The sequence below is a fragment of the Salinibacter ruber DSM 13855 genome, assembly GCF_000013045.1.
Classification (GTDB): Bacteria; Bacteroidota; Rhodothermia; order Rhodothermales; family Salinibacteraceae; genus Salinibacter; species Salinibacter ruber.
In genome coordinates this window covers 170,653-285,995 of record NC_007677.1, presented here as the reverse complement: position 1 = coordinate 285,995, position 115,343 = coordinate 170,653, and the positions used below count along the sequence as shown (strand labels likewise).

Annotated in this window: 92 protein-coding genes, 2 pseudogenes and 1 riboswitch (1 of these 95 running past the window's edge); of the genes and pseudogenes, 42 read left to right on the top strand and 52 right to left on the bottom strand. The window is 64.1% G+C overall.

The window, feature by feature from the left end; all coding sequences use genetic code 11:
- Window positions 1–735: 735 nt before the first annotated feature.
- From SRU_RS01155 to SRU_RS01130, 8 genes and pseudogenes are all read right to left on the bottom strand, one after another.
- The gene (locus SRU_RS01155) at window positions 736–1,365 is read right to left on the bottom strand and encodes a Uma2 family endonuclease (protein ID WP_112902823.1); all 630 of its coding nucleotides are present in this window, start codon (window positions 1,363–1,365) and stop codon (window positions 736–738) included.
- A 121-nt stretch (window positions 1,366–1,486) separates the two neighbouring features.
- Complete coding sequence (locus SRU_RS15180; protein ID WP_011402999.1) at window positions 1,487–1,639, bottom strand: hypothetical protein; 153 nt, start codon at window positions 1,637–1,639, stop codon at window positions 1,487–1,489.
- 250 nt (window positions 1,640–1,889) lie between these two features.
- Complete coding sequence (locus SRU_RS15660; RefSeq protein WP_011402998.1) at window positions 1,890–2,003, bottom strand: DUF433 domain-containing protein; 114 nt, start codon at window positions 2,001–2,003, stop codon at window positions 1,890–1,892.
- Window positions 2,000–2,083 (bottom strand): DUF433 domain-containing protein, encoded by an 84-nt coding sequence (locus SRU_RS15785; protein WP_251942112.1) that lies wholly within the window; start codon window positions 2,081–2,083, stop codon window positions 2,000–2,002. The genes SRU_RS15660 and SRU_RS15785 overlap by 4 nt, the downstream gene beginning before the upstream one ends.
- Before the next feature lie 448 nt (window positions 2,084–2,531).
- A complete protein-coding gene (locus SRU_RS01145; RefSeq protein ID WP_112902821.1) occupies window positions 2,532–2,804 on the bottom strand; it encodes a hypothetical protein in 273 nt (90 codons plus the stop codon).
- Window positions 2,801–3,100 (bottom strand): hypothetical protein, encoded by a 300-nt coding sequence (locus SRU_RS01140; protein WP_112905118.1) that lies wholly within the window; start codon window positions 3,098–3,100, stop codon window positions 2,801–2,803. The genes SRU_RS01145 and SRU_RS01140 overlap by 4 nt, the downstream gene beginning before the upstream one ends.
- Before the next feature lie 327 nt (window positions 3,101–3,427).
- On the bottom strand, window positions 3,428–3,994 hold the full coding sequence (locus SRU_RS01135; protein WP_011402997.1) for a carbamoyltransferase C-terminal domain-containing protein: 567 nt from the start codon (window positions 3,992–3,994) through the stop codon (window positions 3,428–3,430).
- A 49-nt stretch (window positions 3,995–4,043) separates the two neighbouring features.
- Window positions 4,044–4,163 (bottom strand): annotated as a pseudogene (locus tag SRU_RS01130) (maltose acetyltransferase); the annotation flags it as partial.
- Window positions 4,164–4,592: 429 nt separating this feature from the next.
- Here SRU_RS01130 and SRU_RS01125 point away from each other — a divergent pair.
- Window positions 4,593–5,273: a Uma2 family endonuclease gene (locus SRU_RS01125; RefSeq protein ID WP_112902819.1), complete on the top strand. Its 681-nt coding sequence runs from the start codon at window positions 4,593–4,595 to the stop codon at window positions 5,271–5,273.
- A 287-nt stretch (window positions 5,274–5,560) separates the two neighbouring features.
- Here SRU_RS01125 and SRU_RS01120 read toward each other — a convergent pair whose 3' ends face one another.
- From SRU_RS01120 to SRU_RS01055, 14 genes and pseudogenes are all read right to left on the bottom strand, one after another.
- Window positions 5,561–5,953 (bottom strand): type II toxin-antitoxin system VapC family toxin, encoded by a 393-nt coding sequence (locus tag SRU_RS01120; RefSeq protein WP_011402994.1) that lies wholly within the window; start codon window positions 5,951–5,953, stop codon window positions 5,561–5,563.
- The gene (locus tag SRU_RS01115) at window positions 5,950–6,186 is read right to left on the bottom strand and encodes a type II toxin-antitoxin system CcdA family antitoxin (RefSeq protein WP_112902817.1); all 237 of its coding nucleotides are present in this window, start codon (window positions 6,184–6,186) and stop codon (window positions 5,950–5,952) included. The genes SRU_RS01120 and SRU_RS01115 overlap by 4 nt, the downstream gene beginning before the upstream one ends.
- A 241-nt stretch (window positions 6,187–6,427) precedes the next feature.
- Window positions 6,428–6,691 carry a hypothetical protein gene (locus tag SRU_RS15265; protein WP_202795387.1) on the bottom strand — a complete coding sequence of 88 codons (264 nt, stop codon included), beginning with the start codon at window positions 6,689–6,691 and terminating at the stop codon, window positions 6,428–6,430.
- A 349-nt stretch (window positions 6,692–7,040) separates the two neighbouring features.
- Window positions 7,041–7,451, bottom strand: coding sequence for a type II toxin-antitoxin system VapC family toxin (locus SRU_RS01105; RefSeq protein ID WP_112902815.1), 411 nt, complete (start codon window positions 7,449–7,451; stop codon window positions 7,041–7,043).
- Between the two features lie 47 nt (window positions 7,452–7,498).
- Window positions 7,499–7,831 carry a DUF6364 family protein gene (locus SRU_RS01100; RefSeq protein ID WP_011402990.1) on the bottom strand — a complete coding sequence of 111 codons (333 nt, stop codon included), beginning with the start codon at window positions 7,829–7,831 and terminating at the stop codon, window positions 7,499–7,501.
- Window positions 7,832–7,910: 79 nt separating this feature from the next.
- A pseudogene (locus tag SRU_RS15780) lies at window positions 7,911–8,249 on the bottom strand (DUF5615 family PIN-like protein); the annotation flags it as partial.
- Window positions 8,250–8,397: 148 nt separating this feature from the next.
- Entirely contained in the window at window positions 8,398–8,661 is a 264-nt protein-coding gene (locus SRU_RS01090) for a DUF433 domain-containing protein (RefSeq protein WP_202795386.1), read from the bottom strand.
- Between the two features lie 92 nt (window positions 8,662–8,753).
- Complete coding sequence (locus tag SRU_RS01085; protein ID WP_011402987.1) at window positions 8,754–9,059, bottom strand: hypothetical protein; 306 nt, start codon at window positions 9,057–9,059, stop codon at window positions 8,754–8,756.
- Window positions 9,060–9,069: 10 nt separating this feature from the next.
- Entirely contained in the window at window positions 9,070–9,558 is a 489-nt protein-coding gene (locus SRU_RS15890) for a type II toxin-antitoxin system Phd/YefM family antitoxin (RefSeq protein ID WP_164923431.1), read from the bottom strand.
- Complete coding sequence (locus tag SRU_RS15330) at window positions 9,474–10,121, bottom strand: glycosyltransferase (RefSeq protein WP_011402985.1); 648 nt, start codon at window positions 10,119–10,121, stop codon at window positions 9,474–9,476. The genes SRU_RS15890 and SRU_RS15330 overlap by 85 nt, the downstream gene beginning before the upstream one ends.
- Window positions 10,103–11,362 (bottom strand): RNA-guided endonuclease InsQ/TnpB family protein, encoded by a 1,260-nt coding sequence (locus SRU_RS01070; protein WP_011402984.1) that lies wholly within the window; start codon window positions 11,360–11,362, stop codon window positions 10,103–10,105. The genes SRU_RS15330 and SRU_RS01070 overlap by 19 nt, the downstream gene beginning before the upstream one ends.
- Window positions 11,363–11,429: 67 nt before the next feature.
- On the bottom strand, window positions 11,430–11,756 hold the full coding sequence (locus tag SRU_RS01065) for a glycosyltransferase (RefSeq protein WP_237701822.1): 327 nt from the start codon (window positions 11,754–11,756) through the stop codon (window positions 11,430–11,432).
- 321 nt (window positions 11,757–12,077) lie between these two features.
- Window positions 12,078–12,485, bottom strand: coding sequence for a type II toxin-antitoxin system VapC family toxin (locus SRU_RS01060; protein ID WP_011402982.1), 408 nt, complete (start codon window positions 12,483–12,485; stop codon window positions 12,078–12,080).
- A 61-nt stretch (window positions 12,486–12,546) separates the two neighbouring features.
- A complete protein-coding gene (locus SRU_RS01055; protein ID WP_112902809.1) occupies window positions 12,547–12,786 on the bottom strand; it encodes a type II toxin-antitoxin system CcdA family antitoxin in 240 nt (79 codons plus the stop codon).
- Window positions 12,787–13,158: 372 nt separating this feature from the next.
- Between SRU_RS01055 and SRU_RS15775 the strand changes: the two genes are divergently transcribed.
- From SRU_RS15775 to SRU_RS01035, 4 genes are all read left to right on the top strand, one after another.
- Window positions 13,159–14,373: an RNA-guided endonuclease InsQ/TnpB family protein gene (locus tag SRU_RS15775; protein WP_011402980.1), complete on the top strand. Its 1,215-nt coding sequence runs from the start codon at window positions 13,159–13,161 to the stop codon at window positions 14,371–14,373.
- 97 nt (window positions 14,374–14,470) lie between these two features.
- Entirely contained in the window at window positions 14,471–14,863 is a 393-nt protein-coding gene (locus SRU_RS01045) for a hypothetical protein (protein WP_112902807.1), read from the top strand.
- A 785-nt stretch (window positions 14,864–15,648) separates the two neighbouring features.
- Window positions 15,649–16,230: a DUF6036 family nucleotidyltransferase gene (locus SRU_RS01040; RefSeq protein WP_164923430.1), complete on the top strand. Its 582-nt coding sequence runs from the start codon at window positions 15,649–15,651 to the stop codon at window positions 16,228–16,230.
- On the top strand, window positions 16,208–17,161 hold the full coding sequence (locus tag SRU_RS01035) for a MarR family transcriptional regulator (RefSeq protein ID WP_011402979.1): 954 nt from the start codon (window positions 16,208–16,210) through the stop codon (window positions 17,159–17,161). Before SRU_RS01040 ends, SRU_RS01035 begins: the two co-directional genes overlap by 23 nt.
- Window positions 17,162–17,353: 192 nt before the next feature.
- Here the strand turns inward: SRU_RS01035 and SRU_RS01030 are convergent, their stop codons facing one another.
- The 4 genes from SRU_RS01030 to tnpA are packed head-to-tail and all read right to left on the bottom strand — an operon-like array spanning window position 17,354 to window position 19,523.
- Complete coding sequence (locus SRU_RS01030; protein WP_011402978.1) at window positions 17,354–17,611, bottom strand: hypothetical protein; 258 nt, start codon at window positions 17,609–17,611, stop codon at window positions 17,354–17,356.
- Window positions 17,608–17,874, bottom strand: a complete 267-nt coding sequence (locus SRU_RS01025) for a hypothetical protein (RefSeq protein WP_011402977.1) — start codon at window positions 17,872–17,874, stop codon at window positions 17,608–17,610. Before SRU_RS01025 ends, SRU_RS01030 begins: the two co-directional genes overlap by 4 nt.
- Before the next feature lie 56 nt (window positions 17,875–17,930).
- The gene (locus SRU_RS01020; RefSeq protein WP_011402976.1) at window positions 17,931–19,121 is read right to left on the bottom strand and encodes an RNA-guided endonuclease InsQ/TnpB family protein; all 1,191 of its coding nucleotides are present in this window, start codon (window positions 19,119–19,121) and stop codon (window positions 17,931–17,933) included.
- Window positions 19,122–19,124: 3 nt separating this feature from the next.
- Window positions 19,125–19,523, bottom strand: coding sequence for an IS200/IS605 family transposase (gene tnpA / locus SRU_RS01015; protein WP_011402975.1), 399 nt, complete (start codon window positions 19,521–19,523; stop codon window positions 19,125–19,127).
- A gap of 2,217 nt (window positions 19,524–21,740) precedes the next feature.
- On the opposite strand from tnpA, the gene SRU_RS01010 reads away from it, so the two are divergent.
- From SRU_RS01010 to SRU_RS01000, 4 genes are all read left to right on the top strand, one after another.
- Window positions 21,741–25,352 carry a PAS domain S-box protein gene (locus SRU_RS01010; RefSeq protein WP_011402974.1) on the top strand — a complete coding sequence of 1,204 codons (3,612 nt, stop codon included), beginning with the start codon at window positions 21,741–21,743 and terminating at the stop codon, window positions 25,350–25,352.
- Between the two features lie 271 nt (window positions 25,353–25,623).
- Window positions 25,624–26,193: an RNA-guided endonuclease InsQ/TnpB family protein gene (locus SRU_RS15325; RefSeq protein ID WP_237701821.1), complete on the top strand. Its 570-nt coding sequence runs from the start codon at window positions 25,624–25,626 to the stop codon at window positions 26,191–26,193.
- Window positions 26,190–26,759 (top strand): RNA-guided endonuclease InsQ/TnpB family protein, encoded by a 570-nt coding sequence (locus SRU_RS15320; protein WP_237701820.1) that lies wholly within the window; start codon window positions 26,190–26,192, stop codon window positions 26,757–26,759. The genes SRU_RS15325 and SRU_RS15320 overlap by 4 nt, the downstream gene beginning before the upstream one ends.
- 429 nt (window positions 26,760–27,188) lie before the next feature.
- Window positions 27,189–27,803, top strand: coding sequence for a hypothetical protein (locus SRU_RS01000; RefSeq protein WP_237701819.1), 615 nt, complete (start codon window positions 27,189–27,191; stop codon window positions 27,801–27,803).
- A gap of 167 nt (window positions 27,804–27,970) precedes the next feature.
- Here the strand turns inward: SRU_RS01000 and SRU_RS00995 are convergent, their stop codons facing one another.
- From SRU_RS00995 to SRU_RS00985, 3 genes are all read right to left on the bottom strand, one after another.
- Entirely contained in the window at window positions 27,971–28,981 is a 1,011-nt protein-coding gene (locus SRU_RS00995) for an IS110 family transposase (RefSeq protein WP_011402973.1), read from the bottom strand.
- Window positions 28,982–30,783: 1,802 nt separating this feature from the next.
- Window positions 30,784–30,924, bottom strand: a complete 141-nt coding sequence (locus SRU_RS15885; RefSeq protein WP_011402972.1) for an AbrB/MazE/SpoVT family DNA-binding domain-containing protein — start codon at window positions 30,922–30,924, stop codon at window positions 30,784–30,786.
- A gap of 495 nt (window positions 30,925–31,419) precedes the next feature.
- Window positions 31,420–32,138, bottom strand: a protein-coding gene (locus SRU_RS00985; RefSeq protein WP_118841017.1) for an IS1-like element ISSru2 family transposase whose coding sequence is annotated in 2 segments (ribosomal slippage) — window positions 31,420–31,889 and window positions 31,889–32,138 — 720 coding nt in all. Because the reading frame shifts where the segments join, the coding sequence is not laid out codon by codon here.
- 866 nt (window positions 32,139–33,004) lie between these two features.
- On the opposite strand from SRU_RS00985, the gene parS reads away from it, so the two are divergent.
- The 10 genes from parS (at window position 33,005) to SRU_RS00930 (ending at window position 44,150) form a co-directional block, all read left to right on the top strand.
- Window positions 33,005–33,433 carry a type II RES/Xre toxin-antitoxin system antitoxin gene (gene parS / locus SRU_RS00980; protein ID WP_237701818.1) on the top strand — a complete coding sequence of 143 codons (429 nt, stop codon included), beginning with the start codon at window positions 33,005–33,007 and terminating at the stop codon, window positions 33,431–33,433.
- A gap of 52 nt (window positions 33,434–33,485) precedes the next feature.
- Window positions 33,486–33,959, top strand: a complete 474-nt coding sequence (locus SRU_RS00975) for an RES family NAD+ phosphorylase (protein WP_011402968.1) — start codon at window positions 33,486–33,488, stop codon at window positions 33,957–33,959.
- 273 nt (window positions 33,960–34,232) lie between these two features.
- Window positions 34,233–34,478, top strand: coding sequence for a HEPN domain-containing protein (locus tag SRU_RS15880; protein WP_164923718.1), 246 nt, complete (start codon window positions 34,233–34,235; stop codon window positions 34,476–34,478).
- Window positions 34,479–35,236: 758 nt separating this feature from the next.
- Window positions 35,237–35,590, top strand: coding sequence for a nucleotidyltransferase domain-containing protein (locus SRU_RS00965; protein ID WP_237701817.1), 354 nt, complete (start codon window positions 35,237–35,239; stop codon window positions 35,588–35,590).
- The gene (locus SRU_RS15875) at window positions 35,587–35,994 is read left to right on the top strand and encodes a HEPN domain-containing protein (protein WP_011402965.1); all 408 of its coding nucleotides are present in this window, start codon (window positions 35,587–35,589) and stop codon (window positions 35,992–35,994) included. Before SRU_RS00965 ends, SRU_RS15875 begins: the two co-directional genes overlap by 4 nt.
- A 686-nt stretch (window positions 35,995–36,680) precedes the next feature.
- Window positions 36,681–36,959: a UPF0175 family protein gene (locus SRU_RS00950; protein WP_237701816.1), complete on the top strand. Its 279-nt coding sequence runs from the start codon at window positions 36,681–36,683 to the stop codon at window positions 36,957–36,959.
- Window positions 36,960–37,329: 370 nt separating this feature from the next.
- A complete protein-coding gene (locus SRU_RS00945; RefSeq protein WP_164923428.1) occupies window positions 37,330–39,369 on the top strand; it encodes a hydantoinase/oxoprolinase family protein in 2,040 nt (679 codons plus the stop codon).
- Between the two features lie 158 nt (window positions 39,370–39,527).
- A complete protein-coding gene (locus SRU_RS00940) occupies window positions 39,528–40,112 on the top strand; it encodes an RNA polymerase sigma factor (RefSeq protein WP_011402962.1) in 585 nt (194 codons plus the stop codon).
- Window positions 40,102–41,223, top strand: a complete 1,122-nt coding sequence (locus SRU_RS00935) for a FecR family protein (protein WP_011402961.1) — start codon at window positions 40,102–40,104, stop codon at window positions 41,221–41,223. The genes SRU_RS00940 and SRU_RS00935 overlap by 11 nt, the downstream gene beginning before the upstream one ends.
- 77 nt (window positions 41,224–41,300) lie before the next feature.
- Window positions 41,301–44,150 carry a carboxypeptidase regulatory-like domain-containing protein gene (locus tag SRU_RS00930; protein ID WP_262504701.1) on the top strand — a complete coding sequence of 950 codons (2,850 nt, stop codon included), beginning with the start codon at window positions 41,301–41,303 and terminating at the stop codon, window positions 44,148–44,150.
- A 1,112-nt stretch (window positions 44,151–45,262) separates the two neighbouring features.
- Here the strand turns inward: SRU_RS00930 and SRU_RS00925 are convergent.
- From SRU_RS00925 to SRU_RS00915, 3 genes are all read right to left on the bottom strand, one after another.
- Window positions 45,263–48,934, bottom strand: a complete 3,672-nt coding sequence (locus SRU_RS00925; RefSeq protein WP_237701814.1) for a M1 family aminopeptidase — start codon at window positions 48,932–48,934, stop codon at window positions 45,263–45,265.
- Window positions 48,935–49,164: 230 nt separating this feature from the next.
- Window positions 49,165–50,061, bottom strand: a complete 897-nt coding sequence (locus tag SRU_RS00920; protein WP_011402958.1) for an ABC transporter ATP-binding protein — start codon at window positions 50,059–50,061, stop codon at window positions 49,165–49,167.
- Window positions 50,062–50,296: 235 nt separating this feature from the next.
- The gene (locus tag SRU_RS00915) at window positions 50,297–50,434 is read right to left on the bottom strand and encodes a hypothetical protein (RefSeq protein WP_162713327.1); all 138 of its coding nucleotides are present in this window, start codon (window positions 50,432–50,434) and stop codon (window positions 50,297–50,299) included.
- A gap of 950 nt (window positions 50,435–51,384) precedes the next feature.
- Between SRU_RS00915 and SRU_RS00910 the strand changes: the two genes are divergently transcribed.
- Entirely contained in the window at window positions 51,385–52,035 is a 651-nt protein-coding gene (locus tag SRU_RS00910; RefSeq protein ID WP_011402957.1) for a hypothetical protein, read from the top strand.
- A 12-nt stretch (window positions 52,036–52,047) separates the two neighbouring features.
- On the opposite strand, the gene SRU_RS00905 is transcribed toward SRU_RS00910, so the two are convergent.
- Window positions 52,048–54,000, bottom strand: coding sequence for a PAS domain-containing sensor histidine kinase (locus tag SRU_RS00905; RefSeq protein ID WP_011402956.1), 1,953 nt, complete (start codon window positions 53,998–54,000; stop codon window positions 52,048–52,050).
- A gap of 652 nt (window positions 54,001–54,652) precedes the next feature.
- Between SRU_RS00905 and SRU_RS00900 the strand changes: the two genes are divergently transcribed.
- From SRU_RS00900 to SRU_RS00860, 9 genes are all read left to right on the top strand, one after another.
- The gene (locus SRU_RS00900; RefSeq protein WP_011402955.1) at window positions 54,653–55,684 is read left to right on the top strand and encodes a hypothetical protein; all 1,032 of its coding nucleotides are present in this window, start codon (window positions 54,653–54,655) and stop codon (window positions 55,682–55,684) included.
- Window positions 55,685–56,143: 459 nt separating this feature from the next.
- Window positions 56,144–58,453, top strand: a complete 2,310-nt coding sequence (locus SRU_RS00895) for a TonB-dependent receptor (protein ID WP_112902759.1) — start codon at window positions 56,144–56,146, stop codon at window positions 58,451–58,453.
- 70 nt (window positions 58,454–58,523) lie between these two features.
- The gene (locus SRU_RS00890) at window positions 58,524–59,495 is read left to right on the top strand and encodes a DUF4249 domain-containing protein (RefSeq protein ID WP_112902757.1); all 972 of its coding nucleotides are present in this window, start codon (window positions 58,524–58,526) and stop codon (window positions 59,493–59,495) included.
- Window positions 59,496–59,668: 173 nt separating this feature from the next.
- Window positions 59,669–60,580, top strand: a complete 912-nt coding sequence (locus tag SRU_RS00885) for an HAD family hydrolase (protein WP_112902755.1) — start codon at window positions 59,669–59,671, stop codon at window positions 60,578–60,580.
- Window positions 60,581–60,664: 84 nt separating this feature from the next.
- Complete coding sequence (locus tag SRU_RS00880; protein ID WP_112905114.1) at window positions 60,665–61,228, top strand: PKD domain-containing protein; 564 nt, start codon at window positions 60,665–60,667, stop codon at window positions 61,226–61,228.
- A gap of 409 nt (window positions 61,229–61,637) precedes the next feature.
- On the top strand, window positions 61,638–62,219 hold the full coding sequence (locus SRU_RS00875) for a hypothetical protein (protein ID WP_112905112.1): 582 nt from the start codon (window positions 61,638–61,640) through the stop codon (window positions 62,217–62,219).
- A 1,314-nt stretch (window positions 62,220–63,533) separates the two neighbouring features.
- Window positions 63,534–63,920, top strand: coding sequence for a hypothetical protein (locus SRU_RS00870; RefSeq protein ID WP_011402949.1), 387 nt, complete (start codon window positions 63,534–63,536; stop codon window positions 63,918–63,920).
- A 161-nt stretch (window positions 63,921–64,081) separates the two neighbouring features.
- Window positions 64,082–64,291, top strand: a complete 210-nt coding sequence (locus SRU_RS00865) for a hypothetical protein (RefSeq protein WP_011402948.1) — start codon at window positions 64,082–64,084, stop codon at window positions 64,289–64,291.
- A gap of 119 nt (window positions 64,292–64,410) precedes the next feature.
- Window positions 64,411–65,025, top strand: coding sequence for a hypothetical protein (locus SRU_RS00860; protein ID WP_011402947.1), 615 nt, complete (start codon window positions 64,411–64,413; stop codon window positions 65,023–65,025).
- Between the two features lie 65 nt (window positions 65,026–65,090).
- Here SRU_RS00860 and SRU_RS00855 read toward each other — a convergent pair whose 3' ends face one another.
- From SRU_RS00855 to SRU_RS00845, 3 genes are all read right to left on the bottom strand, one after another.
- A complete protein-coding gene (locus SRU_RS00855; protein ID WP_011402946.1) occupies window positions 65,091–65,408 on the bottom strand; it encodes a hypothetical protein in 318 nt (105 codons plus the stop codon).
- Window positions 65,409–65,897: 489 nt separating this feature from the next.
- The gene (locus tag SRU_RS00850) at window positions 65,898–67,733 is read right to left on the bottom strand and encodes a methyl-accepting chemotaxis protein (protein WP_112902751.1); all 1,836 of its coding nucleotides are present in this window, start codon (window positions 67,731–67,733) and stop codon (window positions 65,898–65,900) included.
- 67 nt (window positions 67,734–67,800) lie between these two features.
- Complete coding sequence (locus tag SRU_RS00845) at window positions 67,801–69,399, bottom strand: methyl-accepting chemotaxis protein (protein ID WP_112902749.1); 1,599 nt, start codon at window positions 69,397–69,399, stop codon at window positions 67,801–67,803.
- A gap of 457 nt (window positions 69,400–69,856) precedes the next feature.
- On the opposite strand from SRU_RS00845, the gene SRU_RS00840 reads away from it, so the two are divergent.
- A complete protein-coding gene (locus SRU_RS00840) occupies window positions 69,857–70,495 on the top strand; it encodes a hypothetical protein (RefSeq protein ID WP_011402943.1) in 639 nt (212 codons plus the stop codon).
- A 122-nt stretch (window positions 70,496–70,617) separates the two neighbouring features.
- Here SRU_RS00840 and SRU_RS00835 read toward each other — a convergent pair whose 3' ends face one another.
- A complete protein-coding gene (locus tag SRU_RS00835) occupies window positions 70,618–71,196 on the bottom strand; it encodes a TlpA family protein disulfide reductase (protein ID WP_112902747.1) in 579 nt (192 codons plus the stop codon).
- Between the two features lie 486 nt (window positions 71,197–71,682).
- Here SRU_RS00835 and SRU_RS00830 point away from each other — a divergent pair, with 486 nt between their 5' ends.
- Entirely contained in the window at window positions 71,683–72,717 is a 1,035-nt protein-coding gene (locus SRU_RS00830; protein WP_237701812.1) for a hypothetical protein, read from the top strand.
- A gap of 740 nt (window positions 72,718–73,457) precedes the next feature.
- On the top strand, window positions 73,458–73,709 hold the full coding sequence (locus tag SRU_RS00825; RefSeq protein WP_148278337.1) for a hypothetical protein: 252 nt from the start codon (window positions 73,458–73,460) through the stop codon (window positions 73,707–73,709).
- 188 nt (window positions 73,710–73,897) lie between these two features.
- Here SRU_RS00825 and SRU_RS00820 read toward each other — a convergent pair whose 3' ends face one another.
- Window positions 73,898–74,536 (bottom strand): hypothetical protein, encoded by a 639-nt coding sequence (locus tag SRU_RS00820; protein ID WP_043551716.1) that lies wholly within the window; start codon window positions 74,534–74,536, stop codon window positions 73,898–73,900.
- A gap of 791 nt (window positions 74,537–75,327) precedes the next feature.
- Window positions 75,328–76,011 (bottom strand): hypothetical protein, encoded by a 684-nt coding sequence (locus SRU_RS00815; RefSeq protein ID WP_011402939.1) that lies wholly within the window; start codon window positions 76,009–76,011, stop codon window positions 75,328–75,330.
- A gap of 522 nt (window positions 76,012–76,533) precedes the next feature.
- Here SRU_RS00815 and SRU_RS00810 point away from each other — a divergent pair.
- Both SRU_RS00810 and SRU_RS00805 read left to right on the top strand, forming a co-directional pair.
- Window positions 76,534–77,670: a hypothetical protein gene (locus SRU_RS00810; RefSeq protein ID WP_237701811.1), complete on the top strand. Its 1,137-nt coding sequence runs from the start codon at window positions 76,534–76,536 to the stop codon at window positions 77,668–77,670.
- A 931-nt stretch (window positions 77,671–78,601) separates the two neighbouring features.
- Window positions 78,602–79,564: a homocysteine S-methyltransferase family protein gene (locus SRU_RS00805; protein ID WP_011402936.1), complete on the top strand. Its 963-nt coding sequence runs from the start codon at window positions 78,602–78,604 to the stop codon at window positions 79,562–79,564.
- Window positions 79,565–79,593: 29 nt separating this feature from the next.
- Here the strand turns inward: SRU_RS00805 and SRU_RS00800 are convergent, their stop codons facing one another.
- Window positions 79,594–79,998: a hypothetical protein gene (locus tag SRU_RS00800; RefSeq protein WP_011402935.1), complete on the bottom strand. Its 405-nt coding sequence runs from the start codon at window positions 79,996–79,998 to the stop codon at window positions 79,594–79,596.
- A gap of 1,193 nt (window positions 79,999–81,191) precedes the next feature.
- Between SRU_RS00800 and SRU_RS00795 the strand changes: the two genes are divergently transcribed.
- The 3 genes from SRU_RS00795 to SRU_RS00785 all read left to right on the top strand — a co-directional run bounded on the left by SRU_RS00795 (window position 81,192) and on the right by SRU_RS00785 (window position 84,609).
- Window positions 81,192–82,046: a CPBP family intramembrane glutamic endopeptidase gene (locus SRU_RS00795; protein ID WP_237701810.1), complete on the top strand. Its 855-nt coding sequence runs from the start codon at window positions 81,192–81,194 to the stop codon at window positions 82,044–82,046.
- Window positions 82,047–82,114: 68 nt separating this feature from the next.
- Complete coding sequence (locus SRU_RS00790; protein WP_112902741.1) at window positions 82,115–82,993, top strand: ABC transporter ATP-binding protein; 879 nt, start codon at window positions 82,115–82,117, stop codon at window positions 82,991–82,993.
- The gene (locus tag SRU_RS00785; protein WP_011402932.1) at window positions 82,990–84,609 is read left to right on the top strand and encodes an ABC transporter permease; all 1,620 of its coding nucleotides are present in this window, start codon (window positions 82,990–82,992) and stop codon (window positions 84,607–84,609) included. The genes SRU_RS00790 and SRU_RS00785 overlap by 4 nt, the downstream gene beginning before the upstream one ends.
- Before the next feature lie 180 nt (window positions 84,610–84,789).
- Here SRU_RS00785 and SRU_RS00780 read toward each other — a convergent pair whose 3' ends face one another.
- The 3 genes from SRU_RS00780 to SRU_RS00770 all read right to left on the bottom strand — a co-directional run bounded on the left by SRU_RS00780 (window position 84,790) and on the right by SRU_RS00770 (window position 92,761).
- A complete protein-coding gene (locus SRU_RS00780) occupies window positions 84,790–84,999 on the bottom strand; it encodes a hypothetical protein (protein ID WP_112902739.1) in 210 nt (69 codons plus the stop codon).
- Window positions 85,000–85,315: 316 nt separating this feature from the next.
- Window positions 85,316–90,322: a PAS domain S-box protein gene (locus tag SRU_RS00775; protein WP_011402930.1), complete on the bottom strand. Its 5,007-nt coding sequence runs from the start codon at window positions 90,320–90,322 to the stop codon at window positions 85,316–85,318.
- Between the two features lie 264 nt (window positions 90,323–90,586).
- Window positions 90,587–92,761, bottom strand: a complete 2,175-nt coding sequence (locus SRU_RS00770; RefSeq protein ID WP_011402929.1) for a sensor histidine kinase — start codon at window positions 92,759–92,761, stop codon at window positions 90,587–90,589.
- Between the two features lie 807 nt (window positions 92,762–93,568).
- Here SRU_RS00770 and SRU_RS00765 point away from each other — a divergent pair.
- Window positions 93,569–94,573, top strand: a complete 1,005-nt coding sequence (locus SRU_RS00765; protein WP_237701809.1) for a universal stress protein — start codon at window positions 93,569–93,571, stop codon at window positions 94,571–94,573.
- A 446-nt stretch (window positions 94,574–95,019) separates the two neighbouring features.
- Complete coding sequence (locus SRU_RS00760) at window positions 95,020–96,555, top strand: methyl-accepting chemotaxis protein (protein WP_237701808.1); 1,536 nt, start codon at window positions 95,020–95,022, stop codon at window positions 96,553–96,555.
- A gap of 98 nt (window positions 96,556–96,653) precedes the next feature.
- Here the strand turns inward: SRU_RS00760 and SRU_RS00755 are convergent, their stop codons facing one another.
- The 6 genes from SRU_RS00755 to SRU_RS00730 form a co-directional block, all read right to left on the bottom strand.
- Window positions 96,654–97,697, bottom strand: a complete 1,044-nt coding sequence (locus SRU_RS00755; protein WP_011402926.1) for an HDOD domain-containing protein — start codon at window positions 97,695–97,697, stop codon at window positions 96,654–96,656.
- Window positions 97,698–99,401: 1,704 nt separating this feature from the next.
- A complete protein-coding gene (locus SRU_RS00750) occupies window positions 99,402–99,872 on the bottom strand; it encodes a hypothetical protein (protein ID WP_011402925.1) in 471 nt (156 codons plus the stop codon).
- 687 nt (window positions 99,873–100,559) lie between these two features.
- Entirely contained in the window at window positions 100,560–101,198 is a 639-nt protein-coding gene (locus SRU_RS00745; protein WP_237701807.1) for a helix-turn-helix transcriptional regulator, read from the bottom strand.
- Window positions 101,199–101,664: 466 nt separating this feature from the next.
- A complete protein-coding gene (locus tag SRU_RS00740) occupies window positions 101,665–102,372 on the bottom strand; it encodes a ferredoxin--NADP reductase (protein ID WP_164923425.1) in 708 nt (235 codons plus the stop codon).
- Between the two features lie 56 nt (window positions 102,373–102,428).
- The gene (locus SRU_RS00735; RefSeq protein ID WP_011402922.1) at window positions 102,429–102,950 is read right to left on the bottom strand and encodes a hypothetical protein; all 522 of its coding nucleotides are present in this window, start codon (window positions 102,948–102,950) and stop codon (window positions 102,429–102,431) included.
- A 226-nt stretch (window positions 102,951–103,176) separates the two neighbouring features.
- Window positions 103,177–104,868 (bottom strand): CHRD domain-containing protein, encoded by a 1,692-nt coding sequence (locus tag SRU_RS00730; protein ID WP_158442651.1) that lies wholly within the window; start codon window positions 104,866–104,868, stop codon window positions 103,177–103,179.
- 1,833 nt (window positions 104,869–106,701) lie between these two features.
- Here SRU_RS00730 and SRU_RS00725 point away from each other — a divergent pair.
- Window positions 106,702–107,865 carry an MFS transporter gene (locus tag SRU_RS00725; protein WP_011402920.1) on the top strand — a complete coding sequence of 388 codons (1,164 nt, stop codon included), beginning with the start codon at window positions 106,702–106,704 and terminating at the stop codon, window positions 107,863–107,865.
- A 78-nt stretch (window positions 107,866–107,943) separates the two neighbouring features.
- Here the strand turns inward: SRU_RS00725 and SRU_RS00720 are convergent, their stop codons facing one another.
- From SRU_RS00720 to SRU_RS00710, 3 genes are all read right to left on the bottom strand, one after another.
- Window positions 107,944–108,390 (bottom strand): acyl-CoA thioesterase, encoded by a 447-nt coding sequence (locus tag SRU_RS00720; RefSeq protein WP_011402919.1) that lies wholly within the window; start codon window positions 108,388–108,390, stop codon window positions 107,944–107,946.
- Window positions 108,391–108,440: 50 nt separating this feature from the next.
- The gene (locus SRU_RS00715) at window positions 108,441–111,239 is read right to left on the bottom strand and encodes a ribonucleoside-diphosphate reductase subunit alpha (RefSeq protein ID WP_011402918.1); all 2,799 of its coding nucleotides are present in this window, start codon (window positions 111,237–111,239) and stop codon (window positions 108,441–108,443) included.
- Between the two features lie 103 nt (window positions 111,240–111,342).
- Window positions 111,343–112,317, bottom strand: coding sequence for a ribonucleotide-diphosphate reductase subunit beta (locus tag SRU_RS00710; RefSeq protein ID WP_011402917.1), 975 nt, complete (start codon window positions 112,315–112,317; stop codon window positions 111,343–111,345).
- A 521-nt stretch (window positions 112,318–112,838) separates the two neighbouring features.
- Window positions 112,839–112,897: riboswitch (adenosylcobalamin-variant (AdoCbl-variant) riboswitch) on the bottom strand.
- Window positions 112,898–113,347: 450 nt separating this feature from the next.
- On the opposite strand from SRU_RS00710, the gene SRU_RS00705 reads away from it, so the two are divergent.
- Window positions 113,348–114,274: a TraB/GumN family protein gene (locus SRU_RS00705; protein ID WP_013060640.1), complete on the top strand. Its 927-nt coding sequence runs from the start codon at window positions 113,348–113,350 to the stop codon at window positions 114,272–114,274.
- A 238-nt stretch (window positions 114,275–114,512) separates the two neighbouring features.
- Window positions 114,513–115,343, top strand: partial view of a sensor histidine kinase gene (locus tag SRU_RS00700; RefSeq protein ID WP_011402915.1) — the 5' portion only. The gene runs 453 nt beyond the window's last position; only the first 831 of its 1,284 coding nucleotides appear in the window; it begins with the start codon at window positions 114,513–114,515; its stop codon lies off the right edge, out of view.

Here is a 115,343-nt window from a genome sequence, read left to right as displayed (position 1 = left end):
TCATACCGATAACCAAGGGTGACACAATTTGCTTTTGAGAATCTGTACCGTCGGGCTGACGGGAGCACACCGCGCAGAAATTTCTGCGTATGGTGCTAATGTCTGCGGAGGACACCTAAGACTTCGGTCTACCTCTGCTTTTGAGCATGTAAATGATCGAAGCTGGTCCATCGAAACAGAAAGTCTTTTCCGTGAGGAAGAATCCCCTCGATTCATCGAGGGGAGAAGTCAAACTACAGAACATGAACGCGCACGAACGCGGAACGAAGGAACTCGTTCTCACAGGACTCTGGGGCTGAGAACCGCGCCCAGAGAACGTGTCCAACAGGTCGATCCCGTTCGCTTTGACGGGACGGGACCAGGGGACATCGCCCATTGGCAGAACCCTACTCGCTCACGCAGACGAAAGAAAGGGCACCGTCCCGATAGGCCGGAGGCCTGCCGGAATGGAAACGGGAGCATCTGGCATCGACCGCGTCCTTCTGATACCAAATGCGAGGTTTCGATGTATATGTCCGCTCCGTTACGCTCACGCAAGGACGACCGGCACTGAGGAAGCATGACCTCGTTCCGCTCGGCCCCCGGTCGTCCCTAGAACGAGGTATGAGGCGTATTCCAGCGAATTTGCTGATCCCAATGATCACCGAAGACCTATACAATCGTTCGGGGCAGACGGTATGAGTTGGACCGCCTGGAGAGTCATCTGTGAGGAGGATCTCCAGAAACTCCGCGTGATCACTGCGCTCCCAGCACGTCGGCGACTGGAAGGGGCTCGAGGTCGTGAGGCGTCATCACGGTCAATTCGTCGCCCCGCGAATAACGAATCCGTTCTGCATATCCCTCTCCCTCAGGCCGGCGAAAACCCACGACGGTCTCGCGTACCAGGTCCACCACCCAGTACTCCGGAATTCCAGCCCGGCCGTACAGCTCGGATTTGACATCTCGATCGTACTCAACGCTGCTCTCGGCCACTTCCACCACGAGAAACGTATCGCCCGGCTGAATGTGACGATCCCGCGGCACGTCGGGATCGTACAGGACGAGATCGGGCTGTGGCTCGCCGTACTCACCCAGGTGAATCGGATTCTGGACGCTGACCCGGGCCGGAGGGCGGTCAAAGGAATACAGGCGCTGATTGAACAGATCCGCGAGGTCGTTGACGCTGTGGCTGTGCGCGGGACCGATGGGAGGCATCGCAACGAGATGGCCGTCGATCAATTCGATTCGGTCGTCCTCTGAGAAGATGCCGGCCTCTCCCATCGCGTGGTACTCCTCCACCGTAATTCGCCGTTCACGAGCGTGGAGCAGGGCCACAGGGAGGGACACGACGGCCCGGGAAGATGTAAAACGTTGAATCGTGTCCATGGCGCGGTTGCATTTGGAAGACGGTTTTCAACAATGGCCTCTGGTTCAATGCCAGTTGCCCTCTATCGGTTCGAAGAGCAATCTCTAAACGCCAGCGCTCGACGTAGAGGCATGAGAATCATCATGATCGCCGATTCCCCTGCACCTGCCGGTAATGGTCCTTCAGGCGTTCCGCGTCCTCCCATTCCCAAAAGTCCTGCTCAACGTCGTACGAGTACGCATCGTCCGGCAGATCGTCGTCCGCCAGGCGCTGCTTGATGGTGGAGAACTCCATTCCCCATTTTTCCTCCAGGCGGTCTGTGGTCTCTTGCAGAGCGGCAATCTTCAGCTCGAGATATTCCTACAGGACTTTTCGAACGCCTCGTCGAGATCCTGCGAGCGCGTCGCTTTCAGAAGATGCGCCCCGACATCGGGAGAAAGACTCGGCATGGCGGTCGGTCCCTCTCGTTGGTCCCTGCACTTGATTCTGTGCCCCCCCAGTCACCCCACCGTTTGGGGAGAGATGCTCATGTCGGCCAAAAACGTCATGCGTCGGCGTCTACCTTCTCTTCCATGAGCCACGCGGCGTACTGAAGGGCCTGCTGCACGTCCTCCCGCTCAAGGTAGAGATAGGCCTCTACGATTTCGGCGGGTGTCATCCTGTCATCCCATTCGCCACTAGGTTGACGAGGAGCGATACGGGTACGCGGGTGTCTCGGATGCAGGCCCGCCCAGCCATCACCTCAGGATCGAATTTGACACTCCCCCGGCTAAAGCCGGGAGATTCTTGGGCGGTTCTGCTCGCCCTCTCACGGGTCAACGAAGCAACTTAATGGAGCTTTCGCTCCGGCAGAGGTTGACTTCTCACCGGATTACACAAAGCGGCTTTCACTTTGCGGGCAGTGCCATGATGCCAGCTACTCGGGTTGCCCCGAGATACTTCTTGTTCGCTGTCTGGAGGCTTTGGCAGGGCACCTCCTTCGAGGTGCCCTGCCGAAGCAACTGCTCCGGGCGCGGTCGGGAGGGGTTGCCTCCGCATTGCCGCTTGTCTCGCAAGACATTACAGACAATTATCAGTGTCGGGAGTGTTTCGCTACGCTCAACGAGAAGAGTCCCCGAACCGACAGGTTCAGAACCGACAGGTTCATATGTCCCCAGGAGCGGCAGCTCCATAAAGCGCGAGACCTTTACTGCGCTGCAAAGCGAGTGCTTTTAGAGTGCTCTTCTCGTGCTCTACTCAATACTGTAAAATGCAGTGCACCGCTCGCCGTCATATACTGCTCCCGGCTAAGTTGCTCTGAACCCAGCACATCGATCAATTCGGGAGGAAGCGCGAGAAACCCACTGAACACCGTATCCAGAAGGGCTGTGACCTCGCGCCGTTTCCCCTCTGAGCCAAGCCTTTCCACGGTGAGTGGCACGAGGGCTTTGCCGTTTGCGTCGATCGTCCCGATCTTCATGGTGTATCTTCTTCTGCGGGCAGAAAGCGGCCACCAAGACGGTGGGCTACCGGGGAGCCGACACGTCGCGTCCAGATCCGCCCCTTCGCCTCGGGACAGCGCTCCAACAGACGTTGTGTGGCGTCCCGTGCCCGGATCGGACCCTCGCTCACTTCGTACTTTCCGGTTTCAATGTCAATAACGACAAAGTGGCGTGCTTTTGCCTCCGGATCGTCGATGTGTGGTAACACATCCTTCTCGAAGATCTCATTTCCTCGCCGGGCAAACTCTTCGTCGCTCAATTCCTGTGCGTGCATGCATTCATCGGAGAACTGTGGGGAGAACATGGATGCACATGAACGCGGATACACATGAACGTGGAACGAGGAGCGCACGTTCTCTTCTGACAAGAGCGGCGCCGTTCTGCGAGAACTCCGACTACGGCGTCCCGCCGCCCCCCGTCGCGTGCGTCCCGCAGGTGCGCCTCCAGGGACGGGAGGGCGATCCCTGGCGCTGCGCGTTGGGACGAGGGGCCACGACCGAGGCCCCGCCGCGGAGCGGGCGCAACTCGGGGATCCAGGAACGGCGCGACCGAACCGGACCCGGAGCTGGTTGTCCCCATCGTCCCCTCCATACCCGCCGCCTCAGTCCGAGGGGGCGCCCGCCGCGACGGCCTCCGCCGGCTGCCGCATGACCAGCGTGTTTTCGACGACCACCGCGCTTGTCGCCGTGCGGAAGAAGCCGTCGAGGGCCTGCTCGGGGGATTCGACGATCGGCTCGTTTTCGTTGAAGCTGGTGCTGAGCACCACCGGCGTCCCCATCCTTTCGGCGAAGGTGGAAATGAGCGCGTGGTATACCGGATTGCGGTCTTTTCCGACGGCCTGGAGCTGCCCAGTGCCGTCCACGTGCGTCATGGCGGGAATCTCGTCACGTTTCTCCTCCCGCACCGGATACACCTGCTGCATGAACGGATCGGGCGCAGCCCGGAGACTACTTCCTCCCTCCGGTCGGGGCGCGGCCCCCACGTTGTTCGGTCCGGACGTGTCGTAGCCGTCGACGCATGCGTCCACCGCCTCCTCTAAAATCGACGGTGCAAACAGGCGAAACTCCTCGCGGTACTTGACCCGGCTGTTGATGCGGTCGCGGGCGTCGGCGCGGCCTGGGTCGGCGAGGATCCTGCGGTTGCCGAGCCCGTGCCCGACTCCAAGCATCGTCGCCCTCCGCTCGGTCGCTCACCTGCCAAATCGGCCCAGTGGCGACTCACAGCTCGCGGACGACGGTCGCGGGGTTGCCCGCCACCACGGCGCGACGCGGCACGTCCTGCGTCACCACGCTGCCGGCCCCCACCACCGCCCCTTCCCCAATGGTGACGCCCTTCAGGCCCAATGGTGACGCCCTTCAGGATGAGGGCCTCCATCTCCACGAACACGTCGTTCTCGATGACGATAGGGGCAGCGGCCCCGGCGTTAATATCCTCCGCTGGTGAGCAGGAACACGTTTCGGTGCCACGGGCCCCGCCGCCCTGCGACGTGAGGAATCGGATCAGTCCAGGAAGACGACCTCCATCGGCCCCTCGTACTTTTCGAAATCACTCGTACTTTTCGAAATCAAAAGCACTGCGCGCACGAAACGCCTCCGGGCCTCGCGTCTCGCAGGCTGCCGCGATGAGTGCATCCGCCACGTGCAAGCCCGGGGACTACTTCCACTCCAGCAGATGGGAGCAAGTCATTCCCACCGCGTTTCCTTCCGGATCATCCCTTTTCTACTGTCATTCTTTCAATGGTTCTACACAAATCAATAGAGTCTCGTATGTCCTCCACCTCCTCTCCGCCTGTTCCGGCTCTGGCGAACGGCGATCGCCTCACGCGCGACAAGTTCGAGCGCCGGTACGAGGCGATGCCGCACGTCAAGAAGGCTGAGCTCATCGAAGGCACCGTCTACATGCCCTCTCCTGTCCACGCCAACAACCATGGTCGTCCTCATAGCGTAATTATGGGCTGGCTCCTCACCTACGATGCCGCGACTCCAGGGGTCAGTTCATACGACAATACAACCGTCCGCCTTGACCTCGACACCGAACCACAGCCGGACGCGTTGCTCCGAATCGAGGAGGCGTGCGGCGGCCAGTCGCGCATCAGCGAAGACGACTACGTGGAGGGCCCACCAGAGCTGATCGTGGAGGTTGCCCACAGCAGTGCGGCCTACGACCTGCACGATAAGAAGCGGGCCTACCGCCGTAACGGGGTGCAGGAGTACGTCGTGTGGCAGATCGAGGAGGAACGGGTCGACTGGTTCGTGCTGGAGGAGGGGGCCTATATTTCGCTATCGCCCGACGAGAACGGGCACGTCGCAAGCCGCGTGTTTCCTGGTCTCGTCCTGGACGTAGGCGCCCTCCTCGACGCGGACCTGTCATCCGTGCTCTCGTGTGTGCAGGCCCAAATCGGCGGCGAGGCCCATCAGGCGTTTGCAAATCGACTGGACGCTCGTTGACACTCCCCTGGCTAGTTCAGCTGTCGCTTGGCGGGAGATCGTGTTGTTCAACGAGCGGTGCCCGCGGGTACACTGGCGATGACACATCGCCCATTCAGGTCTTACCCGGCTCTCTCGGAGCGACAGCTCCACAAGTCCGGGAGTCTATGAACCGATAGGTTCAGGCCCTTCTCGGGCTCTACCCAATACTATAGGCGCGGCGGCCCTGGCGTTAATATCCTCCGCCGGTGAGCAGGAACACGTTTCGGTGCCACGGGCACCGCCGCCCTGCGACGTGAGGAATCGGCTCAGTCCAGGGAGACGACTTCCATCGGCCCCTCGTACTTTTCGAAATCAGAGACGTTACGCGTGTAAAACGTCTCCGTGCCCCGCGTCTCGCAGGCCGCCGCAATGAGCGCATCCGCCATGTGTAGCCCCATGCCGTGGGAAATACCAGCGGCTCGGCGGAGCACCTCGTATGTCTCCGTTCCTACCCAGCGGAAGGCCGCTCGGTTGCCGAGCACAAGGTCGACGACGGCGGCATCCAGACTGCCCCGCATACGGTGGCGGAGAAGCTCGTAGATGGCAATTGTACAGACGACCACGTCCCGCTCCTCCTCCGTTGCCGTGTGGAGGAGCTCGATCGACTGTCCGGTCTTCTCAGCGAGCCGGAAAAAGTAGCCCGTGTCGAGTCCAATCATGAACGGGCCCGATCGCTTTCTCTCCGCTCTTCGTGCAACTGCTCCTCAGCTCCCCCCTCGGCCCCTGGCCCCTCGTAGTCGCGGATTCCATCGAGGATGTTCTGGCGGGCTTCCCGGCGGCGGTCCCGGGCAATCTTTTCGCGGAGGGCTTCGGTCACGTACGCTGAGACATTCTCGGTCGTAGACTTGACGGTGTCGCCGAGATCGTCGGGCACCCGAACCGTGATGCGCATGCTTGATTTTGCACTTGTATGACGATTCGTAAGACAAAAGTATGCACGCGCCGACGACGTAGTCGTTCTCTCCTGAACGAACCTCCTCACTCGACAAAGGCGCTACGGCGTCGCACTCGCAGAACACAGGGACCGGAACGGGGAATGCTGATCTCACGCAGGAGAAGACAGCGCGCATCTTTTCGCGGTGCGCGGGGGCACATCCTGCGTCACCACGCTCCCCGCCCCCACCACGGCTCCCTCACCAATGCCCCCCTTCATGACGAGCGTATCCATCAAACACGTCGTCCGCGATCACGATGGGCGCGGCGGCCCCAGCGTTGATGGCCTCGGCCCGGCCCTCGGGCGTCTGCGGGTGAAAGTCGAAGTCGACGATGGAGGCATTCCCGCCCACGAGCACGCGGTCGCCGATCGTAATGCGGTCGGCCGCCACGAGCGTGGTCCTCGTGAAGCCACAGTCTTCTCCAAGCTCAGGAACGACACCCGAGCGGCGGGTGGAGGGCACTGCCGGCGCGGTGGGCGCAGGGGGGTCGAGCGGGGCCAGGAGCGAAGCGTGAGGCCGTCGCCCAAGGCGATGCGGCGGCCGCAGTGCCGCTGGATGATCGGCCGTCCGAAGATCTTCCAACGCCTGCCCCAGTCAACCCCATGCCACGCAAACTGGGCGCGGACGAGGGGCCACGCCAGGCGGCGACGCAGCTCCAGGCTTGCCCTCCAGGGCATGTGTCGGCTTTGGCCCGCGCATTGCGAGCAGGCTGCTGCACACAGGCTGCTGCACACAGGCTGCTGCACACAGGCTGCTTGCTCAGCCCACCGCGCTCTGCCCAATGCTGCAGCTACTCACGTGGAGATGCTTCTCATCCGAGAGCCTCGATCACTTCCTCTGGACGGTAGGCCGTGAGCGGACCGTCCCGAAAATCAGCTGCATTCCGGGTTACGACGACCTCGGCCCCGGCCTGCGCCCCGGCAGCAGCGATGTACTCATCCTCAAAGTCGGCCTCCACCGGCGCTTCCAGGGCCTCCGACAACGCAGGCCAGTTCATCCGGGCAAGGTCAAGTACGGTCGACAGATACTCGAAGAGGGGGCGCGGGTCGACGCCGTGGGTGGACGTCGAGACGTACCAGCAGGTCGTGATGGACGCAGGCGCCACGAGGCCCTCCACCCCTCCCCGCTCGGCGGAAGCCAGAAGCCGGTTGGCCGTGTCGTGATGCTCGCGGGGTTTTACCGCAGCGTCGATCAGAATATTGGTGTCGAAGAGAATTCGCATGACACCGTAGGGGAGGCGAATCGTCGAGAACAAGAACGAAGCGGCGTCTACGCGTGCTTTTCCGAGGCCGCCTTCACCAACTGCCGTTCGTCCTCGGTGAGATCGCCTCTCGGTTCATCGAAGGGGGCCTCCGGGGGCGGAGACCCGATGTGCTCGTGGACCTCCTTCAGCCGGGGGGTGAGAGCGGGAGCTGACTCGCCATCCTCGGGCGACTCGCCATCTTCGGGCGACCCGTCACCTTCGTCGGAAGACCCCTCGCCACTCAGCAGCCGGAAGTAGTCCTCCACGAGCGCCGACAGGGACGTGCCCCGCTCCCGGGCGACCTCTTTGGCCCGTTCCTTGACGTCTTCGTTCATGCGCAGGGTCAGCTTGGACTTCATGGGTTAACTGGAATGTTACGCCATATTGTACGTCATGATTTCTCAATATTGACGTACCACTGGGGCAATGCCTGGTTTCTCACTGCGCCGCCAGCGCTGCGTCAAGCCTGAATGTGCTAGCTGAACACGCGATCTCAACACCCTTGGCAAGTCGTTCTGAGCACCGTCGAAGCGCCCTGAACGAAGTGAAGAAGTGCTCTTGGAGCGGACTTCTCCGAAGTAGGCCCCGCTTCCTCTCCTCCGCGAACACCTCCGCAAGGCGTCGGAGACTGCGGCCATTTCTCCGATGGCCCCGCTCACGGGGCACATACACAAGGCCCGAATGCGAGTGCCTCTCGGCCACAAAATGAAGAAAATCGTCGTCGTGGGCAACGACAACGTAGCCCTCCTTGCGTGCAAATTCGAGATGCTCTGTGTCGCGTGCACCCTGACCGGAGGGAAGAAGTAGTCACCGGGCTGCGCCCAGAATTTCTGCCTCGTCGAGCATCATGACCTCCACCCCGCGATGACGCAATCCTTCGGCCACTGCTGAAGGAATATGCTCGTCAAGGGAAAAGCAGATCGGGTCACTCAGGTTGTTTGTCAAGTGGTTCGGCCCCTGTCGACGACATCTGCTCTTTCATCTTCTCGACGAGTGCCCCACCCTCCTCAATCGACCGGTCGATGCGCTCCCCATACGCAAAGTAGTAGGCACTGGCCGCGTGCACAGCGGCGAGGGACAGGTCGTACTCACTTGCGATCTCACCAACGCTCCACCCCATCCGCTCGTGCCAGACGGCAATGTCCTGGACGGTGATGCGATGGCCGGCAACGCGAGGTTCCCCTCCCACAGATGCTGTCAGTCCAATCAATTCGTTGATGCAGCGACATTTTTGCTTCCGCGTCGGTGAGAAAGGGGCTGTGCTACGGCGGGAAACGGATGCTACATCCATTCGGCCTGCACCGTTTGGTAGTGGGCCTTCAGGGTTTCGGCCTCCTCCCACTCCCAAAAGTCCTGCTCGACATCATGGGAGTGCGCATCGTCCGACAGGTCGTCCTCGGCCAGGCGCCGCTTGAAGGTGGAGAACTCCATTTCCCATTTCTCCTCCAGGCGGTCTGTGGTCTCCTGGAGGGCGGCAATCTTCATCTCCAAGTATTCCGAGAGGACGTTTTCGAACGCCTCGTCGAGGTCCCGCGAGCGCGTCGCCTTCAGCAGGTGCGCACCGACGTCGGGAGAAAGGGTGGGCATGGCGACAGGGCTATTTTTCGGGACAGTGGAGATGGCATATTAACAACACTGATCGGGGACAGGTTGCGCAGGGGCAGTGCGGCGCCGTCCCGTGAGTACTCCGGCTGCAGGGTTTCGCTGCGTTCCCAGCGCACTCTGAAAGCACTCGGTCGCGATGCTCCCAGCGCACTCTGAAAGCACTCGGTCGCGATGCTCCCAGCGCACTCTGAAAGCACTCGGTCGCGATGCTCCCAGCGCACTCTGAAAGCACTCGGTCGCGATGCTCCCAGCGCTGTTGTCGAACTGTTTCACTGAGATCCTCCCCGCTCACTGTAACGGAGGCGCGCGACTCTTCTAAAGACGGGAGTGAGTCCTCCCTCGCGACCTCCTTGACTGCCTTGATCTGAGCCACGTCCCGTCCCTTTCGCGTAATCACTATGGGCTCTCCCTCCTCGACGCGGCGGAGCCAGTCCCCAAGCCGGGACTGGAGTTCCTCAACGGGGACGCGAGTCTCAGGCATAACCAGTATTTCTCGATGTTCGGTGACGTAAATTTCATGGACGAAGCTGTATCACCAGCGTTTCTCCCCTTCTTCAACACCCCAAGCCCGGCATTGCCTGAGTACATGACGACAAACTTGTCGTGGATTCCCACCTCCTCCACGAGCGGGTTTTCGTCGTCCGAGATTGGGAAGACCTCCTCCTTCTTGTTCCAGACGGGGATCGTGTGGAGCCGCTCGTCGAGGACGCCCTTCGCCCGAATGCGCTCTTTCATATGCGGCCCCAGGTCGACAGTGAAGGCCGCCCGGCGATAGCTCCAGTCGGTAAGGGCGTAGAGGAGGCGTCCAAGCGGCCCCTCACCGTCGATCATCCCCACAGCGGTCTCGGCCTCCGGGTGCAGGTCCATCGACCAGATGCCGTACGATTGGCCGCGGAGCAGGCGCGCCACGGCCATGGCCACCGGCAGGAGGGGTGGGGTCGTAAGCGACACGACCGCGTCGTAACGGCGCCCCTTGACTTCTCCCCCGGCTAAAGCCGGAGGATTCTTCACGGGCTTCTCTGCCCTTATCCCACGGGTCTGCATTCCTGCCTCTCGGAAGAGGTCTTACGCGAACTCGCCGGGTTACACCGTTGCGGATCAGAGCCTGTCGGCTCGGTTCGCATGTGCGGACGATACCGCACTCCGGTGGGCGAAGCCATCTCGCCAGCTACTCGGAGAGGAGAACCTTTCGGCTTGTCCTGCCCGAGATACTTCTGTCGGATATTGGATGCACCTACGATGTCTCGATGACCCTCAAATCCGCACCCGCAGATATAATCTCTGCCGTGTGGTTTATGCCTATTTCCGCAGGAGGGGCATTCTTGACTTGTGTAGGCTTCACCGACACGCTCCACGGTCATTCCGTGCAGTCGCGCCTTGTACTCAAGCATCTGGACGAACTCGCTATAGGCCCACTGATGAAGCCGCTGGTTCGCCTTCGCTCCGTAGTCTAGACCTTCGCGGATTCCTGTCAAGTTACCCACTACAACCGTTCCGACGCGTCTCTCGTGGAGCGTCTTTATCAGTCGCGTAGACTGCTTGTGCAGGAGATCCTTGATCTGATTCCGAATCTTTTCAAGCTGTTGGTCCTTAGCGCGGACCAGTCGTTTCCATCTTCTGCTTCCGTACTCTTTCCGGTCAATCTCCGAGTCGAGGCGTGCTTGGGCGTGGTTCTGCTGTCGTCGCAAGCTCCGAAGCTCTCTACCGTTGACAGTCCAAGATTCATCTCCGGTATAAACGGCAGCTAGATGAATCTCACCGATGTCGATCCCAGCGGTCTTGGTGCCCTTCGGCTCCTCGTCTTCTTCGACCTTATACTGGCAACGAAGCTCATACTGGTCGCCGTCCCAGCCAATCTCGACTCTTTTCGGCTTCATGTCGGAAGGCCAGTCAATAAGCACCGGATCGTTCCCTCGCCCATTGGAAAGGCGGAGCACACCGTCGTCCCGGAGCTTAATCGCGGAGGACTTCCACTGCACCTTGAAATGCCGCTTCTGCTTGTAGGGCGGGCGTAGCCCCTCATAGGTGCCGCTCTTTTGCTTCTTGCGCCAACTCTGGAGGCTGTCGTAGAAGCTATCTGCCACTGCTTGAGCAGATTGGCTATGCAGCCCGTCGAAGCCTTTGCAGTACATCTTCTGGGCCTGTCCCTTCGAGAGCCAGTAGCCTTGACGGTCAACGAAGCGCCAGTGCCACTTCGTTACGGTAGACCACAGATTACCCGCTCGACGCGCTAAGGCATCAAGCTGATCTGTCCTGCCTAATTTGAGTTTGCGAGTCAGATACATACGCTGGATTGATCTCTTCGAGATCACGAGAAGAGTCCGTGTATGTCCCGGCTAAAGCGCGGGACCTTTACTGCTCTTCTCGCGCTCTACTCAATACTGTAAGCAGGCGCCCCAGCACCTGCAGGAAGTAGCTCGCGTAGTCGGCGATCCGCCCGAGCGTCGCCTCCCGCCCGAAGGCGGTGGTGCGCACGCGGTGGACGTGGACCCCGTTGCGCGTCTCCTCGGCCGGCACGTCCATCTCGCCGGACAAGTAGTGGTCCCGGCTGCAGAGCACGTGCACCTCGAAGCCGTCCGCCGCCAGATGCTCGGCGAGGTCCGTCAGGTGCTGGGCCGTCGACGCCAGGTCTGGCGCGTAGTGCTGGTTGACGAAAAGAAGGGAGGGTCGAGCTGACATGCACTCCGGGAGGCGATTTGACGTATCGGTCAGGGTAGGATTGTGCGGATCTGGAGACGTGTAACGGGCAACGTCAGGTCGCACTTCAACAGTGTGAGTTGACTGCAGAAGCGCTGCCGCGGCGGGCGACGACCGCGTTCATCGGACGGCAGACCGCCGATGAACCCCGAGAAACCGCCGTCTGCGATCCGCCGTCGGCCGTCTTCGCGAGGTGGGCGCAGTTCACAGGGCCCAGCCCATAGACTCGAAATGCTGCCCAACTGCCCAGCGGTCAACGCGGAACGTGTTCAGCTGGAGAACTCCCGTATCTGCTCCTGCCCGCTATTGCTCCCGGGATGTCGGATAGAGCACAACCTCCATCGGCCCCTCGTAGTCGTCGAAGTCGCTGTCGCTCGTATGCACGCGAGCACATCCCACTCGTTCGAGGGAGGCGGCGATGAGCGCATCCGCCATGGGAAGCCCCATCCCCTGCGTGATGCGCGCCGCTCGGTCGAGCACCGCCGTCGGATCGACCGCGGCCTGCTCGAAGGCAACGCCGGCCCGCTCGACCACCGCCTCCGCAAAGGACCGGTCAATGCGTCCGACGAGTCCGTGCCGGGACAGTTCGTAGAGGGTAACGGAGCTGACCGCCGCGGGATCATCCCGTTCGGTGATGGACCGCCACAAGTCCTGTGCGGCCGTCGTTCCTGCCCGCAGTTCGAAGAAAAAGCCAGTATCGAGGCCGTCCATCAATACGAAGCAGCACGTTCAGAAACGGTTTGCCTTCTCCCGCCCTCTGGAGGTCCGGAAACTACTCAAGGGACGGGTCTCCCGATCGGTCTTCGGCGCGGCGCAGTTGCTGATTTTGCTCGTGGATGTCCGGATCGACCGAGCCCTCACCCGCCATGTCCAAGAGCTCCCGGCGGGCTCGGCGCCGTTCTTCCCGCTCGATTTTTTCTGTGAGGGCGTCCGTGACGTACGCACTCACGTTGTCCGTCCGTCGCTTCACGTTTTCCCCCAGATCGTCCGGAAGGCGAACTGTGATCCGCATATGTGTCTTATTTTCTATATGACAGAGCGGATGACATGACGTAAGCATACATCCTCAGCACTCTGTCCGTTCCATGCACACGAGTCCATCGTTGCAAACGGTAGACCTCCGAGTCCGTTTACAGTATTGAGTAGAGCACGAGAAGAGCAGTAAAGGTCCCGCGCTTTAGCCGGGACATACACGGACTCTTCTCGTCCGGCGAACGGGGTGAGCCGGAAACACTTCCGGTTTGAGCCTATGTCTTTGACTGCGGATGTGGAACTCCGAAATCATAGTGCAATTGTGTTGATTGCCCTCGTGAGCAATCGGCAGCCGGGCCTACTATGAGCCCAGTTCCACCTGCCGAGTGCTGCGAGGGTTTTTGTATTTCACATGTATCTGACCCGCAAGCTCAAATTGGGCAAAACAGATCAACTTGACCGTCTTGCTCGGCGGGCGGGCAATCTGTGGTCCACCGTGGCGAAGTGGCACTGGCGGTTCGTAGATCGCCAAGGATACTGGCTCTCGAAAGGGCAAGCCCAAAAGATGCACTGCAAGGGCGTCGATGGGCTGCATAGCCAGTCGGCTCAAGCAGTGGCAGACAGCTTCTACGACAGCCTCCAAAGCTGGCGCAAGAAGCGAGACAGCGGTGACTACGAGGGCCTTCGCCCGCCCTATAAGCAGAAGCGGTACTTCAAAGTTCAGTGGAAGTCTGCCGCAATCCGGCTCCGAGACGATGGCGTACTTCGCCTCTCTAATGGGCGAGGGAACGACCCGGTGCTAATCGACTGGCCTTCCGACACGAAGCCGAAACGAGTCGAGATCGGCTGGGACGGCAGCCAGTACGAGCTTCGGTGTCAGTACGAGGTCGAAGAAGATCAAGAGCCGAAAGGCACCAAGACGGCTGGTATCGACATCGGAGAAATACATCTCGCTGCTGTTTATACCGGGGATGATTCTTGGACTTTCAATGGAAGAGAGCTACGAAGTCTACGGCGACAACAGAACCGCACCGCAGCACGACTCGACTCGAAGATCGACCGAAAAGAATACGGCAGTAGACGTTGGAAGCGATTGGTCCAAGCCAAGGACCGACAATTAGGCAAAATTCGTAGTCAGATCAAGGATCTCCTGCATAAACATTCCACGCGACTGGTAAAGACTCTCCACGAAAGACGAGTCGGAACAGTTGTAGTGGGTGACTTAACAGGGATCCGAAACGGTTTGGACTACGGATCGAAGGCGAACCAAAGGCTCCACCAGTGGGCCTACGGTGAGTTTGTTCGCATGATCGAGTACAAGGCGCGACTCCACGGAATGACCGTGAAGCGCGTTGGAGAAGCCTACACAAGTCAAGAGTGTCCCTCCTGTGGAAATAGGCATAAACCACATGGCAGAGAGTACATCTGCTCGTGTGGGTTTGAAGGACACCGGGACCTCGTAGGTGCATCTAATATCCGAAAGAAGTATCTCGGGCAGGATTCCGTCCGAGTAGCTGGCGAGATGGCTTCGCCCACCGGAGTGCGGTACCGACCGCACATGCGGTGTAACCCGGCGAGTTCGCGTAAGGCCGCCTGTCAGTGGCAGGGATGCAGACCCGTGGGATAAGGGCAGAGAAGCCCGTGAAGAATCTCCCGGCTTTAGCCGGGTGAGAAGTCAAAAGATACTTCCACCCTCCCGTACTGCCCATTCAGTCCTCTACAAGATGAGCATCTACGCCACGCTCTGGGGCCTCAAGTTTCCGCGTGAAGGTCTCGCCCTCCCGGATTGCGATTGGATCCGCGTGACGGCGCAAGGGGTGCCCGCGCACATCGGCGCCCCGACGCCGGGCCTGGGCTACGAAGACGGCGACCCCTACGGCGCATTTCTCCCGCCCCCACTCAAAACCGACGCGCAGGGAGAGCATGAATACATGCGCGCCGTCGTGTTTGTGACCGAGGAGACGACCAAGGGCACCGAGCGCAGCCCGCAGGAGTACGCCGATCCGCTACTAATGCTGACGGGCGAGCAATACGCGACGCTCTCCTTCGGCGAACTCCACCGGCGGCTCTGCGATGCCCTGAAAGACGAGGGGTCCCAACAGCCCTTGCGAGATTAATCACCCGGAGCGGGGATCGGCTGCGGACTGCATCATCCCTCAGCGGGCCGAACTGCTGCGGGCGAAGCTGTCGGGCCTCTGCGGGGCGTCGGCGCAGGCAGTTCCGTCAACTATGTTCTCAGTCGCCGTGCCCGATCATCAACCGGTTCTGCGATGAGCCTACCGGGCGACAAACCGGCAAAAGATGTCCGACGGATTTGCCATCCATCGCTCTACGCACCCCCCTACCACCTCGTCACTAGTGCCGCGTCAACTACTATCTGATGGGTCGGACCCCCGATCTCAAAATTCCCCAAGACCGGCACGTCATCCCGACAGTAGTCGGGACACGCTTCGAGCGCAGTCGAGAAATCTTCTTGAACAGGACCGCCGTCTTCTGGGAGGCTTCTCGACGCTGCTCGAAGCGACTTGCCCTGGGAATTTTGAGATCGCTGGTGACTCGACAAACTGAGCCTGACAGACCACTAGAACATAATTAATTTCTCTAACACAAAACATTACGTGTCGGTGCTTCCCCCGCGATGGGGTCCCAGCGGCGGCTTTCTCAGGGATATACCTCTCGAAGTTGTACCGCCAGACTTCCTGATCTCTCATCTTTGAGATGCCCGATTCCACTTGGAGGACGCTCTCGTTAGCCCGGTCGAGCAAACCCGATTCGCATCCACGACCGACTCTGGGATTCCTTCCTGCGGGGGCATCTCCCCTAAGAAGGAGAGAAGTTGCTATCACCCTCTCTGAGTGTTAGATTATCTACCAGAAATGCCTAGATAATCTGACATTCAGACATGATCGGATCTGACCAGCTCAGGGAGGTTCTCGCTGCGGTGGGGCAGCTCCTCGAAGCAAAGGGCAAAACGGTACGCATTGTCATCGTAGGAGGCGTAAGTCTCAATCTCGCCGGCCTCGTAGACCGGGCAACCGACGATGTGGACGTGATCGCCCGGGCGGAAGAAGACGAGGGTGGTCCCATACTGATTCCTCCGGACCCGATGCCCGACGCGCTCATGGCGGCCGTGCAGCGGGTGGCACGGGACTTTGGACTTCCATCAGGGTGGTTGAATACGGCGGTCGCCAACCAGTGGGAAACGAGCCTTCCACCCTCCCTTGAAGAGAACCTCACGTGGCACCGCTTCGGAGGGCTTCGGGTCGGCGTTGCGGGGCGCCGGCCCCTCATTGCGCTGAAGCTTCTCGCAGCTGTTGATCAGGGAGGCCCTCAAAGTGTCCACTACCAGGATCTGGTCCGATTGAACCCAACCGAGGAGGAACTTGAGGAGGCTCGGGGGTGGGCCACGTCCGAAGACCCATCTCCCATTGTCGCAGATCACATCGACCAGGTGATCCGCCATGTCCGAGATGACATTGAGTAGCCTCAAGGAGCGTTTAGGGGAGATCGGCGCTCGGGCCGCCTGGGCACAGTGGTCCGCGCTCGGAGCAGGCACGCTTCACGAAGGCCGGAGCGCCTCCGCGATCATCGACCCAGAAGCCCTGCTTCTCCTGTCCCTCCACCTGATTCCGGAAGAGCGTCGACTTCGGGACCTTGCGAGATGGTGGGCCGAGGTCGGGTCGGGCCTTTTGAGCGTGCAGCGGACAAAGACGCTCGCAAAGGACTTCCCCCCAGACGTACAGGAGCGCCTCCACGAGTATAGCCGCTGGGCCACCCGGGCCGGGGACAAGCGGTGGAAGAAATACGCCAGTGAGGGAACCAAAAATGACTCCGAGCGAGACCGCAAGGGTCCCGAGGATCCTCAGCTTCGCTCCCCCGCCTCCCTCCTTCTCCAGTTGCGAGCGGGGTTCGGGGTAAGCGCAAAGGCCGACGTTCTTGCCTTCCTTCTGGGAATCGAGGGCCAGACGGCAACGACCAGACAGGCGACTGAGGCCACCGGGTACTCCCGGGCCACCATCAGTGGTGCTCTCGAAGACCTTGTGCGGGCCGATTTCATTGAGAAAAGCGGGGGGCGACCGGCAGAGTACCGGGCGCCTGTTCGTTCGTGGATGGCCCTCCTCCACAGATCCGAAACTGCCGAACAGACTCGAGAGACTGGTGTCCCGAAGTGGAGGTATTGGGCACAGGTCTTTGCCTTTCTGACGCGGGTCCGAGAGTGGGCCCACGAGGCGGAATCTTTGAGCAAGTACATGGCCAGTACCCGCGCCCGCGACTTGTTCGAAGAATTCGGGGGAGCGTTCGACGCGAACCGGATTCAGGTCCCCTCACCCGCGGGACATCAGGGGGCAGAATACCTGGAGGGATTCCAGAACGCCATCGAACGGATTGTCCAGTGGGTGCCGGCGCATCTGTAGAGCCGAGGGGACTTCTCCTCTGGAATGTGCGCTCTCGTCTTTTGTGTATTTTATTCGGGCCCCGAACGGACGGGGCGGTCCCATGATCGCCTGCCGCGGCGGCGCACACGCCTGATACATACATACCGGACCCACAGGGCCAGTCGTGAGCCTTCCTTCTGGATCTGATGGGGAGTCCCAACAAGGAGTGTCTTACGTCGTCTTCTCGTCGTGGGACCGCATCTCAGCCACGATTTCGTCGCACCGGTCCGGCGGCAAGTCGTCGCCGTAGTAGCGCAGAAAGAACTGGACGCAGCGCTCGGTTGGACTGAGGTCCTCGGGGAGGGATGACCAGACGATCGTACGGGCCGTCTGGCACATGGAGATGCCCATCTGGAAGCGCTCCTCATTCGATCGGGCCATGAGTAGGTCCCAATGGAGGTCCTGCATCTGGGGAGTGGTGTCGTTCATGCCAGCCAGCGTTCCGCGAAGTCATGAAGATCCAGTTCTCTCAGCCAGTGCTCCACGTCGTCTTCGTCGTGGTCAGTCGCCAGTAGGTTTCGAACGGCGCGCTCCTGGACCTTGAATCGAGAGTCCTTCGCCCACGCAATTTTCAAAATAATCAGGTCCTCCCTGGGCACAACGTAGACCTTCAGGCTGCACTTTAAAGCTATTGAGTTGATCGCGGAAGTGGTTGCCTTTATGTGCGGCGACCGCGGTCGACGGACGACCACACGGGATGACCTTCGTTGACTTCTCCCCCGGCTGAAGCCGGGAGATTCTTCGCGTTCTACACAGGCTGCCGTGAGGTCCTACGCCTGCTCCGCGAGCTACACGAGAGGTGAGGGCGAAACCTCACTCCCGAGGGGGAAGCCATGACCCCAGGTAGACGGGTCTGATCGTCAGACCCGACATACTTCCTTCGAATGTTCGCAGCACCTACAACGTCCCGATGCCCATGAAAACCACACCCACTGCACGTATAGCTCCGTCCACTCGACTTTTTTCGGTGGCCGCAGTGTGGGCATTCTTGGGACGTGTATGCCTCATCAACACGTTCAACCGTGATTCCAGCGAGCTTGGCTTTGTACTCGATCATCCGAGCAAACTCGCCATAGGCCCACTGGTGGAGGCGTTGGTTCATTTTCGTTCCGTAGCCCATCCGATCACGGATGCCGCGAACATCGCCGATTGCGACCGCAGAGACACCTCGTTCAAGGAGCATCTCCACGGTCTTCCTCGACAATTTGTGAAGGAGATCCGTGATCTTGTTATCGATGTGGTCCAGTTGTTCTTGCTTCGTCTCGACCAGCTTATTCCAGCGATTCGAACCGCGCTCTTTGCGGTCTATCTTCGCGTTGAGCTTGGCCTTGAGGCTGTTCTGATAGTGACGAAGGGCTCGAAGCTCACCACCGTTGACCGTGAAGGCATCCCCGCCCGTGAAGACAGCGGCGAGGTGCTTCTCTCCGAGATCGATCCCGGCAACCTTATTTCCGGTCGTCCGATCAACGGGCTCTGTGTCATACTGAGCACGAACGACAAAACCACCCGAGGTCTTGCCGATCTCGACGGTGCGAGGTTCTTCACGGGCGGGCCAGTCAATCAGAATCGAGTCGTCTCCACGCTTCGTAGACAGTCGAAGCACACCGTCATCTCGGAGCGTGACGCCCTGGTACGTCCATCGGAGTACGTTGTAGGTTTTGTCCGAGCGCTTCGGAGGATCACCCTTCCGGTCGTTGTCATGCCAGGAGTCAATCGCTTCGTAGAACTGCTCTGCAACTTCCTGGGCCGTCTGAGACGGCAGCACGTCGTGACCCTTGCAGTGCCACCGACGCATCGCCGTCTTCGAGAGCCAGTGGTCTTGACGGTCGACAGTACGCCAGTACCACTTGCAGATCGAGTTCCACAGATCCGCAGACGAGCGAGACAGCCGTTCAAGCTGCTCGGTGCCCTCGATATGGAATTTGCGGGTCAGGTACATGCGTCAGGATTGATCTTCGATATACTGCTGGACGACTTGCTCACCCGCTTTGCCGGTCGTGCTGACAAAGTAGGAGCGGGTCCAGAGAGATGGAAGTCTATGCAGATGGTCGAACTCGTCTCGAAGAACGTGAGCACTGGTTCCCTTGAATCGATGGATTACTTGGTAGGGAGCGTGTCGAGTGTCTGCCTGGACGAAGAGATGAACATGATCGGGCCGAATCGCAAGGGAATTGATCTCCCAGTCATGTTCTTCAGCCACTTCATGAAGCACCTTTCCCAAGCGGTTTGCCACTTCGTCTTTGAGAACACTCGCCCGACGTTTAGGGCAGAACACGAAGTGGTACTTCACCGCATGGACGGCGTGACGGCCTCTGCGGTATGGTTCTTTGTTGATTGGCATCACTCAATCAACAGACCCTCATGGCCGGTGTTCCGGGAGAGAAGCCTCACATTGCGTTCGACTTCTCACTGTGAAGGAGTCCGTGTATTTCCCGGATGAATCCGGAGGGTTTACTGCTCCTTCACGCATCCTCAATACTCTAACATGTGGGCTGTGTTACCGTGAGAATCAGCACCTGTCATCACGCTATTCTCTCACGCCGACCCTTCTGCCCATGCCCTCCGCGCTGACCCGACCTGACCGACCCTGAACGACGCACGCTCTGCGATGCTCGCAAGCGCCACGACAAGCCGCATGTGCGGGAACATATGCGGGAACGCGCCGCTGCTCTCTTGAAGATCGACGACGGTTGGTCCAGCCGCAAAGTTGCCCGCGAGGGTCTTTTGCAGTCCCGTACTCCTGCAGTCCCGCGTCCCCGATACTGTCTACACCTCCTGTCACGACTGGCAGGATCACGGAATTGCTGCCTTATACGTCGAGGAAGGCCGCAGGCTTTAGGCCCGCTTTTCCCCTGAGCACAGCCTGGAGGAGGAGGCCCGGGAAGAGGTACTTTACCTGGTGCGCCGCACCCCGCGCAGCGCGGGTCTCGATCGGACGCGCTGGACCTTGGGGCTCCTGCCCAGAACATGGATTCGATCGGAGACATCCCTAAAGACATCATCCGCCCGAGGAGGATTCTCGAAGCTGCTCGGCCGACTGGGCATCTCCTATTGGGCATCTCCTATTGGGCATCTCCTACAAGCGGGGCCTCTCGGCGAATGTGAAGTCCAGATCCAGACTACGAAGAAAAGCGTCAGTACGCCGCTGAGCGGCTTGAGGAGGCCCGTACCGACCCTGATGTGACACTGCTTTATCTCGATGAGTGTGGATACGAGAAGGTCCCCACCCTCAACCCAAGGCTACGAGGCGAAGGGAGAGAAGCAGCCGACCGCTGCCCCATCGCAGAGCTCCAACCAGCAGATGCGCGTTGCGGCCTGCCTGAATGCCACTACCGGGACGGTACACGCTCGCCGGGCCAAGGAGACCGGCTGACAGGTCTTGCTCGATCTCTATCGGGAGGTCGCTGACTGCTACTCGGAAGCTCGGGTGATCTACGTAGTGCTTTGGCAGCTGGCCGGTTCACTACCACGCCGACATCATCGGGAGATTGGAGACTCAACAGTGGCCTTGGCCCTTCAAGGTGCCGGGCAACTGGCCGGAGGTCCCCTCAGGAGCGACAGCCGAAGACCCGCTGCCGATTCAAGTGGTGGGTCTGCCTACGCAGGCACCCTGGCTCAACCCGATTGAGAAGCTATGGCGCTATCTGAAACAGGAAGTGGTTCATCTACATCAAGAAGAGAACTTCGCCCTGCTTCACGACCACGTCGATGCCTTCCAGGGGCGAGTCTCCCTCTTGCGTTCCTGGCACCAAGCGCACACCGTCATCCAAGGTCTTGTCTCACCCGAGAACCGGCACGGGGGCCTGCTGACTAACGGCTATCCAGGTGGCGGCATTCGAACGCGACCAAGGCCGTCCTGTGAAAAGCGTTATCCATAGGCGAACGGGGGGCTGCGCGCTTGAAAATGGATCTTATACGAGTCAGGTCCAGGGCGGCTCCATCGAAGTCGATACCGAGAAGGGAGAAGGCAGCCAGCTTGTCGCCCGGCTCCCTGGAGCCGCCCCCAAAGCTGGTCAGAACAAAGCTGGTCAGAATGGAGACGGACAGCATAGAGATAGGCAGCACGGAGACGGGCAGAACAGAGAAGATAGGTGAACACCGCTAGCGCATCGGCGCCGCACTGGTTGAGGCGAGTGCCGAGTTTTAATTTCCATTGAACGTCGCTTTTGTTGTGTTCTGCTGGGAAAAGAATGGCTTTTGCTTCGAGGGTTGTGCCTTTTCAGCTTCCGCCCTGTCAGGGTTCTACACTGCTGAAGCCCCCTGTTGGGGTTCCGTTCTGTTGGGGCTCTGCCCTATCGTGCGTCTGCCTTGTTGAAAATGCCTTTTGAGGTCGAGAATGCCCTTTAGAGCCGCCTTGGTGCCCGCCCTCAGGAGCTGCCTTCCGGGGTCGCCTTTTGGGTCCGCCTCGGGACGATCTGCTTTGGTAGCCATTGCTTTGGTAGCCAAATTTCTTCTTGGCCTTGACGGACTTGCTTCCTTTTGACAGACTTGCTCCCTCTTAGCAGGCTTGCTTCCGCTTAGCAGACTTGCTTTCTCCTGACGGACTTGCTCTCCCCCAATGGACGCGCTCCCCACTGGCGACCTGAGTTATTTAGCGTATTTGCTTGTCTTCGCGGTCGCGGCGGCCGGGTGCTTGGCCGGGGCGTGGCGGGCCCACCGCCAGGTGTCCCTGCCCGGCGTGCGCCTTGGGCTGACCGGGTTGCTTCTGGCCAGCGGCCTGTGGTCTCTCTGCCACGTCGGGGTGCTTCTCTCCCCGGGGCTCGGCTTGAAGGTGGCCTTCTACGAGGCGGGCCTCACCGTTGGCTTCGGGACCGTCTTCGCCTGGCTTTGGCTCTGCTCTTCGTACAGCGGCCGGGCGCTCCACCGGCGGGCGGGCGTCCGGTGGGCCGCGCTTGGCATATTTGCGGCAGTGACTCTTGCGAAGCTGACCAACCGGTGGCACGGCCTCTACTTCACTGCAGAAATGTCCACAGGGCCGTTTCCGCACCTGGCGGTGGAACACCACGTGATCTACTGGCTCACTTCGGGGCTCTCCTACGCGCTGGCGGGGGTGGGCTTCTGTATGCTGTCCGAGCCCCTGCGGCGAGCGCAGGTGGGAGGGGAGAGGTTGGCGGGCCTGTTCGCGCTGACGGCCCTGCCGCTCGGGGCCAACGCGGTCGGGCAGGCCACGCACTACCTCTTGAACCTGAACCACGAGCCGGTCGGGGTGGCGGCGTTTGCCCTCGGGGCGCTGTTTGTCTACCGGGAACGGTTTGAGAGGACTAGCCAGGCGGGCATCCAGGCGAAGCCGGCCCTGATTCTTTCTGGAGATGGCCGCCTGCGGAACTACAACCGGGCGGCCGCCAAGCTCTTCCCGGCGCTCCGGGGAGGAGCCTCTCAGGAAGAGACCCTTCAGGAAGAGACCCCTCAAAAAGGGGCAACAAGACGCCGCCTGGAGGAGGCGCTGCCCCGACTTGCAAGAGCGCTGGATGGAGGGGGGCTGGGTGAGAAGGTGACAGTCAAGGAGCCGGAAAAGAGAAGAGGCTTGAAAGAGAACGGAAGACGTTCCGGAAAGAAGCCCCCCGAAGAGGACGGAATGCTCCAAGTAACGGCTGGTGGGGGAGAGACCCGGTACTACCGGCCGGTCGAGAGCCAGGCAGGGCCGGGGGCCGGTCGGCTGGTGGTCCTGCAGGACTTGAGCGAGCGGGTGCTCCGGCGCCGGGAGCGGGCCTCTCGCCTGGAGGCGATCTCCGACAGCATGCCGGGCCTGGCGTTTGAGTTCTGGGCGGGCCCCGGCGGGAAGCGCTCCGTCGAATTTATCGGCAAGGAGGCGGAGGCTTTCCTCGGCCTCTCCTCAAGTCCGGAGGAGTTCTACAGGCGGTTTGCAGAGCGCGTCCCGGAGGGCCACCGGGAGGAGTTTCTTCAGTCGGTGGAGGAGGCAGTGGAGGGCCGGTCCGCGTGGCGGCATGAGTTTCCGTTCGAGCGGCCGGATGGAGAGCGGGTCTGGCTTCTCGGGTCCGCGGAGCCGAACTCGGAGAGCAGCCCTGAAGGAGAAGAGGTTGTGTTTTGGGGCACCCTCGCCGACATCACCGGGCGGAAACGGCGGGAGCAGGAGCTAAGGGAGAGCCGGCAGGAGCTGCGCAGGGAGAAGCGGCGCGCGGAGTCAATCACCGAGAACGTCTCGGAGGGCATCTACCGCTCGACGGAGGAGGAGGGAATCGTTTACGCCAATTCCGCCTTCATCGAGATGTTTGGCTACCGGGACCTGCAGGAACTGAGGGAGGCTGGGCCGGAGGCCCTCTACGTAGACCCGGGTCGGCGGGAGGAGCTGATCGAGAAAGAACACCGGGACGGCCGGCTCCACCAGGAGGAGGTGCGCTACCGCCGGAAGGACGGGACGGTGTTTGTCGGCCTGCTCAGCAGCCAGCAAGTTGAGGAAGAGGAGGAGGGGAAGACGTACTTCGACGGGGCCATCACCGACATCACCGAGCGGAAGGAAGAGAGGCGCCGCCGGAAGCAAACGGTCCAGCGGGTCACCGACGCAATTGTCGAGGTCGATTCGGAGTGGCGGTTCACGCTCGTCAACGACCGGGCCGAAGAGTTCTACGAGAAGGCTGAAGACAATTTGCTCGGGAAGAACTTCTGGGACGTGTTTTCTCAGTTCGAAGGGACTCGCTTCGAGGAGGTCTACCGCGAGGTGATGCAGTCTAGGGAGCCGACGGCGATCGAGGAGCAGTATTCAGGCACGGGCGAGTGGTTCGAGGTGCAGGTATACCCAAACGAAGATGGAGGCCTTGCCTTCTACTTTGAGGTTGTTACCGAGCGCAAAAAGCGGGAGGAGGCCCTCCGCGAACGTCAGGAAAAGCTCGAAAGCCTCTACGAGGCGACCAATCACCTGCTTCAGGCCGAGGGCCCGGAGGACCTGAGCGCACGGCTTTCGAGCCTCATCCGGCAGTCGCTCGGCTACCCGGCGACGACCATTCGCCTGGCTAGAGGCGGCAAGCTCGTGCCCGCCCACGTGCCGGATGTCGTGCAGGAGCGGATGCCAGGGCGCCCTTCCTACGACATCGGCGGAGACACGCCTGCGGCCGAGGCGCATAGGTCCGGCGAGACGCGCGCCTTCGAGGACCTTTCTGCCGAATTTGAGGCGATGGACCGCGGTGACGTTCGGGCGACGGCGTACGTGCCGATGGGCCGCTACGGGCTTATCTCCGTGGGCAGCTTCGAGGCCGGTGGGATCGGGCCCTTCGACTTGCGTCTGGTGGAGGTGCTCGGGAGCTACGCCGCCCTCGTGCTGGAACGTCTCAAGCGAGAGGAAGAGCTTCTCACGGCGAAAAAAGAAGCGGAGCAGGCAAGGAAGGAATCTGAAGAGGCGAGGCAGGAAGCCGAGGAGGCAAAAGAGGAGGCCGAGGAGGCCAGCCGCCTCAAAAGCGCTTTGCTCGCGAACATGAGCCACGAGATCCGCACGCCGCTGACCTCGATCATCGGCTTCGCCGAGATGCTGGGGCGGGAGGCCTCCGGGCTGGAGCTCTCGGAGGAGAGCCCGCTACCAGGCTACGCCTCTACGATCGAACAGAGCGGAAAGCGTCTTCTGGAGACGCTGAATGGGGTATTGAACCTCTCGAAGCTCCAGGCCGGGCAGATGGAGATGGAGGCCGGCCCGATAGACCTGCCGGAGCAGGCCCGCCTTGCCGCGGGGGAGCTCCGGCCGGATGCGGAGGAGAAGGGAATCGAGCTGGAGCTGGAGACCGGCGGTGGCCCGGCGGTCCTCGCCGAGGCCGACGAGGGGGGCGTGCAGATCGTGATCCGAAACCTCCTGGCCAACGCGATCAAGTACACCGATGAGGGCGGGGTGACGGTGCGCACCTACCGGGAAGACGGGGATTCCCAAGAGGATGGGCAGGCCGAAAAGAGCGATCAGGTACGAAAGGATAGCTGGGCTGTCTTGGAGGTGGAGGACACCGGCATCGGGATGGATCCGGAGGTGGCCGAGGGGCTCTTTGAGCCGTTTCGGCAGGCCTCCGAGGGCCTCAGCCGGGAGTACGAGGGCACCGGCATCGGGCTGGCGGTGACGAGGGAGGCGGTGGCCCAGATGGGCGGCTCCATCGAGGTGGACACCCAGAAAGGGGAGGGCACTTGCATGACCGTCCGGCTGCCGGGGGCGGAAGGCGGAATACCGACAGGCGATTAGAGTATTGAGGATGCGTGAAGGAGCAGTAAACCCTCCGGCTTCAGCCGGGGGATACACGGACTCCTTCACAGTGAGAATGCGAGTTCAAAACGAGTATTCTCTCCGAAACTCTCCCGGATTGTCTTTCTACACATAACAGTGCTGAAGTCGGAGGTGGAACTCCACAAGCAGAGCATTGTGAGTTTTGATGCCTCCGTGTACTCGACAGCCGGGTTGCTCTGCACCCAGTTCCACCTGTCGAGGACTGCGGGGGCTTTTCTGTTTCCAGCCGATGCGTAAGACGTATAAGTACCGGCTTTATAGACACGAGCGTAACAAACACCTCGTGCGTGGCATTGAGCTTGCGTCGGAGGTGTGGAATCACTTCGTCGCTCTGACTCGCCGGTACTACGAAATCTACGATGAGTATCCAGGCTATTACACGCTCAAGAAGCATCTCACGAAGCTGAAGCAGCGGGACAAGGGCCACTGGTACGACCTCAACTCGCAGGCGCTTCAGAACGTGATTGAGCGCCTAGACCGGGCGTACCAGCGGTTCTTCGAGATCGATTCTGCCGGGCGTCCTGGGTTCAAGAAGCGCGAGAAATACACCTCGTTTACGCTCACGCAGACCGGTTGGAAGCTCCTCGGTGGAAACCGAGTTCGCATCCAAAACCACAACTACAAATTCGTCAAGTCGCGCCCGATCAAGGGCGAGATCAAAACCGTCACGATCAAGCGAGATGCCTGCGGGTATCTCTGGATCTGTTTCTCCGTCGAGAAGAAACCGTCTACCCCTGAACTGCCACGAACAGGTAGGTGCCGAGAGGGCTGGATTTTGGACTCAAGGACTTTCTTGTGACTTCCGATGGAGAGAAGATTCAGGCTCCAGAGCTGCTCAGGAAAAGCCTGGAAGAGGTCCAGGACCTTCACAAGAAGCTTTCTCGCAAAGAACGTGGCTCCAACAATCGAAAGGAGGCGAAACGCCGGCTGGCGAAGAAGTACCGCCAGATTGACAACCAGCGGAAAGACTTCCACTTCAAGCTCGCCCGCAGGCTCTTCTCCCGATACGACGTTGTTTATATTGAGGAGCTCAACGTCGGAGCGATGAAAGAGCTTTGGGGAAGGAAAGTAAGTGATCTCGGCTTCGCTTCCTTCGTCAAGATTCTGGAGCACGTTGCCCAAAAAGAGGGCAAAGAAGTCCGCAAGATTGACCGCTGGTTTCCCTCCTCGCAGACGTGCTCCGACTGTAGCCACAGATACGAAGACCTGTCGCTTGAGGAACGAACTTGGACTTGTGAAGAATGCGGTTCCTTGCATGATCGTGATTTGAATGCAGCACGAAATGTACTGGAGAGGGCCCTCTCCAGCGCGGAAGCGGGCGTAAGACCGTCAGGGGCGGCGGCCCGCGATGCTACGAGCAAGTAGCGAGACCGCAGAATCTCCCGCCAAGCGACAGCTGGATTAGCCGGGGGAGTGGGTCAAAAGACCGACAGGTGGCTCACTGTACGTGACAAAAATGAGGCGGGTCTCAACATGTGAACGGGACCGGTGCCCGGCAATACAGATCGTGACCACCAAGTCGCGATCTCTGCCACGCGCCAGCCCCGCTGATTATGCGACAGGTCGCCTCAATCACGAACGTTCTCTCTGATCACCTCGCCCCGCCGCGCCCACCTGAAGTTCATGGCTCGATTTACCTCGGCGCTGCTTCGGCTGACGACGACAGACCTGTGGAAGATTGCTCTGGCGCTGAAGGCCGCGCCGAAGCAGAAGTCGAATTACATTATTGAGTAGAGCACGAGAAGAGCACTCCAAAAGCACTCGCTCCGCAGCGCAGTAAAGGTCCCGTGCTTTATGGAGCTGTCGCTTTTATGGAGCTGTCGCTCCTGGGGACACATGAACCTGTCGGTTCCGGGACTCTTCTCGCCCAGCGCAGTGAGACAGAATGCTGTGCACCTAACTCGCAAGCTCAAATTAGGCAGGACCGACAGGCTCGACCGTCTTGCGCGGCGGGCAGGAAAACTGTGGTCGACCGTGGCGAAGTGGCACTGGCGTTTTGTAGATCGCCAAGGCTACTGGCTCTCGAAAGGGCAAGCCCAGAAGATGTACTGCAAGGGCTTCGACGGGCTGCACAGCCAGTCAGCACAAGCGGTAGCAGACAGCTTCTACGACAGCCTCCAGAGTTGGCGCAAGAAACGCGAAAACGGTGACTACGAGGGTCTCCGACCGCCCTACAAACAGAAGCGGTATTTCAAAGTCCAGTGGAAGTCAGGGGCAATTAAGCTCCGAGACGATGGCGTGCTTCGCCTCTCCAATGGGCGAGGGAATAACCCGGTGTTGATTGACTGGCCTTCGGAGAAGGAACCAAAGCGCGTTGAGATTGGATGGGACGGAGATCAATACGAACTCCGATGCCAGTACAATGTCGAAGAAGACGGGGAGCCGAAGGGCACTAAGAGTCTGTTTTAGTTTATCTCTCGGGCTGCGAGCGGCCTTGACGGACTGCAAATCGCCCCTTCACTCAACCGGTAGCCCCACTACAGGCATCGTTCAGGATGCGATTTTCGTTCCGTCAATTCTCGCTCTCGCTATCCGACCCAAAATCAAAACAGATGCTGTGGTGCGTGTCAAGCGTGTCAGGTCCCAGGATGCAGCGAGGGATCGAAGGGACGACCGGATTTGAGAACCCCATAGCATATGTGCAAGAGCTTCCGCATCGCCGCTCCAATCACGACCATCTTCTCTTTCCCTCGCTCTTTGAGACGATTGCCGAACGCCTTCACCGCTGAGTTGAACCGTAGCGCCGTCATCGCTGGAAAGTACATCGCTCGCCGCAGGCGCCCATTACCGACCTTCGACATTCGAGGGTTGCCACGGACGGAGGTGCCCGACTGATGATGGCTCGGCACGAGGCCTGCATACGCTGCTGCCTGGCGGGCACTCTCGAATCGCTCGGGAGAGCCGAGCTCGCTTACGACGATCGCAGCAGTTTGAAGGCCTATGCCCGGTATCGTGTCCAGGAGTGAGCATCGATCCTTCAGCTTTGGATCCTCCTCGACGTGGTCTTCGATCTCTTCCTCCAGATCCTCAATCTGTTGTTCGATCTCGTCGAGGAGATTCTGGTGGGCCCGGCGCACTGCCTCGTCCTCTGCCTCATCCAATCGATTTTGCGTCCGCGTCTTCTCTTTTTGGAGGGCCTGGCGAGCCCGAGTAAGCTCTTGAAGCCGGCTCTCCGCCGCTGAAGGCGGCTCCCAAGGCCTTGGATCCTCCCGTCTGCCGAAACGAGCGATCAAGGCCGCATCGGCAGAATCGGTCTTCGTTCGCTGCAGTTGGCTTGACGCATACCCCTTGATCCGCCTCGGATTGACGACGCTGACTCGGTAGTCTTCCTCGTAGAGACGACGAGCAATGGCCTTTTCGAAGTCGCCACTAGCCTCCATACACACGCAGGTCTTCTCCGGCCCGCCTCCTCGATCTTCGACCCAACTCACCAGGGTATCGTGGCCGTCCGCATCGTTGGAAACGGTCGTTCTCGCGACGATTTTCTCGCCGTTGCACAAGGCCAGTTCCAGAGCTGTCTTACCAACGTCAATTCCCAGAGCAAAAGTAAATTCATCGGTGCTCGAACGTCTCGGTGGTTCTTCCATGCTGGTAAATGCAGGATCTATGTCCTAAGGTAAGCGTGATGCCTATGATGCTGTCCGGAATCAAACGCACCGAAATGGGAGGCAGGAACTACTCTGTTTAACGGGCTCACCGGTACTCGATGCAGTTGCTTCAAGCACCGGGGCCAAAGGCTCTAACCAGGGTTCCCACCTCCCGTCCGAGCGTCCTCGGATCTCCCGATCTTTCCGGGAAGGTGCCCCTCTTGCGAGGGAAAGTCAACATACCAGGTTCTGAGACGCTTCTGGTTCTCATCTGCAGACCAATTCGGTGCGATTGCGCCTGACAAGCAACCGATGAGGCAGATGCTCTCGAGAAATGAAACAATTTAGTATCTCGAAAAATAAGCATCTCGCTTACGGTGGTAGCTGTAAGCTCCCCTGCTGGCTGTCCCTTCCAAGAGACCAAGCCAGCAGGGTTTTTTGTTGGTTAAGTAACCCAGTTGATTGTCAAGCTTGCTCAGAAGCAGACTCGCCGTTATAGTATTGAGTGAGTACGGGAGAGCAGTAAAACTCCCGGCTTCATGGAGCTGTCGCTGTTTATGGAGCTGTCGCTCCTTAGGGGATATGAACCTGTCGGTTCGGGGACTCTCTCGTCAGCCACAACGAAACAAATTAGTTGCCTAACGATGTAACTCGATTTCATACCGATAAACAAAGTATGACACAGTTTGCTTTTGAGAATCTCATGCCGCCCGGGCTGACGGGAGAGGTTTCGGCCTCTAATGCCTGCGGAGGGCATGTAAGACCTGAAGTGAAAGGACCTCAGGCAAGCCCTGTGAAACAGGAATTCGTGAGCTGGACTAACGCAGGTTCAGAGACTGCTCTTTTCACATCGAGCGCGTGTTGACGTGTGCAACGCGACCGCCCTACGGGCCTAAGCGGCATTTAATAGGACGTGCCGTGGAGAATCCGACCCAGGACGGGGGAGACGGGGCTAGTAGCAAGCCCTAAGCAGCTCCCCTTGGCGATGGCTAGGTAAGGTCATACCCAGGTAACCGCCTTAGTTCCATCGGGAAAGTTTCCCCCAGACTGAAGCTGCTTCAGAGATTGAATCTTTTGGCGAAGACATGTCCCGTGAGGATGGAATGCGCTACTGCTATCAGACAGCAACGTTTTATCTGTTCATGCCGGGACGCCAAAAGAGGTCTGCGCGAGTACTGGAGGATTAAGAATTTGTCCAACAGATGGCCTCCTAAGACTTTGGAGGCACGGAGCCTGCACCACGCTTTTGCGGTTCCGCTCGCGATAGCCCGGTTGTCCTGCCGGGTACAAGGGACAGAAGGAAGGCGGGGCCTACGCTTAGCGAATGTGAATGGACCTGAGGATCCAGGATACACCCGGCAAGATGTGAAGGTACCTAGATCTACCGATGTTTGCCGGGTGTTGGCGGAGCCTACGTAGTAGTCTTGGAGCAACCCGAAAATGGTTGCCATTGGCGAAGGTGGACAACGGAGTCTCAAATACAAAGTACAAAGGATGATCGACGAGTCCCCGACAAAGTGGTTGGAATCCACGGCAGGAGGGACCGGATAAGTATCCGAGAACTGGTAGGGGATTGAAACACCCCGAAATTGGAAGCCTGCCCTAGATGAGAAGGGACGGAAGTGTGCGTTCCTGAATGGGAATGTAGTAGATGCATCACGGAAACGTGAGGCCGATGTGCCTCTAGAGAGACTCCGTAGAGAGCCGACTTACGGAGAAATCCGTACGAGCGGATCGGGAAGGAGAGGTTGGAAACGGCCTTTTAGGTATCTGAAGAGATTAAACGCGCCAACCTCTTACTTTCACTTTTCCGTAAGGAAGAATCCCCTCGATTCATCGAGGGGAGAAGTCAATTTGAGAGCAGTCCCCGAATCAATACCGAGGTGATCTCGGACTTCTTTCGGAATGACAATTCGACCGTAATCGTCGATCTCTACTTCCATGTCGATGAGCTTCTTGGATTAAGCTATATGAATTGCCATTTTTGAACGGCATTTGGCAAAGCACCGTTTCAAAGCGCCGTGTCTTCCGCCCCTCCGTGAGAACTGCTGGAAGTGAGCTGTGCCGTTGTGCACGGTATGCGCCGTCGTAGGGTATGCTCATCGGTGTCGGTTCATCTGTGTCGTCTCCTTGTAGTCGCCTCCCTGGAGTCGTCTTTTTGGCGTCTTTTCGGGGCCGTCCCGGGACAACTGGGCGCTTAGCGGGGGAAACCGCAAGGCCTACCTGATGGCCGCGGCCCGTCTGGAGAGCTTCTGCGGGTCCGGGTTGGGCGGTCGGGCCGAGCGCCAATCTAAAGCTGGCCATGCGCTGTTGGGAGCAGGTTCGCAAACGGTTGACGAGCCTGGGCGAAGGGCTCGGCGAAAAGATCATCCATCACGACCCAGGCAGCGTATACGCCAGCTACCGGTGGCATGAGGAAATTCGGTAGCGGGTCGATGTTAAGTGATGGCTTCGTTGTACCACTCCACGAACAGTTTTGTCGTCAGATGGAGCATTCGTTCTGACTGGGAGGCCGCTCGCGTCCGACGGACGTACCGTGCCAGCTTTTGCCGCAGTCGCCCAAAAAACCGTTCCACATGTGCCAACTCGCCACTGGACTTTCCGACCTGCCGATGGCTGGAATCGTCTTCAAAAACTGGGCGATAGGACTTCCAGAAGTCGCTGAAACTTCGGCCTTTCCGGTAGCCCTCCGGAATCCGGCTCCAGAGCCGTGCGCAGGTTTTTGCCGAGCGGTCTCCGATCACAAATGCTACGACCTGTCGAGTTCGACGGCATAGAGCGACCCAGAGCCACCGTTTGTTCGACCGTTTTCGGACGTATGTCCAGCATTCGTCGAGTTCAAGGGTGTCGTTGTCCCTGGCTGGCCGGAGGCCCTCAGCTACTGAGTCGGCTTCGTGTCCCTTTTTTCAAGCCACCGGTTCAGAGTATTGCGACTGATCCCAAAAATGCGACTGATTGCTCGTTTTGACCCGCGTTCACGGTAAGCCCGGAGAATCTTCTCTTTCTCCTCCTCGGAATAGCCCCGCGGCTCCGGATCGAGCACCTTATGGGCCCCACAATCCTTGCAGTGGTATTGCTGAGAGCCGCTCGCGCTGTGGCCGTTTTTGATAATGTTCGAGGAGCCGCACTCCCTACACTCATGGGTCTCTTTGATCATCGGACTGGATGGACTGGTGAGCCAAGAGCGACATCATTAAAACAGAGAGCTCCACTACGTGTTGAGCCGCTACCGGAAATTCTTCTCGAGGACAACATGCGCGTCAGCTACTCCGAAAGCGGGGCGAAAGGCAACCCCTGGATCGAATCTCTCTGGGGTCGGATGCAGGCTTCTGGTCGGTCTCTCGGATCACGGAAGCCTCCTCCCTGCCAGCACTGCGAACCGTCTTTGACGAGCGGTTCATCTGCTACAACCAGGACCGACGACACTCCTCGATCGGGCAGATTCCACCCCGAGAACATCTCGGGCAGACTCTCTTTGCCTGCGAATCAGAACCTCAAATCGCTGCTGCGTCTTAGCCGCAATTAGCCGGTCAACTGGTCCAAAAATTCGGGCACACATCCGAGCGGGATCCCTCGTCCCAATCAGCTTGCTTCAGCCAGCCCGAGGTCATCGTCTGGGTCGGCTCGAACTCTTCAACCAGTTTTTTGGGCGTTCGCCCCTTCCGGGCAAGTTCGGCGATCTTTTCTCTCCGGTTTCCGGTGGGTACCGCGGACGTGTTCGGGGCACAGATGACACCTATCGATTTGGAAAGTGAAAAACGCCTATCGTGCCGGGTTTGCTCCATATTTTCGCTCCTGCCGTTTCTGCTTGGGCTTGCACGCAAGAATACGCAACTCGTACACCTATAGGATACACCTGTAGGACAAGCCGTTCTGAGAATGACCAGCCCAGAGGCCTCCAGTTTCCGGGCTGCAGGCAGGGGCGACTGCAACACTGCCTCCCTCCCTCTTGTAGGGAGTAGGCCGGCATGAAGACAACGTGTCGCCTGATCGATGACAAACTGCAAGCCTGTCCTCCTCTCAATGCCCACTCCTTCGACCCCGCCCCGCCCCGTTGAGTCGTTTGAGGACCTCCAGGCCGCAGGCCTCTCCGGCCTGCTCGAGTCGATCGATGAGGGCCTTCCTGCGAGGCTCACAGGCGAGATCCAAGAGCGACTCGCGGTTGACCCCGAGGAGATGGCCACCCTTCTCGGCATCTCGCCCCGCACCTTGAAGCGCCGCGGCGAAAGCGGCACCCTCACCCCAGTTGAATCTGAGCGCCTCTACCGCATCGCGCGCCTTTTCCGGAAGTCCACCAGTGTTTTCGAGAGTGAAGAGGAGTCCCGCTCCTGGCTGAAACGCCCGCAGATGCGCCTGGGCGGAGAGGTTCCCCTTGAGATTGCCCGGCTGGAGCCGGGCGCCCGGGAGGTCGAACGCCTTCTTGGCCGCATCGAACACGGGGTTCCGGCCTAGGTCCTTGTCTTCTTTAGTTCGCCTTGCCTCCGCCAGCGGCTGGTATTGACGGATGACTGACCTGACGGTTTGGCGACCCGTGGAGGAACAGTATTCGGGGTCGGCCTTCAGCGGAGAGGGAGCGCGCCAATACGGGGGGCGGTTCAACAGTCCCGGGATATCTGTCGTGTACACCGCCGGGAGCCTGCCGCTGGCGCTCGTCGAGACGATGACCGGATTGGAACGCTACGATCAGCTCCGGCGCTACATGCTCTTTCGGGTGGGGATCCCACAGGGACAACTCTCCAAGCTGGAAGCGGAGGACCTGCCGGACGGGTGGGACCGGCATCCCCCTTCCTCCCGGTCGCAACGTATCGGTGATCGGTGGGTCTCCCGCGAGGACTCGGCGGTTCTCAGGGTTCCCTCTGTCGCGGCGCCCTACAGCTACAACTATCTCCTCAATCCTCTGCATGAGGCCTTCGACGATATTGAGCTCGGCCAGGCCGAGCCGTTTCCGGTCGACGAGCGGCTGATCCCCGACCGGTAGGACAAAGGGCCTTCCTGTCGGCTGTGCCTCTAGGGCTGCGCCGATGGGGCGGCCTCCCTCCCGCTACCTGGTCCTCAGATGCGCCGACACGACAGGTATCAAACAGGCGTTTGGGAAAAGAAGGACAAGCGAGAAGCCGTCCAGGCTCGCCCTTTCCCGCCTCGGGTTGAGCTGCCCAGTTGATCGTCAAGCTTGCTCAGAAACAGACTTGCCGTTATGATCCTCGTCGAGGAAGGCCCCTTGACCACGCGCAGAAGCGCTAACTGAACCCTTCTGATTGAAGGAGACGAACCCACCTCCCACGCAGGGATTCTGTCTCGCTTCAGTCATCACTTTATTCGAACCGTTCGTACCTCAGAAGAGGTCGGAAAAGTTCTCGCCCGCGCTGAGACAGACCGCAATCGAGCCGACTACGACGCGGTTTCCGTCTTCGAAATCCAGGCCGCGGAAGATCTCGTCAGCAACGTGTCTCAGTTCACCAAAGTGGTACACAGAGTAGTCGAAAACCACAGGGAATGAGATTCCTGGTTGGGTGAGATCCCTGATCGGCAGGTCTTGCACGACGTAAGAACTCCTTCAAGAAAAGCTTCTCATCGAAGAAGAGCGGCGGTTTTCAGAGAATACCCCTGCCCCATTGTCACCACTTTTGTCACTACGTGGTGACAACGATTGTCAATGCCTCGCGTGGTTTCTCTGAGGCGGACATCGAGCGCCACAGAAACAGCAGACAATAACCTTGTCCTCTTGCACGGGCTCCAGCCGCCCATCAATTCAGCCGGGCCAACTTGATTTCTCCCTCGGCTAATCTAGCCTTCGCTCACAGAGCTATTGCTCTTTGGGGGATTCTACCACTCGACGAGCGGTGCCCGCGGGCACAACCTCACAGGTCTTGTCCGGCTCTCTAGGCGGATTCTCCGGCGCCAGAGGGGCTACCTACTTCCCGGGACGGTTCGGGGCTGCCCGACCCCACCGGCAGAAACACACAGCCGCTTGGTTATCGCTGGCCGCGGCTACCCATTGAATTCGACTATTTGACTTCGACTGTGTCCCGCGAGAGGGTCTCCGAACCGACAGGTTCAGGACCGACAGGTTCAGGACCGACAGGTTCGAAACCGATAGGTTGGTACCACCGAAGGAGCGACACCTCCGTGAGCGACAGCTTCATAGAGCCGGGCTTCCTCGAAGCAATCGGCTTCCAAGCCCTCTCGCGCTCTCCCGATACTGTAGGTTGAGAACGCCAATCGATTCAATTCGTGAACGTATACGCGTTGAAAATTATGATCGTCTGCTCCTCGATGCCTGCTTCCTCACCCTTTTCTACTCCGGTCCGAAGGGCACTTTCAGATGCAGAGTCTGCTCTTGGAGAAATCTATGGCGATCGGCTAAAAAAACTCATTGTCTATGGCTCTCAGGCCCGCGGGGAAGCCCATCCCGATAGCGACGTGGACCTCATGATTGTACTTGGTGGAAGGGTTTACCCAGATGAGGAGGCCCAGCGCACCAGCCAATTGGTGATCCGTCTTGCCAGCGAGTACGGCGTGGCCCTTTCTCCTCTTCACCTCAGCGAGGAGAATTTTGAACGCGACCGCCCTTTGCCTCGGGCAGCTCGGCGGGAGGGCGTGGTGCTTTGAGCGAAACTAGCAAATCGGGCGAGGACCCTACGGAGGCCCTTCTGCAGAAGGCGAACCAAGCTCTGGACGATGCCTCATACCTATTGGAGGATGACCGTGTGGAAGCGGCCATGAATCGAGCATACTATGCTGCTTTTCACGCAGCCCGCGCAGCCCTCTTGACTGAAGGAGAAGAACCCACCTCCCACGCAGGGATCCTATCCCGCTTCAGTTATCACTTTGTTCGAACTGGTCGTATCTCAGAAGAAGTCGGAAAAGTTCTCGCTCGCGCTGAGACAGATCGCAATCGAGCTGACTACGACGCGTTTTCCGTCTTCGAAATCCAGGCCGCGGAAGATCTCGTTGGTGACGTATCTCAGTTTATCGAGGCTGTGGGCCAGGTAATCAAAAACCACAGGGAATGAGTTCCCTGGTCAGATAGGGTCCCTGTTCAGCAGACCTCGTACGACGTAGGAGGCTCTTCGAACAAATCTTCGTATCGAAGAAGAGCAGTGGTTTTCAGAGAATACCCCTGCCCCATTGTCACCACTTTTGTCACTACGTGGTGACAACAGTTGTCACTACCCCGTGTGGTTTCTTTGAGGCGAAGGTCGAGCGCCCCGGCACACAGGAAATTCCGCAGGCGCAGCCACAAGCTCGGCGGCGCACGGCGGTTGATTGTGTCGGGGCGCCTCCGTTTTTTTGGCATCCTCATACCGCCGCATCATTCCTGCGCGACTGATGTCTGCTCCTGATGTCTCTGGCACAGACGCCCCTCCTGAGGTCGGGGTCGACGTCGGCGGCACGTTCACCGATTTCGTCGTCGCGACCGATCCCACCCGTATGCGGAAGCGTTCTCTACAGCGCAGGAGCACCTTCTACCGTGAGTCTTGGGCATAATCCCGTGAGCATTCTTCCGCGTACAGAACGATGCCATCCGAAACGCGCCCGGTGGCGGCTCACCGAGATGGCGGGTCGAGACCACTGGAAAGCAAAAACGATAAATTGCCCGGTTTTCGGGTACAGGAGCACAAGAACCAGCCCCCATCAGCCCTGTTCAGAAAACCAGGATTCTTCTTACAACCCTTGAGTAGTGACTCCCTCAAAAGACGTGCAGCTCTCGATTCCTCGTTCGGTCGCCGACGCACTGGCCCTACCCGAGGGCCGGAAAAAAGAAGAGCTCCTGCGCGAGTTGGCCATCTCTCTGTACCGTGAAGACATGTTCTCTTTTGGAAAGGCCCGTGAGCTCGCCGAAATGAGCAAGCAGGCGTTTGGCCGACTGCTGGGCGAGCGAGGTGTCGAGCGGCACTACGGCCCCGACGAACTGGCGGAGGACCTTCGCTATGCTAGGGGGGAGGTCAGCTCTCACGACGAGGGAGCAGGAGAATAGTAATCGGGCGCTTTCCTCTCTCAAACTTCGCCGGCTGCAAGCCGCTCCATTCCATTCAGTCATGCTGACGGTTCAGTCGTGCTGACGGTAAGCAATACGTCTCCCCTCCTCAATCTCGCGATCGTCGGTAGGCCGGGTTCTGGATCGGTCCTGCGCTTCGAGAGCAGATCCTTAGCGGGTCTGAATAGATGCGGAAGCCCTGGCTCGACGCCTTGATCACGTGCGGGCTGTTCCCCCTCGCTGGCTTTCCAGCGCGCAAGGAATTCCGCAGGAGGCATCCACGAGATTGGCGGTACACGGCGGTTGATTGTGTCGGGGCGCCTCCGTCTTTTGGGCATCCCCACACCACCGCATCATTCCTGCATCCCCGATGCCTGCTTCCGGCGCCTCCGATACAGACGGCCCTTCTGAGGTAGGGATCGACGTCGGCGGCACGTTCACCGACTTCGTCGTGGCGACCAAGGCGGGCCTGGAGGTGCGAAAGGTCCCGACCACCGATCCCCAACACGAGGCCGTCGGCACGGGGCTCGGTCGGCTCGACGTGTCCCCCGCGGCGCCCATCGCCCACGGCACCACGACGGCGACGAACGCGCTTTTGGAGCGGCAAGGCGCGAAGGCGGCGCTGGTGACCACGGAGGGCTTCGCCGACGTGCTCGCCATCGGGCGGCAGGACCGGCCCGACCTCTACGACCTGACGCCGATGCGGCCTGATCCCCTCGTGCCGGCCGCCCGGCGCCACGAGGTGCCGGAGCGCATCAGTGCCGAGGGGGACATCCTCACCCCGCTGGACGAGGCGGCCGTGCGCCGCGTGGCCCGCGTTCTCGAGGAACAGGACGTCCAGAGCGTCGCCCTCGCGTTTCTTTTCTCCTACCGAAACCCCGAGCACGAGAAGCGGGCCGCCGAGCTCCTTCGAGACGAGCTGCCAGACGCGGTGCCGGTGACCCGAAGCAGCGCCCTCTTGCCTGAGCACCGGGAGTACGAGCGCGTGGCCACGACGGTCGCCAACGCGTACGTCCGCCCCAGGGTGGAGCGCTACCTGACGCGTCTCGGTGGCGAACTGGGCGAGCGGCCGGTTCGCGTCATGCAGTCGAGCGGCGGCACGATTGGGCCGGGGCCCGCCGGCGAGCAGGCCGCCCGTCTCGCCCTGAGCGGCCCGGCCGGCGGGGTGGTCGGCGCTCTCGGGGTGGCCCGGCGCGCCCTGGGCGAGGCCCCTCGCATGATGACCCTCGACATGGGCGGAACGAGCGCCGACGTGGCCCTCTGCGACGGGGCGGTGCCCCGCGCCACCGAGCATACGATCGCCGGCCTCCCGCTTCGCCTCCCCGCCACCGACATTCACACCGTCGGGGCCGGGGGCGGCAGCATCGCCCACGTCGACGCCGGCGGCAGCCTGCGGGTGGGCCCGGAGAGCGCGGGGGCCGAGCCGGGGGCCGTCTGCTACGGGCGCGGCGGCACCCGGCCGACGGTCACCGACGCGCACCTCACGCTAGGCCGCCTCGACCCCGACCGCGTGCTCGGCGGCACCGATGCTCTCGACATGGCCCCGGAGGCCGCCCGCAGCGCAGTGGGGCGCCTCGGCGAGACGCTGGGCCGATCGCCGGAGGAGACCGCCCTCGGCGTCCTGCGGGTCGCCAACGCAACGATGGAGCGGGCCCTTCGGCGCGTGTCGGTGGAGCGGGGGCACGACCCGCGGGACTACACGCTCGTTCCGTTCGGCGGGGCCGGTCCCCTCCACGCGGCGGCCCTGGCGGAGGCGCTCGGCATGCCCCGCGTGCTGGTGCCGCCTGCACCTGGGGCCCTTAGCGCGCTTGGCCTGCTCATGGCCGACGTGACCCATGACGCCTCCCGGGCACTCTTGACCTCCGTTGGCACGCTTCAAGGCGACCCCGCCCCAATCCAGCACGCCGCTAGCGCCCTGACCGAGAAGGTCGAGTCTGCCCTGGAAGGGCACGGCACGCCCAAGGTCGCCTTCGAGCTCGACCTGCGCTACGTGGGCCAGAGCTACGAGGTGACCGTGCCCCTGGCTTCCCCCGTCACGGCAACGGCTTTGGGCGGCGCCGCCGAGGCCTTCCACGACCGCCACCGCCGGCGCTACGGCCACGCCGCCCCGGAGGCTCCGGTCGAGGCCGTCGCCCTGCGGGCCCGCGGGACGGTGCCCGTCTCGCCCCCGCCCCTTCCCCGCGAGCCCGAGACCGACCTGCCCCTTCGGGACGCCGAAATCGGCACCCGCCCGGTCTGGTTTTCGCCCGGCGGCCCGGCGGAGACGACCGTCTACGCCCGCACGGCCCTGCACCACGGGCACACGCTTGAGGGCCCCGCCGTGCTGCACCAGTACGACACGACCATCGTCGTGCCGCCCGGCTGGCGGGCCCGCGTCGACGCCTACCGAAACGTCTGGATCGAGCGGTAGCTCTTGCGGCCTGTTTGGCCGCCCCTCCGGCCGCTCGCGAGAGCCTTCCCCCCGGAAGCATCCGTTCGAAAGCATTCAGGTGCGGTGGTCACTGCCGGGCCGACGCGTGTTGAACCTCACGCGGGGCCGGAGCAACGCGAATCCGTATTCTCGTTCCCATGCCCGACACGCCTCCGTTCGAGGAGTGGTGCTGCCGCCTCAAGGCGTCGGACCGGGAGGCCTACGCCGCGCTCTTCGACGCGATGTACGAGCCGGTTTTTCGGTACGTCCGGTCGATCACGTCGTCGGCGGAGGCGGCCCAGGACGTGGCCCAGGACACGTTCATTCGCTTGTGGGAGGCGCGGGAGTCTCTAAGCCCGAGCCAGTCACTGGAAGCGTACCTCTACCGCATTGCCCGCAACCGGGCATACAACCACGAGCGCAACCGGCGCACCCGGGACGAGAAGGAGCCGGCCGTACGCGACAAGACGGCCGCCCAGCCGGCCTCGCCGGCCCGCCCCGACGACCAGGCCGATGCCGACCAGCTCGAGGACCGGCTCTGGCAGTGGATCGGCGAACTGACGGGGCGGCAGCGCGAGGCCCTCGTGCTGACCCGCTTCGAGGGCCTGAGCCACGAGGAGGCGGCCGACGTGATGGGCATCTCCCCCCGCACGGTGAACAACCACATCGTCCGGGCCCTGAAGCACCTGCGAGGCCGCGTCAACTACTACGAATCCGACCTGCTAGGCCGCGATGAGCAATGACACCCCCTCCCTTCCCGACTTCCTAGAAGAGCGCCTCCAGGAGGAGTCGCCCGAGGGGCGGTCGAGCCTCGGCGCAGTCTGGGAGCTGCTGGGCGGCGCGGATGCCCCCGCCACCGAGGAGGCAGACCCCGATGCGGCGTGGGATGCCCTCACGGAGGCGCATCCCGAGCTGGACGCGACCCCGGCAAACGGCACTGCTTCCGGCACCGCCCCCCGGGCAAAACAGACAGAAGCGGCCCCAAAGTCGCGGCGCCGGCAGCGCCCGGCCCGCCGGTCGCGCCGCGCCCACTCGTGGCGGGTGGCCATGGGGCTGGCCGTCGCGACCCTCGTGCTGGCCGGGGGCCTTTGGCTATGGCGACAGCCGGTCACGATCACGGCACCGCCCGGGCAGCAGCGCACGGCGGCCCTGCCGGACGGGTCGACCGCCCACCTCAACAGCGGCACTACGCTCACCTACCGGCGGGGCTTTCAGTCCTGGCCGTTCGTGGACGCCGCCCGCCGCGCCGTGGAGCTGGGCGGGGAGGCGTTCTTCGAGGTCGAGGATGGGGACCGCCCCTTCCTCATCGAAACCGCCAGTGCGGAGGTGGCCGTCACGGGCACCCGGTTCAACGTCCGCGCCCGCCCCGGGAACGCTCGGCCCGAAAACGCCGATCGGGACGGCGCCCGCTCGGCCGCCCCCCGCTCGGCCGACCCCGCGGCGGCGACCGAGGTAACGCTCGTCGCGGGCCGCGTCGAGGTAGCCGCCCGGACACGGCCGGAGAGGCGCGTGGTGCTGTCCGAGCCCGGGGCGAGAAGCCAGGTGGCCGGCCCCGATGCCTCTCCCACGCCCCCGGAGCGGGCCGCCCCCAAGTACGCCCTCGCCTGGCGAAACGGGGGGTTTGCGGCCCAGGCCCGGCCACTCACGTCGGTGCTTCAGGACCTGGAGCGCCGCTTCGACGCCACCCTGCGCCTCCACGACTCCGTGGAGGAGACCCGGGCGCCGGTCTCCCTCTACTACCCGGAGGCGCCGGATCTGGAAACCATTCTTCACGACCTCTGTACGGCCCGCAATCTAAACTACCGCCCCACGAGCCGCGGGTTTGAGCTCTTCGCGGCCCCGGCAGGTCGGTAATTCTGGGTCGGGCTCCGGATCGGTCGGTTCGGTCCGGCCACGTTCTCGCCTCTGGTTTGCATTCCGCTCCGGCCGCCATGACAGCTCCGGACGCCACGCCAAACGCGCCGCACTCGCTTCCGGCGACCGCGCTCCTGGTCGTGCTATTGCTCGGGGGCCCCCTTCTGTCTGGGGGACGCGCAGTGGCGCAGCCCAGCACGGGGGACCCTGCCGCCCTCGGCATTCAGGACGCCCCGCTGGAGCAGGCGCTAGAGCAGATGGCCACGGCGACCGGCATTAGCCTCGTGTACGACGCGTCCCTCGTGTCAGGGCGGCGGGCCTCCTGCGTCACGGACACGTCGCCCCCGGAGGCCCTCCTCCGCTGCCTGCTGGCCGGGCACCCCGTCGACTACGTCCGGACCTCCCGGGGCACCTACGTCCTTCGCTCGCCCGTCCGGCGGCCGCCACGGGTGGGGCGGCTGGCCGGGATCGTCCGGGACGGGGAGGCCGGGCGCCCCCTCCCCGACGCGCACGTCCGCCTGCCGGACGCCCGAGAGTTTCGCGGAACGGTTACCGACTCGACCGGCCGGTTCCACGTGTCCGGTCTCCTGCCCGGCCCCCACACGGTCGTGATCAGCCACCTTGGCTACCGCCGCCACGAGGCGACCGTCTACGTGCCCCCCAACGATACCGCCCGCCACGAGGCCGTCCTTGCCTCCTCGCCCATCGCGGCCGACTCGCTTTTCATCGACGCCGACCGCTACGGCCTGCCGTCGGCCCGGCGCGAGGCGGACCGCGTGCCGGCGGCGCCGCTCCGGGCCGGCGGGGCGGCCGAGGTGCCCGACGTGCTCGGCGCCGCCGGGTCCGTTCTCGGCGTGACTGCGTCCGCGCCCTACGCCGACCTGCACATCCAGGGCGGCCCGCCCGGCGGGCATACGCTCCGCCTCGACGGCATGCCCGTACGCAATCCGGCGAGTGCGGGCCGCCTCCTCGGCGCCTTCAGCCCGCTGGCGCTAGAGGGCCTCACGGCCCGGAAGGCCGGCTTCGGGGCCCTCCGCGGGAACGCCCTGTCCGGCACCCTCGAACTCACCCACGACCTTCCGGCCCCTTCGGATCCGGGCGGGCAGTACGGCACCGTTCGCGCCGACTCGCGCAGCCTGGGCGCCCGGCTGCAGGGCAGTGCGACGCTGGGCGACACGCCCGTCTCGGCCATGGTGGCCGGCCGCACGAGCGTGTGGGACGTGTACCAGGACGCGGGGCTCCACGACCTCATCGACCGGTGGTCGACGCTCGACCCCATGCTCGCGGCGGCGCAGGTGTCCGCCGACACCTCCCTCGCCGGCGGGTCGTTGGGCGCCCGCACCCAGCCGAGCGCCGGCTTCTACGACCTGCACGGCGCGCTCCGCTTCGACCTCGGCCCCGCCACACGGCTCGACCTGTCCGCCTACCACGGCCGCAGCACCCTCGGGGCCGACCTCGTGCTGGGCCAGCCCATCGGTACGGACCTCGGGCAAACCGGCGAGGAGGGGGACGGCTTCTCTCTCGACTCGTCCCCCTTCAAGCTGCCGACCCGCGACGAGCAGGACTGGTCGAATACGGTCGCGCAGGCCCGCTACCAGGCGCCGGTCTCCGGCCGCACGACCGCAACCCTGCAGGCCGGCGTGAGCCACTACCGGGGCACGGCCGCCTCGGAGGTGGGCGAGGTCCAGTTCACCTCGCCCTCCTCGCTTCGCTCGGGGGCAGGGGTGGCCGCGGCGCGCCAGGCCGCCCACGGGCAGGAGGGCACAAGCGCGGTCACGGACGTTCTCCTGGAGGGAGAGGTTGACGTGGCCCTCGGTCCCCGATGGGGCCTCGTGTGGTCCGGCGGCCTTACGCATCAGCGGAGCCGCGTCCGCATCGGGAACGCGTTTGCCCCGCAGCTCCAGCACCGGGCCCACACGAGCCGGCTCACGACCGCGGCCGAGATGACGATCGGCCTCGGGGCCCACGTGCAGCTCGACGGGGGGCTCCGGCTGACGAGCCGCCCCGGCCAGGGGACCGTGTTCGTGGAGCCGCGGGGCGCGCTCCGCTACGACCGGTCCATTGGGGGGCTAGGCACGGTGGGCCTGAGCGTGCGGGGCGGCCTCTACCGACAGTTCACCACACAGTTTGACCTGATCCGCGACGGCGCCACGGCGGTCGTGCCTACGACGCGGATGTGGCTCCCCCTCACCGACCCGCTCACGCCGCCCCGCACCTACCACCTCGCGGCCGACCTGACGTGGGCGCCCGCGCCCCGCTGGCAGATCGACGTGGAGGGCTACCGGAAGTGGCAGCCCCACCTGCTCGCTATCGACTATCCGGCCCTGCGCGGCGCCCCTACGGCGCCGGCCGCCCCGACGGACCCATCGCGGTTCATCGCCCCCAGCTACGGATTTGCGCATGGCGGCGGGCTGGAGGTCGCCTACGAGGGGACGTCCCTCACCGGGTCGCTGCGCTACGCCTACAGCCGGGCCGAGCGCACCTTCCCGGGGCGCTTCGGCGGGCGGCAGGTCTTAGTGCCGTGGACCGACCCGCACCGCCTTGCCTTCACCGCCGAGGTGCCCCTGGGCGCCGGCCTGGCGCTGGAGGCGACCGGCGAGGGCGTGTGGGGCCGCCGCTGGGGCTACCGGCGGGCCTACTACGCGTACCTGACGCCCGACGACCTCGGGGCGGCCTGGGACGAGCGCCAGCTGGATCGGCCCGAGACCCATCGGCTGCCGCCCCGGTACACCCTTGACGCCGGCGTACGCTTCTCTCGCTCCTGGGCCGGGGTCGGCATCGAGGGCCGTATCGGCGTCGCCAACGTGCTGGGCCGCCGGAACGTGGCCGACTGGGGACTGGAGCCACACCCGGACGGGTCGGTTTCGCGGTGGACCCGCTCCCTGCCGGGCCGGCGGGCCACGGTCTCCGTTCGAATTCGCTACTGATTGCGGCGGCGCTGCGCCCGGGAGGCCGGGACGGCTCTCCGTTCTTTTCAGGTGCATCAACACCGAGGGACCTGAACGACGATCTCAAGACCTGTAGGAGCCCTCTCAAGGTGACCTACTTGGGAAGCGCTTCCTCTTCTTTTCCACCGGGGTCTACGTGGCTCTATCAGGCGACTGAAGAAGCGCCATCGGCTCTTGGGTCGGCTTGAGGATGAAGTATCTAGCCTGCTCTCCACTGGGAAGTCAACTCCGTGGCGTCGTATCGAGAAGCTATGGCGCTACCTAAAGCAGGAGGTAGTTCACCTACATCAAGAAGAGAACTTCGCCCCGCTTCACGACCACGTCGATGCCTTCCTTGACCAGTTCGCGGACGGATCCCAGCATCTACTTCGGTACGTGGGCTTGTTACCAAATTAAATAGTCAATGACCATAAGCCGGGAGTTTGTAAACCGACAGGTTCAGGCCCTTCTCGCGCTATACTATAACCCAGAGCGAGGACCAGCCTAGTGCCAAAACCGTGACATCCTTTTCATTTTTGAGCAGGCAGTATCGCTGGATCTGCCGCCGCAGCTTTAACCATTTTATTGTCGCAACTTCTTACAAACTGCAAGAAGTAGATAATCAGGCGCGGTAGGTACGGTATGTCAGAGCCGACGCTTTCTTCCCCGGTTACACTTCTTGATCGAACGCCATGGTTCGGAGAAATCAGGCTACAAGACAATGAGATCACAGTCTCCGGCTGGACGTGGACCGGCCCCTTTCAGAGACGGATCCCGATCAGAAAAATCATGGTTTTCGAGACGTGGGCAGGAGGAAAGGGAGACAATTACTTCCGCATGATAGTAGACGGGGGAAACCCAGTACGGGGTCAAATCGGGAGCGGAATCGGGCTCTGGGAGATGAGGATTGAGGCCGACGGACGTGTCGACCTGAAACGGCAGCACCGACGTCACGGGTGCACCGTATCGCTTAGACATGGGAGTGGCTGGTAGATGCTCCGCTCTCCTTGCGCTACGACGTACTTGTTTCCGTAGCTGGTGCGCTTGTATTGTGTCGGGACGAGCGTATTATGTTGGGACGAACGCAAGAAGGGCCTGTACGCCTTGCCCTCCTAATCGGCCCGCGTAACGGTCGTCATGTTGTCCTCGGTTTCCCGATCGATGAGTAGCGTGAAGGGGTCGACGCCGGCCCGCGCCGGCTTCTCGTCGACCGTCACGGTGATTTCTTGCGTCCCGCTCGTAAGCCGGTGCGTCTGCCGGTAGAGCGTCCGCTGGTCCTCGGCGCCCACCTCGCTCTCCTCGGCGAAGACGCCAATTTCCACCGGCAGGTCCATCGGCGCCTCCGTGGGGGACGCCCCGATGCTGTCGGCCTGCTGCTTGCGGGCCTCGACCGTGAGGGTCACGCGGTACCGTCCATCCGCCGTTTCCCTGTAGGTAGCGCCGGTGGCGCGGTTGTCATAAAGCGTGATCTTGCGGAAGAGGTCGCCCACGAAGCCCTTCAGCGAGTCGGGGGCGGCCGCCTCGAACCGCTCGACCAGCGCCTCGGAGGTCACGAAGGGGGGCGACTGGTACTGGTTGGCCCGCAGGAACTCCCGAAGCACGCGGTTGACCGTCTCCTCCCCGAGGTACTCCTTCAGGGCGTACATGACGAGCGAGCCCTTCTCGTAGTGGATGTATCCTTGGCTGGCGGCGGCCGTCATGAGCGGGCGCTCCTCCCGCGACTCGAGGCTCCGGCCGCTCAGGTACTCGTCGAGCTCGTACTCCAAGAACCGTTTCATCTTGTCCCGCCCGTAGGTCTCCTCCATCACCATAAGCGCGCTGTACTGGGCGAGCGACTCGACGAGCATGGTCGCGCCCCAGACCGGCCCGCTGACTACCTGGTGCCCCCACCACTGGTGGCCCATTTCGTGGGCCGTGATGTAGTAGGGGTAGTCGATGTCGGTCTCCGGGTCGACGCGGGCGATGAAGCCGACGCTCTCCGAATACGGAATGGTGCCGAGGAAGGACTGCGCGAAGCCGGCGTACCGTGGAAACTCGGCGATGCGCACCTCCCGGCTCTGGTACGGCCCGAAGTGGCGGGTGTAGTAAGTGAGCGACTGCTTGACCGCGTCGATCATGCGGCCCGTGTTGTAGTCGTGCGTCGGGTGGTGGAAGACCTCAATGTCGACGGGCCGCCCCCGGTTGAGGGACGAGTCCGGCGGGGTCCAGGTGCCGCTCGCCTCCTCGTAGCGGGCCGACAGGAACGAGAAGAAGCCCGCGGTGGGCGCGGACGTGCGAAAGCGCACGTGGCGGCGCCCACCCGTCGTCCAGGAGGAGTCGCGGGTGCCGGTGGCCAGGGGCACCTGGTCGGCGCTCGTGCTCACGGTGGCCTCGTAGTCGAGCCACGTCGCGTCGCGGGCCACGTAGGGGCGCATCCGCGCCGACGAGTCGCTCTGGGGGCGCATCCGGGGCTCCGGGTCCAGGCCGTGGTCGTCCCGCTGGGAGCGGTCGCTCAGCTCGGCGCCCGCGTCGTATCCAATGCGCGGCAGCTCGCCGCTGCCGATGAACGTGCCGTTGTGGACGATCGATGTCTGACTGCCGCCGGTCGTAAAGCCGTCGTTGCGGACCCACGTATCGAACGTGAGGGAGGTGGAGTCGCCCGGCGCCAGCGGCTCGGCCAGGTCCACGAGGCGGACGCCGTACGTCTCGTCGCGGCGCACCGTCTCGGCCGCCCGCCCGAACGACAGCCAGTCGACGTTCGCGTCGGCAGGCGTGTCAATGAAGACCGTATCGACAGCGGTGCTTTGGTCGTTGACCAGCACGTAGGTCCCCGCTAGGCGCGCGTCCCGCCGATCGGGGTACAGATCGATGTTCAGATCCGCCGCGTCGATGCGGGGCTGTGGCTTCGTGGCGTACCGCTCGTAGGTCTTTTCGTACTCGGCCCGGAGGTCCGTCTGCTCGCTACTGGTGCGAAAGGTGTTCCAGACCGTCGTGTTGACGTAGATGAACGTCCCGGTGCCGAAGGCCACTACGCCGGCCACGCCGAGGGTCCCCCACACCGCTGGCGAGAGGCGCCGGCGCGCCTGCCGGAGCCGCACGCTCAGCGTCGACTCCTCGCCGCGCACCCAGGCGAGGCGGGCGACCGTGGCCATGGCAAGGGCCACGGCCGCCCACAGCAGCTTGTGCCACGCGAAGGCACCGGCGAAGTGGCCGTACTCGTTCATCGCGGAGTAGGGAAGACCCGGGTCCGACCCGTAGCGCCACAGCGTGTGCTCGATCCCGAGCTGGCTGCTGAAGGCCAGCCCCAGAAAGAACGCCACCACGATGAAGTGGCCCAGGTACTTGTGATTCACGACCGCGTGCACCGTGAGGGCCAGCGCGGCGTACAACAGGTAGTCGACCAGCTGAACGCCGTAGAGCTCCGTCAGGTAGAGGCCCAGGTTCAGGTCCGTGAAGCCGTAGCTGAGCTGCGTCGCGACGCCGGTGGTCAGCACCACGAGCATCAGGGTCGCGCAGACGAGCCCCAGGGCCGTCCCCTTCGCCGAGAGCGTCACGCTGGTGGGCAGTGGGAGCGTGTCGTGGACCTGCTGCACCTCGACGTCCCGCTCTCGCCACACGAGCTGCCCGGCGTAGAACGTGATGAGGATCACCATGAAGAGGGAGAACTGGTTCCCCAGCTGGCCCACGATGTGGTAGGTGACCGGCTGCACGGGCGTGCCGTTGATCTGGCCGGACTGAGAAGCGGCCACGACCAGAAAGATGATGCTCGCCCCCACGATGGCGTAGAAGTACACGTCACGGACGACGTACAGGAAGGAGCGCCGGACGATGGACGTGAACTGGCGCAGGCGGGCGCCCCAGTGTTCCGAGAGTGCGGCCCCGGGCAGGTCAACGGCGTGAATGAGGGAGGTCGGGGTCACCTCCGCCAGGGAGGGGCCCTCGGCGCCGGTCTCGTCGTCGTCCCCCGACTGCTGTCCCGGAAGGTGCGCAAACCGAAAGCCCGCGTAGAGGCCGGCCACCACGGCGAGGCCGACCCCCAGCCAGAGGACCCGGTTGAGCAGGACCATCCCCTCCAGCGGGACGAGCTGCGCGTTTTGCTCCGCCGCGGTCCAGTAGCGGGTCAGCTGCTGGGTGGGAATGAGCCCGAACGGATCGACGACGGACGCCACCGTGCTGTTGCGGAGGGCGTCTCCGCCCAGCAGAACGGCCGCAATGTTGTACCCCATGAACAGCAGCACGCCACCGATGTAGTTTGGCAGCATGCGGCGCGTGAAGGCGGGGAGCGCGACAAACAGCCCGCCCACCCACAAGAGGTTGGGGAGGAGGTACAGCAGGTAGGGCTGCAGGTACGCCATCGGCCGAAACGCCCCAAGCTGGCTCGGGTCGACCCACGGCGCGGCGGCTCCGAGCACGAGCCCGGCCGTGAGCCCGGCGTACAGGTAGAGGTGAACGAGAACGGCCCCGAGGAAGCGGCTGCCCAGGTACTTTGCCTTCGACACCGGCGTCGAAAACACGAGCGGGTGGATGCCGCTGTCGTAGTCCCGGTACACGGACTGTCCCATGAAGGGCGCCGTGATCATCAGCCCCAGCAGGCTTACAAAGAGCGTCGTGGCGTTGATCGCGAAGGGGCTGTTGGCATTTGTATTCGGCCCCATTCCGAAGATCGTGATGTTCGCGTCCGCAAACGCGCCGCCCAGCGCGTTCATCAGCAAAAAACTGACCCCGAAGAAAATCCCGAAGTAGATGTGGGTCGAGAGCTGGCGCAGGCGGTGCCGGACCTCTTGAGCGAGAAGGCTTGCAAACATACTGTCAGACAGGTTGAGAAGCAGCTCTTGCGTGGGTGCAGGCGCTACGAGCACGTCGTGCTCCGGGCACGGGGCGGTCCGGACATGTGGGAGCAAACCCCGGGGGGGGGGGGGGCAGGGTGAGGGCCCCGCCCCAGTTGAGGCCCCGCCCTAGTCGAGGCATCGCCCCAGTAGAGGCTCCGCCGCAGTGAAGGCCGCGAGGGGCGCGGGCGATGCCGAGGCGAGAGAGGCTACGCAACGACAGGTGCGTCCTCGCGGGCACCGGTCCTCATCTGCGTGAAGTAGACGTCTTCCAGGTCGGGATCGGCGGCTTCAAAATCCGGGCCGGGCCGGGCGGAGGCGTGGACCCGAATCACCGGACGGCCCGCGACGAGCTTCGTGGAGACGACGTTGCGGGTCTCCTCGTGCTCCGGGAGGGTCTCCTTGGTGACCGTCTTGCGCCAGATCTGTCCCTCCAGGTCGGCGATGGCCGCTTCCGGCGCGCCCTCAAAGATAATCTCCCCCTCGCGGATGATGGCCATCTGCGTGCAGAGCTCCCGCACATCGGCCACGATGTGGGTGGAGAGGAGCACGACGCTGTCCTCGCCGATCTCGCTGAGCAAGTTCAAAAACCGAACGCGCTCGGCAGGATCGAGGCCCGCGGTCGGCTCGTCGACGATGATGAGGTCCGGGTCCCCGATCAGCGCCACCGCGATGCCGAACCGCCGTTTCATCCCGCCGGAGTAGCCCCCGAGGTTCTGGTCGCGGGCTCCGTCTAGGTTGACGCGGTTCAGCAGGGCGTCGACCACGCGCCGCCGCTCGGAGCGATCGGTGATGCCCTTCAGCGTAGCGAAGTGGTCGAGCAGGGTTTCGGCGGAGACGTTGTCGTAGACCCCCACCTCTTGGGGCAGGTAGCCGAGGCGCTTGCGGAGGGTCTGCTTCTCCTCCAGGGCGTTGATGTCCCCGAGGTGTACCGAGCCGGTGTCCGGCTCCTGCAGGGCCGCCACCGTGCGCATGAGCGTCGACTTCCCGGCGCCGTTGGGCCCGAGGAGGCCGAACATGCCGGGCGGAATGGTGAGGGACACGTCGTCCAGGGCGCGCGTGCCGTTCGGATAGGTTTTCGAGACGTTCTCGATCGTAAGGGTCATGTGTCGCTACCTGTATTCGGAGATGCGGGTGCATTCGGCGGTGCGCGTGGCCACGTTTCGTCAGGCGCGGCTGTGCCGGGGGGCGGGAGGCACTGGAACGCCGCCTCGGCAGCGCTCTCCGAGGCTCTGGCCGGAGCGCGCCTGCTGGCCTGGCGTGCAGCCTGGCAGGCCGGGCGCCGCAGCGCAACGCGGTCGCAGCGCGCCCCGAGCGCAATGGTGCTAAAGCACGACGGGACTAGAGCGCGATGAGAACGCCCACCAGCGCCACCGAGACCACGGCGAGCATGTAGTCGTCGAAATTGGACGCGTCCCGCTTGCGGTCGTGGCGTTTCCGAGGTCGGTCGGTCGTCTGAGAGCGGCGTGCTGTCTGCATGGGTCCGGGCTGAAGATGCTTGTCAAAGAAAACGAAGGGGCGCTTCCCGAGGGAAAGCGTTCCCTCGACGCTCACGCTTCTACGTGTGCCTTTCACATGTGCGTACCTTCTGCATGTGCATGCCTTCTGCATGTGCGGCTCCGCGTCTGCGCACATGCTTGGACTGAAAACACCCCTGGGCGGTCCGGTGCGTGCGACAAGTGGGCCCGCTGGCGCGACGGATGGGCCCTCTTCGCCCGATGACCTGCTTGTCTCGGGGCCTTTCTTTTCTTTTTCGGGGGCCTGCCCTCGGGGGAATCTGAAGGCCCGCTTTTCAGTTCTGAAAGGCCACTCTTCAACAGGAGTCGTTCGGGGAACGGCATCCGTCCCGAGAGCTACCTCCCCCGCGTGGGTTCTCGTTCCTGTTGGGCCTGATGGCATCCTATCGGGCCTGATGGCGTCCTGTCGGGCCCGGCGGCCGTTCTCCCGTCGGTCCGAGGCCAGGCGGGTCCGGAGAGGGTCTCCTGCCCGGTTCGGCTGGGCTCCGTGCCGGCCCCCGTCGTGGTACAGGAACTGTTTCCGGCCGTGAGGGGGACCTCCAGGCCTCGACGGGAAGGGTCCACGAGGAAATGCCCCCGTGCAGGTCTCGGTTAAGACGGAGGCGCCCCCCTAAAACTCGTCCGCCCCCCAGGCCCCGTCCACGCTCGCTACCGGCCACGCTCGCTACCGACCGCAACGGCGCTGCGCCCAAAAGACCTTTCGTCTTCGTGTTCACCGGTTCGTGTTCACCGGTTCGTGCCCCCGGCGTCTACGTGGCCCCTTCCGAGGGAACGCGCCTCTCCCCTAGCGGCTCACGTACCTAGCAGCTCACGTATGCGGCGTTCGACTTCGGATGCCCAACGTCTCCCCAAACCTGTCTCGCACAGACCTGTCTCGCACAGACCGATCTCGGCCAGACCGTCCCTCCGACCATGAGTCAGCCCGAATACATTGCCGCTCTGCTTTCGATTATCGTCGGCCTCGGCCTGACCGACCTGGCCCAAAGCCTCCGCGAACTGGTTCGCCCCCGGCGGACGGTCAACTGGCACTGGCTGCCCCTTCTCTGGGCCGCCACCGCGTTTCTCCTTGCCGTTCAGTTTTGGTGGAACTCGTTTTCGTTTCTGAAGGGAGCCACCTCGGAGTTTTTCCTCCCGTACCTTGTCGCGTTTCTGCTTCTGTATCTGACCTGTGCCTTCGCGCTGCCCGACCCGGGGTGGGAACCGCCTGGGTCGGAGACAGGCGGCGGATTCTCTGTCGAGTCGCTAGGGGCCCGGGCCCCACTGGATCTGAGGGCATTTCACTTTTCTACGGCACACCGCCGGTGGTTCTTCGGGGTCTTCATTGCCTTCATCCTCACGAGCCAGATCAGCAGCCAGATCGCGAGTCTGTTTGCCGAGCGGAGCGTCAACCCCCAAGAGATCCCGGGCAACCTGGTCCTGGTCGCCCTTCTCGGCACGCTCGTGTGGACGGGCCGAAAGTGGGCCCACGCGGTGATTTCGGTGCTCTGCTTTCTGGGAATCGGGTGGGCCACGCTCGCGACCATCCTGGGCTGGACGCAATTTGGGGAACTGCTCGGGCTTTGACGGCGCCGCCCCTCAGCCCCCTACGGTCTCGTCGGAGCGCTCGTGCGCGTCGTCGGTCAGGGGAAGCGTTACGGCAAAGCAGGTGCCCTCGCCCTTTTCGGTCTCGACATCGACCTCGCCCCCAAGCTCGTCGGTAAGCCGCTTCACGATCGACAGCCCCAGGCCGCTGCCCTCGTACTCACGGGCCATCCCCTCCGACTCTTGTCTGAAGGCCTGAAAGAGCCCCGGCACGTTCTCCGGGTCCATTCCGATCCCGGAGTCCTCAATCTCAAGGGTTGCGCTTCGGCCCTCATCCAGGAGGCGAATCCCCACGCAGCCTCCCGCCGGCGTAAACTTAATCGCGTTCTCTAGCAGGTTTCGGCAGATTCGGTGGAGGGCGTCCTCGTTCGAGATGCCGCTGACTGGTGAGTCCGGGATCTCAGTTTGCAGAGCGAGGGATTTTTCAGTGAGGTCGTCACGGAGCGCTGCGGTAACGTCCTCGACGACAGCCCTCAGCGAGACCTCCTCCCGCTCGAGCTTGTGGACGCTGGACTCCAGTTTTGAGAGATGGAGCACCGACTCGAGCGTCCGCTGAAGCCGCTCACTGCTTTTGCGTATCTTGGTGGCGAAGTCTCCGTGCTGGCCACTGAGGTTCTGTTCCAGCACCTCCGAGAAGCCGGTGATGGAGGTGAGGGGCGTGCGGATCTCGTGGCTCATGTTTGCCAGCATCGCGGACTTGAGCCGGGCGGCCTCCTCTGCCCTTTCTTTTGCCTCACGGAGCGTCTGTTCGCGCTTCTTTCGCTCGGTGATGTCGGTGTGGATCCCCAGCATCCGAATCGGCTCTCCTCTATCGTCATACTCGACTACACCTTGGGCCTCGATCCACCGCTGCTGACCACCGGGGATCTGCACTCGAAACTCCGTTTTGTATTTCTCTTGGTTCTCAATCGCCTGCTCGATGTCCTCCCGGGCACCCGGAAGATCATCGGGATGAACGTGCTGGGCCCAGGCCGCAAACGTTCCCGGGAACCCCCCAGGCTCATACCCAAAAAGCCGCTCGGAGGTCTCGTCCCAGATCACCTCGCCGGCCTGGATTTCCCAGTCAAACGTCCCCGTGTCCGACACGTCGAGCGCAAGCTGAAGGCGAGCATACAGCGTCTGAAGCCGCTCCTCCCGCCGCTTCCGCTCGGTGATGTCCATGTACACGGAATATGTCTCTGAGGCCCCCGAGTCCAGGGCCTGCGCCACCCGCAGCTGAAACTCCCGCTGTCCGTCCAGGGTCTCGCACTGGACCTCGGCCTCGGCGATGCCCTCATCGAGGGCCTGGTGATTAATTCTTTCGGCGCCCCGCTGGATGCCTCCCGGACGGATGAGGTCGTACAGGTTCTCCCCGATGGATTCCTCGGGGTCATGGCCGAACGCCCTCTCGAACGCAGCGTTGGCAGCCAGGATGTTGAGCGTTTCTCCCTCAACCCGCCCGTGGACGACAGGAACCGGAAGGCCGTCTAAGAGATTTTCGAGCCGATTGCGGTCGTCCTGCGCGTCGCGTGTGGCTTCCTTCAACTGGGCGGTACTGTATCCTACGCAGAGGCCCGCGATTCCACCGACTGTGGTTAGTTGCAGAACGATGACGGCAGGCTTGATTTCTTCCTGCAGGACCTGCACTCCCACCACGAGCCCAGCAAGAAGCCCCAGCCCAAGACTTTCCACCAATGCGTATTTCGCCACGTCCGGTAGGTAGGGAGCACCGGATGGGCTTTGAAGAAGCCTCCACCCGACGTAGGGAAGCGCCAGGGCCAGGAGGATCGGCACCAAATTTTCCAGTACCGTCGTCCACAGCGGGTCCCCCTGGCGGACCCAGTCCGCGTAGACATCAAACAGAAGGGAGGCCGTCAGCGTCAGACCGACGACGAGCAACAGCTGAAAGGCACTGCGCCGGCCCAGTGCCGAAGGACGGGAGAGGGCATCGGTGGCCGAATCGAACATGGGAACTTGCGAGTGCGGCCCGAAGAGCTTTTGGCACCGGAACGGCTCCCAGCAGAAAATGGCTCTTTGGGAACGGAAGGGCAGCGTTACGCCCGTGCCCACGGCACGTCCGCAAGCCTGCTCCCCTGTCTGAGAACGATCCCTCTGTTCAGGGACGATCCCTACTGGGGGATAGTTCGGGGTGGGACCCGCCCGGTGTGCTCACATTTCTCGAAGGGGGATCCACCGCAATTTTGTTTCTATATACGGCCGCGATGAACGCCGCTGAAACAAAACATTTTTCCGAGGCCAGTTTCGTTCTCTCCACCTCGGTTTCACCTAATTCATATTTGCAGGTATCGGATTCGCGCCAGCCTTGAGACCCTTGGGGTCCGCATAGCCTCTCAGGGCCTTGTGAGGGACAGAAAGAACGCTAGCCATGTATCACACCCGACTCGTGGCATGAGCAACTGGTGGCCAACGAGGCTGTGGCTTGGCTCACGGCCCCACATGCGGCGCCAGGCCCATTCAAGCTTGTACAGCCCGGGTTTCGTCCGGCCCAGCGGGCCTCACACTTTTCCGAATGGGTGATGTCTGGCGGCCGAGTGGCACTCTTCCGGCGGCCCGTTGTTAACACAGGTCCAAATACTTTTGCTAGTAGGAGAATCGCGCCATGCGAAACCGTTTGCGCAGTGCTGCACTTTTGCTCGCGTTCGCGCTGGTCGGCGCCGGGCTTCTCGGTTGCGACCAAGGGGGAACCTCTCCTCCCATGACCGCGGAGGAGGCCCGACCCCAGATCATCGAGTCGGCGAGTGGCCTGCAGGGAGCAGCCACGACGTTCGATCAGACCCCTCTTGCCCGCCTGTCCGAGGCGATGATGACCTCAGGGTCCGAGGGGAAGACCGTTTCCCCCTGGGGCAAAGCGCTGACCTCTGGCCTCGGGGCCGTGCTCGACACGACAGGTGGGGACTTCAACTACGACGCCAGCACGGGCGTCTATGTCTGGACCTCGGACACGCAGGCCTGGCGCCAGGAGCGCCCGGCCGACAGCCTCATTCTTCGGTTTCCAGAGTCCCCAGACGCGCCGAGCAACAACGCAACCTTTACGCTGAGCCGCTACGAGACCCGGTCGGTCACGGTCGGAGGTTCAACAGAGCAGGTACCAACCGAGATTGGAGCCTCGCTTGCACTGGAAAATGAGGGAGAGATCTTCTCTGTAGACCTGAGGGACGTTGGGTTCACGTTTCTTGGGATTCCGCAATCGTTTTCGCTGGACGTGACGGCGAATCCGCTTGCCTTCACCACCAGTCTCGAGCCCGGTCAGAACGGGACATTCCAGTACGAAGACCGGTTTCGAAACGATGGTCAACCAGTGACCGCCACCACAGCAACCGTGGACCTCTCCCCGGACGATGCCGAAGGCGATGAAAGCACGCCTGTCCGCGTCGAGGGCACGACGCAGGTCGGGCAGGACCTTGCGATCGAGTACGCAGCGGACGTTGGGGCGCTCTCTGCCCTCGAAGACGCGTCGGCGGACGAGATCAGTGACCGCGTGAGTGTCGATGTGCTGCTGCAGGGCAACCAGGTGGCGACGCTCCGGTACGACGGGTCTGCCGAGCAGGTCATCGTGGAGTATACCGACGGCACGACCGAGCCGCTCTCAGACCTTCTTCGGGAGATCGGAGTGTCGGGGGGCGCCTCCTGAAACGGGGCCGCTTTTTCTGAGACGAGATCATTCCTTCAGGGGCGACGCGTTGCAGACGTGAGCAGGGGACGTTCCCAACCGTCGGCTCGAGACCTTGAACCCGCAGGCGCCTCCGGGCCCCCGAGCCCAGTCGCTGAAATGCGCGCGAGGGGGCGTGCTCTCCGATTTCCGGAGCGCTGCCCTGGGTTGCCAAGCCCCCACGTTCGCCGAGGGGGCCCCCACGCCAAAGGCCCCGTTGCCAGTGTGCGGATCGTTGCCGGGAGGGGCCTTCTCACCAGCAGCCCCCGCCGTGCCGGTAGAGAGTCCCGTACCGACAGGGCCCCGCCGGACTCGAGCATGGGGGCATCGAGCATGAGGGGCCCGTTCTACAGGAAATCACGCCGATGAGCACCGCCGCCGGTCCAGCCGCCTGCTCTGCCCGCGTGGCCTGAATACATTCCAAGTGTGCCTCCCAGTTGTATGACTGAGCACTCCCGTTCCGTCTTCACCCTCGCCGGCTTGTGCGCAGCCCTTCTCCTGACCCTGGGGGCCACCCCCGCCGGGGCCCAGGAGAGCGCGTCCCTGAGCGGCTACGTGCGGGACGCCGAGACCGGCGAGACGCTGATTCAGGCGAGCGCCCTCGTCAAGGGGACCAGCCGCGGGGCGGCCACCAACAGCGAGGGCTACTACACGATTCAGGACCTCTCCGCCGGCACGTACACGATTGTGTTCTCCTACATCGGCTACCAGAACCGCGTGGAGAAAATCACCCTGTCGGCCGGCGAGGCGCGCCGTCTCGATGTCGAGCTTCAGCCGGCAGGCGTGGCGGGCGAGGAGGTCGTCGTGACCGGCGAAGCGGCCGACGAGGAGGGCTCCGTGAGCATGGACCAGGTGGAGACGGCCCTGATTAAGGAGCTCCCCACTGCGTTCCAGCCGGACGTCTTCCGCACGCTGAAGCTGCTTCCCGGCATCAAAACCGCCTCGGACTACTCCAGCAACCTCTACATCCGCGGCGGGGGCCCGGGCCAGAACCTAATCCTGCTCGACGGCACCACGGTGTACAACCCGACCCATTTCTTCGGCTTCTTCTCCACGTTCAACCCCGATGCGATCAAGGACGTGGAGCTGTACAAGGGAGCGTATCCGGTGGAGTACGGCGGGCGCCTCGGAGGGGTGGTCGACATCCGCAACAAGGACGGAAACCGCCGCGAGACCAGCGGGGGGCTGAGCGTGGGGCTGCTCGCGTCTCGGGCGTACATCGAGGGGCCCTACGGGGGAAACGGCGACTCGGCGGACGGCTCGTACATGGTCGCGGTGCGCCGCTCGACCCTTGAGCCCGTGCTGGCGGGGCTGCGGCGCACCGATACGGATGGCATCCCGGACGCCTTCGCGTTTTACGACGTGAACGCGAAGGTCAACTACGACGCGGGCCCCGACGACAAGCTCTCTCTGTCCCTGTACGGGGGGCAGGACCGCCTGGACCTGCAGTTTCAAACCGCCGGGCGCTTCGACATTGACTACGGAAACCAGACGATCAGTGCGGACTGGACGCACCTCTTCGGAAGCCAGGCCTTCTCGACCCTGCAGGTCACCGGGTCGCGGTACCGCAGCACCCCGGTGGCCAACATCGCGAACACCGAGTTCGAACAGACGAACGGGGTCGACGACCTGTCGGTGAATGCGGATATCGAGTACACCCCCGGCTCGAACCACACCCTGAAGGGCGGCGCCCAGTGGAGCCTGCTCTCGTTCCAGCTGCAGGAGTCCTTCGACGGCTCCGTGACCTTCGACCAGGACCTTCGCAGCCAGCAGGCGGCCCTCTACGTTCAGGACACGTACAAACCAACCGGCGACTGGACCCTGAAGGCGGGCCTTCGGGGCTCGTACTTCCAGAAGGGCAGTTTTTGGCGCCTCTCCCCTCGCCTTTCGGCTGAATACTCCCTGTCCCCCTCCGTGCAGCTGCAGGCGGCGTACGGGCGCTACCACCAGTACATCACGCTGGAGACCAGCCAGCTCTTTACGGGCTTCGACACGTGGCTGATGTCCGATGAAGGCGTGCCCCCGTCTTCGGGCGACCAGCTGGCGCTGGGGCTGACCACGCAATTCGGGGACGGCTGGCAGGCGGAGGTTGAGGGCTACGGCCGCACCATGCCCGGCCTGTTCCGGGAGGACCCGTTTTCGTCCGGCACGGCAGGGGTGCCCTACGCCGAGCGGTTCCAGATCGGCGACGGGCGGGCCTACGGGCTGGAGGCGCTGCTGCGCCGAGAGACCGGGGACTTCACCGGCTTCCTCAGCTACACGCTGGGGCGCACCGAACGCCGGTTCCCGAACATCAATGAGACCCAGGCAGGGGGGGCTCAGTACTACACGCCGAAGTACGACCGGACCCACGACCTGACGCTGGTTGCGAACTATCGGCTCACCAGGGGCTGGCGCCTCACCAGCACGTTCAGCTACAGCACGGGCCAGCCCTACACCCGCCCCGAACGGCAGTTTAGCACCGTGGACAGTCCCTTTCAGTCCGCCACCGACGAGCGAACGGTGCTGATCAGCCCCTTCAACAACGCCCGGCTCCCCCCCTACCATCGCCTCGACGTCGGGGCGACCCGAAGCGGAAGGTTCTTCGGGATTGCGGACTACGAGTTCAAGATACAGCTCATCAACGCGTATGCCCGGCGGAACGTCTGGTTTTACCAGTACGAGCGCCAGGACGACGGGAGCCTCGAGCGCACCGAGATCCCCCAAATCCCGGTCCCGATCCCCAACCTGTCGTTCACGCTCACGTTTTAGACGGAGAATTGCCGCTGAGCATTGCCGTTGACCTGTGCGCTCTCGCACCCGGCACACCGCAACCTCCTGTATGCGACGCCTTCTGCTTTTCGCCATTTTCGGCCTTGCTGCCCTCATCGGCTGCGATACGGCTGCCCTGGAGACCGAATCCCAGGTCGTCGTCGAAGCCTACCTGGAGGCCGGTGCACCGATGGACTCCGTCCGGCTCACGCGCACCGCACGGGCAAGTGCAGAGTACACCCCCGAGCGGACGGCCGTTCAGGGCGCGGACGTGCAGGTGCAGCGCCTGAACGACAGCGGCGGCGTCGCGGCGACCGTGCCGTACACGGAGACGGACAGCACGGACGGGCTCTACATCCCCGAGACACCAGCCACCGTCAAGTCCCAGGCCACGTACCGGCTGCAGGCCACCCCGCCGGAAGGCCCTGTCGTCGCTGCGGAGACCACCGTGCCGGCCCCTGTCGAGGCCGTGCGGACCCAGAACGACACGACGACATACCCGGACCCGGACGACGAGAACTCCGACCCGCCCCAGTTCGAACTGACGGTCCGGCCCGGGCCGTCTGCCCTGGAGCGGCAAAACGTCTACGTTCTCACGTCGCGGTCCCTGCTTGACCTGCAGTCCATTCCCGCCAGCCCGCCCGACAGCGTCGCCGGACGCCTGCTGACCCCATTCTATCTCGAACAATACGATGCCGACAGCGACACCCTGGCGTCGTTCCGTGTCAACTCGTCGGGCCTCCTGAACGAGGCGAACTTCACCTCCAACGACGACGGCACCGTCAGCATCACGCTCCCCTGGCTTGCCGTGGCCTTCTACGGGCCGAACCAGATCCGCGCAAGCGTGGTGGACGACAACCTCTACGACTTTCTGCGCACGCAGTCGGCCCAGCAGATGAGCCTGGCCCCCGGCGAGATTCCGAACGTTGACGAGGACATCGAGAACGGAACCGGCATATTCGGAAGCTTTGCTGAGGCCAGCGGAAAGGTCCTCATTCGCCCACCAAACCTAACGGGCGACGACATCCCGCTGCGGCCCTGATGACTTCTTTTTCGGCGCGGCGGTACGCGCTCCAGAACGCCCCGACCTGGCCTCCCTCGGGAAGACTCGGGCAGGCAAGGAGCACTCCCCCCAGAGGGCCCGCCGCCCTGCCAGCAAGAGCACGGACGGGCTGCGTCTCGTGGCCCCACTGTTTCTCAGGACTGCGGTCTCTAATGCCGGTTTCCCCACACGCGCTGGTCCTGGACGCCGACAACACCCTCTGGGATACCAATGCGACCTTCAGGCGGGCACGAAGCGCCATGATTCAGGTCCTGCAGGGGGCGGACCCCCAACCCGGCCCGGGCCCGTCGTCTGGTGACGGGCCCTACGACGCCGCCCCTTCGCCCGCGGACCCGCCCGGCGAGGCGGCGCGTCCCGACGGGGAGAAGCGCCTCGAAACGACCGATGTCCTGTATCGCCTGAGCCAGCACCTCCCGTCCTCCGGGGGCGAAGGGCCGGACCTGGAGCAGTTGGCCCGGGCGGCGGCGTTCTACATGTCGGGGCTTCGGGGCGGGCCTGAGGCCGGCATCCAGACGTCTCGCCTTCGCTGGGCGTCCGAGCAGGTCCGGGCCGGCCGCCAGCCTCCAGGGTGCGACAGGAGCCGGGCGCGGAAGGCGGCCGAGGCGTTCCGGTCTGCGCTAAGCGCACCACCGCCCCTCCTGGACGGGGCCGCTTCCCTCCTCCGGGGCGTCCGGGCGTGGCGGACCGCCCGGCCCGACCGCCGCACGTCCGTCCTCTTTTCGGAGGGCGCGCCCGATCGCCTTGAGGTGGCGTTTGACGCCCACGGAATCGGAGGGGGCCAATATTTCGACGACATCGTGCTTCGGGAGAAGACGCCCGACACGTTTCGAGACGTGTGCCATGCCATCGGCAACGCGGTCGATCTCCCGGAGCCGCAGGCGGCTGAGGTCGTCGTGATCGGCGATTCGCTGCAGCGGGACATCCGGCCGGCAAACGCCACCGGCTGCACGACCCTGTACTGCCCAGGGGACCTGTGGGGCCGCGAAACGCCGGAGGCGGCGTCGGAGCAGCCGGACTACACCCTCAGCACGCTCAATGAGGCCCTGCGCGTTCTGGATCTGTGACGGGTCGACGCAAAAAGGGCTCCTCCCGTGACGCCCCACCGGCACAGGCCGTAGCACGCACGCTCACCCAGCCCCCCTCCGATGATGTCTGACCCACCTTCTGATTCTGGAGCCCCCACAGCCCCTGGCCGCGGGCGCCCCACCCTTCACGTTGGGGGCGCCACGGTGCCCGAAGAGACGGTCGTCATCTCCGTCTCCGGCGGCACCATTCTCGAGTACGAGCTCTCCGACGAGGCGCAGGACCCGGCCCTTACGGATGGATCCCGCATCGAGGCCCGTTTCCCGAGCTACGGCACCTACAACGTAACGGCCTACGTCGATGACGGGAGCGGGACGGGGGAGTCGGTGGATGCCATCTTGAGCAAGCCCGTTTGCATCGCGCCGCGCCCTCACCTAAGCATCAGTCCCAGCGGCACGGTGCCCACGGGGGCGCCCGTGACCTTCGACGCAGGGGCCTCGGCGGGGGATGCCACCGGATACGAATGGACAATCGACGGGCCCGAACCTGCACGCGGCACCGGGGAGACGCTTTCAGTGTCCTTCTCGGTTCCGGGAGACTACAGCGCTACTCTCGAAGTGGAGGGGAGAAACGGGGCCGCCGCGCGCACGCAGGCAGGGTTCACTGTAGCGGCCACCGTGTCGGCCTGAGCGGGGACAGAACCGGCCCAGCGTGCGCGCCGTCCGGGACGGCACCGGAAGGCCATCCCCAAGCGGCCCGACCTTGCTTTCTGGGATGAGGCGTGCCTCGTGAGACCGTGTCGGCCGCCCGGACCGGGGGCCAAGCCCGCCTGGGGTTGCAGTACCGGGAAGGCGCAGGAGGGCAGTGCCCTCTCCAGTCCGGCCCGGGAAACGGGGCAGGCCCCTGGTGCACCCCATCACCACAGAGGGTGCGCGTAGGAGGCCGGCTTCCGTGCCTCAAGAGCGGACATGTCCGCGTGGCACGGACCGATGTCCGGTCTTCCGGCCCCGAGCTGCGTATCTAAGGGGACACATGCTCGACATCGCTCTCCCAAAACCAGCAGACTCTCCCATGTCCATGTGCTGCTGTCCTGTCTCCATGTACCTCCCCAAAGCCTCCACGGAAGCCGGACGCCACCGAAAAGCATACCTCGCCGCCTTCGCTTTTGCCGTTTTTCTGGCGGCGCCGGCACACTCGCAAAGCCGTCCCGCCCCGGATACGTCTCGCGCCTCAGCCCCTCATGCCCCAGAAGCACCTGGGGCCGAGCCCCAGCGGAAAGACCCGCAGCGGGCCGTCTGGTACTCGGTCGGCGGGACGGTGCTGGGCGCGCCCCTCTTCGGCGCCGGGCTCCTGCTGGGCCCGGCCGCCGGCCACTTCTACGCCGACAACAACAGGAGGGCGTGGGTTGGCATCGGCATTCGGACTGGCGGCGCGCTCCTGCCGATACTCGCCACGGCGGGCCGCTCGGGATACGCGGGGCTGGGGGCCTTTCTCGTGACGGCCCCCATCGGAGGGGCCGTGATCCTCGTCAGCGCCATTTACGACATCGTTGTTGCCGACAATGCGGCCCGCCAATACAACCGCACCCACGGCCTGCGCGTCTCCGACATCCGGGTGGTCCCCACCGCCGGTGGGCCCATGAGGAATCAGGTCGGGCTTACCGTGGAGGTGGGGCTGTGAGACAAAACAGCCCGCGCCGTGCCCATCTTGCGGCACGACGCAGGGTCGAGCCATGAGCCAGCCCGAGTGCCTTGCCCGTGCTCATCTCGGGCGGGATGGATCGGACCCGACGCGTGCTGCCACTTTGGGCCCGGCGCCTCGCTGGAGCCCCGGCACCGCGCCCGTATTTGACTGCCGGCCCCTCTGCGCAGGAACGTGCGCCGGCAGCAACCTCCGGTGCTTTCTTTTTGGCCGGCGTTCCTTTCACTGATGCGAGCAGGGCCGGGCGAGGGAGCGCCCCGTCGACAAAGCCCCCTGTCGAGTAGAGCAACCGGCGCGAACAGCGGCTGGCGGGAGCGGCCCCTGCGGCGCCGCAGGGGGGCAGTTCGCGTGCGGAGGGACATGCCCCAACGAGACGAGCCGGGCGACCGGCAGGGCCCGACGGAAAAGATCCTGCGTCCCGACCGCTCCGGGTCTGGGGCCGCCTGAAGTGCCCGATGGCGTACTCGACTCCCTTTCACAGCCGTGCCGGGATGTTCATCGTGGGGGCGTTACCTACCCATAACCTCTCGGCGGCTGCGTTGAGGCTTGGTTACGTCGCCGCGCTTGATGGACCGAGGCGCAAAAGCTACCTAGTACGCATACCTTCCCGGCCCCCCACCAGGGGATCAAGGCAAGCGTCCGCCTCAGTAGCGAGCCCGTCGGCTCCGCTGGGGCGGGCGCTTTTCATTGGCGCTTCCTTTACGCTTTAGGCGAGGACCCCTTAGTTAAAACTGCATATCAATCTGGCCATCGATTCTGCCAGCGCCCGGTCTCTCTGGTGGGGGGCCGGGCTTTTTTGGTGAACGGGCACTGCCGTGTGGGTCGGTGCAGGAAACGCGCTTTCCCGCCAAGAAAACACCTCGGTGGAGCGTGTGGCGGACGGGGGGCACCGGCAGGAAACTCGCAGGCCGGCAGTGGCGAATCACAAAAAGGCGGGAGGGATTGAGGCTCGCGGGGAATGCGTTGCGGGCCGGCACCGAAGAGAGAGGAGACCGCCCCACGTCTACGGCCGGATTGGCCGCCGTGCCGTTTGGTTGAGGACATGCGGATCAGTCCCCACTGGCGCCTGCCTCGAACCTGAAATCGGATGGGGCACAACGCTTGACGCTCCGTACAACATCGCCCAGCACGTCATGTAAAACGCGTGTTGGTGCTCTTCCGTTTGCCTTGGGTCCCAACCGCCGCCCGTCCGGGTCAGCGCAAGCGGTTACGAATGCATTCTCGCCGGCGGCGTCCACGCCTGGCTTCGAAACGACAAGCTGATTTAGCACAGTTGCAGCCGATCAGAACGCCATGCCCGATTACATGCGCGGCTCCTGCGTTTCTCTTGCCATCGCGCTTCACGACATCACGCGGTGGCGGCTCGTCAAGATTGTTGACGAGCAGAACACGCGCCGGCACACCGGTGGGCCAAGGGCCCCCGGCGGCCCGGCCCTGCACTGGGCCGTCGAGCACCCCTCCGGACATCTTCTCGACTGGGAGGGCCTGCGCGGGAAGGACGAAGTCGTCAGCGCCTACGCTCCTCGTGCCCAACCAGGCACGTCGGTCAGATGGAAGTACGCCACCCGCGAAGACGCGGTCGAAGAAAAGCGTCAAACGGGCGCCTGCACGGTCGAGGAGGCCAAGGAAGACGCCCATGCGCTCGCCGACGAATTCCTGCCGGCCGGAACGGCACCGTGAGCCGGGAATGAGCCTCCTGCGCTTCCCGCCCCCCTGGTGTCGCTCCGCGGACGCAAGGACGAATCCCGCCTCCGTGGGCGGGCCAGCAGCGTAGTGGCCGGCCGAACGCGCCGTTCGATCTCCATGCTGAGGGCAGATCACTGACCAGCCCCCTGTTCGCCATGTCTGGTCTGGGCTATCCCTTTGTCTTCGAGTGTGCCAGTTGCGAAAATGAGATCGTGATTGACCGGAAGACTGTTCGAGATACATTCCGGTTCACGGAGCCAGACCTCGATTCCATCGACACGGTCAACGCCGTCCTCTACCAGCGTGGATGGATCAGAACCGACCACCTGATTTTCTGCCTCGACTGTGTTGAGGACAACGACTGACGCGGGACGAGATCGCCGTGCCACAGCGCAGAGGCCGGTTCCGAACGGGTCCTCCACTTCAAAGGTCTTCTGCCTCAGAAGGCGCCTGCTGGGGCGCATAGCCTGAACTCCCCCGAGCCATGAGCCAGCTTGAATATCTGGTTGCCCTCATCTCCATCATTGTCGGCCTCGGCCTGACAGACCTAGCCCAGAGCGTTCGAGAGCTGATCCGCCCAGGCTACGCCGTGAAGTGGGATGGGCTCCCTCTCGCCTGGTCGGCGTTCGTGTTCCTCTTCACGATTTTGCTTTGGTGGAACGGGTTCAGCGTGCTGGAAAACGCAAGCAGTGCAGGCGAGGCCGGGCCGCGCTTCCTGTCGTACCTGCTGTTTTTCTTTCTCCTGTACCTGTGCTGCGCGTTCGCGCTTCCGGACCCTGATTGGGAGATGTCCGTCGCCGGTTCAGGGGACGGTTCCGTGCCGGCGGTCGACCTGGAAGCCTTCTACTTTTCAGCGGGGCACAGACGGTGGTTTTTCGGGCTCTTGACCGGGCTGTTCGTGGCACTGGGGGTGGACAACCAGATCTCCTTCGCGTGGGGAAGCATGCAGGACCGTCTGGTGTCGGCCCTGGCGATCGGGGGGCTGGCCTCGGCCTCGGCGGTGCCGATGTTCACAGACCAGCGCTGGGCACACTGGACAGCGGTAGCGATGACACTCGGCCTGATCGGGTGGCGGGCGGCCCGACAAATTCTCTTCTGAGCGGCCGCGGGCAACGGGTCTTCCCCACGCCCAACACGTCCCGGTGGCCCGGCCGGAGCGGGCCCTCAAATTCGCTCGAAGCCTCCGTCCTGCACTTCATAGGCCGCCCCGTCGACCACAAGCACGTCTCCGATCGAGGAGCGGCGCACGCTGTCGCGGTAGAGTTTCACCACGGCGCCCGAATCGGTCGTCGACGGCTTGTGCCGCATCAGACGAAAGGTTCGCCTCAGCGCGTCGCGGCGATCGGGCGTCTCCACCTCGACGGTCGCCGAGCGCTCATACTCGTGCTGGCGGTCGCTCCAGGCCACGTCGGGCCGCTCCTCAAAGACGTTGTATCCGGTGCCGGTTGGGGAGTGCTGGCGGTGGTAGACCTCAACGGTCATGGTCTGAGCAGGGACGCGTCCAATGAAACTGGGAGGTCAGGGTGACTGCCGTCGGCGGGACCGCCGTTGGGAGGTCCCGGCCACCAGCCGCCGGAAACAGAGACGGCCCTGGTTCAACACGACCACAGAGCGCATCCGTCCCCGGCACGTGCACGTGGGCCGGTGGGTCTTCCGAAGGTCGGCGGGCGCTCGTGCAGAGGCTTTCTCGCGGCAGTCAGGCCACTTCAGAGAGACACACCGAAGAGGCACTGGCTCTCACCGATTGGTCGGGGGCACCGTTTCCGGACGAGCCAGTCGAGGGGCAGGGCAGCGCCCCCCTGTCCGGTGGACAGTTACGTGGAGACAGGTCTACTCAACCCGGACGGGGGGAGGCCGTCGGCTGCGGTGAAATGGACGTCCCGAACGCCCCCGTCTCGGGAGGCGTCCGGTGCTTTCGCGGCTGCCCGATTCATGAGGACAACGCCGACGGCCGGCTCGACCCGTCTATCTCTAGGCAGCCTGCGCACCGTCCCCGAGCGGCCGTCCCCCCGACACCGCCCCGGTTCGGCCCGACCCCACCGGGCCAGCCGTCTCGCCCGTCTCCGCCTCTCCTGCACCACTGCCTTCTTCATCGACGGTGAACCGCTGGAGGCGCCGTTGCAGCTTCCCAGTGACGCTCTCCAGCTCACCAGCGATGTCGGAGACCTGGGTGACCCCTGCCGCCGACTGCTGGGCCGCCGTCGAGATCGACTGCACGCTCTGGGCGATCTCCTCGCTCGTGGTGGACTGCTCTTCGGAGGCTGCCGCGATCTCGTCGGCTTTCTGCTCAACCCGCTCGATGGAGGAGACGATCTCGCCGAGGGTCTCGCTCGCCTTCTCGGACAGGTCAATTCCGTCTTTGGCGTTCGAACTGCTTCGCCGCGCCGCCTCCACGGCCTCGTCGATTTCCGACTGCACCTCCCCGATGATACTAGAGATCTCGGAGGTGGCCTGGTCGGTCTCGTCTGCGAGCTCCCGCACCTCCTCGGCAACCACGGCAAACCCCTGTCCGGTCTCGGCACCGGACTCGTCCCCGCCGGCCCGCGCCGCTTCGATGGCTGCGTTTAGGGCCAACAGGTTTGTCTGGCCGGCGATCTCGTCAATCGTCTCGACCACCGTGCTGATCTGCTCGCTGGAGTCCTGCAGTTGATTGATGGTTTCGGCCGTGTCCTGCACATCGGCCGCAATCTCTTTGATCTTCGCGGTGGCCTCCGAGACCACTTCCTGCCCGTTTCGGGCCTGGCGGCTGCCCTCGCCGGCCGCCTCGGCGACCGACTGAACGCTTTTGGCGTTCTCCCCGATCGTCTGGTTGAGCTCCTCGACCGCCGCGGCGACCTCCTCAGACTGGGCGGACTGCTCCTCCGCGCTGGCGGCCATCTGGTCGGACGACGAACTGATTTGATCCGCCGTGGAGGCGGTTTGTCGGGTTGCCTCTTTCACGTCACTGAGGATCTGTTGGACGCTGCCGACCGCTTGATTGAACCCGTCGAAGAGGTCGCCAATCTCGTCGTCCCGGTCGGTACGGACCCGCACGCTCAAGTCCCCATCAGCAAACCGGTTCATGGCTTTAAGCATCTGTCCCGCGTGCTCCGACAGGGCGTCCTTCTGTGCCTGGAGTTCTTGCGTTGCTTCTTCGACCCGTTCTTCAACAGAGTCCTTCTGGCGTTTAAGCCGCTCGGCCATTTCTTCGGTCTCTTGCTTCTGGGCCTTGGCCTCTTCGGTGGCGGACTTCGCCTCTTTCATCGCCCGCACCTGCCTGCTTTTGAAAACCTGAGCGACGGCGAAGATGACGAAGACGAGTCCTACGTATGAAGTGGCCCTGGCTTCACTCGTCATCACTTCGGCTATCCCTGCCGGAAACGAGACGGCTCCTGTGGCCTGTAGCACGTAAATCAGAATCACCTCGAGGGCGGTAATTCCGGCTAGTAATCCCGCAAACCACTTCTCCGTCAGAAGAAGTGCCATGAGTGGAGCGACGATAAACCAAGGCGTCGTGATTGACGAAAGCCCCCCGTCCAGCATCACAAGCAGGGAGATCAGCACCAGCATTATGGTAGGCGTGAGCTTTGCCCCCATAGACGGCGGAGCTCCACTTTTTACCGCTATCGGCACGAGCGAAAGTACTGCCGCACTTCCCCAGAGAACCGCGATCCCTGAGTAGAACTCCCACCTGAAGTACATCGCCGAGTATGAGATCGCAGCCGCCACGATGATAGATGTCATCGTGACCGTCAGGTACCCCAAGTCCCGTTTGGAGGAGCCTTCAGGGAGCGAGTCGGGAAGAAAAAAGTTGACAAGCGTGGCCATTCTGCTGTCTGTGCCTTTGGGGTTGAAGCCTGGAAGTTCTGGGGGCGCTTTTGTCCGTTTCTGAAGCCTACCGCTTCTCATTCCGCGCCCCATCTCCCTGGTGATGCGGGACGGGGCCGGACGCGGGACTGGGGCTCGACGGCCCCTGCCTTGTCTCTCGTTCGATCTCGAACGCCCGGACCCGCTGCTGCAGCGTGCTGGTGACTTCCCGGAGGCGCTCTGAAACATCTGACACGTCCGTGACGCCCTCAGCCGACTGCTGGGCCGCCGTCGAGATCGACTGCACGCTCCGGGCGATCTCCTCGCTCGTGGTGGACTGCTCTTCGGAGGCCGCCGCGATCTCGTCGGCTTTTGCCTCGACCGCTTCGATGGACCGCACGATCTCTTCCAGCCTGCCGCTGGCCCTCCGGGCCAGATCGATTCCGTCCTCCGCATTGCTCCGCGAGCGCCGGGCCGACTCGACGGCCTCTTTGATTTCGGACTGCACCTCCCCGATGATCTCGCCAATCTCAGAGGTCGCCTGGTCGGTGTCCTCCGCCAGCTCTCGGACCTCCTCGGCGACCACGCCAAACCCTTGCCCGGTGCCCTCGCCCTCCCCCCCTGCTCGCGCAGCCTCAATCGCCGCGTTCAGGGCAAGGAGATTCGTCTGCCCCGCGATGTCGTCGATCGTCTCCACCACCTGACTGATCTCTTCACTGGAGGCCTGCAGCCGCTCGATCCGATCGGCGGTCTCTTGAACCTCTCCCGCAATCTCCTCCATCTTCGCGGTGGCCTCCAAAACCACATCTTGCCCGTCCTGGGCCTGCTGGCTGCCGTCGCTGGCCGAATCGGCGACGGACTGAACGCTCCGGGCATTCTCCCCGATCGTCTGGTTGAGCTCCTCAACGGCCGCGGCGACCTCCTCGGCCTGGGCGGATTGCTCCTCCGCGCTGGCGGCCATCTGGTCGGAGGAACTGCTGATCTCCTCCGTCGCCGAAGCGACAGACTTTGTCGCCCTGCGGACCTCTCCCATCGCCTGGCCCATCGTCTCTGCCGCCTCGTTGAAGCCCTCAAACAGGCGGCCGATTGCTCCACCCTGCCCCTCGGGAAGTCGGGTCGTCAGGTCTCCCTCAGCTAGGCGGTCGGTCGCCTTCAGCATCGTGTCGACGCCGTCCTGAAGACGCTCTTTCCGCTCGGCTGCCTTCTGCTCGGCCTCCCGGGCCTGCTCGGCCTCTTTTTCGGCTCGCCTCTGGGCGGCATTCGCCTCTTCTATTGAATCTCCCAGGTCCCTCGCCACCCCCTCGAAGGTCTCGAAGATGACCCCGATGCTGTCAAGCCGCTCGTAGTCGAAGGATATGTCGTGAGCCCCACCCTCGATCTCGATAACCTTCTCGTTCATCTTCCGGAGCAGCCAGTACATCTCGGCGTAGACCATGAATCCGGTCACGGCCACGCCGCCCCCGGCGACGACAAAGGAGAGGTGGGCGTTCTCGATCAGATACGCGGCGGCGAACGGGAACCCGATCACCGAACAGAGCGGCCCTGCCAGGAGGACCCTAAGCCCAAAACGGCGACGTAGAAAATCCGGGGTTGCCGTTTCCAGTGCCGTGGCGAGCGCCCCAACACTGTACAATGCCTTGGAGACTACTCCTTCTTCTTTTCCCCTGGACGCTGTGGTACTGCTCATGACGTTGGGAGACGAGGCACGTAACTCGAAGACTGGAATTTAGTCTTTGGTTCACGTCATCGGCCTCACGGGGCTATTCCTTAAGTCGGTCTTGTCGCCTGCCGCAGGAGCGCGGGAGCACTGCCCCCTGCAGGTAGTCCGGCGGCCCACGTCCAGGTGGCCAGTCGAGGCTGCCGTACGGCTGGCGGGACCTGCGCCGTCCCCCGCATTGCTTCGCGAAATCGGTGCTGTCGGGCCCACGCTTTCAAGCAGGAGGGGACCCGCCGGTCCGGTGTTGCAGCGGTATTGAAGGCCTCGGGGTCAACGTCGGCGCGCCCCTCGCAACTGAGCGGACACGTCCCCCGGACCGAGCGGACAAGTCCCCGTTCTCCGGACCCGTGTCCGGTTTTTCCGCCCGGGCGGGTCCGATCATGGGAGCGCATGTTCTCAAAACCGGTCCACACGCAACCAACGACCGATGCGCTACGCCCATTCGATCTGCCTTTGCCTTCTTCTCGTTGCCGCGTCCCTGCCGGGACAGGCCGCCCAGGGCCAGTCCGTCCGGGCCCGCCCCATCCACAGCCCTCTCATCCACGGCCAGCCGACCGGCCCCACTAATCGGGACACGGCCTCCCGACCGGCAGCACATCCCCAACCGGAGCCCCATCGCCCCGCCCCCCCTCAGAAGGCCGCCGCCACCTCGCCGAAACGCCCCGGGCGGGCCGTGGCCCTGTCGCTCGGGGGCACCCTGCTCCTTGCGCCCGCCTACGGGGCCGGGCTTTTCGTCGGGCCGGCCTTCGGCCACTTCTACGCGGAGAACCACTCGCAGGCGTGGGTCGGGATCGGAATCCGTACCGGAACGGCCCTGGTCGCGATCAGCGCGGCCGAATCGGCGCAGAATCAGCAGGGCGTCAGTGAGGCGCCGAATTTCGATGGCCTGGAATGGCTCCTCATTGGGGCAGCCGCCGTACTTGGCAGCGGCATCTACGACACCGCCACGGCAGGAACGGCGGCCCGAGAATACAACAGGACGCACGGCCTTCGGGCTCGCGTCACGCCAACCGCCGGCGGCCCTCGGGGGGAGCAGGTGGGCCTCTCGGTGACGCTCCAATTCTGACGACGGGAGCTTCGGGGTCGGGCCGAGCGGGATCCGGGGCGAGGCGGCGGGCCTCCAAGCCGGGGGAAGGCCCGGGAGCACGATCGAGGGGCGTTCGGGGCGACGACCTGACAGGTGCCCGCTCAACGCCCGAGACGTTCGCTCAACATCTCGAGGAGGTCGGCCGACTCTCCAGCTGCTATGTCGGCAACCTTTCCCTTCGGCCCGATGAGGGTCATGTTGGGAAGCCCTCGCACCTTCCCCGAACCCGACTCGGTCGGCATCCGGGCGAACTTGTCTCCAAATTCGCCCATGAGGCCCCCGCTCGCATGTGCGTGCCGCCCCGGCATCTCACGCTTCTCCAAAAACGCCGTCGCCTTGGGCCGAGACCGGTCGAACGAGACGTTCAGGATGGCGAGCCGTTCCGGCGAGTAGCGCCGCCGCGCCTCCCGGAGAGCGGGGAGTTTTTCAATGCAGGGCGCGCACCACGTGGCCCAGAGGTTGAGCAGCACGTACCGGCCCTCGAAATCGGAGGGCGTGATGGCGCGCCCCGAGTCTTGGAGCGCCTCGATCTCGAAGCCGGGCACCTGCTTCCCAATCTCGGCGGGCCCGGGTTGTGCCCGCGCCGCCCCCGCCGACAGGCCCAGTAGCGACGCGGCCGAGACGGCAAGGACGAGAACCCGCGCTTTCAAGTAGCAGTGGGGCACCGATGGGTTGGGCATGCTGTCAAAAGACGCTCCGAAAGAAGACCTGCGAGGAAGGGGGGCGACCCTCCCGAACGGGTTCGGAGCCATGATCAGACGGGACGAATCGTTCCATTTAGGTCTCGGGCGCGGCCCCGTTTCTTCCCCCTCCGGCGCCCCATCCAGACTGCGCCCGATGATTGTCGTTTCGGGGCCCTTCGAACAAAGGTCCAGAGGAGCATGGCCGCCACGCTGCCGCCTTGGAGCGGCCCGCTCTCTTTTCCCACCGCACGACCCGCCGGCGCCGCGCCCTGGGCGTCCGGCGGCGGCGACGCGTGACGGCGCGGTTCAGGTTGCCCCGCCCCGTGTTTGTCGATGCGGACTGGACGTTCGTCGACGCACCGAGGCCGTCCGTCGATCAGGGGGCAACCGGACCTGTGTCGGAGTATACAGGGGACTGCGATGCCGAACAGGGGATCGCGATGTCGGGGCTCGTTTCCCAGACGGCGCGCTTCCCGGACGGCGTTGCACGATCGCACTCTGCTCATTGCACTCGTTCACGCAACCGTGCGCTGCTTCTCCGTCTCGTTCCCGCGGCGGCCCGTCGCAATTCTCGCCTTCGGACTTCTGGCCGGCCTGCTCGGCGCCAAAACGAGCTTTGCACAGTCGCCTCCAGGGGGCCGCGTCCTCCCCGCCGACTTCGTTCAACACCGCATTTACGTCACCGCCGTGACAACGGAGGGCGATTCGCTCCGCATGCTGACCGACACCGGTGGCGGAACGGCCGTCGTCCTATCGTCGCCCGCCGTGCGGCGGACCGGCCGGCCGGTCATCGACACCCTTCAAGGCCGGCGGCCGATGCAGGTCGTCCCGGTTCCTGTATTCAGGACGGAGGGACCAGTGCCACAAACCCGTGCCGAGCGCGCGATCATTGCACCGTCCCGACGAGCGCAACTGGTTGGCTACGATGATGGACGGCTGGGTATGCACTGGTTTGCCGGCCGCATCTGGACCTTCGACTACGGAGACGAGACCCTCCGCCTCCACGACACGGCCGACGAGCTGTCGTTCGCCCCGGACCACACCGTCGACCTCGCCTTCAGAACCGACTCGACCGGAACGCGCGTGGGCCATCACCCTCGGGTGGAGGCCAGCATCGACGGGACGACACGTTCGTTTCTGTTCGACACCGGGGCGACCACGGTGCTGACTGACAGCGCGCAGGGCCGCCTCGACGCGCCGCGCCGGATTGCGTCGGGCTTCATTCGGGCCTCTCTGTTCGAACGCTGGACGAACAAACACCCCGACTGGACGGTGGTGGAGGGGGCCAGTCCCGCCCTCGGCGGAAGCCCCCTCATCCGCGTTCCCGAGGTGGAGATTGCCGGGCATACCGCGGGGCCGGTCTGGTTTGAGCGACGCCCCGACCGCACAATTCAGAAAACGCTGGCGGGCTCTATGGACCGTAGGGTGGCCGGTGCCCTCGGTGGTTCGCTCTTCCGGCACTTCCGCATCACGGTGGACTACCCGAACGCTCGGGCCTATTTTCAACGGCTCGACTGAGACAGGGATCGGAACCGGCCCGCCTGAGCCCCGACCGTGGCGTTCTCCGTCTCTCGTGTCCCCGAGCCCGCCGTAGACGAACCACAACGGGTCGAGACAGTCTAAGATACTGGGCGCAGAGGCACGGCGCATCTGTTCTGCAGCCGGGCCGGTGGGGGCTGGTGCCGTCGTCCGGTTCCTTCATGCTATCGCCTGCCCCCGCTCCCTGTCCGTCCGGACGCAGGTTTTGCCGCGCACAGCTTACACACCTCCCCGCCATGGGCAACGCCAACGCATCCCAAAGCCCGGAGACGGACGCCGGAAAAGAGGCAGGTGCCAACCGGGAGGCAGATGCCGACCGAAAGGCACGCGCTGCAGGAGAAGAGGAGACTCAGGGCGGCACGGGACCGCGGCCTGGGTCCCCCCCTGGGCCTGACTCCAATTCCGGGCCTGCCCCCAATTCCGGGCCTGCCCCCAATTCCGGGCCTGACCCCAATTCTGGGCCTGACCCCAATTCTGGGCCTGGATCCAGCCACGGCGGGGCGGGACGCCAAACGGAGACCAGTCCCCCCGGGACCGGCCGAGCAGGTGACAAAGAGGAAAGCGGCAGTTCTGCTCGCGCCCGTCCCACCGGCACGCAGCCCGCCCGTAGGCAGCGAGACTGGGACGCCTTTGCCTTCCAGCACGAGAAGTTAAAGCACCTGACGACCGTTGGGCTCGTTCTCTCCGGGGGGATCATCACGCTTTTTCAGTCAGAGATGATGGAGCCCTCCCCCTTAGCCCTGATTGCCCTGGTACTGCCGGTTGTCTCCTCGATGTTGACGCTGGCAGCACAGGTGTCTTTGGGGAACGAGGCCTCGACGACAGAACCGATGGCGGCGGAGAGGACCCGCGATTCGTTTGGGGTCCCGGTGGCCGTTCACTGGGTCGGATTGGCCGCCCTGTTTCTTCTGGCGTCGTCTCTCGGGTGGCTCGCGTCGTTCTTCTTCCGGGACACGGGCTTGCTTCCCTGAGCCCCCCATTCGCGACCGCACTGCTGCGGGACGTCCCTCCAAGACCCGGCCGGGCTCCGCAAACGCCCCGGTTGGGGCGTTCGGCCGTGCCAACCGGCGCGCCTGAGAACCATCGTGCTCGGCGAAATGCTGCGATGCCGACCCGACCGGCAACGGCAAACCGACAAGGGCCGCGCCAGAGCCCCTGCTCAAAGAAGGATGTCCCTGACCGCTTGCGCACCAATCAGCCCCCCCAACACCGTCACCACGACCCAGTGTGCCCACCGGCGGTCTGTCAGAATGGGAATCGCCGTGATCGCGCACAGCCCCAAAACTGGCAGGACCGACCGCAGGCGCTGGGCCGGACCGCCCGATTCGAACGTGAGCTGATCCGCAACCATGAGCGCCACCCAGAACCCGATCAGGAGCCCGAAAAACCACCTCCGGTGCCCAGTCGAGAAGTAGAAGGCCTCCAGGTCTACCCCGCGTTCGGCGGGGCCTGCTGGGTTGGTCGCCCCTGCCGGCCCGGAGCCGACGGAAGCCCTCTCCCAATCCGGGTCCGGAAGCGCAAACGCGCAGCAGAGGTACAGGATGAGGAAATACAGCAAGAACGACAGGAAGAAGGGACCCGCCCCGCCCCCGATGTCCGGCTCCTTCAGGGCAGCGAATCCCTGCCACCAGAGGAGGATGGTCATGAGAAACACAAACACCGACCAGGCGAGGGGGAGCCCGTCCCACTTCACGGTGTAGCCCGGGCGGATCAATTCCCGAACGCTCTGGGCCAGGTCCGTCAGCCCGAGCCCAACGATGATCGAGATGAGGGCGACGAGATACTCAAGTTGGCTCATGGCGGACTCGAATTGGCTGTCAGCGCAGTGGATCGCCCCTGAATCGAAGGCCCAACACGCACGGCCCGCCGGGTGGAGACGCGCACGCCTCCACGAGTGCCCCCTGCAGGCATCGCACACGTCCGCGGGCACTTCTTCGAGCAGAATCACGGGCCCTGCGCTGCGGGGCCCAGGTCGTGGCCTCCACCGGGGACCCGCCTACAGAGTGGAGAATTGTGCGTTGGACGCGCCGCCGTCACTGCCCGGCACGTGATGGAGTGGAGAGGGGAATGACCGAGTCGGCCACGGGGACACGCTCGCCGTTTCTGAAGGGCACCGGTTGTTCCCCAGATAGCGATGGAGACGGGGAGGGGGTTCCGTCATCTGGGGGATTCTCGTCTTCTTGCCCCCCGGTCAAGTCACAACCGGCCGTCAGTACAATGGCAACCAAAGCAGTGACAAGCAGCGACGTAAAAGATGGGCGCCTCATGTCGCTGAGAGATAGTTTTGATTCGAGTGATACAGGGTGTGCACGTGCAACCCATGCGGGCTGTTATGCAAAAGATCAGACCAGTTCACTCGTTCCAGTGCCCGAGTTGATGCACGTATTGCCGATGAGGCACACGGCCACACGAGCAGGGAGATTGTTACGGCCGGAAGGCCCGCGGGCCTGGCCCGGGGCCTCACGCCCGGACGTCCATCCCCCCCCCTCGATCTACTTTTGCTTTGGAACGGAGTTGGGGGCCGGCCCTGCTCCCCCAAAGGGCCCGCGCCAGGAGGACCCGCAAAAGATTACGGAATCACGCCCCCCCTCAGAAGCTCCCGAAACGAAGCGAGAGCTGGCCGTACGGGGCGCTGAGGTCGCCGTCCGATACGGCCGCCTTCTCGAGGGCGGCGCCTGAGACGAGACGGTATCCCCCGCTGAGCCCGATTCGAAAGAAGCGGGTCACGTTGAGCTCGGCGCGGGCCCCCACCTCCGCGGCAAACACCGCGGACCGCTCGACGCTGTCGTCCGAGACCGACGGGCCGGCCCGGAAGCCTTGATCGCCGACGAGCTCCACATTTCCCCCGCCGACGACGAGCGTGCCGCCGTAGTGGAGGAGATTGGACGAGGCGCCGATGTATTCGAGAAGCAGGCCCGCGTATCCCAGCTGCACCTGCGCCGACTCGGGGGCGCTCGACGAGCGGCCCTGCAACGTGACGTCCGGGCGCGGGACGATGCCGCGCAGGGCGCCCCCAACCACAAAGCGCCGGTTGAGCACCCAGCCGCCCTGCCCACCGACCATGGCGGCTGTCTCGCCGTTCAGGGTCGTCAGAGCGACCGTCGGGGCGCCGTAGCCCCCGCTGGACTGGACGCTTCCGAAGAGCGTTTCGTCACGGGGGGCTCCGTTTTCCTGGGCGAGAGCAGGAGCGATGCCGCATGTCGACGCAACGGCGGCCAGCAGAAAGAGGCACAGAAGCGAGCGCGACCAGAAGGACGAGAAGAAGCGGAGCATTGGCGAGATGTGTGAGGTTCTGCGCAGAACGTGCGTGGGCCAAGCGGCTTGGCACCGGTTGGTTGTTACACCCTTTTCCTTGAAACCGAGGGATGCAACGGAATTTCAACGAGAGAAGGGGGCGCGTTGAGCGGAAGCGACTCGTTCACGCCCGCGGCGATCGCCATTCAATGTGCCATTCGATGTTCGGCGGGGCGACCTGGGGACGGCAGTCGTTATGAGCAGCTGAGCTGGGGACCAGGGCCCTGGCCTTCGCCGCTAGGCCGTGCGGGAAGGGCCCGGCTGCCGATTCCCCCGCACGAGGGACGGCCGCCCGCCCACGCGAGGCAGGTCGTGGACCTCTTCTCTGCCCCATTCTGGGGCCCCTTCCGTGTCGATGTCTTCCCCCCGGTTCGGTCTGGCCCCAGCGGGGCCGCGGGCACTCCGCACTTCACCGGGGAGGAGAACGCCGGCCGCCACGCCTCGTGTCAGTTGGGCGGCCCGCAGGCGGGCATCAAGACGCAAAAGGCCCTGAACGACGACATGATACGAGACGAAGACATTCCCCTCCGCAATCCATCGGTGGAGGCCCACCGCGTCACAGGCGGTGCCGTCCTGCACGACTTGGGGCGGGACCAGGTCTTTGCGGTAACCGCCCTCGCACGAGAGGTCTGGGAGCACTGTGACGGCAACACGCCCCTCCAAAAGATCGACCGGAGGGTCAGTGATCGTGCCGACATCCCCTCGCCCACGTCCCCCGACGGTCTACGACAAGTCGTTTCTCATTTGAGTGACCAGGACCTCCTGTTCGTCCATCGCCCTGATCCGACCGCCGACGGCGGCGCGGCGGCGGGCCGCGGCGACCAGGCCGATGGACCGGGGGCAACGACGCTGAACGTTGTGTTTGGGAACCACCAGGTGATAGTGAAGACCACCGCGCCGAGGTTGGAGCGAGCCGTGCGCCGCCTGTTCCACGGCCTGATCGGCAGGGAGACGGGCGCCGAGACTGTCGACGTGCTTACCGCGGAGGAGGCGGGCGACGGGGTCTCCGTCCGGTCCCCGCAGGCGCGGGGCGGCGAGGCACGCCCGCTCACAGCCGCAGTGCAGCGCCTGAAGCGCACGGTTCTGCTGCGGTTCATGGAAGCGCGCCGGGACCTGATCTGGCTTCACGCCGGGGCGGCAGCCCGAAACGGAACCGCCGTACTGGTGGCCGGGCCATCCGGCGGTGGAAAAAGCACGACGATTGCGGACCTCTGTCGCTCCGGATGGACGCACGTGTCCGACGACCTCACGCCGTACGACCCCGACACGGGCCGGGTCGTCCCCCTTCCAGTGACGATCGCGTACCGCCAGCCCGGCGAGAACCAGTCCCTGGAGGAAGGGCCGTCCGGGCTTCCAAAGACGCACGTGGACCTGGAGGCCGGCCGTCTTCAAGACGCGCCCGTCCGGCCGGAGGCCGTTTTCTTTCCGGCTTTCGAGGCGGACCGCCCAGCGGGGGTCGAAGAGCAGGCCGCCCCCGAAGCCGCGGTATCACTCGTAGAAAGCTGCCAAAACGCAAGCCGCCACCGGGGAGAGGCGGTGCGGGAGCTGTCCCGGCTGGCCGGCCGAGTCTCCTCCTTTCGGCTGCGCCACGACGGGCAGACCGACATTGGGGAGCTGTTGGCGCCCGTGCTGGGGTGATCAAAATACGTATCGGGATATGGACTTCAGGAAGACCGTCAGAAAGAACAATTATCCTTTCCGAAGGTCTTAGGTAGTACCATGTGGCTCTTGCCGCATCCCCCACCACCGAAGCCACCCATTCGACGCCATGCCCCGCGGACACGACGCCCCCGAACGCCCTGAAAACACGAACGAGAAGCCCGACCAATCCCCTCCCGCCCACGAGAACGAGAGCGAAGGGCCGTCAATGTCGAGGCGGGACATGCTCAAGAAGAGCGCCTACGCCGCGCCGGCAATCATGACCGTCGGCAGCGTGCCGGCATTTGCCGAGGGCGCCCCTTCCTGCCCGGACGCTTCCGAAAATGGAGAGGGTGTAGGAAAGGGTTGTGGTGGACCTTCAAATAGCACACCAGGAGGAGGCCCCCCAGAGAACCCAGGACAAGTCAAGAGACACGCAAGCGGTCAACACACGGACAATCAGTACACGGATGATCAGTACGTAGACGGAGAATACGCGGACGAGAAATACGGAAACTAAAAGACAGGGATTGCGAAGAAGCCGGTCCTCTGAAGGAGCGCCTGTCTTTCCGCATCCACTGCAAGTGCCTTTCCTTGAAAAACACCAGTGCTCGGGAATTCAGGAATCCATCTCCGGACTTCTGAAGCGTAATTCCACGCCCTGCGCTACAACGGGGATAAACGACATTGGACCTGCAGGCCAACCTTCGCCTGCTCCAAGGCAAATCGCAACAAGCGCCCTGAGGGCAAGACGCAGATAGGCTCCGCGGTGGAAATCACGCCGGAGCGACCGCCCTTCGTGGGGCCGCCCGAGGTTCGATCAACCGAACGATGCGGTGGCCTCAGGGACCGCGGCCCCTCCGAACGCGCCTGCCCGGACGGCCTTTTCCCCACCGGGTGACCAATCTTTCGATACGGACCGTCTCTCGTCATGCGCGATCTTTCGACGCGACTCTCCGGCGGCCCCGTGCTGCTCGACGGCGGCCTGGGCCAGGAGCTCATCCGCCGGGGCATGCCAAGCACAGAGCCGTCACTCTGGTCCGCCAATGCCCTGACCGAAGCCCCCGACCTGGTGCAGGAGGTGCACGAAGAGTACCTGCGTGCAGGCGCAGACGTGATCACCACCAACACCTACGCCACGCCCCCGGAGCGCCTCTCGGAGGCTGGACTAGACGGCCGGGCGGAGGCGCTCAACCGAGAGGCGGGCCGCCTGGCGGAGCGCGCACGGGCGGCGGTCGGCCGCGACGCCCTCATTGCGGGATCGCTGCCCCCGATTCGGGGGAGTTACCGGCCCGACCTGGTGGGCGAGGCGGGCGAGATCGAGCCCCAGTACCGCGAGCAGGCCGGCTACCTGGCCCCCCACGTCGACCTCTTCCTCTGTGAGACCATGTCGACTCCGGGCGAGGCCCGGGCGGCGGCCCGAGGGGCCGCGTCGACCGGCCTTCCGGTGCTGGTCTCGTACACGATTGCAGACCCGTCGTCGCCGGAGGACGCCGAGCCGCGCCTTCACAACGGCGAGTCCCTTGAGGAGGCGGTCGAGGCGCTGTCGGGGCTTCCGGTGGCGGGCGTGCTGCTGAACTGCTCCCATCCCGAAAGCATCTCGGCGGCCGTGCCGGTCCTCCGCCAGCTGACCGACCGGGCAGTCGGCGCTTACGCCAACGCGTTCACCCACATTCCGGACGGCTTCGACGAGCGCGCGGACGCGCTGGACTCGGACGCCAGGCCCGACCGGCGCGAGGACCTTGCTCCCGAGGCCTACGGCAGGCACGTCGAAGACTGGCTGAGCGCCGGTGCCAACATCGTCGGCGGGTGCTGCGAGGTGGGGCCGGGGCACATCGCCCACCTGCGCACCACGGTCGATGGCGCAGCGGATGCGCGCCGGGCGGCAGAATAAAGGGCTTGGCTCGGCGAAGTGGACTCCCTCTAATCTGAGGCCCCTCCAAGCCGAATCTCCTTCAGGCGGGGGCCCGGCCCCACACTGTCGGTCTCGATGAGGCCCTGACCGGCCCCCAGGGGCCGGGCGCTCTCAGTGGAGGGCAGCGGCCGGGCCGGGGCGAGGGTCTCCCGCTTCGGCTCTTGCCCGTCCGGCTCCTTCGGGGGAGACATGCGCACGCTCTGGTAGAGGAACAGGACAAGCAGGCCCAGCGCGGCTCCCCGCACGGCGTAGGTGAGCCCAGCGTCGATCCTGCCCGAGCCGGACGTGACGTCTGATCCGGACGTGGGGCTTTTCCATCCGATAAGCCCGCCGATCGCCGCTCCGCCGGCCGGAAGCCACCCTCCGCCCGGAGGAGCGAACACCCAGGCCAGGACCCCAATCAGAAAGAGCATCAGGGCCGCGCCCCCTATTCTTGAGGCCCAAGACCAGGCACGCCGAAGGGTCGTCTCCTGCTCGTTCATGCAAGCGTGGATTTATAGTATTGAGTGAGCGCGAGAGAGCAGTAAAACTCCCGGATTTATGGAGCTGTCGCTCCTTGGGAGATATGAACCTGTCGGTTCGGGGACTCTCTCGCAAGCCTAGCGAAACAGCAGAGTCGCCTTCAAGTCCCACCTAATGTTGTACCGATAACCAAGGGCAACACAGCCAAAGAGCATCTGTACCGTCGGGCTGACGGGAGCACCGGAAGGTGCTAATGTCTGCGGAGGACACGTAACACCTTGGTCCGCCTCTGCTAAACCGGAAAACTGTCGGTGAGAGTAAGCGAATGGTCAAGGCTGGTCTTTTGAAACAGAAATTCCTTTCCGTGAGGAAGAATCCCCCGCGCTTCAGCCGGGGGAGAAGTCAATCCGATGTCGATGGGCTCCAGTGAACAGGTGCCGGCGGATCGGGCAGACACCGGTAGACGGGCGTCGATGGACCGACGGGTGCGGACACGCCCGTAGACGTATCCGACGCATCGAAGTCACTGGGGCGACCGGTCGGCCCTCAACGCGTTGGGGCGGGCTCTTTTGTTGGTCTTCGTGTCCCATATGCTGAGGGACAGAGAGTCGTTCGGCCTTGAATGGCGACCGCAGGCACTCAGAGGGGACGGGTTCCCTTTCGGTCTCGATCTCAAGCAGGCCGGCGCGTTTCATCTCTAGGCCGAAGCCCCCCTTTCGTTCGGGATCCGTGTCCGAAGGATCCCCCCTCGGCCCCACTCGTCGCACAGTCCAACCGGCTCGCCGACGCCCCCCGAACGCTCCGGCGGACCGCGCGTGCCCTTTTACGCGATGCCGCTAGACCGACAATTCCGAGCTGACGCGCCTGCATCGGGGGGGTCATGACTGAGGGCTGCCTCCTGCTGGGCGTATTGATTTGAGCTTGGAGGCGCTCACGACGAGGATTCGGCCATGTCCGCTTCAAGACTCCTCGTTGACAGAACGCCAGCATTGCGGGGCGCTTTCGGCGTTCTTGAAGAGGGCTGTCCCGGATCAGCCTGAATCCTGGCTTCCGGACCCACCGGAGCCCGTCGGCCTCCATGCCTACCGGGTATCTTGGGCTCCCAGATGTCCTACTGAACCTTTTCCACACCCTTCAACACCTCATGCCCGAGACCATTCGCTCGAACGTTCGGCGCTTCCCCACCGCGACATTTTTCATCCTGACGTTTCTCTTTTCGTGGGGGTACCTCGGCCTGACGTTTGGCTTAATCGGGACCGGCGCTTCTGGACCGGTTCAGGTGCCCTTCGCCTGGGGGCCGCTTTTCGGGGGACTCCTCACCGTCTGGCTGCTGGGGGAGAGCGTCTCGGGCTGGCTCGGGCAGGTGGGGCGCTGGCGCGCAGGCCTGCGCTGGTACCTGCTGGGAATCGGGATTCTCGTGGTCGGGAAGGAGATGCCGAATCTCGTGGCGTGGCTGCTCGGGGCGGACGTGTTGCTTGTCGCCGGGACGGAGGTCCCCATTGTGGGGTACCTCGTCAGCATGGGGATCACGCTGTTTGTGGCCGGGGCCCTTGAGGAATTCGGGTGGCGAGGCTTCGCCCAAGTGCGGCTCCAGAAACAGTACGGTGCCGTCGCCGCGAGCCTCTTCGTGGGCGGGATGTGGGCCCTGTGGCACCTGCCGTTCCTTCTGCTGGGCGTGGGCGGGTTCGATTCCTTCTACGTGTACGTGCCGGAGGTAATGGCCTTCTCGGTCTTGCTGGGCTGGCTGTACAACGCGACGAAGGGGGCGCTTCCAGTAGTCATGATTACCCACGCGGCGCACAACCGGCCGGATCTGCTTGGGGTGTCGGGACAGATGCCGCCCCTCGCCCAGAGCGTGCCCTGGGACGGGGTGTTTTACGTCCTCGTGATGGCAGTCGTGATCTGGCAGGTGGGCGCCCGCACGCTTTCCGGAGACGGGAGGCTGCCTGAGATCCCAGGAAAAGCGCCGGCAAGCGCCAGTCAGGCCCCCGCCGAGTGACTCCTGTCGCCGGTTGGGTGCGCGAACCGGGCCCTGGTTTCCCTCTCTTTCTCAATCCCCCGTTCCACATGGAGCTCCAGATCGACGACGTGTCGAAGACCTACGGCGACGGCACCGAGGCCGTCCGGGACGTCTCCCTCACGGTGTCGGAGGGCCTCATCGGGCTGCTGGGCCCCAACGGGGCCGGCAAGTCGACGCTCATGCGGCTCATCGCGACGATCACGACGCCCACGGCGGGCACCCTCCGCTGGAACGGCACCGACATCGTGGACCGGCCCGTCGCCATGCGGCGGACGCTCGGCTACCTGCCTCAGGATTTTGGGGTCTACCCCGAGCTGACCGCCGAGGAGTTTCTGCACTACATGGCTGCCCTGAAGGGCGTGCCGGGCGGCGCCGCACGCCCCCGGATCGACACGCTTCTGGAGACCGCCAGGTTGGAGGAGGCCCGAGGCCGCCGGCTGGGCGGGTTCTCGGGCGGCATGATCCAGCGGGTGGGCATTGCCTGCGCCCTGCTGAACGACCCCGACCTGCTGGTGGCCGACGAGCCGACGGTCGGCCTCGATCCGGAGGAACGGGCCCGCTTCCGCGCCCTGCTGACCGACCTGGCCGAGGAGCGCGTGGTGCTCCTCTCTACCCACATCGTGTCGGACGTGGAAGCCACGGCCAGCCGCCTTGCCATCATGCACGACGGCCGCCTCGCCGCCACCGCCGCCCCGGAGGCGCTCATCGACCGGGTGCGCGACCGCGTCTGGGAGTGGGTCGTCGGGCACGATGAGCTGGGCCGTGTCCGCGACGCGTATCGGGTGACGAAGGCGACCCGCGGCCCAGGCGGCGTCCGCGTCCACGCGGTGGCCGAGCAGCCCCCGAGCGCGGAGGCCACCCCCGCCGAGCCGACCCTCGAAGACGCCTATCTCTCGCTTTTGAGCGGCCCCACCTCGCCTCGATGAGTAGTGCCCTTCGCGCCTGGCTCCACACCGCCCTGTCCGACCTGCGGACGCGCCTCCGGGACCGCCGCCTCCTGATGATGGTGGCGGCCTGCGTTTATCTCGGCCACCTGGTTCTGGCCGGCCGGATCGAGCTCACCCTCGTGGATCGCTCGTACCGAGGGGCCGCGAATGCCGCCTGGATGGGCACGGTCTTATCGCTTACGGCGGCCTTTCTCCTCACTCTCTTCGGCTTCTACCTCGTCCGCGGCGCCCTCTCCCGCGAGCGGCAGGGGCGCACGGCGCCGCTCGTGGCCGCGTCTCCCGTTCGCTCGGTGACGTACCTGCTCGGCAAATGGACAAGCGGCACGTTGTTTCTCCTGGTTCTGGCCGGCAGCATGGCCGTGAGCCTGGCGGTCCTGTTCGTGCTACGAGGCGAGGGCCTCCCCGCCCCTGCCCCGCTCCTAACGCCGTTCCTTCTGTTCGTGGTGCCCACGGCGGCCGTCGTGACGGCCGTTGCGCTCGCCTTTGAGTGCCTGCCCGGTCTTGGGGGGACCGTGGGCGGCATTCTCTACTTCTTCGGCGCCGTGGCGGCGACCGTCGCACCGGTCCTCGGCGCCGCACCGGTGGACCTGCTGGGCATGGGCGTGATTCACGACAGCATGAGCCAGGCCGTGCTTGCGCAGTATCCGGAGGCCGACCCGGGGGCAATGTTTAATTTCGGATACTACCGGGCCCCCGCCGAGCAGCTAAAGACCTTTCAGTGGGACGGCGTCGCCGTTACGGCCGACCTCCTTGCGCGCCGCGCCGGGCTCGTCCTGGCCGGCGGAGCGCTGGCTGCAGGGGCCGCGCTCCCGTTTGACCGCTTCGACCCGAGCCCAAGCTGGCGGGCGCCCCTGCGATCAGCATTGCCCGGCCCCAACACGTCCACGCCGAAAACCGAAGCGACCTCTACTGAGCCCCCTGCTACGGCCGGGCCTCCGACCGCAGGACATCCTTCGGGGCCTGAGGGGCACCCCGATGCACCGGCCCCTGCGGAGTCGGCCCCTTGGTCCCTGCTTGGGTCCCTCTCGGCCCCTGTTGCCCTCCGGCCGTTCGGCCTCTTCGCGGTGGAGTGTCGGCGGGCCCTGCGGCGGCGGTCCGGGACCTGGCAGGTGGGCGCCCTGGTCCTGGTCGGGGCGGGGCTGTGGGTCCCGGGAAGCACCGGCCTCCTCGTCGTCGCGTGGCTCTGGCCCCTGCCGCTCTGGTCGGACCTCGGGGCGCGCGAGACGACCACGCGCACCGCGCCGCTGGTGGCCTCCTCGCCCTATGCCCGTGCCCAGCGCGTGGCGGCGTGGGCGGTGGGGGCCGCGGTGCCCCTGGCGCTACTGGCCGGCCCGCTTTTGCTGGGCGGCCATTGGCGGGCGCTGGTGGGGGTCTTGTTCGTCCCCGCGCTCGGCCTCGCCGCCGGGCGCCTGTCCGGCACGCCCCGCCTCTTCGAAATCGTCTACCTCGTGCTCTGGTACGTTGGGCTCGCCAGCCGGCAGGCCGCGCTCGATTTCGGGGGCGTCGCGCACGCCCCGCCGGGCACGCTCGTCGGCTATGGCCTTGCCGCCGCGGTGCTTCTCGTCGGTGCGGTGACGGGGCCCCACACCGCGTAAGCAAGCCCCCCTCGGGCGCTGCGCTCCCGCCCGGGACGCTTCGGCCGGGCGGTGCGTTTGCGAAGATGGATTGCCCGGCGCCTCCGCCCGGCACCGCGTCGGCAGCACGGCGTCGGCGACCGCGCCGCTGGAGGCCCCGGTCCCTACGTGAGCCCCTGTCGTCGGCCCGGGCATCGAAAATCACCCGGCGAAGAACAGGAAAAAGGAGAGGAAGACGATTGCGGGCAGCGCAATGCCAACGACAAATCCGGTGAGCACCTCCCTCAGAATCCCCTCGTCGCGTTTCCGAGGCGCTCTCTTTTCCTCCTCGGTACTGAGCCGGGCAATCATCACCAGGAAGAAGAGGACGGCCACAATCCCTCCCAAGACAACAATCAGCGCAATGGTCATGGCGTCGGTGCACAAAGAAGAGGAGAAGCGGGACAATGTGTTCTACTCTCAACTCCCGTCTCAGTTTGCAGGCACGGCATCCGGAGAGACGGATTCAGAGTAATCCCCGAGACCCGGGCCTGCCCCGCTGGGGCCTGGAGGCGGGCTCGAAGGCCTGGTCGAGGAGGAGCGACGTCCCGGATGTTGCCGATGGGCGTGTCTCCTGTGCCACCCCCCCCTCTGGACGGCCGTCCGCAACGGTGCACCATGCGACGCCCTCCGCGCACTGTTCTGTGTGCGCTGTTCTGTGTGCGCTGTTCTGTGTCCGGCGCACGACTCAGGGCTCGTCTAGGCCGTTCTCCACACGTGCCGCCGGAAGCCGGACCGTGAAGCAGGTGCCCTCGCCCTTTTCGGTCTCCACCTCGACGCCCCCCTCCATCTGCTGGAGGGCCTTCCAGGTCACCGCCAGGCCCAGCCCAGTGCCCTCGTACTCCCGGGCCAGGCCCTCGGACTCCTGACGGAACGGCTCGAACAGATCCTCCACCTGGGCCGGGTCCATCCCAATGCCGGTGTCCACCACCTCCAGCACGGCGTCCTGTTTCCCGTCCGTCCGGGCAGAAACTCGCACCGCACCGCCCTCTCCCGTGTACTTAACGGCGTTGCTCAAGAGATTGCGGAGCACGATCTGCACGCCGCCCTCGTCGGCCCGGGCCCAGACTGCGTCTTGGCCTCCCTCCGCCGCCAGGTCAACCCCGGCGTCTCGCGCCTGCGGGTCGAACTCCTGAACGGCCTTCTCGGCCTCCGCGGCCAGGTCAACCGGCTCGGGGGCAAGGTTCATCTCACCGGCCTCCAGCTTCGAAAGGTTGAGCACACCGGTGAGCGTGTTCATGAGGCGCTCTCCGCTGCTTTCGATCAGGGCGGCAAACTGACGGAGCGCCGGCAGGTCCACGTCCGACCGGTCGGTCTTCTCGGTCTGGTCGTCCCCGCCGACCTCCTCCCCGATGGCCTCCGCAAAGCCGAGGATGGAGGTCAGCGGCGTGCGGATCTCGTGGCTCATGTTCGCCAGGAAGACGGACTTCGCCTGGCTTGCCGCCTCCGCCTCTTGGCGGGCCCGTTCGGCCTCCTCTTTCGCCCCGCGGAGAACCGCTTCCCGATCCACGCGACCGAGCACCAGGGTGGCGTAGTCGGCTATCACTTCGACGAGGCGGCGGTCAAAAGAGTCAATTCCTCCAACCCGGCGACTGCCCACCGAGAGGGTGCCGTGGCGGCCCATCGGCACGTAGGCCGCCGCCCGAATATCCCCCCGGTTCACTGCGCTGTCTCCCTCTCGGAGGTTGTGGTAGACCTGGGTCTGACCCGTCCGGTACGATTCGGCCACGGGCGTCTCTTCGTCAAAATTATAGGACTGGCGCTCCGGCATGTGCGCCTGGAGCGCAGGGGAGACGCTGGTGGGGACCAGCCGGCCGTCTTTCGCGAAGCGGACGGCCGTGCCCGCGAAGTCGAACGTTTCGTCGACGAGGTCCACGAGCAGCGCCCCCACGGCCTCCTTGCCCTCGGCCCGAAGCAACTGGTTGGTGGCCTCGTAGAGGGCCTCGACCTTCTGGCGCCGCTGGCGGCGAAACTGCTCCCGCTGCTTGCGGCCGGTCACCTCGCGGGTAGAGCCGACGATTTTCTCGGCCGTTCCCCCCACCAAGACCGGCGTGATTCGGGTCTCCCAGTAGGTCATTTCCCCCTCCAGGGGAATCTCTTCTTCGTATTCGAGGGGCTTCTCCTGGTCGAGGCACTTCTGGTACCGTGCCTCCCGAAACCGGCCGGCCTCGTCTCCAATGGCTTCCACTGGCGTTTTCCCCCGAACGGACGCTGCGGACATCCCGGTGGCCTCCTCGTAGGCGGGATTGAGCTTCTCAATCGCAAACGACGGCTCGCCGCCGGCGTGGTCGACGTCGATCAGGAACAGAGCATCCTGGGCGCCCCGAAACATCGTGTCGGCCTGCTCCAGCTCCCGGCGGCGCTCCCTGCGCTCGGTGATGTCCTGGACCGTCCCCCGCACCCGGACGATCTCGCCCTGCGAGCTGTCCTGCCCCTTCGAGGCATCTCCATTCGCGGCCTCGGCCGCACTGGTGTCGAGTTGCGGCTCCCCGCGGGTGCGGACCCACCGCTCCTCCCCTTCCTGGGTCATCAGGCGAACCTCCATGTCGTAGGGCACGCCCTCCTCGACGGCCCTCCGGAACGCCGCTGCGACCGCATCCCGGTCGTCCGGGTGGTAAAACGCCAGACTTTGCTCCGGGGTCAGGTCGCGGTCCGGCGAAATCCCGTGGATGCGGCATGCCTGGTCCGTCAGCACGCTTCTCTCCTTCCGCACGTCGTACTCCCAGGCGCCCACATTGGCAATCTCCTGCGCCCGCTCAAAGAGGTCGTTTTGCCGCTCCAGGCGCTGCTTTCGTCGCCTTCGCGCAGTGATGTCCCGGCCGATACACACCACCCGGAACCCCTCCCCGGGGCGGTCGACCAGGTTTCCCGCAATCTCGTAGGGCACCGTGGTCCCGTCCGCGCGGCGGAGCGGGATGTCCATCTTTGCATGGCCGGTCATGAACCCGTCGGCAATCTGGGATGCGACCCGCTCCCGCTCCTCTTCGGGGACGAAGCCGAGGGCCTCCATGCCCCCAAGGGCTTCATCGGCGTAGCCGGTGACCTCCACAACGCGGTCGTTCCAGCGCGTAAGCTTGGCCTCCTCGTCGAACACGAGGAACAGATCGTCGATCGCGTCGAGCAGGCGATCGGTGTACTCCCGGTAGTGCTCAAGCTTTTTGCGGCTCCGTACCCGCTCGGTCACGTCTTGGATCAGGGTGCGCGCCACGGCCCGGCCCCCAATTTCGGTTACGCTGGCGGAGACCTCGCCCCAAAACGCCGATCCGTCGGCCCGTTCGTACCGGGCAACGGCCTGGTACGCCGCTCCGTCCCGGAGGGCAGCCCGTTTTTCCGTGGCGACCTCGCTTTCTCCTGACGGGTGGAGGTCGCGTACCGACAGGCCCTCAAGCGCGCCTGTACTGCGACCGAAGAGCGACTCGGCCTGCGGGTTGGCCTCCTGGATCCGGCCCTCCAGGTCGTGGACCAGGATGGCGCTGGAGGAGTCTTCGAACAGCGACCGGTAGCGCTCGCGGCTGCGCTGGAGCTCGGCCTCGGCCCGCTTGCGCTCGTCGATGTCGAGGTGGATGCCCGCGGCGCGGGTGACGGCGCCCTCCCCATCCCGCTCGACCACCCTGCCGATCGTCTGGATCCACTTCCAGCCGCCGGACTTCGTTCGCATTCGGATTTCCGGGTCGTAGGTGCCGGCATCTCCCTCGATGTAGGTCTCCAGCATCTGGAGGGCACGGGGCAGGTCCTCCGGATGCACTAGCGCCTCCCAGGTGCTGAAATCGAAGTCCAACTCCTCACGGGAGTAGCCCAGCATTTCGGCCCACCGCCGGTTAAAAATCACCTCGTCGGTCTCCAGGTCCCAGTTCCAAGTGCCCACGTTGCCCCCCTCCACGGCCATCGACAGCTGCTCGCGGCTGCGCCGAAGCTTCTCCTCGGTTTCCTTCCGCGGGGTAATGTCCTGGAGGGCCCCGGCTACTTTTGTCACCTCCCCCTCGGACGTCTCGGACGGGCCCCCCACGGTGCGGACCCACCGGCGGTGTCCCTCCGCGGTGACGACCGGGAGCTCCAGGTCATAGGGCGTTCCCGTCTCCACACAGCGCTCAAACGCCTCCCTGACCTGCGGGCGCGCCTCGGGAGCAAAAAACTGGAATCCCTTCTCCGCGGTGAGTGCCGGTTCGCCCTCCATCTCCAAGATTTGGTAGAACGCCTCCGACCCGGTCCCTTCTCCGGTCTCCACATCAACCTCCCACGCCCCCGCCAGCCGCTGGGTCTGCTCCAGGAGGCCCTTCTGCCTGCGGAGCTGTTCCTCTCGCTCTCGCTCCTCGGTCACGTCCCGCTGGACGGAGACCCAGTGCTGAATCTCTCCCCCTTCCCCTGTCACTGGGGCCACGTTCCACTGCACCACGTACGGCGTTCCGTCCTTCCGGTAGTTGACCGTCTCCCCCTGCCAGCGCTCCCCCGCCTCCAGGGCTGCGCGGAGCGAGCCGAGCACTGCCTCGTCGGTCTCTGGGCCCTGCAAGACGCGGGGCGTTCGGCCGAGCACCTCTCCCTCCCGGTAGCCGGTCATCGCCTCGAACGCCTCGTTGGCGTAGACAATCCGGGGCCCGGGCTCGTCGAGCGGCCCGGCCTCCGTGACCAGTACGGCCTCCCGGGCCTGCCCCACCGCCTCGGCCAGAAAGCGGTGCTCCTGCTCCCGGACCCGGCGCCGCAGCACACGCTCGGTCACGTCTTTCAGGACCACCTGCCGCCCCGTGCCTCGTCCGTACCTGCTTTGGGACAGGCGGAAGTATCGGGCGGTCCCGTTCTCGTCGACCTGGAGGGGCTCCGCCCCCTCCGCAATTGCCTCCGCCACCTCCGGAAGGAGATCCGAAAGGCGTCGGCCGGCGGCGCTCTTTGCCGCCAAGGCCGGAAAGAGCGTGGCGGCCGCCTCGTTGTAGTTTCGCAGCCGTCCCCCCTTGGAGAGCACTAAGGCCGGATTTGCCTGAGTGCCCGTCCGGCCCGTCTCTTCAAACCGATCCTGGTAAACAAACAGCACGCCGATCGCAAACGCCGCCACGCCGACCGGCTCGTGACTCACGTCCAGCAGTGCGGGGCTAAGGTACCCCAGCCCGTTCGCGATGAGCGGAAGGGCCGTCAGCCCGAACAGGCCCGCCAGCCGCCCGGCCCCGACCTGAACGCGCCGCAACGGCTCGGCGACCATGAAGAAGCCGACTGCCGCCAAGGTGTAAGACAGAGCGGCGGTGATCCAGTAAAGCGTTCGGTGGTCGATCTGGAGATGAGCAAACGGGGTGGTGTGCCACCCGGCCGCGAAGTACAGCCCGTGCCAGGCGTTGGTCAACTTTGTGAGCGTCACCACCACAAACACGACGAGAGCAATTCCTTGAACCATTCGGCGCCGGTGCAGCCTGCGCCCGCTGTAGGCGGAGCAGAGCCAGCCCCAGGCCCAGACCGTGCCGAACCCGACGACGAGCCCGGCCTCGTAAAAGACGGTTTTCCACTGCAGGCCCGGGGCGAGAAGCATTCCGACGTGCGCAACGGCCCAGAGGCCGCTCGTGGACAGCAGGGCAACCAACCCGCGGCGTACGTCCGAACCCGCAATCCGCTGGGCCCGCCACGCCCCGAGCAGGCAGGACAGGGCCGCCCCCCCGAACACCGAGATGTATATTAAATAGACGGGTTTACCAAGAGGCGGTGGCCACATAAACATGTCATATTTTCCTCCGGCGAAGCATTACGCTGTTTTCAACCCAAACCTCCTTCGCGAATGTAGGATTCGTCTCTTGCTTTGTCGTTTTACTTTTGTCTCGGCGTGTAAATCAAACCAGTACGGCACAACGAACCCTCGGGGCCCAGCCGAACCTTCGGCCGGAGCGGATGGGACCAGTTGGACAGGCAGAAACGACCAGATCCGAAAGCAGGCCTGCCCCGGCGGGTGCGGTTTCTGCGGGTGCGGTTTCTGCGGGTGCGCTCTCTACGAGTGCGCACTGCCTACGGCCTCAACGTCGACCCCTGTGACCTCGAACCGCGCGCCCCCCGCCTCGCTTTGGGTGGCCGAGAGGCTCCACCCGTGCGCCTTCGCGATGGACTCCACGATGGAAAGGCCCAGCCCCGTCCCCTCGTCGCTGGAGGAATAGCCCGCCTCGAAAACCGCCTCGGGGTCGTCCCCGGAAAAGCCCGCCCCGTCGTCCTCCACGTAAAACCCATCACTCAGTGCCCCGACCCGCACGGTTACGGTGTCCCCTCCGTGCTCAATGGCGTTGCGGAACAGATTCTCCAACAGTCGCCGGACCCGCTCCGCGCTGCACCGTAGCCGGCACGCCCCCTCGAACTGGAGGGTTGCCCCTTCGGCGCTGCCCTGGTCTGCACCGTCCTGGTCCGTACCGACCTGGTCCGTACCGACCTGGTCCCAGCTCGCCTCGGCCATGGCCGCCAGGCCATGCGTCGATAGCTCCTCCGGGCCGATGTCCTGCCCGCCCCAGGTCAGGGTCAGCACGTCCTCGATAATCTCGTCCATGCGGCCCAGGGATCGGTCCACCGCCGCCAGGTGACTCCGGGTCTTCTCCGGGGCCCGCTCCTCACGGGCCAGACGGAGGCGTCCCGTCGCCACGTTCAGCGGGTTCCGGAGGTCGTGGGCCACCAGGCCCGCGAAGCTATCGAGCCGGGCGTTCTGGCGCTTGAGTTGGGCCTTGGCGCGGCGCTGCCCCAGCTCGTAGCTGGCCCACTGCGCCATCAGCTCCACAAAGACGCGCTCGCGCCCGGCAAATGCCTGTTCTCGAGGTTCCTCGGCCGCGAAGCAAAACGTGCCGTAGAGTTCCCCCTCTACAATGATCTGCGCCCCAACGTACGCCCCGAGTTCAAACGTCTGATGCGCCGGGTCGCCGGCCCAGCCCTCGGCGACGGCGTCCTGCACGACCAGCGAGCGTTCTTCTTGAATCGTGTTCCGGCAGTACGACCGGGACAACGGGCAGCTCTCCCCCGGCTGAAGAAGTGGATGGGTGCCCGAGGCAAAAACGATCTCCTGCGTCTCGTCCGTAATGCGCGTCAGAAAGCCGTACGGAAGCCCCAGGTGCTCCCGCCCCAGGTCGATGAGGCGCCGTGCCTTCTCTTCGAAGCCTGCCTCCCGATCGGCCGTGATGCGGTACATCGACCGCAGCGCCTCCCGCTCGTTTTCTAGGACGTGCTCCCGCGCCTTTCGCTCGGTGATGTCCTGAAACGTGCCCCGGACGCTGGTGACTTCTCCCGCTTCGATCTGGGGCGTCCCGCGGGCCCGCACCCACCGCCCCTCTTTCTGCTCGTGCCCGACCGGCAACGCCTCCCCGCCGAGCCGCAACTCTCGGTCGAAGGGCACTTCCTCCTCAACGGCACGCTCGATCATCCCTTGAATGACAGGCTGGTCTTCGGGATGGTACGCCGCGATCGCCTCCTCTGCGGTCGGCTCGTAGCCTTGCGGGAGGCCGTGGATCTCCCGCACCTGCCGGGTCCAGAAGACCTCCCCGGACGACACCTCGTACTCCCACGCGCCGATGTTGGCGAGCTTTTGGGCCCGCCTGAACAGATCGTTCTGGCGCTCCAGTCGCTCGCGGGCGTCGAGTTGGTTCCAAATAACCACCCCTTCCACGAAGGCGACCGTCGCCAGCCCCCCGACCGTGGGCAGCGCCTCGGCGGCACGGACGGGGCCGAACGCCGCCCCCGCCGTGCCGGCCAGAAGCCCACACCCCAAAAACCACCAGACGGGCCTCATGGACTGGGCCCCGATGGCTACGGCAAACGGAAGAATGCCGTAGAGGAGCAAAATTCCCATGTCGTAGCTCCCGGCAAACCCATTGAGCGTGGCCACTGAGCAGAACCACGCCATGAGAATATAGCATGCGCCCCTTGCCCACACCGCAAACCGGCGCCGGACCGCACCTGACGCGTAGGATGCCCCGACCAGTCCGACGAGGAGAGCCGACAGCCCGAGGCGGGCCCACATCGGGTCGGTCGCCTGGGGATCAGGGGCCGCGAGAAGGACGCCAAACACTGGCACCACCACGGCCCCCAGAAGACCGAGCAGGCGGTAGGCCTGCACGTCCGACTGCTGCTCGCCGGACAGCTCCTCCCCCTCGGGCCGAAGGATTGAGAACGGGGGCCAGGCCAGGTCGCTCATGACAAAAATCTGTCAGGGGAGGCATGTGCTAGCGAACGAGCGGCCTCTCCGGGCGGGACGGCCCCCAAGCGGAAAAGCGTGCGCATTTGCGCTCTCCGCCGGCCCTGTTGACCTCAATCTGCCAAGGGCACTACACGCCATGTGCTCGGGATGTCGCACCACGCAGAGGGCACCGTCGTGTCGAAAAGACCGTCACGCTGAAGGTGCTGCCGTCATAGGAGCAATAATCATGCGAGAGTGACCTTCCGGCCACTGCGGGGACGCCATCGTCGCCGCCCTGTGACGGGAGCGGGTCTGTCTGGCATGAGTCGTTTTTAGATGCCCGCTGCACGAGAACGAGACCGGGGCGAGAAAACCGGACGGGGGAGCGTGCCCGGCATGCGGGGAGGGCCCCGGGAACGCCCTGCGCCAGCCCCCGGCCCCGTCGGCCCGCCTTTCTTTCGGGGGCCGCCGGACGCTGGACAGGCACCGCTCCTGCGGCTCTTCTCTGCACCATCGGCGTCTCTCGTCGCGTCACGCGCAAGGGGCAGAACCCATTCGATCTGAGGAGGACATTTTCGCACCAGACGGCAACGTTCACGTTGGAGAAATGCCCGGAGGGGAACGAGGCAGTCGCCACGCGCTGCAACCGTACCGTCCGAACGCAGCACTCAACGGGCCCCATCGCCGGCCGTCCCGCCATCGGTCGGTCCGACAGCGGGCACGAACGGGTAGCCCCCCGCACGCGTCCTGATGCAGGGGCCCCGATGCCGCCGCAGGGGCCCTCGCGACCCTCCGTTGTTCTCAGTCGTCACCGCTTCCGAGCCCGTGTTTCAAACGCTTCTGGTTGCCCATGACTTCTCCCCCTCCTCCAACCGCGCCCTGGCCCACGCGGTGGACCTTGCCGCCCGGACCGGAGCGGCACTCCATCTGATGTACGTGGACCGAACGGCCGAGGGCGTGCTGTTTGAGGGCGGAAAGGCGCCTCCGGACGACGAGCTGCAGGACCGGTTCGAGGAACGGTGCCACGCGTCGCTTGCCCCGCACGACCGTTCCCCGGCCGAGGACCGAGTCGTGTGCCACGCGGTGCGGGGCGTGTCCCCGGCGCCCCTGCTCGTGGAGAAGGCCGAAGAGATCGACGCCGACCTCATCGTGACCGGGACCGAGGGGCGCCGCGGCGCCCGGCGGCTCATCGTCGGCAGCGTGGCGGAGGAGGTGCTCCGCACGGCGCCCTGCCCGGTCCTGACGGTCCGACAGCGAGAGGCTGGCGGGGCGTCCGGGTCCACGGGCGAGGCGGATGACGCCTCCAGCTCTGCGGATGACGCCTCCAGCTCTGCGGATGAGGCCCCCAGCTCTGCGGATGAGGCCCCCAGCTCTGCGGTGGAGCAGATCGTCGCACCGGTCGACTTTTCCGATCTCACGGAGGTGGCCCTGCGGCACGTGGCCCAGATTGCGCCCCTCTACGACGTCCCGGTGACGCTGGTGCACGTCGTGGAGGACCCGACCATGCCGTCCGTCTACGAGGTGAACGCCTCCGCGGTGCGGGCCCGAGCGGCCGAGCAACGGGCGGAGGAGGCGCTTCAATCGCTGGGGGCGCCGATCGAAGAAACGGGCGTGTCGGTGTCCTATCTCGTCCACCGGGGGCAGACCACCAGCACCGTCGTGGAGGCCACGGGCCACCGGGACACCCTGACCGTAATGGGAACGAAAGGCCTGTCTGGACTGCGCCGCGTCATGCTCGGGAGCGTGACCGAGGCCGTCATCCGGGCGTCCGACGGGCCCGTTCTGGCGGTGCCCGCCTCCGCTCAAGAGGCTTCCCCGGCGAACGAGTAGGACCAGGGCGCCCCCACTGCCCGTCGGCGCCCGCGAGCGGCGCGTTCCACCGGACCGGACATCTGTGGCCTCTCCGGTAGGGCCGCCCCCACTGCTTCAGAGGCACCAAGCCTGTCCCCCCTAGCCGGCCTGTCCCGGGAGCAGACCCATTTGGCACGAAGGGCCCTGTACAAGGGGGAAGTGGCCTTGCACCTTTTGTAACAGCGACGTTGGGCATGGACAGAATGCGCTCCTCAAATGCTTTTGTCCTTGCGGCCACGACGCATGTCCGTGCACACCGGCTTTCCTGTAACATTATCGTATTACCGAGTTTAATTTTTTGTAACACGGCCCGATAACCTAAAACACCTTCCGAGCTTGGCCTCCCTTCACGGTCAGAGACAAGTGCCATGCTTACCCAACTCTTCGGATCTGGAGACTCTACACGGACGGACGCACAATCACCTGTGGGCAACGCTGGAGACGGCGCCGACGGCAGCCCCATCCAGGACGACGAGGGCAGCTCAGGAGTGACCGAGGCCGCCCTCATTGAGGGCGTCCACCGGTCGATGGGCGTCATCGAATTTCGCCCCGACGGGACCGTTGAGGCCGCCAACGAAAATTTCCTCGATCTCATCGGGTACGAGCTCGGGGAGATTAAGGGCGAGCATCACCGCATCTTTGTGGAGGACGAATATGCCCGGTCGGAGGAGTACCACGCCTTCTGGGAGAAGCTTCGGCGCGGGGAGCCGCACGAAGGCCGCCTGAAGCGAGTCGACAAGGACGGTCGCGTGCTGTGGCTTCAGGGCACATACGTTCCGGTGTTTGGGGAGGGGGAAGAGGTCCGGAAGATCGTCAAAATCGCAAACGACATCACCGATCGGGTCGAGGCCAAAAACAAGCGGGACACCCTCACCGAGCAGGTGGAGATCCTCTTGGGCGCGATGGACCGGTTCGCGGATGGGGACCTGACCGTACGGATCGATGCGGAGGCGGACGGAGACATCGGGCGCCTCTACGACGGCTTCAACCGGTCGGTGGACAACCTCCAGCGGATGGTCGAGCAGATCCGAGAGGTGGCCCAATCGACCATGGCGTCGGCCGGTCAGATCAGCTCGTCGTCGGATCAGATGGCCGCCTCGACCGAGGAGCAGTCTGCACAGGCAGAGGAGGTGGCCGCGGCGGTGGAGGAGCTCAACCAGACGATCGACGAAAACGCCCGTAGTGTCCAGTCGGTCGCCGAGGCCGCCGAGGCCGGTGGCCAGAAGGCGCGAGAGGGCGGCGAGGTCGTCGAAAAGACGACCGAGAAGATGGAAGAAATTGTGAGCGCGGCCCAAGAGACCGCTTCTGTCATCGAGGGGCTTGCCACCTCTAGCGAAAAGATCGGCCGGGTTGTCGATCAGATCGATGAGATTGCCAACCAGACAAACCTGCTTGCGCTGAACGCGGCAATCGAGGCCGCCCGGGCCGGAGAAGACGGGGCGGGCACCGGCCAGGGGTTTGCCGTCGTTGCCGAAGAGGTGCGCGAGCTCGCCGAGGAGGCCGACACGGCGACTGATGAAATCGCTGAGATGATCGAGCAGGTTCAACGAGAAACCAGCGGCGCGGTCGAGGCAGCACGCCGAAGCAGCCAGAAGGCCGAAGAGGGAATGGAGCTTGCCGACCGGACTGGTGGGGCCATCGAGGAAGTGATCACCTCCATCGGTACGGTGGAGGAGCAGGCGGAGGAGATCGCGACCGCCTCTGAGCAGCAAAGCGCCACCAGCGAGCAAATTGCACAGAGCGTCCAGTCGATCTCGACGGCGGCTCAGGAGTCGGCGGCCGGCGTAACCCAGGTGGCCGATTCGGCCGATGAGCTCGACGCCCTCACCGAGCGCCTTCGCGGCGCGGTCCAGCGGTTCGATCTTGATAAGGAGGCCGAATCGCCCCGAAAAGGCCCGGGCAGGTCAGCGCCGCAGAACCACGGAGGCGATGGACACCGGTCGGGACAGGTGTCTTTGTGAGAGGAATGCAGGAGATTCTGAATGCATGGGCAGAAGCGTGCAGTCTCTGTGCCTCGAAAAGAGGGCCTGAGAGAGCCGCCTCGACGACCTGAGATTGATCAATCCGAGAACGATTCCGCCACCGGCAGGTCCAGAAGAAACCGGGTGTAGAGGACCGTCTCCTTCGAAAACTCCTCCGTCACGGCCTCCAGGCTCGGCCTCCAGGCGTCTTCCACCCAGGCCCTCCAGGCCGGATGCTCGGCGCACGTCTCCCAGTCGCACGTCGCACTGGTTGCGCTGATCCCTGCGAGCTCCGGGGCCATCGTTTTCGTCAACAGACTCGCCACTCGGGCCGCATGCACGCCCTGCCCCCCCCCCACGGTGCTGCCGCGGCGCTGCGTCGCGGCATCGGCCAGGGGCTCAGGGAGATGCAGCGTCTCGGCCGCCCACGCTGCGGCCTCGACGTGATCGCACCCGAAGGCCGCCTGCTCCATGACCTGCGGATCCGCGTTCCCGTATCCCCGGTCCGTTCGGTCCTGGCTGTAGAGGGCGGCCGCTTTCTCCGGGTAGCTGTGGAGAAGCACGAGTTTGCCCAGGTCGCAGATGAGTCCCTGGGCGAATCCCTTCCACTCGAAGGAGGCCCACATCGGGGCGGATTGCGTCGGGGAGGCCTCCTCCGCGGAGGGCTCCGGCTGGTCCCGAGGCGGGTGGTCCCGGGAGGGGTCGGGCGCCCCCTTCGACGGGTCGTCCCCGTCCGGCGGCTCGCCCCCGCCCGACGACCCGCGCAACAGCCGTTGGGTGAGGGCGGCCGTCGCTTCGCTGTGGTAGATGAGGCGGGTCAGTTGCGGGCCGGCCGGCCCGTCTCGAAGGGGGCGCCACCTTCGCATGCTCAGCTCAACGACCAGCCCCGCCGCCGTGACCGGACCGATCATTTGAACGGCCGGGCCCAGCTCGCCGATCGGCCGTCGAAGATGGCTGTTGATGCGGCGTAGGATCCCGCTCTCAAGCCGGGGGTCGCAGTCTACCGCCGCAGAAACGGCCTCCGCGCCGGCGAAGCCTGACTCGTGGAGAGGCCCCAGAACTTCAGGAAGCGCCCAGGGAAGCGGGGGCACCTGCAAGTCGGAATCGTTTTCAATCACGCTGGGAAGCTCGACGTTGTCCATCGGTCGGGGAAGAGGCAAACCAGAGGGCTGCCGGTCAACGGAACCCGCTTTCCGTCGGAACAGGTCCAACCCGGGCGGGCCCGGCCGCCACGGGCCCGAGACTGTGCGCCAGTGCGTTGAGGGATCTGCTCACACGGCCACCAGACACCGCGCGCACCCTCCCCGTGCGAAAAGGCTTCTTCCCGGCACCGGACTGGACTTCCACTTTGGCAAGGAGGCCACCTGAGTCCAAACGTAGTGATCTGGAACGGCCCGCATGAGTTCTCCCAAAGAGGGAAAATCGCGTCACGGTTTCCGCTTCTAGAGTGCGTCCATGTGGAGACTGAAAACTTAAAGTCTCTTCACGCCATCTAAAAAAGCCCTTCCACGCTCGATGTGTGTGCCCTCGACGTACTGGATCGATGAAGAGGAGGAGGGGCGCCCGATGACTTGAACGCCGCTGGGAGGGGCGGGCCACCGGCTGCAGCCCCTACAGGCGCAGCAGGCGTTGGCTCCGAGAGGAGACCCTGCCGGGCCGGACTGGCCCTGCGGTTTCTCTGCCTCGCTGTCTGGACGGAGGACCCGCCCCTGCCGGCAGTCCATCCCGCGCAGCCCGAACATCGGAGCTCAGGGTCAGGGCGGCCAAGCGGGGGCCGTGGATGGGCTGTCACCGCGGCAGAGCGAACCCTGTGACCGAGCGGAAGCGCAGGTGCTCCGTCTGGCCCTCGGGTCCAACACACCTGGCCCAGACGCCACTCGATCTGAACCTCCCCTAGCTTTACCTGCCATGTTTGGGACGTCCGGCGTGCTATTTGGGTCGGTGGTCGTCTGGGGCGCAGCCGCAATCTGGGCGGCAGGCACGCTGACGCTCCTGATCTCTTCTTTCGCCCCGACGGAACACGAAGGGCCAACCCGGCTCCCCGCTTGGGACGGTCCTCCCCCGCGTGTCTCCGGCCCCTACAGAACGGCATCCGGGACCGGGCCCCACAATGCAGACGGGCCGGTTGGGCCTCCAGGCGCCTCTTCCCGCCGCTCCGGCCTGCCAAGGCCCCACAGTCAACTCGGCTCCATGGACCGGCCCCGCCCGTCGGTTCGCTCCCTCCGCGCCGATCTTGACCAACGGCCCCATCTTGACCGGCGGCACGGCGCCTCGCCCCCCGGCACGCGTCCCCTGCACTGGCTGCCATTCAGGTCCCCGCGCCCGTGGTAGACGCAGTCCCACACCGGCGGCCCCCAGCTCCTCCGAGCACGCGTGCCTGGATCAAGCTTCAGCTTCTCGGTTCGGACTGTGGAAGTTCGGGGCGCCTCAGCGGAACGACCGGGCCCTCTGGTCTCCGCTTCCGATGTGCGAGGACGCGGATCGTCCCCGACTCACTGTCGCCTCACGCCGAGTCTGACCACCGCGAGATCGCATCTGTCCCGGGGCGCCTGTCCTCAGTGGAGTTTGCCGCCCCGATCCCGTCGTCCTGGCCGGCGTCTTTCGTCCGGGCCTGTCGTCTTCGTCGCCGGTGGGTTTCAATCTGGCGGTTGCGGCTCGACGGCCGTGGGGAGGCGCCTCCCCTGAGGACCAGGAACGCCGTGCCGGCGGCGGCGATCACGACCAGTGCAATGGCGATTTCAGTCCACATTTCGTCGGGGGGATGTTGGGATTCACAAGTCGCGCGGGGATGGGCTGGCGGCCCCGCTTCCGTTCGACGTGCCTCGTGCCCCGCCTGGCGCTCTGCCTTAGTTGCTGTGCCCGTCGGCGTCGGTGTCGACGACCTTCACCGGGTCCTCGGCCCCCGGCTCGACCTTTGCCTTCACAATTTGCCCGTCCGGGTATCCCTGGCCGGTCTGCTCGCTTCCGCAGTCGACGTACACCACGGTGCCCCCGTCGGAGTGGTCGATGTCGCAGGTGGCGGTTTCCCCGGCCCCGATCGCCAAAATCCCACTTCCGTACCGGCCGGAGCTCTCGGGCGCCACCGCGCTGGCGATTGCTTCGTCGCTCGGGTAGGGATGGCTCACGTCGATGCCCCCAAGCTGAGAGGGCTTTTTGTGGGCCACGACGATGTCGGTGCCAATCAAGACAGACCGTTGAGCGAGGGCGTCCTGGGTAGCCTGCCGCTGGCCCTCGCCGAACGCCTCGATCCCGGCGACGACGGAGAGGCCAACGATTACCGCAGAAAGTGCGAGCAGAAGAAGTTGCTGTTGACCCATTGGGGGCTACTGGTCGATGGATGTCATTGCGCGGGCCCTGCCTCCCGTCACGGTCCCCCCTCGGCTCCCTTGCGGGCGCCTGACGACTCCTGGTGGGCGATCGTCGGGCAACCGGTTTGCCTCAGGGTGACGAAGGCTACGGGATGGAATCCACTCTTTGGAATACGAGGCTCTGCAAACTGATTCTAAAAGATCATACAGACGTGGAACGTCTGCCCGGTAGCGCCTGCTTCCGGGTCGCCGACAGGGGGGCGTGCCGGGGGCGGCCCTCGCGGTTCTCCCTGTGGCGTCTCCGAACATCTCAGGTTGTTGGAGAGCCGGAAGGCTACTGGCAGTAGCCTTCTCGTTTCGACTAGCTATGACCTCGGCCTCGGCCGGACTGGCGGTGTGCTCTTTCGAGTCCTAGGCCCGAGGAGAGAGCTTCTTCTGGTGCAAACCACCCGCCCGAGGCGTCCGACAGATCAGTACGCTCGCGGAGACAAAGGGGACTTCAATTCCGCGGCCCCCGGCCTACACGTCGCTTTCCAAATCACAGCCTGCATCGGTCGGAGGAGCGGAAATTGCTCTTTCTTTTCCCTTCGATGAAGAAGGTTACCCGACACGGAATGCGGTGCCCAACGGTAGACGGTGCCCCACGGCGAAGTCCCCGTGGTGAGGTGCAATGCTGCCGAAAGGCGGGCAAACGTTCTACGTCGCATCGACGACAAACTCGCACTGAGGACACTCCCCATCAGCGTCGCAGCGCCGCTCGACGGGGAGCTCGGTCAGCTCCTCAATCATTGCCCGTGCCAGGTCACAGGCTACCTCTCCGTGAGCCCGCACGCTGGCGGACAAGGGGCAGCTGCTTCCCTCCAGGCGGTACTGCTGTTCTTCCTCATGCATCTGCGGGAGCCCTCCCATCTTTTCAAGCACGTCGCGGGCGTGGCCGACCCGCACGGAAGCTTCCGAAACCAGCACATCCGGTTTTTCCATCTGCCCGAGCCGCCGCCCGGTTTCCTCAAGGATTGGGTCCGCATTCACCCATTCCGTCTTCTGAAGAACGGAGAGGAGGGTGTTCAAAAGCGTATCGTACGGCTTCGGAAAGAGATCTTCCGCCTTCCGGGTGAGCCCGTAGACGTGCTCCGGCTTCCGTTCAGTGGGGCGCCGGCCTGTAACCTCCACGATGCCGTCGGACTTCAGATTCGAGAGCTGTGCTCGGACGGCATTTCGCGTAAGCCCCAGGTGGTCGGCCAGTTCTCGAACCGTGCGGTCCTCCGGCCGAAGCAGCTGAACGATCTGGCGACGGGTTCCACCAAGGAGGGCTTGCAGAAGCGGGAGCTCGTCCATTGAAGGTTGATCGGAGGTGAAGGACAATGAGACTCAACGTTTGCGCTTCATAGCTGTCTGGAATACCTGAAACAGACATTTGGTTTCTTTTCAGTCGCAGAGGGCTTCACGGTCTCCTCCAGTCGGGAGCGGCGCAGAATCTTGACCCGAATCAGGCATCAACATGGGCGAGTGGATGAGACCAAGAGCGTAGTGGACAAAAAAGACGAGGGGAAACCCCCCCCTGGAATGGCTGCCACGGAGGACAGGTGGCAGGGAAAACAGAACCACTTCGAGCATAGCTGCTGGGGGGATGGCGCATACAAGCGGTCTTCGAAGCGGGACGGAACTCCAGTACAGCCCCTCGAAAAGAGAAAGCTTTTCTTCCTCGGAGACAGCCGGTCCTCTGCAGGCAGTTGGCCAACTGTGCGTGCAGAAGCAACGGCAGCAGGCAGGGATCTACACTGTGGCTGCTACACTGCGTCGCTTATACCGCGTCGCTTTCCCAGCCCTCGGTGAAGATGCGGCCGTCGTCGACGCCCTCCTCCTGCAGCATCTCTTCGCTGTCGACCACCATCGGGGGGATCCCGCAGATGTAGTAGTGCGGGTTCTCGAAGCGCTCGTCCACTACATCGCCCAGGTGGGTCTGTACGTGCCCGGTCGGCCCGTCCCAGTCCTCGTCGGACAGGGAGTAGAGCACCTCCAGATTGTCGCGGCCCGCGGACAGGTGGTCGAGGGTCTCCCGGTACATGATGTCCTCCTGCGTCCGCTCCCCGTAGAGGAACGCCGCCCGGCCGCTGCCCTCGCTCAAGTACTGCTTGAGCATCGCGATCATCGGGGTGATGCCCGTCCCCGTCGAGAGGAAGACCACGTCCCGATCCAGGTCGCGTAGATGCAGGTTGCCGCTGGGCTTGGTAATTGTGATCTCCTCCCCCACCGACCGGTCGTGCATCCAGGTCGAGGCCGTGCCGTCCTCGTAGCGCTTGATGCCGAGGGCCAGGGCCCCGGTGCCCGGCAGGTTGACCGGCGTGTAGGGCCGCCCGACGACGTCTCCGTTCTGCTCAAACTTGATCACGACGTGCTGGCCCGGCTGGTAGGAGAAGGTATGGTCCCCCGCCTCAAGAATGAACTGCTTGACCCGAGGGGTCATTTCGTGGATGGAGGTAAGCGTGGTCTCTAGCGTGTCGGAAGCCATGGCAGGATTGTAACGTGTGACGTGGGAGGATGAGCAGGAAGAACGGGGACCCGGGGTTATCCGCTGAACCCATCGTAGAGCATCGGTGTGGCCTGAAGCACGGCAGCCCCGAGGAAGTAGGTCGGAAGGAGTGCCATCGGCGCGACAAGGGCTGCGACCGCTCCGGCGAAGTTTGCAACGGCGGCCCATCCGTACACCGAGGCATTCGGCCCGGCCGTGAGGGCGGCGGTTGCCGCAAATCCGATCCCGGGGCCCGCGAACCAGAGCACTCCATAGGCCAGCACCTCAATCGTCTCGCCGGCGGGAATGGCCCCAAGTGAGACCCCAAAATTGATCAGAATCCCAGTCACGCCTAGCGCCGGCCACAAGAGGGAGAGGGTCTGGTCGCTAGACTCTGGTCGGTCCCAGAAAAAGGATACTGTGATTGGAAGCAGGGCCCCGACCAGCCACAGGGCGGTGATCGCAAACGGCACGTTCGAGAAGGTAGAGGAAAGTGAGGTGATGACTTGGGACCCAACCCAGCCGATAAGAACGGCCAGGCCCCATGTCTTCACGACGGTAGAACGGGTGATACTCATGAGCTTGGTGGTTTGTGTAAAGAGTAGAGTGGGATCCTTGGGGACGCGCCCAAGAGGAAGTATCTAAGGCGATTGGTTGCGGCGTGCCACCTTTTTGAAAGCTGCTCTACAAAAAGCTGCGCTCCGAAAAGCCCCCCACCGGCCTCGTGCCGATGGGGGCTTTCTTGGCGTGGGCGCTTGGCACGGGGAACTTCTCTGCGCACTGCTCGGCCGTACAGCAGAGGTCCTATTGCGTCGCGACAATCTGGCCGCGCATCTCGCCGTTAAGGTTCTCGGCGGTGTGGTGGTTGAGGGAGAACGGCGTGTCCCCACCGGGCTGGATGTTCTGGTCCACGATCCGTTGGGCCATCTGCGCCGGCGTCGTCACGAACTCGATCCCGCCGGCCGGCTCGATCGAGGCATCCCCGGCTGGCGCGCGGGCTGAGGAAAGGCCCTCAGCGTCTCCTTCCTCTCGGGTCCAGGTGCCTTCAATCGTGAGCTCGTTGTTCGCAGAATCGTAGGTCAACGTCCGGTCCGAATCGCCGGTGAGCCCCTCCGCCGCGATGCCGGGATTGAAGCCAATGGCCCGGTTCGGGCGGCTGGCCGGCACGTTGGATGCGATTAGATGAGACGTATTCACCAGGTCACCGTTGGAAAGCTCCACGCCACGAGTCACGGTAGTTTGCGGGTCACCCTGTCCCACGACCGCAAAGGACACCGGGCCGAGCCGCCCACGGACGTTGGTGTGGAGGTGAAGCCCAATCAGCTTGTTTAGGTCTTGGCTAGAGGCGTTGGCGTTCTTCGAGCCTCGAAGGACCTTATCGAAGTTCAAGCCCTGAAGAGTAATCGTGTAGTCGAGCTGGATCTCTCCGTCACGCACGACAAATTCGAGCTCCGCGGTCCCACTTCCAGTTGACGTTTCACTCGTCGGAATTGCACCCGGTGCAGAACCTCGTGCATCGTCGGTGATTTGCGAGCCCTCGATTGTCGCCTCGTAGGTGGTCGTTGGGAGGTCCGATAGTCTTACGTCCGGCACGTTGACTTCAACATTCGCGAAGTCGCCGCCGGTCCCCGGACCAGTAGTCGTCGCGAGGGCGGGCTGCTGGGCCGGAACGCGGTAGCCATCCGCATCACCGAGGAAGGGGGGCGTGCCCGCCGCCGCGCCTGGACCTGCGAGGTTCGGATTCGGCGCAAGGCCCGCCGGGCCGCGGTGGATCATCGCGAAGAAGTCGCCGGTCTCCTCAATCGTGTCGAAGACCTGCTGGGGAGAGTCGTCGTTCGGGTCGACCGGCTCGAGGACATCGAGCGCCACGTTCTCATGGACCTCATTGACGGCTAGGTCCCTCTCGCTGATGCCGATGAACGCCCCTACCTGACCGGACGAGCTGTTTCCGGTGTGGAGGTCGATCGAGAGCGTCTTCGCGCCGACGTTCCCCTGATAGAGAACCTCAATCGCGTCGACCGTGACTGCCCCCACGGGCCCATCGTAGGCCTCGTCGGCCCACTGGAACTGATTGATTGCGTAGACGGCCGCCGTCTGGCTGCTTGCCTCTACGCCGGAGATCGTCCCGTCGGTCGAGACGTGAGCGGCGTGGTCCACTGGACCGGCGTCCTGCCCGACATCGACCAGAACCTCGTCTCCATCAAGGTCCGAGGTGACCGGTCGGGTAGCAACGACAGTCTCATCGCCAAAGGCACCGTCGCCATTGTCGGTCGTCACGACGAGCGTGTCTCCTTCGCTGGCCGTCACGTTGGCGAGCCGGAGCTCAGTGTCCCCCGCCGTCAGGTCAAGGGCTTGCGTGTTAAACGTCACACTTCGTTCGACGGACGGCTCCTGTGTCTGCTGATCGTCCATCCCGGAGTCGCTGCTGTCACAGCCGGCCAGAACCAGGAGGCCCGCCAGAAGCAGCGCAGCAAAGGCGCGCGAAAATGTAAACATATCGGTGTGCATCGTTGGTGTGTGGCGTCATTCTGAGAGATATCGAGTAGCAAAAGTGCTCTTTTTGGGCTCCGAAACCCGCTGAATCTCGCTTCAGAATCCCGATCGATTTGCCCTCCAGGATTCAGAGACCAGCACCAGGGGACCCGAAAGCAGTTTGTTGATCGGGTTCGGGCTTTTCCTCACCCTAAAACAAAATAACTTTTGTTTTTTAGTGTTTACATGACACCACTGCGCACTGGAGTTGGTCGCGCTTCATAGTGAAGAAAGAGTTACAGAGCCGTCTCTCCCTCTCTGAAGCTGTTCTGAGGATCCCGCATGTCTACAAAAGAGGTGAGGCCTTGGGGTGCCCATACACTTATACAAAACTTTATTTTACTTTTTAGCGCGCAGGAGATGCGCAGTTTTACGCTAGAGAAAGTGTGCTCCCATCAGCGTTGACGACAGAGAACTGACCAGAAATGAAGACGGTGGGGCAGCACGCACGCCCCCGGCCGACGCGTGCGCCTGTTTTCTTCTCGAAGCTGTCCTGAAAGCTGCTGCAGCCCGCTGCTGTACTCTATCTGCACGCTGCTGGGTGTGCGGCTGGTCGTACGTGGTGCGTGGTTTCACGTGGGCGACATTCTCACGTGGAGGAGCATACGGAGGAGGCACCCACGCGGAGATAACACCCCTCGTCTGAGCTCATCGGAAAGCCCCATCGACTGATGTCGAGGCGAGACACGCAGTCATCGTTTGTCAAAGCCCGTTTGGGGAGATCGTCCGGACGATCTGAGAGACGGCTTTTGAGCCGTGCCGACCAGCCTTGAGAAGCAGTTAGCCCCCTCTGGAATCAGGCCAGGCCATTCACATGAGGCTTTCACATGAGGCTTTTACCCCCTGGCGAAGAACTCACTCCAGGCAAGAGGAAACGGGTCACCGGGAACTGTACCACCGGCGGTCACGCCTGACGGCCGTTTCTGACCGCCCGACGCGGCCGGAAGGCTCGGAAACGGAGGCATTTCCTGTCAGCACGTCACCGCCGAGGGCCTGAATGAAGTTTGCCTCACTCGTGTCAGGGACCGGAGTATCAGCGGGTGCCCGTCTCCACTCGTTTTTCCGACGAGGACAGTTCTAGTCGGTTTACAGGTGGAGTGGATCGGGCGCAGGCGACAGACTGGCCTGGGAGGTTGCGTTCCAGGAACGGGCCGTCACGCCATCCTTCTGTTGGAGAACCCTTCTGATCGGGACAGGTCTCGTGGGGCAAAATAGCCAGGAGCGATGCATACAGCATCCAGAAGAGGTGCCTGCAGACGCTCCCCGCAACAGGTACATTCGAGATATGTAGCAGGGCAGACCGGCCATCATCGGTGAGCCCATGACATCGATTCTGCTTGCCCTACTGTTGCTAGGAATCCTGTCCCAATGGTTTGCAGAAGACATCCAGGCAATGGCAATGTGATACATCGGCGTTGTTGCACTCTCGTGCTCTCATATTCGGATCAGTCCGGGACACGACGCTCCAGATGTTCCGCCTTAGCCCTACGTTCATCGTGCTGAAGGGCACTTTTCAGCTTCTGTCCGGTTGGTCGTTTAAATCCTTAAAGCCGCTGGGCAAAAGTTGAGCCGAGAACGCCGGGCGCCCGATCGGACCGGTCCATTGGGGGCAACTCGGAGCATGAGGGGAGCGGCCCGGACGTGGCTGACGCCGCTTCTGCCCCCGTCCGTCGGCTCCATCCCGGACTGGGGGACCTGGCGGGCCCTCCGAGTTTTTGGCACTTCCACTACTTGTACCACTAGGCACTTCGCATCATTCGCCAAATTACCCGTCCCCGCCGCGAATCGGAGTCTCGGTTGCAGCGCGGCCTTCTGATTCTGGGCATCCTGCTGATTTCGCTCAACCTGCGCCCGGCGCTTGCGAGCGTGGGCCCGCTCGTGGAGAGCATTCGCGGGGCCACGGGCCTCTCCAACGCGGCCCTCGGTCTGCTCACGACGCTGCCGCTTCTGGCTTTCGGGCTTGTCTCGGCGCTCACGCCGTTGGCGACGCGGCGGCTGGGCACCGAGGGGGCACTGGCCGCGGCGCTCTCGCTCGTCGCGGTCGGGACGCTTGCGCGAGCAGCCCCCTCAACGGCGCCCCTCTTCGGGGGCACGGTGCTCTTTGGGGTGGGCATCGCGCTGGGCAACGTGCTCCTGCCCTCGCTCGTCAAGCGGGACTTTCCGGAGCACTCCGGCGTGATGACCAGCCTCTATTCGAGCGGGATCGGGGCGGGCGCGGCGATTGGGGCGGGCACGACCGTCCCGCTGGCCGGTGTGCTCGGGTGGCGGGGCGCTTTGGGGGCTTGGGCCGTGCCCGCGGTCGCCGCCCTCCTGGTGTGGCTGCCCCAGCTCCGAGCCGGTGCGCCCGCCCGTGCGTCCTACAACATCGGTGACTCGCTTCGGGCCCTTGCACGCTCGTCGCTGGCGTGGCAGGTCGCCCTCTTCATGGGCCTTCAGTCGCTCACGTTTTACATCGCCCTCGCCTGGCTGCCGGGCTTCCTGCAGGCGCGTGGCTTCGACCCGGCCGCCGCGGGCGGGCTGCTTGCGCTCTCGCAGGTGATGGGGGTGGCCGGCTCGGCGGTCGTGCCGACGTGGGCCGCGCGACGGGCGGACCAGCGGCGCACCATCTGCTTGCTCGCGCTCGTGGAGGGGACCGCGCTGGCCGGGCTGGCGTGGCCCGGGGCGCCGCTGGCCTCCCTGTGGGTCTCGGTCCTCGGCTTCGTCCTGGGCGGTACGTTCGGGCTGGCGCTGCTTCTGCTCGTCCTGCGGGCCGCCGATGCCGAGACGGCAACCGAGCTGTCGGGCATGGCGCAGTCGGTCGGCTACCTCGTGGCGGCGGCCGGGCCGGCGGTCTTTGGCTTGCTGCACGACCTCACAGGTGGGTGGGCGGCCCCCCTCGCCCTCCTGGCGTTTGCCCTCGTGGCAAAGACGGCCGTGGGCCTGCGTGCGGGGCGGCCCGGCCAGATCCGTCCGGGCAGGTGAGGACGAGCGCATGCCGCCCTGCGCGGGCCGGGGCCCGGGCCGTCACGGCCGCCTCCCGAGGCCGACGCCGTCCCGTGGTCACGACTGTGGCTCGTCCTGCGTCGCGGACGCGGGGCCGGGCACCGGCGTCGGGTTGTCCTGGTCGTCCAGGGCCACGAGGGTAAATTGGCCGGTGCAGGCGAGCGTCCGGTCGTGCTCGTCCATCGGCTCGATGAACATGTCGACGCGGACGGTGAGGGACGTCGTGCCCGTGTCCGCGATCCGGGCGATGAGCTCGACGATCGTGCCCTCGGGGACGGGATGCTTGTAGTCAATCTCGCTCGTGCGGACCGTCACGACCTTCGTCCGGCACCAGCGCGTCGCGCAGATGAACGCGGCCTGGTCCATCCATTCCAGGGCCGTGCCGCCGAAGAGCGTGTGGTAGTGGTTCGTGTCACCGGGAAACACGGCGTGGACGATGCGCGTCTCCGCTGCCTCGTCGAGGACGGCGGCGGGACGCGAATCCGGCGAAGGGGAAGGGGCCATGATCGAGGAGGGGTGTGCTTCTCAAAAGAGGGAGTTCAGATCTGCTGGCCCTACGCCTCGCACGCCTTGCAGGCCAGCAGGTCGCGCGAGAAGCTCTGCGCCGCGTTCACGCCGTGCTGGTAGTAGAGGGACTTGACGCCCTTCTTCCAGGCCTCGACGTAGAGCCGGTTGATGTCCTTGACCGGCGTGGAGCCCGGGTCAATCGCCAGGTTGAGGGACTGCGACTGGTCGATGTGCTTCTGCCGCCCGGCGGCCTGGTCGATAATTGCCATCTGACTGATCTCGCTGAAGGTTTTGAAGACATCCTTCTCCTCGTCGGACAGGAAGTCGAGGTGCTGCACCGACCCGTCGCGCAGCGCGATCTCGTCCCACACCGCGTCGGTGTCGCGGCCCTTTTCCTGCAAGAGCGCCTGCAAGTGGGGGTTCTTGTACGTGACCTTCATCTTCGCCCGGTCCTGCACGAAGTAGTTGCTCTTGATCGGCTCGATGGACGGGCTGACCTGCCCGAGGATGAAGCTGCTGGACTTGGTCGGCGCCACGGCCATCGTGGTGGCGTTGCGTCGCCCGTAGCCCTCCAGGACCGGCGGCTCGCCGAAGCGGTCGGCGAGCTCGGCGGACGCCGCGTAGGAGCGCTCCTTGATCGTTTTCGCGATCTCGGCCCCGGTCAGGCTGGCCTCCGCCGACTCGAACGGGATCCTGTTCGACTGCAGGTAGGAGTGCCAGCCCAGGATGCCGATCCCGATCGCCCGGTGGCGCTCCGCAAAGCGCACGGCCCGGTCCATGTGCGCCATTCCCTTGGCCCCGTCGATAAACTCCTGCATCACCGCGTCGAGGAACTGCGTCAGCGTCTCGACCGCGTCGGTGTCCTTCCAGTCGTCGTAGTGGAGGGCGTTCATCGAGGAAAGGCAGCACACGAAGCTCTCGTCCGGCCCGCTCGGCAGCGCGATCTCTGAGCAGTTGAACGTCAGCGCGCCCTGGGAGACAAACACAGACTCTTCGGTGTGGGTCGTCGGGCAGTAGACCGTTTCTTGGCCTACGTGCTCGATGTCGACCACCTTATAAGCCTTCTTCGTGTTGTCTCGGTAGGAGCGCTCCTCGAGCTCAATGTCCTTGCGGGTGAGGAAGCCAGTGTTGCGCTCGATTTCCAGCGCCGCCGCTTTGTTGCCGACGATAAGTCGGTAGCAATTCTGCGTCTCGTAAAGCTTCTCTCCGCCGTTTCCATCTGGGAGGAGCGCTTCATTGCCGTCACGAAGAGAACGGATCTGAGCGCTTAGGCCCAGATTGTTGAAAAGAAGCTGCAGCTCTTGCAGGAAGTCCCGGTCGACGTCCGCATAGGCAATCTGCAATGGATTGCCCTTGCTATAGGAGACGTGGGCCGTGCCATCGGCGACAAGAAGGCCGCGGACGTACGCCCATACAGTCTCCTCGTCAGCCTCGTAAATCCACTCTGGCACCGTGCCCTTCTCGAAGCCAAGCTTCGTGAGAGCTCTGGTCTGAAGACGCTTCTTACGGTCGTTCGAGTGGCCGGCGTCGACCTCGCGCAGCTGTGGCGTTTCTCGGTCGCGCGTGAACGTACCGCCATGCTGATTTGTGAGCTCGTACTCGTTGAACCCATGCCGATTGTAGATCCGGTCCATCTTCTCCTGGATCTCCTCGGCAAGGTCGAAGTCCTTCTCCCAGATGTCGATAAACTTTTCGTCGCCAGCCTGGGTGCCGTCGGACTGCCACATCCCGAGGATAAATGCCTCGTCTGGGCAGTGCCGGTCGCCGAAGAGGCCCTTCTGCTTCTGGATCACAATCCGGTCACCGACCTCAACGTTCTGGGCTTCAGTCCGCTTGTACTCGCTTTTGCCTTGATACACAGGCATGCCATGGCGAGCGCTTACTTTTTGCTCTACGCCGTTTCCGAGCGTGATTTTGTACACCTCGGCGCTGGTCTTCCGTAGCTTCATGCGGCTTGAGCCAATCGCGTCCTCTCCGTCAAAGAGAGTAAGCTCGCCGCCCTCTTCCCAGAGGTCTTCGGCCCGTTTGTAGCCCCGGTCTGTGACCACGCGCTGGTCGCCGGTCAGGCACAAGTTGCTGGCGTGGACGTCGTAGCCCTTGTCCTTGTAGACCTGCGGGCGCCCGTCCTGCACGTTGCCGCGGAAGAGGATGTAGGGAATGCCGAGGTTCATTCGGCTCTCCACCACTTTTGCCCAGAGGGCCCGCTTGTCCGAGTCGCCATCGATCATCGCTTCCATCCAGTCGTCCCCCACGACAACGCCGTACATCATCGTCTGGATGGCGTCGCCCTCGGTCTGAATGTTGAGCCACTCCTCCACGTCGGGGTGCTCAATGTCGATGTACCCGGCGAAGTGGCCGCGCCGCGTCTCGCCCTGGCTCACCACGTTAATGATTTTGTCGAAGAGCTGGGCAAACGGGTAGGTGCCGTTCGACGTGCCGTTGTTCGTGATGGAGGCGCCGCGCGGGCGGACATCGCCGAAGTACCCGCTCGTGCCCCCGCCCACCTTGGTCATCATGCCGACCTCGGCGTGGGTGTTGAGGATCGCCTCCATCGAGTCGTCGATGTAGGAGCCGAAGCAGGAGATCGGCAGGCCGCGGTCGAGCCCAAAGTTCGCCCAGACCGGCGATGCGAGCGAGTAGTAGCCGCGCGCCATGTATTCGTAGAACCGGTCGGCAAAGCCGTCCATCTCGAGGAGGCCCTCGGCGTGCTCGGCAATTTCTCGCACGCGGTCCTCCGGGCCGGTGCCCTCCAGGAGATACCCCCGTCGGAGGAAGGTGCGGGCCTCGTCGTTGAGCCAGCCGAAGTCCGCGGAGGTTGAGGAGCGGGAACGGGTCGTGGTGGACATGGAGTCGTTCGGGTTGGAAAAAGGGAAGCGCCTTCGAGGAGCCCCCACAGGACGAGCCCGTGGGGCAGTTCGCGTGCGGGACAGACGGGGATGGACCGGGGCCCTAGAAGAGATCGTCTCCGCTCACGCTCTGCGTCATCTTCGAGTAGCTGGTCGAGCGCTTCGAGAAGAAGTCGTTGCCCTTCGTGAGCAGGACCTCCTCGTAGAACCAGCGGGTCTCGCCGAGGTGCTCGGGGTCGACCTCGAAGATCGGGTCGACGTCCACGTTCTTCAGCGACTCGTTGAACTTGTCGCGCAGGAACGCGTCCACGACCGGCCGCGGGAGGAAGTCGAGTTCCCCGTCCGCGAAGATCCAATCGAGCACCTTCTGCTCGGCGTCGTATGCCTCCTCGCAGGCCGCCCGCACCTCCTGTTCGAACGCCGGGCCGAACCACTCCGGGTGCTCCTCGCGGATGATGTTCATCAGCTCCACGCCGAAGAGCCCGTGGATCTGCTCCTCCTTCGAGGTGGCCTCCACGGCATTGGCCACGCCCTTGAACCGCTTCTCATGCTTGTCGAACGAGAGCATGATGAGAAACTGGCTGAAGAGGCTGACATGCTCGATGAAGATCGAGAAGAGCAGGATGGAGTGGGCAAAGGCTCGTTCGTCGCGGCTGCCCGTTCCCTCCAGGGCGCTGTTCAGGTACTCGACGCGGTCGATGAGGGCCGGAATCTCCTCGATTCGCTCGAACGCGTCATTCAGGCCCAGCAGCTCCAAGAGGTGCGAGTAGGCATCCAGGTGGCGCACCTCGCTTTCGGCAAAGGTCATCCCCACGGCCCCGACCTCCGGCACCGGCAGGCGGTCGTAGATGTCGGCCCAGAAGGTCTTAACCGCCACCTCAACCTGGGCAATCGCGAGCATCGTTTTCTTAATGACACTGCGCTCGGCGTCGGTGCAGTTGACGCGGAAGTCCTGCACGTCCCCTTCGAAGCTAAACTCATCGTGGACCCAGTAGGACTGCCGTATGGCCGTCTTAAACTCCAGCAGGTGCGGGTACTCGTAGGGCTTCAGGTTGACACGCTCGTCGAAGATGCTCATGGAAAGAATGGTCTGGGTAGGGAGGAAAACTGGAAATTAGGGGCTCCGCTCCAAGGCCGAAGGCGTCGCCGTGCGGCACAGTCGGGGCGCTATGAGAGGGCATCGCCCTCTCCCTTTCGTCTGCGGGCCCCCCCTGCTTGGGCGGGCGGCGCCGGACAGGCAGGCCCGAAGACGACTGCACGTCCGGCGCTGGGCTGCAGGGGGACGGTTGGGCTCCCGGCGGGGGCCTCGCACGGGACAATCGGAGGGCGGAACAGGGGAAGACACAGCGCGCTCTGAGACACAGAAAAAGCCTTCGGACGCCGGGACGCGTCACGAAGGCGGCAGAGCGCAAGAGAAGTGCAGTGGATCAGAGGGCCGGCCGCCGGCACCGCGAGCGCATCCGCGCTACGGTAGGGGCGGGCCACCAGAGCCAGTAACATACACTCCACGTCGCGGACCGCAGCCCTATGACGCGTAGGGCGGACACTGAGGTCAGCCCGGCCATCTCGGCTGGACTGAGTGTCGGGTCGCTCCTCAAGCGGGCATTCGGACTTTGACCGTTGCGCGACAGTGCCGGAATTTCACCGGGCTTCCCCCGAGACGCAGGGCGGTGCGCACGGGCACCGCACCTGCCGCCACGCCACGACAGCGCGGCCTTCAGGAGGACGGGGTGTTCACAACATGTACGCCCACCGTAGTTTCTATGATGGAGAAATGCAAGGACAGACACCAGGAAGAACGCCCCCAATCGACGGGATGACGACCGTCGCAAATGCCCCGATCCATCCCCAGACTCCTCGTTCGTGCCCGTTCGTGCTCGCGCAGTGTCGTTCCGCCCCCGTCTGCCCCTCGCCTAAAGAGGGCCCCTCGTCTAAAGACAGGTGCGGCACCGGGAGGCTGTGTCCAGAGGGATCACGTTGGCCCCCCACGACCGGCTCACCACCTGAGGCCGCCCGTCCGAGAAGGCCATTTTGCGTTCCTTGGTGTATTTTGTAAAATATAAACAATTGCTCACAGTCTTCATACCGGAACTCCCTTGGCCTTCGACATGAGCACATCCACGCGTTCCCGATACGGCCTGCGCCACGTTTTCGGTCTTTTGCTCGCCGCCGTTCTGGCGGCCCCTGCCCTTGCTCAGCCTGCCTGTGCCCAAGGGACGAGCGCGACGCCCCACATGCTTTGGCGGGTGGCCTCCGAGGCGAACGGGACGGAAGGGTACCTCGTCGGCTCGGTGCACGTGATGAAGAAGGAGGCCTATCCGCTGGACTCGGTCTTCAGGGAGGCGTTTTCGGAGGCCGACGTGCTCGTCCTGGAGGCCAATCTCGACTCCATGCAGGTGAAGGCGAAAACGCTCGTCCGCGAACTCGCGCTCTACCCGCCGGGCAAAACGCTGAAGAAGGAGCTCCCCGATGAGACCTACGCGATGCTGGAGAAGCGTGCCGAGAAGATCGGCCTAAACCTCGCGCAGATGCAGCGCATGGAGCCGTGGATGGTCTCAATTATGATACCGACGCGGCAGATGCAGAAGGCCGGCTATTCGCAAAATCAGGGCCTGGATCGGCACTTCTTTGACAAGGCCAAGAAGGCGGGCACGTCGGTCCGGGCCCTCGAAACGGCGGAGGAGCAGATGCGCTTTTTCGACGACCTGCCCCCGGAGAAGCAGGAGGCGTACCTGCGCCAAAGCCTGAAGAAGGCCGACCGGACCGTCGAGAACTTCGACAAGATCGTGCGCTACTGGAGAACCGGCAACGCCAGCGGCATCGAAGAAATGATGGTCGAGCAGATGAAGAACGACGCCCCGGCGCTCTACGAGCGGCTGATCACCGAACGGAACGCGACCTGGATGCCCCGTCTCACAGAGATTCTGGAGTCGGAGGCCCTCCCGATGATCGTGGTCGGGGCGGGGCACGTCGTGGGGGCGAACGGCCTGGTGGAGTTGTTGAGGGAAAAGGGCTATCGGGTCGAACAGCTCTGACGAGCGGCCCAGCTCCAGGAGCGACCGACATCAAGCCGGACGCCCCCCTGCGACCGCCCCCACACGCGAAGAAATTGAATTCAGGCGGGCGCCTCCTTACCATACTGTGGAACGGCCAGGGCCCGGCCGTCCCTCTCTGCTTCCTGCCCGCACTGATACGTCCGCAATGCCAGACGGCGAGACGCAACGGCCTTCACGCGAGGACGCCTCCCCGGAGGGGCCGTCGGTGTTCCGACGCATGTACCGGATTACTGCCGACGGAGAGGCCACCTTTGAGGAAAAAACCCGCCGCCTGATTGACCTCGGCCGGCGGCACCTGGACCTGCCCTTCGGATTTTTAAGCCGGATCGAGGGGGCAAACACCGCCGCCCACGGGGGACGAGACGCTTCCCCGGCGTCGTCGGAGGAGGGATCAGGCCCGGAAGAAGCCACTCAAAAAATTCTGTACGCCTCCGGAGACCACCCGCTCCTTCAGTCCGGAAAGACCTGTCCGCTCTCAGAAGCCTACTGCCAGCGGACCATCCGTCGGGAGGAGCTGCTGTCGATCCAGAACGCCCCAACCGACGGCCGGGCGGCGGAGCCGGCCTACGACCGCTTCGGGCTCGGGGCGTACATCGGGTCTCGGATTGAGGTGGAGGGCGAGCTGTACGGCACGTTTTGTTTTGCGTCCCGAACTCCTCGGGCCCAGCCGTTCAGCGACGAGGAGGAGGCACTGGTGGAGCTTCTGACCCGCTGGGCCCGCTACGAGCTTGAACGGCAGCGGTCTCGGGAGCGGACCGAGCAGTTTGCCGAGCTGGTGACCCACGACCTGCGCAATCCACTGAACGCGGCCCAAATGAACCTGCACATGGCCCAGCGCCTTCTCGGCGACGAAGGGTCGCTCGCGGGGGCGTCGCCCGGGGCCGGCGGCGAGGAGGCCGGTGAGGACGGGGCCGGGGCGGAGAAGTCTGCGTCGGAAAAGCTGCAAAGGCACCTGCGGATCTCCAGACGCGCCCTGGATCGGATGGAGGGCATCATCACCGACACCCTGGCCCTGGCCCACGGCGCACAGAACCTCGGGCCGGACGAC

Excerpts from the sequence above, each read along its gene's own strand:
- SRU_RS00835 (WP_112902747.1), bottom strand. The coding sequence starts at position 71,196 with ATGCCCAACCCATCGGTGCCCCACTGCTACTTGAAAGCGCGGGTTCTC.
- SRU_RS01035 (WP_011402979.1), top strand. The coding sequence starts at position 16,208 with ATGTCCGAGATGACATTGAGTAGCCTCAAGGAGCGTTTAGGGGAGATC.
- parS (WP_237701818.1), top strand. The coding sequence starts at position 33,005 with ATGCCCACTCCTTCGACCCCGCCCCGCCCCGTTGAGTCGTTTGAGGAC.
- SRU_RS00935 (WP_011402961.1), top strand. The coding sequence starts at position 40,102 with ATGAGCAATGACACCCCCTCCCTTCCCGACTTCCTAGAAGAGCGCCTC.
- SRU_RS00850 (WP_112902751.1), bottom strand. The coding sequence starts at position 67,733 with ATGGCCACGCTTGTCAACTTTTTTCTTCCCGACTCGCTCCCTGAAGGC.
- SRU_RS01040 (WP_164923430.1), top strand. The coding sequence starts at position 15,649 with ATGATCGGATCTGACCAGCTCAGGGAGGTTCTCGCTGCGGTGGGGCAG.
- SRU_RS00825 (WP_148278337.1), top strand. The coding sequence starts at position 73,458 with ATGGAGCCCTCCCCCTTAGCCCTGATTGCCCTGGTACTGCCGGTTGTC.
- SRU_RS00790 (WP_112902741.1), top strand. The coding sequence starts at position 82,115 with ATGGAGCTCCAGATCGACGACGTGTCGAAGACCTACGGCGACGGCACC.
- SRU_RS00735 (WP_011402922.1), bottom strand. The coding sequence starts at position 102,950 with ATGAGTATCACCCGTTCTACCGTCGTGAAGACATGGGGCCTGGCCGTT.
- SRU_RS00720 (WP_011402919.1), bottom strand. The coding sequence starts at position 108,390 with ATGGCCCCTTCCCCTTCGCCGGATTCGCGTCCCGCCGCCGTCCTCGAC.
- SRU_RS01105 (WP_112902815.1), bottom strand. The coding sequence starts at position 7,451 with ATGCGAATTCTCTTCGACACCAATATTCTGATCGACGCTGCGGTAAAA.
- SRU_RS01120 (WP_011402994.1), bottom strand. The coding sequence starts at position 5,953 with ATGATTGGACTCGACACGGGCTACTTTTTCCGGCTCGCTGAGAAGACC.
- SRU_RS00910 (WP_011402957.1), top strand. The coding sequence starts at position 51,385 with ATGAGTCAGCCCGAATACATTGCCGCTCTGCTTTCGATTATCGTCGGC.
- SRU_RS00845 (WP_112902749.1), bottom strand. The coding sequence starts at position 69,399 with ATGAGCAGTACCACAGCGTCCAGGGGAAAAGAAGAAGGAGTAGTCTCC.
- SRU_RS00930 (WP_262504701.1), top strand. The coding sequence starts at position 41,301 with ATGACAGCTCCGGACGCCACGCCAAACGCGCCGCACTCGCTTCCGGCG.
- SRU_RS01020 (WP_011402976.1), bottom strand. The coding sequence starts at position 19,121 with ATGTACCTGACCCGCAAATTCCATATCGAGGGCACCGAGCAGCTTGAA.
- SRU_RS00820 (WP_043551716.1), bottom strand. The coding sequence starts at position 74,536 with ATGAGCCAACTTGAGTATCTCGTCGCCCTCATCTCGATCATCGTTGGG.
- SRU_RS00815 (WP_011402939.1), bottom strand. The coding sequence starts at position 76,011 with ATGCTCCGCTTCTTCTCGTCCTTCTGGTCGCGCTCGCTTCTGTGCCTC.
- SRU_RS00855 (WP_011402946.1), bottom strand. The coding sequence starts at position 65,408 with ATGACCGTTGAGGTCTACCACCGCCAGCACTCCCCAACCGGCACCGGA.
- SRU_RS00715 (WP_011402918.1), bottom strand. The coding sequence starts at position 111,239 with ATGTCCACCACGACCCGTTCCCGCTCCTCAACCTCCGCGGACTTCGGC.
- SRU_RS00710 (WP_011402917.1), bottom strand. The coding sequence starts at position 112,317 with ATGAGCATCTTCGACGAGCGTGTCAACCTGAAGCCCTACGAGTACCCG.
- SRU_RS01070 (WP_011402984.1), bottom strand. The coding sequence starts at position 11,362 with ATGTATCTGACTCGCAAACTCAAATTAGGCAGGACAGATCAGCTTGAT.
- SRU_RS01010 (WP_011402974.1), top strand. The coding sequence starts at position 21,741 with ATGGACGCGCTCCCCACTGGCGACCTGAGTTATTTAGCGTATTTGCTT.
- SRU_RS01125 (WP_112902819.1), top strand. The coding sequence starts at position 4,593 with ATGTCCTCCACCTCCTCTCCGCCTGTTCCGGCTCTGGCGAACGGCGAT.
- SRU_RS15660 (WP_011402998.1), bottom strand. The coding sequence starts at position 2,003 with ATGACACCCGCCGAAATCGTAGAGGCCTATCTCTACCTTGAGCGGGAG.
- SRU_RS15330 (WP_011402985.1), bottom strand. The coding sequence starts at position 10,121 with ATGCAGACCCGTGGGATAAGGGCAGAGAAGCCCGTGAAGAATCCTCCG.
- SRU_RS00895 (WP_112902759.1), top strand. The coding sequence starts at position 56,144 with ATGACTGAGCACTCCCGTTCCGTCTTCACCCTCGCCGGCTTGTGCGCA.
- SRU_RS01145 (WP_112902821.1), bottom strand. The coding sequence starts at position 2,804 with ATGAAGATCGGGACGATCGACGCAAACGGCAAAGCCCTCGTGCCACTC.
- SRU_RS01030 (WP_011402978.1), bottom strand. The coding sequence starts at position 17,611 with ATGAACGACACCACTCCCCAGATGCAGGACCTCCATTGGGACCTACTC.
- SRU_RS01115 (WP_112902817.1), bottom strand. The coding sequence starts at position 6,186 with ATGCGCATCACGGTTCGGGTGCCCGACGATCTCGGCGACACCGTCAAG.
- tnpA (WP_011402975.1), bottom strand. The coding sequence starts at position 19,523 with ATGCCAATCAACAAAGAACCATACCGCAGAGGCCGTCACGCCGTCCAT.
- SRU_RS00755 (WP_011402926.1), bottom strand. The coding sequence starts at position 97,697 with ATGGACAACGTCGAGCTTCCCAGCGTGATTGAAAACGATTCCGACTTG.
- SRU_RS15785 (WP_251942112.1), bottom strand. The coding sequence starts at position 2,083 with ATGGCTGGGCGGGCCTGCATCCGAGACACCCGCGTACCCGTATCGCTC.
- SRU_RS00800 (WP_011402935.1), bottom strand. The coding sequence starts at position 79,998 with ATGCTCTTTCTGATTGGGGTCCTGGCCTGGGTGTTCGCTCCTCCGGGC.
- SRU_RS00780 (WP_112902739.1), bottom strand. The coding sequence starts at position 84,999 with ATGACCATTGCGCTGATTGTTGTCTTGGGAGGGATTGTGGCCGTCCTC.
- SRU_RS01155 (WP_112902823.1), bottom strand. The coding sequence starts at position 1,365 with ATGGACACGATTCAACGTTTTACATCTTCCCGGGCCGTCGTGTCCCTC.
- SRU_RS00740 (WP_164923425.1), bottom strand. The coding sequence starts at position 102,372 with ATGGCTTCCGACACGCTAGAGACCACGCTTACCTCCATCCACGAAATG.
- SRU_RS00890 (WP_112902757.1), top strand. The coding sequence starts at position 58,524 with ATGCGACGCCTTCTGCTTTTCGCCATTTTCGGCCTTGCTGCCCTCATC.
- SRU_RS00920 (WP_011402958.1), bottom strand. The coding sequence starts at position 50,061 with ATGACCCTTACGATCGAGAACGTCTCGAAAACCTATCCGAACGGCACG.
- SRU_RS00875 (WP_112905112.1), top strand. The coding sequence starts at position 61,638 with ATGTACCTCCCCAAAGCCTCCACGGAAGCCGGACGCCACCGAAAAGCA.
- SRU_RS00840 (WP_011402943.1), top strand. The coding sequence starts at position 69,857 with ATGCGCTACGCCCATTCGATCTGCCTTTGCCTTCTTCTCGTTGCCGCG.
- SRU_RS00785 (WP_011402932.1), top strand. The coding sequence starts at position 82,990 with ATGAGTAGTGCCCTTCGCGCCTGGCTCCACACCGCCCTGTCCGACCTG.
- SRU_RS01060 (WP_011402982.1), bottom strand. The coding sequence starts at position 12,485 with ATGGACGGCCTCGATACTGGCTTTTTCTTCGAACTGCGGGCAGGAACG.
- SRU_RS01140 (WP_112905118.1), bottom strand. The coding sequence starts at position 3,100 with ATGCACGCACAGGAATTGAGCGACGAAGAGTTTGCCCGGCGAGGAAAT.
- SRU_RS15890 (WP_164923431.1), bottom strand. The coding sequence starts at position 9,558 with ATGCCTGAGACTCGCGTCCCCGTTGAGGAACTCCAGTCCCGGCTTGGG.
- SRU_RS15325 (WP_237701821.1), top strand. The coding sequence starts at position 25,624 with ATGCGTAAGACGTATAAGTACCGGCTTTATAGACACGAGCGTAACAAA.
- SRU_RS00975 (WP_011402968.1), top strand. The coding sequence starts at position 33,486 with ATGACTGACCTGACGGTTTGGCGACCCGTGGAGGAACAGTATTCGGGG.
- SRU_RS00995 (WP_011402973.1), bottom strand. The coding sequence starts at position 28,981 with ATGGAAGAACCACCGAGACGTTCGAGCACCGATGAATTTACTTTTGCT.
- SRU_RS00730 (WP_158442651.1), bottom strand. The coding sequence starts at position 104,868 with ATGTTTACATTTTCGCGCGCCTTTGCTGCGCTGCTTCTGGCGGGCCTC.
- SRU_RS01135 (WP_011402997.1), bottom strand. The coding sequence starts at position 3,994 with ATGCTTGGAGTCGGGCACGGGCTCGGCAACCGCAGGATCCTCGCCGAC.
- SRU_RS00775 (WP_011402930.1), bottom strand. The coding sequence starts at position 90,322 with ATGTTTATGTGGCCACCGCCTCTTGGTAAACCCGTCTATTTAATATAC.
- SRU_RS00885 (WP_112902755.1), top strand. The coding sequence starts at position 59,669 with ATGCCGGTTTCCCCACACGCGCTGGTCCTGGACGCCGACAACACCCTC.
- SRU_RS00860 (WP_011402947.1), top strand. The coding sequence starts at position 64,411 with ATGAGCCAGCTTGAATATCTGGTTGCCCTCATCTCCATCATTGTCGGC.
- SRU_RS00770 (WP_011402929.1), bottom strand. The coding sequence starts at position 92,761 with ATGAGCGACCTGGCCTGGCCCCCGTTCTCAATCCTTCGGCCCGAGGGG.
- SRU_RS00900 (WP_011402955.1), top strand. The coding sequence starts at position 54,653 with ATGCGAAACCGTTTGCGCAGTGCTGCACTTTTGCTCGCGTTCGCGCTG.
- SRU_RS00805 (WP_011402936.1), top strand. The coding sequence starts at position 78,602 with ATGCGCGATCTTTCGACGCGACTCTCCGGCGGCCCCGTGCTGCTCGAC.
- SRU_RS00870 (WP_011402949.1), top strand. The coding sequence starts at position 63,534 with ATGCCCGATTACATGCGCGGCTCCTGCGTTTCTCTTGCCATCGCGCTT.
- SRU_RS00880 (WP_112905114.1), top strand. The coding sequence starts at position 60,665 with ATGTCTGACCCACCTTCTGATTCTGGAGCCCCCACAGCCCCTGGCCGC.
- SRU_RS00945 (WP_164923428.1), top strand. The coding sequence starts at position 37,330 with ATGCCTGCTTCCGGCGCCTCCGATACAGACGGCCCTTCTGAGGTAGGG.
- SRU_RS15885 (WP_011402972.1), bottom strand. The coding sequence starts at position 30,924 with ATGGAAGTAGAGATCGACGATTACGGTCGAATTGTCATTCCGAAAGAA.
- SRU_RS00905 (WP_011402956.1), bottom strand. The coding sequence starts at position 54,000 with ATGTTCGATTCGGCCACCGATGCCCTCTCCCGTCCTTCGGCACTGGGC.
- SRU_RS01085 (WP_011402987.1), bottom strand. The coding sequence starts at position 9,059 with ATGCCCACCCTTTCTCCCGACGTCGGTGCGCACCTGCTGAAGGCGACG.
- SRU_RS00810 (WP_237701811.1), top strand. The coding sequence starts at position 76,534 with ATGATACGAGACGAAGACATTCCCCTCCGCAATCCATCGGTGGAGGCC.
- SRU_RS15180 (WP_011402999.1), bottom strand. The coding sequence starts at position 1,639 with ATGGAGTTCTCCACCATCAAGCAGCGCCTGGCGGACGACGATCTGCCG.
- SRU_RS01000 (WP_237701819.1), top strand. The coding sequence starts at position 27,189 with ATGGAGCTGTCGCTTTTATGGAGCTGTCGCTCCTGGGGACACATGAAC.
- SRU_RS00795 (WP_237701810.1), top strand. The coding sequence starts at position 81,192 with ATGCCCGAGACCATTCGCTCGAACGTTCGGCGCTTCCCCACCGCGACA.
- SRU_RS00750 (WP_011402925.1), bottom strand. The coding sequence starts at position 99,872 with ATGGGTCAACAGCAACTTCTTCTGCTCGCACTTTCTGCGGTAATCGTT.
- SRU_RS01055 (WP_112902809.1), bottom strand. The coding sequence starts at position 12,786 with ATGCGGATCACAGTTCGCCTTCCGGACGATCTGGGGGAAAACGTGAAG.
- SRU_RS00915 (WP_162713327.1), bottom strand. The coding sequence starts at position 50,434 with ATGCAGACAGCACGCCGCTCTCAGACGACCGACCGACCTCGGAAACGC.
- SRU_RS15775 (WP_011402980.1), top strand. The coding sequence starts at position 13,159 with ATGTATCTGACCCGCAAGCTCAAATTGGGCAAAACAGATCAACTTGAC.
- SRU_RS00965 (WP_237701817.1), top strand. The coding sequence starts at position 35,237 with ATGATCGTCTGCTCCTCGATGCCTGCTTCCTCACCCTTTTCTACTCCG.
- SRU_RS00925 (WP_237701814.1), bottom strand. The coding sequence starts at position 48,934 with ATGTTTGCAAGCCTTCTCGCTCAAGAGGTCCGGCACCGCCTGCGCCAG.
- SRU_RS01065 (WP_237701822.1), bottom strand. The coding sequence starts at position 11,756 with ATGTCAGCTCGACCCTCCCTTCTTTTCGTCAACCAGCACTACGCGCCA.
- SRU_RS00940 (WP_011402962.1), top strand. The coding sequence starts at position 39,528 with ATGCCCGACACGCCTCCGTTCGAGGAGTGGTGCTGCCGCCTCAAGGCG.
- SRU_RS00745 (WP_237701807.1), bottom strand. The coding sequence starts at position 101,198 with ATGGACGAGCTCCCGCTTCTGCAAGCCCTCCTTGGTGGAACCCGTCGC.
- SRU_RS00705 (WP_013060640.1), top strand. The coding sequence starts at position 113,348 with ATGAGCACATCCACGCGTTCCCGATACGGCCTGCGCCACGTTTTCGGT.
- SRU_RS01045 (WP_112902807.1), top strand. The coding sequence starts at position 14,471 with ATGAGCATCTACGCCACGCTCTGGGGCCTCAAGTTTCCGCGTGAAGGT.
- SRU_RS00865 (WP_011402948.1), top strand. The coding sequence starts at position 64,082 with ATGTCTGGTCTGGGCTATCCCTTTGTCTTCGAGTGTGCCAGTTGCGAA.
- SRU_RS01100 (WP_011402990.1), bottom strand. The coding sequence starts at position 7,831 with ATGAAGTCCAAGCTGACCCTGCGCATGAACGAAGACGTCAAGGAACGG.